102 protein-coding genes, 1 riboswitch and 1 other annotated feature (2 of these 104 only partly in view) are annotated in these 115343 nt (G+C 45.7%); of the genes, 21 read left to right on the forward strand and 81 right to left on the reverse strand.

Translation table 11 applies throughout. From position 1 onward, the window contains the following. From MKZ16_RS28115 to MKZ16_RS28210, 20 genes are all read right to left on the reverse strand, one after another. Positions 1-1392, reverse strand: the 5' portion of a protein-coding gene (locus tag MKZ16_RS28115) for a glycosyl hydrolase family 18 protein (protein WP_076104201.1). 330 nt of this gene lie to the left of the window's left edge; 1392 of the gene's 1722 nt are visible here — the first part of the coding sequence; its start codon is at positions 1390-1392; its stop codon lies off the left edge, out of view. A 210-nt stretch (positions 1393-1602) separates the two neighbouring features. After that, positions 1603-2034, reverse strand: coding sequence for a peroxide-responsive transcriptional repressor PerR (gene perR / locus MKZ16_RS28120; RefSeq protein ID WP_036680160.1), 432 nt, complete (start codon positions 2032-2034; stop codon positions 1603-1605). A 126-nt stretch (positions 2035-2160) separates the two neighbouring features. Further along, positions 2161-4062 (reverse strand): DUF4097 family beta strand repeat-containing protein, encoded by a 1902-nt coding sequence (locus MKZ16_RS28125; protein ID WP_256715446.1) that lies wholly within the window; start codon positions 4060-4062, stop codon positions 2161-2163. A gap of 45 nt (positions 4063-4107) precedes the next feature. After that, on the reverse strand, positions 4108-4578 hold the full coding sequence (locus tag MKZ16_RS28130) for a GNAT family N-acetyltransferase (protein ID WP_076100957.1): 471 nt from the start codon (positions 4576-4578) through the stop codon (positions 4108-4110). Between the two features lie 122 nt (positions 4579-4700). Further along, positions 4701-6134, reverse strand: coding sequence for an Asp-tRNA(Asn)/Glu-tRNA(Gln) amidotransferase subunit GatB (gene gatB, locus MKZ16_RS28135; protein ID WP_172628862.1), 1434 nt, complete (start codon positions 6132-6134; stop codon positions 4701-4703). 23 nt (positions 6135-6157) lie between these two features. Next, complete coding sequence (gatA, locus tag MKZ16_RS28140; RefSeq protein ID WP_036680165.1) at positions 6158-7615, reverse strand: Asp-tRNA(Asn)/Glu-tRNA(Gln) amidotransferase subunit GatA; 1458 nt, start codon at positions 7613-7615, stop codon at positions 6158-6160. Between the two features lie 27 nt (positions 7616-7642). Then, the gene (gatC, locus tag MKZ16_RS28145; protein WP_036680166.1) at positions 7643-7930 is read right to left on the reverse strand and encodes an Asp-tRNA(Asn)/Glu-tRNA(Gln) amidotransferase subunit GatC; all 288 of its coding nucleotides are present in this window, start codon (positions 7928-7930) and stop codon (positions 7643-7645) included. Between the two features lie 156 nt (positions 7931-8086). Continuing rightward, positions 8087-9259, reverse strand: a complete 1173-nt coding sequence (locus MKZ16_RS28150) for a DUF4179 domain-containing protein (protein WP_076104200.1) — start codon at positions 9257-9259, stop codon at positions 8087-8089. 24 nt (positions 9260-9283) lie between these two features. Next, positions 9284-9781 carry a sigma-70 family RNA polymerase sigma factor gene (locus tag MKZ16_RS28155; RefSeq protein WP_036680329.1) on the reverse strand — a complete coding sequence of 166 codons (498 nt, stop codon included), beginning with the start codon at positions 9779-9781 and terminating at the stop codon, positions 9284-9286. Between the two features lie 256 nt (positions 9782-10037). Beyond that, complete coding sequence (locus MKZ16_RS28160) at positions 10038-10421, reverse strand: hypothetical protein (RefSeq protein WP_036680170.1); 384 nt, start codon at positions 10419-10421, stop codon at positions 10038-10040. A 147-nt stretch (positions 10422-10568) separates the two neighbouring features. Further along, positions 10569-11339 carry an ABC transporter permease subunit gene (locus MKZ16_RS28165; RefSeq protein WP_076104199.1) on the reverse strand — a complete coding sequence of 257 codons (771 nt, stop codon included), beginning with the start codon at positions 11337-11339 and terminating at the stop codon, positions 10569-10571. After that, entirely contained in the window at positions 11336-12232 is an 897-nt protein-coding gene (locus MKZ16_RS28170) for an ABC transporter ATP-binding protein (protein ID WP_244886395.1), read from the reverse strand. Before MKZ16_RS28170 ends, MKZ16_RS28165 begins: the two co-directional genes overlap by 4 nt. Before the next feature lie 17 nt (positions 12233-12249). Next, positions 12250-12441, reverse strand: coding sequence for a PLDc N-terminal domain-containing protein (locus MKZ16_RS28175; protein WP_036680175.1), 192 nt, complete (start codon positions 12439-12441; stop codon positions 12250-12252). A gap of 52 nt (positions 12442-12493) precedes the next feature. Beyond that, positions 12494-12709 (reverse strand): hypothetical protein, encoded by a 216-nt coding sequence (locus MKZ16_RS28180; protein ID WP_036680176.1) that lies wholly within the window; start codon positions 12707-12709, stop codon positions 12494-12496. Beyond that, a complete protein-coding gene (locus tag MKZ16_RS28185; RefSeq protein ID WP_036680177.1) occupies positions 12706-13035 on the reverse strand; it encodes a YxlC family protein in 330 nt (109 codons plus the stop codon). The genes MKZ16_RS28180 and MKZ16_RS28185 overlap by 4 nt, the downstream gene beginning before the upstream one ends. After that, positions 13022-13567 (reverse strand): RNA polymerase sigma factor SigY, encoded by a 546-nt coding sequence (sigY, locus tag MKZ16_RS28190; protein WP_036680178.1) that lies wholly within the window; start codon positions 13565-13567, stop codon positions 13022-13024. Before sigY ends, MKZ16_RS28185 begins: the two co-directional genes overlap by 14 nt. Before the next feature lie 545 nt (positions 13568-14112). Further along, complete coding sequence (locus MKZ16_RS28195; protein ID WP_076100951.1) at positions 14113-14742, reverse strand: MBL fold metallo-hydrolase; 630 nt, start codon at positions 14740-14742, stop codon at positions 14113-14115. 4 nt (positions 14743-14746) lie between these two features. Next, the gene (locus tag MKZ16_RS28200; protein WP_036680182.1) at positions 14747-15313 is read right to left on the reverse strand and encodes a thioredoxin family protein; all 567 of its coding nucleotides are present in this window, start codon (positions 15311-15313) and stop codon (positions 14747-14749) included. After that, on the reverse strand, positions 15310-15924 hold the full coding sequence (locus MKZ16_RS28205; protein ID WP_036680184.1) for a DedA family protein: 615 nt from the start codon (positions 15922-15924) through the stop codon (positions 15310-15312). The genes MKZ16_RS28200 and MKZ16_RS28205 overlap by 4 nt, the downstream gene beginning before the upstream one ends. Before the next feature lie 350 nt (positions 15925-16274). Then, on the reverse strand, positions 16275-17033 hold the full coding sequence (locus MKZ16_RS28210) for a glucose 1-dehydrogenase (RefSeq protein ID WP_076100948.1): 759 nt from the start codon (positions 17031-17033) through the stop codon (positions 16275-16277). 216 nt (positions 17034-17249) lie between these two features. On the opposite strand from MKZ16_RS28210, the gene MKZ16_RS28215 reads away from it, so the two are divergent. Both MKZ16_RS28215 and MKZ16_RS28220 read left to right on the forward strand, forming a co-directional pair. After that, entirely contained in the window at positions 17250-17588 is a 339-nt protein-coding gene (locus tag MKZ16_RS28215) for an autorepressor SdpR family transcription factor (RefSeq protein ID WP_051491108.1), read from the forward strand. Next, entirely contained in the window at positions 17588-18244 is a 657-nt protein-coding gene (locus MKZ16_RS28220) for an SdpI family protein (RefSeq protein WP_076104198.1), read from the forward strand. The genes MKZ16_RS28215 and MKZ16_RS28220 overlap by 1 nt, the downstream gene beginning before the upstream one ends. Here the strand turns inward: MKZ16_RS28220 and MKZ16_RS28225 are convergent. The 6 genes from MKZ16_RS28225 to yyaC form a co-directional block, all read right to left on the reverse strand. After that, the gene (locus tag MKZ16_RS28225; protein ID WP_076104197.1) at positions 18233-20833 is read right to left on the reverse strand and encodes an O-antigen ligase family protein; all 2601 of its coding nucleotides are present in this window, start codon (positions 20831-20833) and stop codon (positions 18233-18235) included. The two genes, MKZ16_RS28220 and MKZ16_RS28225, sit on opposite strands and share 12 nt — an antisense overlap. Before the next feature lie 928 nt (positions 20834-21761). Beyond that, positions 21762-22952 carry an SAM-dependent methyltransferase gene (locus tag MKZ16_RS28230; protein ID WP_081386663.1) on the reverse strand — a complete coding sequence of 397 codons (1191 nt, stop codon included), beginning with the start codon at positions 22950-22952 and terminating at the stop codon, positions 21762-21764. Positions 22953-23040: 88 nt separating this feature from the next. Next, positions 23041-23859 carry a PhzF family phenazine biosynthesis protein gene (locus MKZ16_RS28235; protein WP_249267772.1) on the reverse strand — a complete coding sequence of 273 codons (819 nt, stop codon included), beginning with the start codon at positions 23857-23859 and terminating at the stop codon, positions 23041-23043. Continuing rightward, on the reverse strand, positions 23859-24530 hold the full coding sequence (locus MKZ16_RS28240; RefSeq protein ID WP_036680197.1) for a DUF6483 family protein: 672 nt from the start codon (positions 24528-24530) through the stop codon (positions 23859-23861). Before MKZ16_RS28240 ends, MKZ16_RS28235 begins: the two co-directional genes overlap by 1 nt. A gap of 194 nt (positions 24531-24724) precedes the next feature. Further along, a complete protein-coding gene (locus MKZ16_RS28245) occupies positions 24725-25531 on the reverse strand; it encodes an alpha/beta hydrolase (protein ID WP_036680199.1) in 807 nt (268 codons plus the stop codon). 108 nt (positions 25532-25639) lie between these two features. Next, entirely contained in the window at positions 25640-26164 is a 525-nt protein-coding gene (gene yyaC / locus MKZ16_RS28250) for a spore protease YyaC (RefSeq protein ID WP_036680201.1), read from the reverse strand. Positions 26165-26308: 144 nt separating this feature from the next. Here yyaC and MKZ16_RS28255 point away from each other — a divergent pair, with 144 nt between their 5' ends. Then, the gene (locus MKZ16_RS28255) at positions 26309-26533 is read left to right on the forward strand and encodes a DUF1128 domain-containing protein (RefSeq protein ID WP_036680203.1); all 225 of its coding nucleotides are present in this window, start codon (positions 26309-26311) and stop codon (positions 26531-26533) included. A 130-nt stretch (positions 26534-26663) separates the two neighbouring features. Here MKZ16_RS28255 and MKZ16_RS28260 read toward each other — a convergent pair whose 3' ends face one another. The 4 genes from MKZ16_RS28260 to MKZ16_RS28275 all read right to left on the reverse strand — a co-directional run bounded on the left by MKZ16_RS28260 (position 26664) and on the right by MKZ16_RS28275 (position 31482). After that, on the reverse strand, positions 26664-27668 hold the full coding sequence (locus tag MKZ16_RS28260; RefSeq protein ID WP_036680204.1) for an asparaginase: 1005 nt from the start codon (positions 27666-27668) through the stop codon (positions 26664-26666). Positions 27669-27976: 308 nt separating this feature from the next. After that, positions 27977-28813 carry a sugar ABC transporter permease gene (locus tag MKZ16_RS28265; RefSeq protein WP_036680210.1) on the reverse strand — a complete coding sequence of 279 codons (837 nt, stop codon included), beginning with the start codon at positions 28811-28813 and terminating at the stop codon, positions 27977-27979. Continuing rightward, entirely contained in the window at positions 28810-30117 is a 1308-nt protein-coding gene (locus tag MKZ16_RS28270) for a sugar ABC transporter permease (protein ID WP_076104195.1), read from the reverse strand. Before MKZ16_RS28270 ends, MKZ16_RS28265 begins: the two co-directional genes overlap by 4 nt. Positions 30118-30135: 18 nt before the next feature. Next, entirely contained in the window at positions 30136-31482 is a 1347-nt protein-coding gene (locus MKZ16_RS28275) for a maltose ABC transporter substrate-binding protein (RefSeq protein ID WP_076104194.1), read from the reverse strand. 447 nt (positions 31483-31929) lie between these two features. On the opposite strand from MKZ16_RS28275, the gene MKZ16_RS28280 reads away from it, so the two are divergent. The 3 genes from MKZ16_RS28280 (at position 31930) to MKZ16_RS28290 (ending at position 34928) form a co-directional block, all read left to right on the forward strand. Beyond that, positions 31930-33696, forward strand: a complete 1767-nt coding sequence (locus tag MKZ16_RS28280; protein ID WP_305953667.1) for a glycoside hydrolase family 13 protein — start codon at positions 31930-31932, stop codon at positions 33694-33696. A gap of 253 nt (positions 33697-33949) precedes the next feature. Continuing rightward, positions 33950-34447 (forward strand): YtxH domain-containing protein, encoded by a 498-nt coding sequence (locus MKZ16_RS28285; RefSeq protein WP_038573324.1) that lies wholly within the window; start codon positions 33950-33952, stop codon positions 34445-34447. Positions 34448-34595: 148 nt separating this feature from the next. Next, positions 34596-34928 (forward strand): DUF5665 domain-containing protein, encoded by a 333-nt coding sequence (locus MKZ16_RS28290; RefSeq protein WP_036680215.1) that lies wholly within the window; start codon positions 34596-34598, stop codon positions 34926-34928. Positions 34929-35113: 185 nt separating this feature from the next. Here MKZ16_RS28290 and MKZ16_RS28295 read toward each other — a convergent pair whose 3' ends face one another. The 9 genes from MKZ16_RS28295 to MKZ16_RS28335 all read right to left on the reverse strand — a co-directional run bounded on the left by MKZ16_RS28295 (position 35114) and on the right by MKZ16_RS28335 (position 45593). Continuing rightward, positions 35114-35884, reverse strand: coding sequence for a sigma-70 family RNA polymerase sigma factor (locus MKZ16_RS28295; RefSeq protein WP_036680216.1), 771 nt, complete (start codon positions 35882-35884; stop codon positions 35114-35116). Then, positions 35881-36336, reverse strand: a complete 456-nt coding sequence (gene rsbW / locus MKZ16_RS28300; protein ID WP_036680217.1) for an anti-sigma B factor RsbW — start codon at positions 36334-36336, stop codon at positions 35881-35883. The genes MKZ16_RS28295 and rsbW overlap by 4 nt, the downstream gene beginning before the upstream one ends. An 18-nt stretch (positions 36337-36354) precedes the next feature. Then, positions 36355-36693 carry an STAS domain-containing protein gene (locus MKZ16_RS28305; RefSeq protein WP_036680220.1) on the reverse strand — a complete coding sequence of 113 codons (339 nt, stop codon included), beginning with the start codon at positions 36691-36693 and terminating at the stop codon, positions 36355-36357. Positions 36694-36789: 96 nt separating this feature from the next. Further along, a complete protein-coding gene (locus MKZ16_RS28310) occupies positions 36790-38460 on the reverse strand; it encodes a response regulator (RefSeq protein ID WP_036680222.1) in 1671 nt (556 codons plus the stop codon). A 21-nt stretch (positions 38461-38481) separates the two neighbouring features. Further along, positions 38482-39348: a protein-glutamate O-methyltransferase CheR gene (locus MKZ16_RS28315; RefSeq protein WP_051491113.1), complete on the reverse strand. Its 867-nt coding sequence runs from the start codon at positions 39346-39348 to the stop codon at positions 38482-38484. A gap of 79 nt (positions 39349-39427) precedes the next feature. Then, the gene (locus MKZ16_RS28320) at positions 39428-43096 is read right to left on the reverse strand and encodes a response regulator (protein WP_036680346.1); all 3669 of its coding nucleotides are present in this window, start codon (positions 43094-43096) and stop codon (positions 39428-39430) included. 2 nt (positions 43097-43098) lie between these two features. Then, a complete protein-coding gene (locus tag MKZ16_RS28325; protein ID WP_038573328.1) occupies positions 43099-44265 on the reverse strand; it encodes a fused response regulator/phosphatase in 1167 nt (388 codons plus the stop codon). Between the two features lie 237 nt (positions 44266-44502). After that, the gene (locus tag MKZ16_RS28330) at positions 44503-45027 is read right to left on the reverse strand and encodes a hypothetical protein (protein ID WP_051491114.1); all 525 of its coding nucleotides are present in this window, start codon (positions 45025-45027) and stop codon (positions 44503-44505) included. A 59-nt stretch (positions 45028-45086) separates the two neighbouring features. Then, a complete protein-coding gene (locus tag MKZ16_RS28335) occupies positions 45087-45593 on the reverse strand; it encodes a DUF948 domain-containing protein (protein WP_036680224.1) in 507 nt (168 codons plus the stop codon). Positions 45594-45782: 189 nt separating this feature from the next. Here MKZ16_RS28335 and MKZ16_RS28340 point away from each other — a divergent pair, with 189 nt between their 5' ends. Together MKZ16_RS28340 and MKZ16_RS28345 are read left to right on the forward strand one after the other, a co-directional pair. Further along, positions 45783-45950: a DUF1328 domain-containing protein gene (locus MKZ16_RS28340; protein ID WP_036680225.1), complete on the forward strand. Its 168-nt coding sequence runs from the start codon at positions 45783-45785 to the stop codon at positions 45948-45950. A gap of 223 nt (positions 45951-46173) precedes the next feature. Next, a complete protein-coding gene (locus MKZ16_RS28345; RefSeq protein ID WP_036680226.1) occupies positions 46174-46551 on the forward strand; it encodes a hypothetical protein in 378 nt (125 codons plus the stop codon). Positions 46552-46772: 221 nt separating this feature from the next. Here MKZ16_RS28345 and MKZ16_RS28350 read toward each other — a convergent pair whose 3' ends face one another. Both MKZ16_RS28350 and MKZ16_RS28355 read right to left on the reverse strand, forming a co-directional pair. Next, positions 46773-47864 (reverse strand): SH3 domain-containing C40 family peptidase, encoded by a 1092-nt coding sequence (locus MKZ16_RS28350; protein WP_076104193.1) that lies wholly within the window; start codon positions 47862-47864, stop codon positions 46773-46775. Positions 47865-48067: 203 nt separating this feature from the next. Then, positions 48068-48937: a cation diffusion facilitator family transporter gene (locus tag MKZ16_RS28355; protein WP_076104192.1), complete on the reverse strand. Its 870-nt coding sequence runs from the start codon at positions 48935-48937 to the stop codon at positions 48068-48070. A gap of 133 nt (positions 48938-49070) precedes the next feature. On the opposite strand from MKZ16_RS28355, the gene MKZ16_RS28360 reads away from it, so the two are divergent. Continuing rightward, on the forward strand, positions 49071-49256 hold the full coding sequence (locus MKZ16_RS28360; protein ID WP_036680230.1) for a hypothetical protein: 186 nt from the start codon (positions 49071-49073) through the stop codon (positions 49254-49256). Between the two features lie 325 nt (positions 49257-49581). On the opposite strand, the gene MKZ16_RS28365 is transcribed toward MKZ16_RS28360, so the two are convergent. Further along, positions 49582-51207: an ATP-binding cassette domain-containing protein gene (locus MKZ16_RS28365; protein WP_036680232.1), complete on the reverse strand. Its 1626-nt coding sequence runs from the start codon at positions 51205-51207 to the stop codon at positions 49582-49584. A gap of 155 nt (positions 51208-51362) precedes the next feature. Then, positions 51363-52328 carry an MBL fold metallo-hydrolase gene (locus MKZ16_RS28370; RefSeq protein WP_076104191.1) on the reverse strand — a complete coding sequence of 322 codons (966 nt, stop codon included), beginning with the start codon at positions 52326-52328 and terminating at the stop codon, positions 51363-51365. A gap of 223 nt (positions 52329-52551) precedes the next feature. On the opposite strand from MKZ16_RS28370, the gene MKZ16_RS28375 reads away from it, so the two are divergent. Further along, positions 52552-53688, forward strand: coding sequence for a virulence factor (locus MKZ16_RS28375; RefSeq protein ID WP_076104190.1), 1137 nt, complete (start codon positions 52552-52554; stop codon positions 53686-53688). A gap of 101 nt (positions 53689-53789) precedes the next feature. Next, a riboswitch (Lysine riboswitch) is annotated at positions 53790-53995 on the forward strand. A gap of 199 nt (positions 53996-54194) precedes the next feature. Then, a complete protein-coding gene (locus tag MKZ16_RS28380) occupies positions 54195-55676 on the forward strand; it encodes an amino acid permease (RefSeq protein WP_076104189.1) in 1482 nt (493 codons plus the stop codon). Positions 55677-55784: 108 nt separating this feature from the next. On the opposite strand, the gene MKZ16_RS28385 is transcribed toward MKZ16_RS28380, so the two are convergent. The 5 genes from MKZ16_RS28385 to MKZ16_RS28405 form a co-directional block, all read right to left on the reverse strand. After that, positions 55785-56924 carry a transglutaminase domain-containing protein gene (locus MKZ16_RS28385; RefSeq protein ID WP_076104188.1) on the reverse strand — a complete coding sequence of 380 codons (1140 nt, stop codon included), beginning with the start codon at positions 56922-56924 and terminating at the stop codon, positions 55785-55787. A gap of 139 nt (positions 56925-57063) precedes the next feature. Then, complete coding sequence (locus MKZ16_RS28390; RefSeq protein ID WP_076104187.1) at positions 57064-59436, reverse strand: glycoside hydrolase family 95 protein; 2373 nt, start codon at positions 59434-59436, stop codon at positions 57064-57066. A gap of 115 nt (positions 59437-59551) precedes the next feature. Further along, on the reverse strand, positions 59552-61309 hold the full coding sequence (locus tag MKZ16_RS28395; protein ID WP_080742630.1) for an ABC transporter substrate-binding protein: 1758 nt from the start codon (positions 61307-61309) through the stop codon (positions 59552-59554). A gap of 142 nt (positions 61310-61451) precedes the next feature. Then, complete coding sequence (locus MKZ16_RS28400) at positions 61452-62357, reverse strand: carbohydrate ABC transporter permease (RefSeq protein WP_036680237.1); 906 nt, start codon at positions 62355-62357, stop codon at positions 61452-61454. A gap of 65 nt (positions 62358-62422) precedes the next feature. After that, positions 62423-63403, reverse strand: a complete 981-nt coding sequence (locus MKZ16_RS28405) for an ABC transporter permease subunit (protein ID WP_036680239.1) — start codon at positions 63401-63403, stop codon at positions 62423-62425. 742 nt (positions 63404-64145) lie between these two features. Here MKZ16_RS28405 and MKZ16_RS28410 point away from each other — a divergent pair. Next, positions 64146-64547: a hypothetical protein gene (locus tag MKZ16_RS28410; protein ID WP_076104186.1), complete on the forward strand. Its 402-nt coding sequence runs from the start codon at positions 64146-64148 to the stop codon at positions 64545-64547. 79 nt (positions 64548-64626) lie between these two features. On the opposite strand, the gene MKZ16_RS28415 is transcribed toward MKZ16_RS28410, so the two are convergent. The 4 genes from MKZ16_RS28415 to xylA all read right to left on the reverse strand — a co-directional run bounded on the left by MKZ16_RS28415 (position 64627) and on the right by xylA (position 71233). Then, complete coding sequence (locus MKZ16_RS28415; protein WP_038573346.1) at positions 64627-66177, reverse strand: response regulator transcription factor; 1551 nt, start codon at positions 66175-66177, stop codon at positions 64627-64629. After that, positions 66174-67961 (reverse strand): sensor histidine kinase, encoded by a 1788-nt coding sequence (locus MKZ16_RS28420; RefSeq protein ID WP_038573347.1) that lies wholly within the window; start codon positions 67959-67961, stop codon positions 66174-66176. The genes MKZ16_RS28415 and MKZ16_RS28420 overlap by 4 nt, the downstream gene beginning before the upstream one ends. Before the next feature lie 208 nt (positions 67962-68169). Next, complete coding sequence (gene xylB, locus MKZ16_RS28425; RefSeq protein WP_038573349.1) at positions 68170-69666, reverse strand: xylulokinase; 1497 nt, start codon at positions 69664-69666, stop codon at positions 68170-68172. A 250-nt stretch (positions 69667-69916) separates the two neighbouring features. Next, positions 69917-71233: a xylose isomerase gene (xylA, locus tag MKZ16_RS28430; RefSeq protein WP_036680248.1), complete on the reverse strand. Its 1317-nt coding sequence runs from the start codon at positions 71231-71233 to the stop codon at positions 69917-69919. A gap of 268 nt (positions 71234-71501) precedes the next feature. Here xylA and MKZ16_RS28435 point away from each other — a divergent pair, with 268 nt between their 5' ends. Both MKZ16_RS28435 and MKZ16_RS28440 read left to right on the forward strand, forming a co-directional pair. Next, on the forward strand, positions 71502-72662 hold the full coding sequence (locus tag MKZ16_RS28435) for an ROK family transcriptional regulator (RefSeq protein WP_036680250.1): 1161 nt from the start codon (positions 71502-71504) through the stop codon (positions 72660-72662). Between the two features lie 193 nt (positions 72663-72855). After that, positions 72856-73056 (forward strand): hypothetical protein, encoded by a 201-nt coding sequence (locus tag MKZ16_RS28440; protein ID WP_036680251.1) that lies wholly within the window; start codon positions 72856-72858, stop codon positions 73054-73056. 134 nt (positions 73057-73190) lie between these two features. On the opposite strand, the gene MKZ16_RS28445 is transcribed toward MKZ16_RS28440, so the two are convergent. The 7 genes from MKZ16_RS28445 to deoC form a co-directional block, all read right to left on the reverse strand. Then, positions 73191-73427: a glutaredoxin family protein gene (locus MKZ16_RS28445; protein WP_036680252.1), complete on the reverse strand. Its 237-nt coding sequence runs from the start codon at positions 73425-73427 to the stop codon at positions 73191-73193. 68 nt (positions 73428-73495) lie between these two features. After that, the gene (gene trxB / locus MKZ16_RS28450) at positions 73496-74437 is read right to left on the reverse strand and encodes a thioredoxin-disulfide reductase (RefSeq protein ID WP_036680254.1); all 942 of its coding nucleotides are present in this window, start codon (positions 74435-74437) and stop codon (positions 73496-73498) included. A 183-nt stretch (positions 74438-74620) separates the two neighbouring features. Then, positions 74621-76585: a heavy metal translocating P-type ATPase gene (locus MKZ16_RS28455; RefSeq protein ID WP_076104185.1), complete on the reverse strand. Its 1965-nt coding sequence runs from the start codon at positions 76583-76585 to the stop codon at positions 74621-74623. 324 nt (positions 76586-76909) lie between these two features. Continuing rightward, the gene (gene aroB, locus MKZ16_RS28460; protein WP_038573352.1) at positions 76910-78049 is read right to left on the reverse strand and encodes a 3-dehydroquinate synthase; all 1140 of its coding nucleotides are present in this window, start codon (positions 78047-78049) and stop codon (positions 76910-76912) included. A gap of 746 nt (positions 78050-78795) precedes the next feature. Further along, positions 78796-79866 carry a hypothetical protein gene (locus MKZ16_RS28465; protein ID WP_038573354.1) on the reverse strand — a complete coding sequence of 357 codons (1071 nt, stop codon included), beginning with the start codon at positions 79864-79866 and terminating at the stop codon, positions 78796-78798. A gap of 206 nt (positions 79867-80072) precedes the next feature. Continuing rightward, positions 80073-81365: a homocysteine synthase gene (locus MKZ16_RS28470; protein ID WP_038573355.1), complete on the reverse strand. Its 1293-nt coding sequence runs from the start codon at positions 81363-81365 to the stop codon at positions 80073-80075. A 311-nt stretch (positions 81366-81676) separates the two neighbouring features. Next, positions 81677-82354 (reverse strand): deoxyribose-phosphate aldolase, encoded by a 678-nt coding sequence (gene deoC / locus MKZ16_RS28475; protein ID WP_036680262.1) that lies wholly within the window; start codon positions 82352-82354, stop codon positions 81677-81679. A 297-nt stretch (positions 82355-82651) separates the two neighbouring features. Between deoC and MKZ16_RS28480 the strand changes: the two genes are divergently transcribed. Then, the gene (locus MKZ16_RS28480; protein WP_076099934.1) at positions 82652-82993 is read left to right on the forward strand and encodes a hypothetical protein; all 342 of its coding nucleotides are present in this window, start codon (positions 82652-82654) and stop codon (positions 82991-82993) included. Between the two features lie 10 nt (positions 82994-83003). After that, positions 83004-83996, forward strand: coding sequence for a ketoacyl-ACP synthase III (locus tag MKZ16_RS28485; protein WP_076104184.1), 993 nt, complete (start codon positions 83004-83006; stop codon positions 83994-83996). A gap of 185 nt (positions 83997-84181) precedes the next feature. Here the strand turns inward: MKZ16_RS28485 and MKZ16_RS28490 are convergent, their stop codons facing one another. The 6 genes from MKZ16_RS28490 to MKZ16_RS28515 form a co-directional block, all read right to left on the reverse strand. Next, on the reverse strand, positions 84182-85015 hold the full coding sequence (locus tag MKZ16_RS28490; protein ID WP_036680268.1) for a prohibitin family protein: 834 nt from the start codon (positions 85013-85015) through the stop codon (positions 84182-84184). Between the two features lie 105 nt (positions 85016-85120). Further along, positions 85121-85894, reverse strand: coding sequence for a hypothetical protein (locus MKZ16_RS28495; protein WP_076099935.1), 774 nt, complete (start codon positions 85892-85894; stop codon positions 85121-85123). Positions 85895-86087: 193 nt separating this feature from the next. After that, the gene (locus MKZ16_RS28500) at positions 86088-87086 is read right to left on the reverse strand and encodes an LLM class flavin-dependent oxidoreductase (RefSeq protein ID WP_038573362.1); all 999 of its coding nucleotides are present in this window, start codon (positions 87084-87086) and stop codon (positions 86088-86090) included. A gap of 21 nt (positions 87087-87107) precedes the next feature. Then, positions 87108-87590 carry an Rrf2 family transcriptional regulator gene (locus MKZ16_RS28505; protein ID WP_038573363.1) on the reverse strand — a complete coding sequence of 161 codons (483 nt, stop codon included), beginning with the start codon at positions 87588-87590 and terminating at the stop codon, positions 87108-87110. A gap of 218 nt (positions 87591-87808) precedes the next feature. Next, positions 87809-89188, reverse strand: a complete 1380-nt coding sequence (locus MKZ16_RS28510; RefSeq protein ID WP_256715447.1) for a SulP family inorganic anion transporter — start codon at positions 89186-89188, stop codon at positions 87809-87811. A 261-nt stretch (positions 89189-89449) separates the two neighbouring features. After that, positions 89450-90526: a bifunctional 3-deoxy-7-phosphoheptulonate synthase/chorismate mutase gene (locus tag MKZ16_RS28515; protein ID WP_076099939.1), complete on the reverse strand. Its 1077-nt coding sequence runs from the start codon at positions 90524-90526 to the stop codon at positions 89450-89452. Positions 90527-91149: 623 nt separating this feature from the next. Between MKZ16_RS28515 and MKZ16_RS28520 the strand changes: the two genes are divergently transcribed. Then, positions 91150-91695 carry a glutathione peroxidase gene (locus MKZ16_RS28520; RefSeq protein WP_038573366.1) on the forward strand — a complete coding sequence of 182 codons (546 nt, stop codon included), beginning with the start codon at positions 91150-91152 and terminating at the stop codon, positions 91693-91695. Positions 91696-91761: 66 nt separating this feature from the next. On the opposite strand, the gene MKZ16_RS28525 is transcribed toward MKZ16_RS28520, so the two are convergent. From MKZ16_RS28525 to MKZ16_RS28560, 8 genes are all read right to left on the reverse strand, one after another. Beyond that, positions 91762-92103 carry a 4Fe-4S binding protein gene (locus MKZ16_RS28525; RefSeq protein ID WP_076099941.1) on the reverse strand — a complete coding sequence of 114 codons (342 nt, stop codon included), beginning with the start codon at positions 92101-92103 and terminating at the stop codon, positions 91762-91764. Next, on the reverse strand, positions 92100-93710 hold the full coding sequence (locus MKZ16_RS28530; protein WP_076099943.1) for an FAD-binding protein: 1611 nt from the start codon (positions 93708-93710) through the stop codon (positions 92100-92102). Before MKZ16_RS28530 ends, MKZ16_RS28525 begins: the two co-directional genes overlap by 4 nt. A gap of 159 nt (positions 93711-93869) precedes the next feature. After that, positions 93870-94928: an ABC transporter substrate-binding protein gene (locus tag MKZ16_RS28535; RefSeq protein ID WP_076104183.1), complete on the reverse strand. Its 1059-nt coding sequence runs from the start codon at positions 94926-94928 to the stop codon at positions 93870-93872. Positions 94929-94975: 47 nt separating this feature from the next. Continuing rightward, positions 94976-95308, reverse strand: a complete 333-nt coding sequence (locus MKZ16_RS28540) for a ferredoxin family protein (protein ID WP_036680289.1) — start codon at positions 95306-95308, stop codon at positions 94976-94978. Further along, complete coding sequence (locus MKZ16_RS28545) at positions 95305-96912, reverse strand: FAD-binding protein (protein ID WP_076104182.1); 1608 nt, start codon at positions 96910-96912, stop codon at positions 95305-95307. The genes MKZ16_RS28540 and MKZ16_RS28545 overlap by 4 nt, the downstream gene beginning before the upstream one ends. A gap of 24 nt (positions 96913-96936) precedes the next feature. Then, a complete protein-coding gene (locus tag MKZ16_RS28550) occupies positions 96937-97824 on the reverse strand; it encodes an ABC transporter permease (RefSeq protein WP_036680293.1) in 888 nt (295 codons plus the stop codon). Positions 97825-97859: 35 nt separating this feature from the next. Then, positions 97860-98663, reverse strand: coding sequence for an ABC transporter permease (locus MKZ16_RS28555; protein ID WP_036680294.1), 804 nt, complete (start codon positions 98661-98663; stop codon positions 97860-97862). Positions 98664-98769: 106 nt separating this feature from the next. Next, a complete protein-coding gene (locus tag MKZ16_RS28560) occupies positions 98770-99546 on the reverse strand; it encodes an ABC transporter ATP-binding protein (protein WP_036680296.1) in 777 nt (258 codons plus the stop codon). 326 nt (positions 99547-99872) lie between these two features. On the opposite strand from MKZ16_RS28560, the gene MKZ16_RS28565 reads away from it, so the two are divergent. Continuing rightward, positions 99873-102764 carry an S-layer homology domain-containing protein gene (locus MKZ16_RS28565; protein ID WP_179089991.1) on the forward strand — a complete coding sequence of 964 codons (2892 nt, stop codon included), beginning with the start codon at positions 99873-99875 and terminating at the stop codon, positions 102762-102764. Positions 102765-103195: 431 nt separating this feature from the next. Here MKZ16_RS28565 and MKZ16_RS28570 read toward each other — a convergent pair whose 3' ends face one another. Then, the gene (locus tag MKZ16_RS28570) at positions 103196-103360 is read right to left on the reverse strand and encodes a hypothetical protein (RefSeq protein WP_339815045.1); all 165 of its coding nucleotides are present in this window, start codon (positions 103358-103360) and stop codon (positions 103196-103198) included. Positions 103361-103406: 46 nt separating this feature from the next. Then, entirely contained in the window at positions 103407-104690 is a 1284-nt protein-coding gene (locus tag MKZ16_RS28575; protein ID WP_076104181.1) for an ArsB/NhaD family transporter, read from the reverse strand. Positions 104691-105232: 542 nt separating this feature from the next. Here MKZ16_RS28575 and MKZ16_RS28580 point away from each other — a divergent pair. After that, positions 105233-106318 carry an LLM class flavin-dependent oxidoreductase gene (locus MKZ16_RS28580; RefSeq protein WP_076104180.1) on the forward strand — a complete coding sequence of 362 codons (1086 nt, stop codon included), beginning with the start codon at positions 105233-105235 and terminating at the stop codon, positions 106316-106318. A gap of 60 nt (positions 106319-106378) precedes the next feature. On the opposite strand, the gene MKZ16_RS28585 is transcribed toward MKZ16_RS28580, so the two are convergent. Next, positions 106379-106618 carry a hypothetical protein gene (locus MKZ16_RS28585; RefSeq protein WP_036680302.1) on the reverse strand — a complete coding sequence of 80 codons (240 nt, stop codon included), beginning with the start codon at positions 106616-106618 and terminating at the stop codon, positions 106379-106381. Then, entirely contained in the window at positions 106615-107622 is a 1008-nt protein-coding gene (locus tag MKZ16_RS28590) for a TIR domain-containing protein (protein ID WP_170914300.1), read from the reverse strand. Before MKZ16_RS28590 ends, MKZ16_RS28585 begins: the two co-directional genes overlap by 4 nt. A gap of 149 nt (positions 107623-107771) precedes the next feature. Here MKZ16_RS28590 and MKZ16_RS28595 point away from each other — a divergent pair, with 149 nt between their 5' ends. Beyond that, positions 107772-108920 (forward strand): N-acetylmuramoyl-L-alanine amidase, encoded by a 1149-nt coding sequence (locus tag MKZ16_RS28595; protein WP_076104179.1) that lies wholly within the window; start codon positions 107772-107774, stop codon positions 108918-108920. A 96-nt stretch (positions 108921-109016) separates the two neighbouring features. On the opposite strand, the gene MKZ16_RS28600 is transcribed toward MKZ16_RS28595, so the two are convergent. The 4 genes from MKZ16_RS28600 to MKZ16_RS28615 form a co-directional block, all read right to left on the reverse strand. Then, a complete protein-coding gene (locus tag MKZ16_RS28600) occupies positions 109017-110309 on the reverse strand; it encodes an Nramp family divalent metal transporter (RefSeq protein ID WP_076104178.1) in 1293 nt (430 codons plus the stop codon). Between the two features lie 206 nt (positions 110310-110515). Next, entirely contained in the window at positions 110516-112195 is a 1680-nt protein-coding gene (locus tag MKZ16_RS28605) for a glutamine--tRNA ligase/YqeY domain fusion protein (protein ID WP_076104203.1), read from the reverse strand. An 81-nt stretch (positions 112196-112276) separates the two neighbouring features. Continuing rightward, positions 112277-112537: a binding site (T-box leader), on the reverse strand. Positions 112538-112582: 45 nt separating this feature from the next. Beyond that, positions 112583-114139, reverse strand: a complete 1557-nt coding sequence (locus tag MKZ16_RS28610) for an SAM-dependent methyltransferase (protein ID WP_076104177.1) — start codon at positions 114137-114139, stop codon at positions 112583-112585. A gap of 55 nt (positions 114140-114194) precedes the next feature. After that, entirely contained in the window at positions 114195-115049 is an 855-nt protein-coding gene (locus MKZ16_RS28615; RefSeq protein WP_076099958.1) for a copper amine oxidase N-terminal domain-containing protein, read from the reverse strand. Positions 115050-115213: 164 nt separating this feature from the next. Here MKZ16_RS28615 and MKZ16_RS28620 point away from each other — a divergent pair, with 164 nt between their 5' ends. Beyond that, positions 115214-115343 carry the 5' end (the start) of an oxalate decarboxylase family bicupin gene (locus tag MKZ16_RS28620; protein ID WP_076104176.1) on the forward strand. The gene runs 1055 nt beyond the window's last position, so 130 of the gene's 1185 nt are visible here — the first part of the coding sequence; its start codon is at positions 115214-115216; its stop codon lies off the right edge, out of view.

Genomic DNA, 115343 nt, shown 5'->3' on the forward strand with positions numbered 1-115343 from the left:
CAGCTTCTCAGGCGGCACATCGTCTTCCTCTATGATCCGGCTTAACGAGCTTTCTACCCACGGCAGAGACGCAACAGAGCCCGCTACAGGACTAGCAGCCCAATGCTCGTCATAAGCCATAACAATAAGATAATCAACTACTGAATTAAGAGCCCTACGATCAAGGAATGCTGACCACATCTCACTGTTGGATTTAGGGGTTACGTCTATGGAGACGATTAAGTTTTTGGCTTGAGCCATAGGTTTTAGCTCTCGCATAAATTGTGTAACATTCTCCCCGTCTTTCGTATATACATTCTCAAAGTCAATATTAATTCCATCCAGCTTGTATAAATCTGAATACTCGAGGATCTGTACGATCGCGTTCATCCGCTTCTCATAGCTCGACAATGCCTCAGTGGTTATGTCTGGTTCAAAGCTATTGCTGAGCAGCCCCCATACTTCCAAACCGCGCTCATGGGCCCACTGCACATACGTACTATCAGCCTGACTGCGCACATTCCCATCACCATCTATGATACTGAACCAAGTCGGGCTAGCCACGTTAACGCCCGGTAGCTCACCGAATGTACTTGGGTCAGGTTTGCGTTGATAAACAGCTTCCCAATACAAATTCACTGACTTCCCTTTCCAGCTTCGTTCTGCCCGTGAGGGAGTGGTGCTTTTGGGTTCCACTGTCTTTTGACCGTCCGAGATAATATCACTGGCCTTGGCATAACCCGCATAACCGCTGCTTAACTGCACATACAGCCAGTCCTCATTTTCCTTATTCCAAATACTCACGATGGCACCTGGGGACATATCGGCCACGATGGGTGCGTGAATCGACGCTTCGCTGCGAAGAGCGACTGTCTTATCACCTGCTTCACCTTTCACTTTCCCCAGCGGTACAGTCTCCCCTGCTGTCATTAACAGCACAGCCCCGGTAGTCGTATCCTCTTGAATCTCAAACCCATACAGGTCTTCTAAAACATCCGCAGGAAGATAAGTTATCTTTTCCTTAACTTCTGGTGCCAGCCGCAGCTGCAGCGGACGATTGTTCAGACTAGCATCGGTTTTATCCTCTTGCATATATAGAAGTTCACTTTCCGTTGATAGGATGACCGATTTAGTCTTTTCTTCATAACGAATAGAGGAGTCCACATGTTCCTGCAGTAATGGTAGAGGTAAAAGCATGCTATCACCGGTCCCTGATGCGGAATATCCTGTTACTTCTCCTTTTACGAAGATAGGATGTTCTAGGCCTTTCCAGTCTGGATCGATGTGCTGGCGATTTGGCAATACAAAAAACACAACCCAATAAGCTGCTGCTGCAATGAGCAAAAGTCCAAAAAAGCGTCGGAAAAGACCTCCGCGCTTTTTGACGCGTTTCTGTCTATATCTTCTGTCCAAAATATATCCTCCAAATATTAGATGATTTTAAGTTAAGTCTAACAATACGATTATAACATCCACTTGGTTCCGGATAACCAGTATAAGTTAGTCATTTTCACTATATTTTGTTATTTTGAAAAAAATAAAAACGTGAGTCCTCCGCTTTCGGATTTCACACGTTTATTGTGTAGCTTGGCTATACGCCCTTAAGTACAGTAGTATTCTGTCTTATTGTTGCTTCTCTCTGCAACATTTGCAAACTCCATGCAATTCCATACGCAAACCCGTAATTTTGAAGCCCGTTTCCTGCTCTGCATGTATCTCAACATCATGAAGCGAAGGATAACTAAAATCTTCAATCTTACCGCATAGCTGACAGATGACATGATAATGATCAGATACATTGGCATCAAAACGACTGGAACTATCCCCGTAGGTCAACTCGCGAACCATGCCGGCTTCCATAAACATCTTGAGATTATTATATACAGTTGCAACGCTCATGCTCGGAAATTTCGGCTCTAGCGCCCGGTATATATCGTCAGCTGTAGGATGATTCATTGCTTCCATCAAATACGTAAGAATCGCATGACGCTGGGGCGTTATACGGACACCTGTTGTCTTTAATTGTTCCAGTGCATGTTGTACTCCACTCCCCATTACTGTCACCGCCTTTTGAATTTAAAAATAAAAGAAGTACTTCTTAAGATTGTAAGACTGGTTTTTCAATGTTGTCAACGAAGTCTATACATTATATTTATTATTATATAAGAAAAATTACTTTTTTCAATATTTCCTAACATTTAGATTGCTATTTCCTTCAACATGAAGCTTGAACTCACCGGTCCCCACTTCACCTGATACTTTTTTCTTATCAATTGTAAGTTCAGGCAAATCTGAAGTAATATCACCATATCCACTGGAACCATTCACTGTATAGTTGCTTAACACTGGCAAATACAATTGAATATCACCAACTGCGCTATAAATATCCCAGTCTCCAGCGACATCTGAAGAGCGAACATCAATGGTACCATTTAGAGATTCGGCATGTAGCTTGGATCTGGCTCCATCAACCTCTAAATTACCGTTTTTAGTAGTAATATCGATATCATTGCTATTTCCGATCGCACTAATATTGCCGACAGCCGTCGATAATTTCAAAGCACCGGTAACATCCCAAGCATTCATATTGCCTCCGCTCGTTGTTAAATCAACGCTGCCTTGAACAGATCTGGCACGGACAGCTCCATTCAGTGTTTTTCCCTTAACATTACCAAAGATACGATGAAGGATCAGCTCTCCATTCCCCGTTTCCAGAGAAATGTCTTCAATGGCTTCTACATTCTGCAATGTGATCCCGCCATTCATGGTGCGAACATCGAGGTTAAAGCGGCGATCCTCCGGCAAGTAAATGTCTAAATCCATGCGTGGCTGGCGTTTGCCGGATTCTCCATAAGCCTTGCTATTTGAGGTTATTTTTATGTTGGGCCCTTCAACGACGTCCACAAAGGACTGTTCTGAAATAGCTTCAGCCATCGGCCCATCCAACTGATCTACCCAAACTGTCGTCGTAATTTGAATATCATCCACTGGAGCGCGATGCAATAAAATATCACCATTAATACTATCAATAGATATTTTGGCTGTATTTAATTCCACCGGAACAATTAGCGGGGCTTTCTGATATTTGCTGCCTTTAGCCTCACCATAGTCCACTGCTGCTGCCGTCAGGTTTAGACTGACATTTTTCCATAGATATAAATAATGTTCTTGCTCTGCAACAATAAATACACTCGCAGCTAGCAATATAGCGGATAAAAGCCCACGTAAATCCAATCTGATTCTGGTTCCCTTGGCTGAACGGTTAGAGAAGATAAACATCAGCAGGAACTCAATCCCCCATAACACCGGGATGACTGGCCACCACTTCAAGAGCAGGAGCATATAGTCAGTTCCCTCTCTCCAATCCAAAAACAAAGGAACAGAAATAGCTATCAGCAATACAGAAGCCGTATATCTTCCTACGCGCCGCTTGCGAGGTTCATTGTCTTTACGCTGCACAACTGCTCTGGCAATTTCTCTAGCTCCTATAAATAAGCCACCGCATACTAAAATGACAGATACGGCCATTTCAGCATAATGTTCAATAAAGAACTGGAGCCATGTTGGTTTTTGCCGGAACAGAATAAGCAGGGCTCCCCCTAATAGCAGTATGAGCCCAAAGGATATCCCAGGCTCGCTGACGATACTACGACGCTTAGGAGCCACATTTGCTTTGGTCACAGGGATATCAAGCTCATGATCCTCTGGGAAGCGAAGAAGCCTATCCGCTGATTGCAATACGTCATACACGTTATAAAAATAGATCGCCGGAATAATGAGCGCAAGTAAAATAAGTAGTGGAACATTAATCTGCATCCCGATGGATGAGAAATACAATAAAGCTGAGATATCCAAAAGAATTAGAAAGATGAAGGTGATCCCTTTTCGGAGAAGCCCAAAATACAAATGCCCCGTCCCAGGGATGAGAGCTGCCAGCAGTCCAGCGATAAATTTACGTTTGCGGTGGCGCCGCTTCGGACGCGGAGGAATAATCCTCTTCTGTATCTCATTCTCCTTAGTCTCTATATCAACAGAATCTTGCAGTTCTTCCTGCTCTGGGAGCATTGCAGAGTCATGTTTCATTTTGGACTCCTCCTTTCGTAAATAGTTGTCTATGAATATCTTTTTTCAAAGAGAACCACTCCGATGAAATTCAATCAATTCAACTCCTGGAGCGACTTCCTCCACACCGGTGGGCATAAAGCCATATTTACTGTACAACGAAACGGCGGGTGTATTCTTTTTGCCTGTCGACACAATGAATTGCTCCATCCCTGCAAAATGCTCAAATACATATTCCAAAAGATGGCTAGCAATACCTCTGCGAAAAAAGTCCGGCCCCACCATCATTCGTGTAATCGTCAATTTGCCAGGAGATTCTTCCTCTACAGCAACAGCACCCATTAGTTCCTCATCTTTATCGAAGCAGCCATAAAAATCCTCTTTAGAGCTGCTGAGCATTTCTCTCGTCTCCATCAAAGGTGGAATTTCACGAAAGCCGATTAGTTCAGCTTCCAGTCTATAGGCCTTATGCTGAAGACTCCATAATTCATTAACGGTGCTTTCATCCTGCAGATTTAGCTTGTTAATTGTATTCATCCTAACCAGTCCCCTTATATGCCGCTAAGGGCCTGCCGTTGCCGACAAGCCCTTAGCTTATTACATAAGTATATTACCCCAAGTATAAACGCCTTCGGCGTCCTTTTATGGACGACAAGCGTTTAGCTGCTCAATACCTCGATGAGAAGTTTATTAGCAAGACCCGGATTCGCCTTACCTTTACTTTCTTTCATAACTTGTCCGACCAGGAAGCCGATTGCTTTCTGTTTACCTGCTTTATAATCTTCCACAGATTGCGGATTGGCGGCTACGACTGCTTCCACAATCCCTTTAATAGCACCTTCATCGCTGATCTGCACCAGACCTTTTTCCTCAACGATAACAGCTGGCAGTTTACCGCTCTCTAGCATTTCTTTAAATACTGTTTTAGCGATTTTGCTGCTGATGGTTCCGGCTGCAATCAGTCCGATCATCTCGCCTAGCCCTTGTGGTGTAATTTGTACCTGCGACAACTCCAGATTATTACCATTCAAATAGGCAAGCAAGTCACCCATAATCCAGTTAGCTACAGCCTTGGCATCCTGCGTATAGGCAAGACATCCTTCGAAAAAGTCCGCTAACAGTTTAGAGGATGTAATAACGCCTGCATCATAAGCTGTCAGGCCCAGTTCCTCGCTATAACGAGCTTTCCGTGCATCCGGAAGTTCTGGAATCGTTGAACGAATGGATTCTTTCCAAGCATCATCAATATGCAGAACGATCAAGTCCGGGTCCGGGAAGTAACGATAATCATGCGCTTCTTCTTTCCCACGCATCGATAATGTTTTCCCTTGTGCTTCATCCCAGCGGCGAGTCTCTTGCACAACAACTCCACCATCATCCAGGATCTCAGCCTGACGATATTGCTCATACTCCAGTCCACGCAATACACCGCGGAAGGAGTTCATGTTCTTAAGCTCTGCTCTAATGCCGAATTCCTCTTGTCCTTCTGGGCGTAGACTGATGTTCGCGTCACAGCGCATCGATCCTTCTTCCATCTTAACATCGGATACGTCACAATACTGCATAATCGCACGGATTTTCTCCAGATAAGCACGAGCTTCCTCAGGAGAGCGCAGATCAGGCTCGGATACGATTTCGATAAGCGGTGTTCCCACCCGGTTAAAATCGACAAGCGAGGCAAAACCGCCATCTACGTGCGTAAGCTTACCTGCATCCTCTTCCAAATGAAGACGAGTAATGCCGATCCGTTTGGTCTCTCCATTAACTTCAATGTCGATCCAACCGTTCAGCCCGATAGGCTGATCAAATTGTGAAATCTGATAAGCTTTTGGTGAATCCGGGTAAAAATAGTTCTTGCGGTCGAATTTGCTAACATCACCAATGGTGCAATTCAGCGCCATCGCTGCTTTCATAGCGTATTCTACCGCTTGTTTGTTGAGCACTGGCAATACGCCGGGGTGACCCAAGCAGACAGGACAGGTATGAGTGTTAGGTGGGGCTCCAAATTCAGTGGAGCATCCGCAAAAGATTTTGGAGTTGGTATGAAGCTCTACGTGAACTTCCAAGCCGATGACCGTTTCGTATTTAGACATAAGTAATCCCATTCCCTCCTTTACTACAGCTGTGGACGCTGCTTGTGATGATCTGTATTTTGTTCAAAGGCATGAGCGACACGCAGAATCGTGCTCTCGTCAAATTCCTTACCGATAATTTGCAGACCTACAGGCATGCCTTCCGCAAAACCACACGGAACGCTCACAGCAGGAATACCCGCCAAGCTTACAGGAATCGTGAGAATATCGTTCAGATACATGGTCAGCGGATCTTCAGTCTGTGAGCCCAATTTGAATGCTGTCGTTGGCGCTGTTGGCCCGATGACCACATCATATTTTTTAAAGATGTCATCAAAGTCCTGTTTAATCAAAGTGCGTACCTTTTGTGCTTTTAAATAGTAAGCATCGTAATACCCGGAGCTGAGTGCATAAGTACCCAACATAATACGGCGTTTGACCTCAGGGCCAAAGCCGCGGCTGCGGGAATTAAGATATAGATCAAGCAATCCTCCGCCTTCATCTACACGTGCGCCATAACGCACACCGTCAAAACGCGCAAGGTTAGATGAAGCTTCCGAAGAGGACAGCAAATAATAAGCTGCTACTGCGTATTCCGTATGCGGTAATGATACTTCCTCCCAGACAGCACCCATTCCTTCCAGCACTTTAAGTGCAGACAAGACTGTCTCACGCACAGAAGCATCGACACCTGCTCCCAAATATTCCTTAGGTACAGCAATGCGAAGTCCGGAAACATCACCAGTCAGTGAACTCAAATAATCAGGAATTTCTACTTTAGCAGAAGTAGAGTCTTGGGCATCATAACCAGCAATCGCTTGAAGCACATAGGCAGAATCCTCTACATTACGTGTTAATGGTCCTATCTGATCGAGTGAGGAAGCAAAGGCTACCAGCCCGTAACGTGATACAAGACCGTAAGTAGGTTTGAGACCTACAACACCACAATAGGAAGCTGGCTGGCGGATGGAACCCCCAGTATCCGAACCTAGTGAGAAGAACACTTCGCCCGCAGCTACTGCTGCAGCAGATCCGCCACTGGAACCGCCCGGCACACGTTCTAAATCCCAAGGATTGCGTACAGGACCAAAGCTTGAATTCTCATTAGATCCGCCCATTGCGAATTCATCCATATTTAATTTACCGATTGTTACGGCATCTGCCTGCTGCAATTTAGAAGCTACAGTAGCGTTATAAATCGGCTGGAAATCGCTCAAAAATTGGCTGGCACAAGTTGTGCGCAGGCCTTTAGTTACAATATTATCCTTGATTCCGGCAGGAAGACCAAATAGCAATCCACGTGCTGCTCCGGATGCCAGTTTATCGTCCAAAGCGCGTGCTGTCGCACGTGCGCCCTCCTCGTTCAAGGTCAAAAATGCATTTACGTTCTTATCCCGCTCAGCGATAATCGCCAGCGATTCTTCAGTCAGTTCACTGACCGATACCTCTTTAGCAGTTAACATGCGGTGTACTTCAGGCAATCGATTTTGAAACAGGCTCAAGATTCTTCCCCCTTTCTAATTATGTAGTTATTCCAAAACAGCTGGAACCTTGAAATGTCCGTCTTCATCATCTGGAGCGTTAAGAAGTGCTTCCTCTTGCGTAAGGCTATCCTTCACAACATCCTCCCGCATTACATTGCTGACTTGCAGCACATGCGTGGTCGGCTTTACATTCTCCGTATCTAGCTCATTTAATTTCTCGGCATATTGTAAAATAGCATTCATTTGTTCTGTAAAGGTTGCCTCTTCTTCCGGGCTCAGCTGCAGACGAGCCAGCTTGGCCACATGCTGCACATCTTTAACGGTAATGCTCATAAGAAAAATCCCTCCTGTTTAAAGGGCTAAAGCGCCCGGATAACGTTTTTAATTATATTGTAGAAGCTTGGACAATTCAATGATGGGCTGTAAAACAAACGCTCCTTTATCAAAGTGAAGGGGATTCCTACACATTTTAAAGGAGCGTATCGTTCATCAATATATAGGGATTGTCATTTCCAGCTGCGGAATATATTCGACTGCCGGGTATCCATTATTGTCTAGCAAATTTCGTTTTCCACTACCCTCTCCAGTATATTTGTAGAAAAAGGTTTTTATTGTCAGTGCTTTTACATCCTTGGGCAGCGGTACAATATTAACATCCTCTTTAAGACTATAATGGATTGTGTCATCTATCTTTTTCGAATCCGACCAACCATTGCTGCCGTTTACATATTGCAACAGGTTACCTTTATCATCATAGACTTCATAATTTAATGCCAGGTTATTGGTATCTGTCAGATAAGTATAAGGAATACCCTCGAGGGCTACAGCACTCATCCGTATTTGTGTAGTTGCCGGAGTCTGTGTAATCTTCTCCACTGTGGTCGTTACATCATTGTAAGTTTGACTGATTCCGGGTTGCTGAACAATATTATGACTCGTATCCTTTTTTATAGGAATTTCAATTTGAAAATCATCATCGATTCCGGACAGACGACCTTTTACTGTCATTTGGAACTGCTCTGGTAAAGTAATGCCTCCCTCATCATAGGATTTCTCTGAAAATTGCAAAATCAACGATTGTTCATCTACTCCCGGAGAAAGGATAAGGCCAATATTGTGTTTAAAAGAATCCTCTTCTTCCTCCCCAGCAGCGTTTAAAGGCTGTCCATCAATAAATACCTGCAAATCCTGAATGTCTCCACTGAATATTCCCTCTTCATCTTCACCTTCAAGTTTCAATGCTACAGAAAGCCGTGTGCCGTCATATATAACTTCATTAGCACGGATAATAACATCTTGAACCTGATCACTGGTATCAACTGCAGTCGTTAAGCCTTGGCGACTCGCCGCTTGAAGTCCCATATCACCTGCGAGCTCAAAAATACTATTGACTAACGGAATACGTTCCAGCGACCTAGCCAATGCGGGAGAAGTAAAGCCGCTTCCAAGCACGATAACCCCCAAAACAAGAGCTGCCCCGAAGCCAAGCGCTGTCCTCTTAACATTACGAAATTTGTGCGTGGATCTCTTTATCTTCACATGATCCAGCATTGTATACGTATCCTCTTGACGTTGGCGAATCATAGAGGGAAGCTCATTTGCCGGGAGGATGTCCATATCTTTCAAAAGCAATTCAAGCTCTTGCGCTGTTCTCTTCTTCATCTGTTCCATCCTTTCTAAATATCATTAGAATCCATTCAATAAGTTTTTTCTTGCTCTGTAGAGGCGCGATTTGACTGCCGTTTCGGAAATATTCAGAAGATCGGCAATTTGCTTAACGGGCATGTCCTGAAAATAATGCAGCGATATCACGGTCTGGAGCGAAGTATCCAATCGTTCTACTGCTTCCCGCAGCTCAATTTTCTCATATTCTGCACCGGAGGAATGGCATTCCAAAGCAGTAAGGGGATCTCCAAACTCCACAATATTTGTCCGCTTGCGTTGGAGCTTATGACATTCGTTTATAAGGATGCGAAGCATCCATGTCTTGAAAAATTCTGGTTGCCGCAATCCATGGATAGACCGGTAAGCCTTTAGGGTGGCTTCCTGCATGGCATCTGCACATTCCTCGTCCCTGCCCAAAATAGATCGGGCCATGCCGTACATTTCAGGTTCAATCTGCCGGCATAGCTGGATAAACGCTTCTTTATCGCCATTTCTCGCTTTTTGAACAGCGGTTATCATCTTCACTTGAGGTTCTCCTTTATTTAAGTTAAAACGCCTATACCGCAGATCTGCATTCTCGTATTCGGCTCTCAATAATTTAGATACATAAAACAGGAGATTGGTTGTATACCAAAAAAATAAAAAACAAACTTTCGAAAACTATAAAGAAGGAATAAAAGAAAAGATTTTGAAAATGATGTGTAAATTCAGAGGATTAATGTGGGGGAAATACTTTTTATGACAAAACAAAAAAGCCGGCTTGCGCCGGCCTTCCTTAAATCCAAGCTCGAAGATTCACTTGTTTGATGAAATCCGCTTGGGACATGCTTTCGCTTGACGTTGATTCCGTCTCTTCTATATCCATATCTTCACCGTTCATCAAATGATGGAACAGCTTCTCATTGTACGTGGACAAAGCGTAATCAATCAACGCTTCATGCGTTGCTCTTTCAGCCTCAGCTACTAATAAATGTTCTTCCGCCTCAATGTCCTCAGCCGGAACATAAAAGTTCCTATTCGCCTCTGGTACACGAATAACATAGTCAAACGCATTATCGGGATTGCGGTCGTAAGCAATTAGGTAGCCGTATTCCCCGATAGGAAGACTCTGCTCGAAAGCGTCCGCAACAATGACAATCTTCTCTCCTAAACGCAGCATCGCCCTACCTCCTAACCCCAAAATCTTTCAAGATTTTGCTTGTTTCAACAGTCTACTAAAAAAAGATAGAACTGTCTAGTTGAAGGCTGGCCGATCCTACAAATTCTATGAAAATATACTATATTTAATAAAAACATAACTTAAGTTTCAAGCGGTTAAGTTATTCTTCCTTGTCAAAAGTGCAGCACCCACTAAACAAATCAAGATCAAAATAGCTGCTGAAAGATAGGGTCCAACCCTGAATCCTTCTCCAGCCATAAGGATTTCAGCCGACAACCCGGCAAGCCCCGCAGGTGCCCATTCAAACCATGAAGGCAATAAGCTTTGGCCTAATGATAATGCTGCCATTAGCACCAATGCTAAAAAAGCGGCAACTGGGGATTTTAAAAACCCACTAAACAACAACGTAGCTGATACAGCACATAACAGCCACAATCCATATACTCCAGCAGCTGCGATGACATCTCCCCAAGATAGTGAACCAATCAACTGCTCCGTGTAGTAAGCAGCGCCCGCTGCACCTAATCCTAGAGCAACGATCAACAGGGTCAGCTGTGCTGCCCATTTAGCGAACACTATTGCGGCTGGAGAAACCGGCCTTACCAGAATTAATTCCATAGTTCCGCTATAGCGCTCACCAGCTAAAACATTCATCGCGCCAAGCGCCAATACTAACATTCCGATCGTTCCGTACTGTCCCAAAGATTGCGCCATCACAGCTGCGGCACTCGGTATTTCATACCCCTCTAGGAGACCTGGAGGAACATCACCTGAAGCTTTTAATATTTCCGGCAAATAATAAGTAGTTAACGGCTGCATAATGCCTAATAGGATAAAAACGACAGGTATCCAGATTAACTTATAACTGCGAGCCATTTCGAGCATTTCTTTGCGATAAAGGACCCAGGCGCTTCTCATACTCCCACCACCTTCATAAATAAATCCTCTAACGTGGAAGAACCCGCTTCAAATTGCAGTAATGGAATTTCGAGCTGCGCCGCTTCTTGCAGAATCGTCCAACGGGCCATGTCTACATCGTTGACATTAAAAATGGCATGATCTCCGAACAACTGAGTCTCCAGTACAAACGGTTTGGCAGCAAGAGACTCCAGCCACTGAATAGCTTTTTCTTGCTTCTCCGTACGTAAACGAATAACAGGAAGGCTGTATTGTGAACGAAGCTGTGATAAAGATCCCTTCTCAGCAATCAAGCCTTGATTCATTAAAATAATATCATCGCAAATTTCTTCTGCATCATGCAGCACATGTGTAGAGAAAACTACAGTTGTCTCCTCACGTATTTCCCGCACCAGTCCCATTACTTCTCTGCGGCCAATCGGATCAAGTGCAGATACAGGCTCATCAAGCAATAACAGACGAGGCCGATGCACAAGCGCCTGAGCCAGACCCAGCCGCTGTTTCATCCCGCCGGAGTATCCACCAATCCGGCGACGAGCATCACCTTTAAGCCCTACACGCTCGAGCGATTCCAATGCCCTGCTGGTTGCGTCTTTAGTTCCCATTCCACTAAGCTTTGCAGCGAAAACAACATACTCATGTCCAGTCATCCACCCATAAAAAGCTGGAGACTGTGGCACATATCCTAATCCTCTGCGATATTCGGCTCCAGGACGGCTCCCCTCAAATGAAATCATGCCAGAGGTGGGTTCAAGCAGCCCTGCCAGCATACGAAGTGTGGTCGTTTTCCCAGCACCGTTAGGCCCCAATAAAGCGACGCACCGTCCTTTCTCAATTTCAAAACTTATATCATTTACGGAAATATGCGCCCCATAGCTTTTGCGCAAATTCATAACTTGAAGGAGTGACATCAGACATCTTTCCTTCCTATTGTGAAATAAGCTACGCTACCTAATATATTTCCGCAAATAATGATAATAATCCACATCCATTTTGGGCCACGAACGTTATCCGCTTTGGCCAGTGATATCAGTCCAATAATTGCAAGCAAAGCCTGAAGAATAATTAACGGCATGATTAAACCCCATTTTACCTCTTCCATGAAGTACCACTCCTTGTAATAGGATGAAAGGAACGAGCTTCTTACTAAAGCTTTACAACTGCTTCTTCCTTCTACGTCGGTCAGGAAGTATGACAACGAGTAAGTAGACTAATGCTGGGGACGGAACTGTAGTAATCGCCCACAATCCCCAGAACCAAGCTTTTTTTCCGCGCCGTCTTGCATCCCGGAACAGTAAGGTCCCTTGCAGCATTAATGCTACTGCTATGCCAAACCACAACCAAAGAGGCACATCTTGTAGCTCATTCATTCTTGTACACCTTCTCTATTTCTTCTGATCCTGGCGATCCCTAAGCCACCCAGTCCTACAACAGGAATGATCGCCTGAATAATCCAATAGATCATGGGTGCAGAAGTGAGAATGGATAGAAATGCGCAGATCAGGATCAATGAGACCCCCCAGAATAACAGTAGTTCTTTACGTTCCCTTCTCTTTCTGTGCACAGCTGCATCAGCCATTAACCACTCCAGTTCCTGTAACGAAGGTGGGGTGATATCATCATATTGCGCATCCAAACGCTCAAGCTCTTCAGTAAGCTTGTGCAAATACAGTTCTGGCTCCTTATCCTTCTCCATCCTCATTCAGCTCCTTTCGCAATTGGTTAAGACCAAGGGATACACGCGATTTGACCGTGCCTGAAGGAATTTGCATGATCACACCGATTTCTTCATAGCTATAGCCATAATAATGCTTCAGCAGCACAGCTACCCTCTGAGCAGAGGGTAGCTTGGAGATGGAATCGAGTACTTCACTCCATTCTTCCCCCCTGCTCTCAAACCGCCAACGAATCGAACGGGTGCCCTGGGCCTGTTGTTCCCGTTTCTTCCAATCTGCCTCACGTTTCCAGCGCCGCTTTCGATCGATGAATATTCTGGTAGCTATGGTGATTAACCAAGAGGAGAACGAAGAAGAACCGTTATAGGTATTGATTTTTTCCATACATCTGACCATCGTGTCCTGTACAAGATCCTCTGCCAGTAACGGGTCCATAGTCACTTTAAGTAAATATTTGAACAAAAAAGTATAATGTTCTCGCAGCAGTGAAGACAGTGCTGAAGTATCTCCCTGCTGTGCCTGCCTGATTTTCTCCAGCGCCTGATCGCTCATCTGCCCCTCCATTCAGGATTAGTTCTTATTTGTAATACGATTATGTATAGTGATTCGTTCATTCCGTTTTAATTTTATTTTTTGAGCTCCCAGAGCTTACGCCGCCATGGCTGAAGCAATCCTGCTTCTGCTGGAAAATGCCAAAAAAGAGGCGTTCTTCTGGGCTCGCCTCCTGAAACCACTGGTATTCTCCCATCCTTATTCTCAGATTGTATGTCCCTGCGTTCTATGGAAGTACAAAAACCTCCCCTTCCAGAACATTCTGAAAAACATTGGCATTTACTGCTGCAAAAACTAGTCCATTTCTCCTTGGAGTCATACCATCCGTAATCCAACGGGTAATACATATTCTTCTCCAATCTATTTCCCCCCATGCTTTTAAACCTATATGTAGACAAAAAAAAGAACGCAAACCGGGATTAATTCCGCAGTCTGCGTGCTTCGCGAGGTTAATGTTACATTTAATTAACAATAGTGTAGTCCTTTTGTATCCCTTTGTCTATCAAAAATTCCCCGATTCTTGTCAGTTCTACTAGAATGACTGTTTATTGAGGAATATAAGGGTTACGAACTTTTTCAAAACCGATAGTTGTTCGTGAGCCGTGACCTGGATAAACCTTCACTTCATCATCCATTTTGTACAGCTTGCCACGAATAGAATCGAACAAATCACGTTCTCTGCCACCAGGCAAATCGGTGCGCCCAACTCCCATCTTAAACAGTACATCTCCAGAGAATAAATCATTCCCGCATAGGAAGCTGACACTGCCCGGAGAGTGCCCAGGTGTGTGGTACACCCGGAAGGTATGTCCGATGAATTGCAGAACTTGTCCTTCTGCCAGATCATACTCTGCAGGATCTGTAGTCAGAGGAGGCGAAATATCAGTCCACATCAATGAACCATTCAGCTTAGGGCTGCTGAGCCATTCACTTTCTAGTGGATGTAAATAAACAGGACATTTCTTAGCTTTACGAATTTCGTCTACGCCGCCCATATGGTCAAAGTGCGCATGCGTTAGCAAAATAGCCTCGATCTCCATCCCTTCGATACTCCGCACTAATGCCGCAGGATTCATGCCGGGATCAATAATGATTCCCTTCGTTGGATCCGCACCTGTCAGCAAGTAGGCATTGGTCTGAAGCGGACCTAAATTAAACGAACGTATATTTAGCATCGGTCTAGAATCCGGAAATCAGACTACGCAGCTCTTTTGCGATAACTGCCTGTGATTCCGTTCCTTCCCCATAAGCTTGCCCCATAGCCTTACGTACTTCTGCGATTTTGCTGTCGTAATCAGCAGCCTCACGATCAGGATTCTCACGTTTGAACTCTCTCATTAGGCTCTGCACATGCTCTGGACGAGGACCCCAATGTCCAAGCACGTATCCGCCGGTATCCGCAAAGATCACAATCGGAACAGATCTTCCGCCCATGGTCAAGAATTCATCCATAAGCTCCTGATTCTCTTCCAAAATGAATACCTCTGTCTTCATTCCGGCAGTCTCCAAAATACGGAAAACCGCAGGGACATTACGTACTACATCTCCACACCAATCAGCGGCAAGGATAAGTACCCGCAAATCGTCACGATGGTTCAGACTTTCGAAATATTCCTTGTCGCTCTCATCTTCCCAAGAAAACTTCTCATACCAGGATTCAAAAGCCTGCTGGTTCTTCGTCATGCTTTCTACAAATTGGCGCGGTGTAAGACCTTTTCCAAATTTATGAGCTACATTCGGTTTCATTTTGCAGTCCCTCTCTTCTTGGATTTAAACCACTTATACACAAAATAAATGATGATTAGTGCTAACGCTACAAGAATAATTTCGTTGGTGTACTTAGCTGCTACTTCGTCAATATCTTCCCACTTATTCCCCAATGTCATACCGAGATATACAAACAAAGCACTCCATGGAATAACAGCAAGTGTAGTCAATAAAGTGAACTTACCTAAAGGCATACGAGAAATCCCCGCTGGAACGGAAATGGCATGGCGAACAACGGGAATAAAGCGTGCCGTAAAGATTACGCCTGTCCCATATTTATTGAACCACTCTTCCGAATGATCAATATGCTTCTTTTGGATAAGAATATATTTCCCGTATTTCTCCAGTACAGGCCTGCCCCCATAACGGCCAATCCAATATACAAAGATCTGGGCAATCACTCCGCCTATCGTACCAAACAATACTGCGCCGAAAAAATTAATATCTCCACTCCATACCAAGAAACCACCGAAAGCCAATACAATTTCACTCGGAATAACTTCAATCATCAGTCCGATCATAATCCCAAAATAACCAAGACTCTGAATCCATTCAAATAATGTCGAGATCAGATCAGAAATAAAATGCAAACGTGCTCCTCCTCCCTTTTCCGCAGAATATGGCTACATGTATCAAGCTAATCGCCTTTGGCATCTTTATAAGACGCTAAGCGTTTAAGCGAGTGAAATATAAGAACATAAAAGCATAGATACTAATCTTATACTTTCTTATATTTTTAAAAGCTTTGCCGCTCTGCTATATTTTCCAGTTTCTCTTAGCCTATTCTAGCACAAGCAACCTTATCACTTCTACTTACGTGGTAAGCAGCTTCCATCTTCCAATCCACACTTAAAAAGAGTTTGAGTAACAGGCATAAACAAAAAAGGTGAACAAATTCCACCAATAAAGGGAAAATGAACACTTTTTTATCTGCGCTCAATTAATAAGCCATCCAACCGGCATCAGCCGTTATCACCGACCCATTCAAAAAGCTTGCAGCATCTGAAGCCAAAAATAAGGCTACCGAAGCAATCTCACTGCTTTCCCCTGTCCGTGGCATCGACGCCATTCCTTCGCCCGCTTTTTGACTCCCAAAAGGGCTTGGATCAGACAGATCAATATTTGTCTTTACCCCGCCCGGCGCTATGGCATTACAGCGAATTCCAAGCTTAGCGTATTGAAATCCTATATTTTTGGTCATCCCGATTACAGCATGTTTAGAGGAAGTATAAGCCACTCCCGCACGCGAGCCCGCTAAGCCGCCAATAGAGGCTACATTGATGATACATCCGCTTTCCTGTGCCATAAAAATCGGCAAAACTTTACGAATGGCTCTCATCGGACCGGTTACGTTGACCGCAAGCACCTGCTCCCACATGTCATCAGTGATCTCGTGCGCTGGCGTCATTTTATCCATAATACCGGCATTGTTAACAAGGATATGAAGGCCTCCAAACTGTGTGGTTGCGGCATCAATCATTCGCTGTGTGTCCTCTTCCTTCGAGACATCTGCCTTTACGGGATAGATAACTCCGTGTCCCTCACCCGTTTCTGCCTTTTTGGCCACCGCTTCTACATTGTCCAGATGGATATCCGCAGCAATCACTTTAGCCCCCTGTTGGGCAAAAAGAAGAGCAATCGCTTCTCCAATCCCCGATCCTGCACCTGTAACAATTGCGACTTTATTGGTTAGTATCATATATCTGCTCCTCTGCATCGTATGTTCGGTGCATCAAGGAATGCATGCCCATCGTTAGTATTAACAGGAGTCGGCTTTGGACGGCAGTTAATTTTAAAGATTCGGTGACACTTTTACACACGCTATTGCTAAGTGAATACTGCATTGACAGCTATGAAAGTGAAGAGCTATTATATATTTAGATAATTATTTAAATATCGAAAGGCAGGGTGGAATATGAATGAATCCTTTAAAGCACTAGCTGATCCTACCCGTCGCCAAATCATTCGGTTACTAAGGGAGAAAGATCGAACCGCAGGTGAAATCGCAGATTTTTTCAACATGTCTAAGCCAAGCATTTCTCACCATCTGAATGCGCTGAAGCATGCCGATCTGGTACAGGATGAGCGAAAAGGACAATTTATTATGTACTCGCTAAACACCACAGTCCTCGAAGAGGTTCTCGGTTGGTTATTGGAGCTCACTGGTACAGGTAAGCAAACGGAGACGGAGAGTAAATCGCTGGACGGAAAGCAGCAACGTCAGGATATCGATTCCAAAAAGGAGGCGGATTAATGATGAAAGATTTCAAATGGAGATGGCAGGATACCCTCATCGTAATATTAGGTTTAGCTACATTAGCCTACGCTCTGATCAATTACAGCAAGCTGCCGCAGGAGTTACCAGCACAGTTTGGAATTACGGGTAAGGTCAACAGATACTGGGACAAAAATATTGCTATTTTTGTGTTCGGAATCTTAGGGATTGTGCTCCCGCTAATCATGCAGTTCACACGCAGCATCGATCCTAAGCGGGAAAATTACAAAAAATTCGAAAACGCCTATGCCATGAGCAGACTTGCTATTGGGGTGCTTTTTAATCTAATGCTGGTGCTGTCGATTGCTTACGGTCTAGGTAAAGATATAAACGTTGGGAAGATCGCCATAGGAGCTGTCGGAATAATGTTTATTGCTCTCGGCAACTACATGCCACAGGTAAAAGATAATTACTTGTTTGGGGTTCGTACAGCCTGGACGCTCGCCAACCCCGAGGTATGGCGAAAAACACATCGCCTATCCGGGATAATGTGGATGATCGGTGGCCTACTTATTTTTGCAGGAGCCTTTTTGAGCGGAGCCTTGTCTCAGCTTCTTATTATTACGGCACTCGTACTTGCAATTATCGTGCCCATTCTCTACTCCTGGATGATTTCACGTCCGCTAAAATCGTAAAGCAAACATACTAAGCCGTCGACTCAAGTCGTCGGCTTGTTCTGTCATTCGGAACTCGCGGTCATTATGTTGCCCTCCTTTATTAGCCTCCTCTTCTGCCAACCTTCTATATTTCAAAAGAAGTTCATTCCCAGAGGCGACACAGATTAGGCCTTCCTTTCGATTTCCTTCTGCAAGCTTCTTTTGCCCCATAAGAAGCATCCCTTCAATCGCCTTCACCCACTTGGCATTGTTGTACTTATCCAGCCTAAGGCTCTGGCCTATCCAATATAACGCTGCCCCCGGATGGTCGCTGCTCATCCATCGTTCAGCCAGCTCCCAGCTTAAGCTGGCATTCTCGGGAGAATACAACAAACTCTGCCGAAGCAGACTTACGCTCTGTTCACCCGAGAGCAGCCTAGATAATACTATAGCCGTTCGAGGTGACTGGGGATTCCACGCCAGCGATTGCTCTAGCAACTCTACCTTCACCGAAGGACTCACCGATATAATCGCTTGTCGATAGAACTTCTCTCCTTGAGCGGCGTGAAAAGATAGCACCCCCAGCATAAGCGAAAAACAACATGCCGCAGTTCCGATTAGTCGGCGAAGACGGATTTGGGGCGGATTCTTGGATGTAGGGTAAACTATTAGCGGATTCGCTGGTGTAGTGACGTTGATGAGCAGGTTCGTAGATGTAGAGTGAGCGATTAGCGGATTCACAGGTGTAGTGACATTGGTAAGGGGGGTCGTAGATGTAGAGTTAGCGATTAGTGGATTCGCAGGTGCAGAGACATTGGTGAGCGGGTTCGTAGATGCGGATTGAACGATTAGTGGATTCGCAGGTGTAGTGACATTGGTGAGCGGGTTCGTGGATGTGGAGTGAGCGATTAGTGGATTCGCTGGTGTAGTGACATTGGTGAGCGGGTTCGTGGATGTGGAGTGAGTTGGCAGCTTGGTCTCAGACTGAGGGTGGGTTGGCGCAGATTGATGTTTCTGCTTATGCTCAGCCAGAGCAATCGCTGGCAGCCAGAATAGCAGCAGCCAAAATAATCCATAGCTCCAATCAAAATCGACGACGCTGTGCAAGACGATGACCAGAAACGGCGGCAGCAACCGCGGCGATTTAGTAGCCAGCAGCCAGCCTGCTGCCAACAGCATAAGGAGTATGGCTGCAAGACCAACGAATCCTAAGTTCAACAGGATGTCGAGGTATCCATTATGCACCTGGCTGCCTACATAAGGGCGAGATTGGGCGGCAAGGTATGAATGCCGCCAAGTCTCACCCCCACGTCCCAGCCAAGGTGCCTCTACCGCTAGCCGCCAGGCGTCGCGGTAGAACAGCCCGCGCGCGGATACCGTCGATGACGGTCCGGTGATCCGCTCGCGCACGTGCAGGAGGACGGCGATCCCCGCCGCCGTCCAACCTGCCGCCGCCAATGCCAGCATGGCGGCTCGGGCAGTGCCCGCCGCGCCGCGCTGGCGGCGGCACAGCCATAGGCCGGCTAGCAGCGCGCCGGCCCAAAGCCCGGCCAGCAACAGCAGGCCGGGCACTGGCTCTACCGCCAACCCGGCACGGGCCAGTTGGCGGTAGAGTAGCGCCGCGGCGGCCACGGGCGCGGCGCCAGCAGCAAGAAGCGGCGCGATTAGCTGCCGCTTCCAGAGCAAGACGGCGGCGCAGGCGCAAGCCGCCGTCAGCCATGCGCCGCGCGACTCGGTGAGGAGCAGCGCGGCGGTGTACGGGAACAGCGGCAGCAAGCGCAGCAGCGCGGCGGTCGTGCTTCCCGCTTTTCCCTGCTCCGCTTCTACGCCTTCTTCCCCTCTGCTCCTCCGTTCCGCATCTGCGCACTCCATCCCCAGCCCAACACTTCTTGCCCCCAACATATTCGTGCTCTTTTTTGGATCCCCATAATAAACAGCAACAGCAAATAGCCGTTCCAGCAGAAAAACAGCCATCACAGCACCAAAAGCATTCGGATATTCCATCAATCCTGCTAATCTAACCCCTGTGGCGCTCACTTCTGCTGAATTGCTGTAGGCCACAGCGAAAGGCAACTTTACCACTCCACACACAGCCAATAAAGCGCTCAGGCATAAAGTCATACCCAGCATAGACCAAATTACATTTAAAATCCGGCGTCCCACCAGGTTCACCGCACAAAAACAAACCAATATTGCAAAGCTAGCATACAAGCCCCACCGCAGCATTTCATTCATAGTTCCCTGGGAAGAAAGTGGCCCGCACAACCAATGAATCACATAAAGCGATAGAATAATTAAAGGGACGCTTAATAATATTCTTAACGCCCTATTTTCTCCACTAACTTGACTAACTTCACTAACTTTACTAACCCCATTGACTCCCGTAAAACCTCTTACTGCACCTGCACCTACTCCTCCCCCACTTCTTCTCCATATGCCAACCCCAACAAGAATATAAAGCGAGCACGCACAACACAGCACAAACCATAAGGTAAGAAAGGGATACATCTCATCAGTAAAAAACAATCCCCGCAACAAACAAGCACCCACCCCAGCCGCTATCACTAAGCCTCCACAAATATATGCAATTGATGATTCCAGACTCCAGTCTTTTTTAAAACGCCACATTTAGATACCCCTGTATTCGTTAATTTATCTCTATCCTTTCCACATTTCCCTTATACAAGACTAGAACGCAAAAAGACGATACCTCTCCACAAAGGAGCCGTACCGTCCTAACCATTAGATCGCACTAGCTGTACTATCCGAATTCTCATTCAAAAAAGCTATATAGTTGTAAAAAGTACAACTAATCCCGTGCTTTCGCTGCTTACTTCCACTTTAATTGCACTTAGTGCAACTATTTTTCAAGAATCCCGCCGTATGGGGAGTATTGTTCGTTTTTAAGTGTACAAAGTGCAACTAAATCACTAAAACGCAGCTTCAGAGCATATTTAGTTGCACAAAGTACAACTAAACCAACTCACCATTAGATCGCACTAGCCGTACCGTCCTCATCATTGGATCGCACTCACTGCACCATCCTAACCATTTGATCTCACTAGCTGTACTATCCGAATTCCCATTCAAAAAAGCTATATAGTTGTAAAAAGTGCAACTAATCCCGTGCTTTCGCTGCTTACTTCCACTTTAATTGTACTTTGTGCAACTGTTTTTCGAGAATCCCGCCATATGCAGAGTATTGTTCGTTTTTAAGTGCACAAAGTGCAACTAAATCACTAAAACGCAGCTTCTGAGCATATTTAGTTGCACAAAGTACAACTAAACCAACTCGCCATTAGATCGCACTAGCTGCACCGTCCTAACCATTAGATCACACTAGCCGTACCGTCCTAACCATTTGATCGCACTAGCTGTACCGTCCTAACCATTTGATCGCACTAGCTGTACTATCCAATTTCCCATTAAAAAAGCTATATAGTTGTAAAAAGTACAACTGATCGAATTAGCCTGCACCTATAAGTGCCCATTCTACAGTCCTACCGTTCTACCATTCTACAGTCCTACCGTTCTACGCTCTCTACCTTAATATCCTCTACCCTTCTACCGAACTCCCAGTGGGAAGCAGATCAGCGCATACGCGTTCGAGGTAGGGTTTTGCTCCCAGAAAATCGCGGAATGCGGTGTATTCGCGCCATTTGACGGAGTTGTCCCCGGCTGAACTCTTAACGGCACGAATCAAAATGTTCTTCGGCGTATTCTCCAGATCGATGAATTCCAGCAGCTGGCTGCTATAGCCCATCATGTCGAGCAATTTGGCGCGAATGGCATCTGTAGCCAAGGCAGAAAAACGCTCTTTCAGTATGCCATGCGAAAGCATAGGGCTCATTACTTCATTTTCGATTTGTGCGAATAATTCATGCTGGCAGCAAGGCACGGACAAAATAACAGACGCTCCCCAACGTACCGCTTTTTCAAGGGCAGCATCGGTAGCTGTGTCGCAAGCATGAAGTGTGATCACCATGTCTACTTGCTCCAGCTCATTGTACTCAGCAATGTCACCCACGAAGAACTTCAAGTGATCATAACCGATTTTGGCAGCAAGTTCGTTACAATGCTCAATCACATCTGCTTTTAAATCTAATCCAATGATATTAAGCTCCCGCTTCTTGCGAACGGTCAGATAGTGATACAGTGCAAAGGTCAAATATGATTTTCCACAACCAAAATCCACAATCGTCAAGGGTCGGCCGGTTGGCAGATCGGCAAGCACGTCCTCTACCATCTCCAGAAAACGATTGATCTGCCGAAATTTATCATATCTTTTGGCCAGCACTTTGCCTTCTTTGTTCATGATGCCAAGCTCCACCAGAAATGGCACAGGCTCTCCATCCTTCAGCACATAACGTTTGCGGCGATTGTGAGCTAGATCCGGCTCTTCTTTTTTACTTGGAGACTTAGTTAGGATTGATACTTTGAATTTTTTGCTAATAAGCACCTGATAATCGGCTTCTACTGTACACAACAAGCCTTGCCGATATGTTTCTCTAAATAAAAGAGATATCTCTTCCGCCGCCAATTCTGCGGGTACGTTGCGATGTTCTACCTTTGTACCAATATAGGACGCAAACTGATAATGCAGCTTACCCTTTAGTTCAACAGGTTTAACCTGCACCTTGGTACAATTTTCGCCTTTATAACGCACTTGACTTAGGGTAGCCGTAATCAAAGTACGGTCGTTAATTAGTTGTTCAATTAGAGCTGTTAAAGATTCCACAACGCACATCTCACTTTCGGGATTAAAAATGGAGAATCTATGTCTCCTAACCATCATCGTTCATTATATCACGTGTTAACAAGGGTCGTTCCTTGTTCTAGCAGGGCTTAACATGCAGCTCTCCACTAACTATAGTTAATGCTCGCCCAGACATCTTAATCTGGTCTTTACTTACCTCTAACTGAAGCAAACCTCCACGTTTCGAAGCTTGATAAGCGGTCAACTGCGTACGATTGAGTCTATCCGCCCAAAAAGGTGCCAGTGCAGTATGCGCTGAGCCTGTTACCGGATCCTCATTCACTCCTACCTTCGGCGCAAAAAAACGTGATACACAATCAATACCTTCGATAGAGCTTTCTGCGGTAACCGCGAAGCCTCTCCCTTCAAGCCCGGATAAAGCTCCGAAGTCAGGGCTGAGTTCGCGAACCCGTGCTTCCTGATCCAGTCGTACAAGCACATTGTCAGCATATCGCATAGTTTCCACCACATTCGCTTCTGCAATACCAAGCGCTGCTGCGAGACCTGAAATTACAGGAGAGGGTTGAAGCTGATAAGGCGGGAAGTACAGTGAGATCAAATCTCCTGAACGAGAAGCTCTGAGCAACCCACTGCGTGTATAGAACCTTGCTTCCATATCAGGAGCTAGCAGTCCCCTCTCCCATAATACATGTGCACTTGCTAGAGTCCCATGACCACATAGCTTGACCTCAACTTTAGGTGTAAACCAGCGCAGGCGATATCCATCTTCCTCTGGCCAGAGAAAAGCTGTCTCTGACAAGTTCATTTCCGCTGCTGTCTTCTGCATATAACCTTCATCGACGGGATGCTCCAGTAAACATACCGCCGCAGGGTTGCCTGAATAAGCCTGTTCTGCAAAAGCATCGATAATATATAAAGGGATATTCATCGTATTCATCAGGTTCCTGATTCCTTTCGTATCGCTGTTATCCTGCCCCACTCTTTTAACCCCTGCTCTACTTCCTCCAGAGGAAGAGTACCTTGTTCCAATTCTGCAGATGATTTGAGCAGCAGTCGATTGTATAGCTTATCCCCTTCTATTACAACATTTTCTCCCTGCTCCCACAGCCGGTAGAGGCTGTCCTCCGCTTTACTATATCGCCCTACCGACTCCATATACTCCATCAGTAGCCGCTCCGTTTTAGCCGGGAGCCGATAGGCCTGCACATCCTGCAAGAGTTCATCCATTTCCTGAGTCATATGCAGCAGCTCCCGGTCTGCACCGTGAAGATCCGCGTACAAATATAAATGTAAGGCTCTCATACTTCTAAATAATGCTGCATCCTTATCGCCATTTGCGGCATAAATACTGCCTTCTTCCTTCAGCAGTTTGGCCAGACCTTGAAGCTTATCGGACTCAACCACACCGCCAAAACGAAACATATCTATGATATCTTCTACAGATAGTGAATTTAAAAGACGTGAATTCAGCGGAAAATGCCGGTTCAACAGCTCATCGATTTCCCATAAAGCTTCTGTCGTCTTCCGTTCCTGCTTTAGAGTAAGTACCTTGGCAACCATCGCCGTCATATCTTCGATCATCCGGACAATATAGTCTCTTCGAAACATGCACATCCTCCTTTTCCGTACTGTGGTAGCAAAAACTGCAGGACTCATACCACTTAAATTATTCTATTGATTTATCTTAAACCATTGCCGAATTCTATGCCAGTTAAGGAGAATACCAGATAATTAGATAGCCCTAAAAGAAAGAGGCAGCACACGCCAGAATGGCGCCGTGCTGCCTCTTTGTAGAAGATTTTTTATACGCGGCTATTATCTAAAACGGAAGCCTGGACAAAATCCTTAATGATCTCGGCTAACCGTTCAGGAGCTTCAAAAAGACTCATGTGGCCTGCACCCGATATCGTTGCTTGCGTTACATTTGGCTTATCCGCAGTAAAGGTTCGTTCAGCAGGAATCAATCCATCCTGCTCGCCAGCAACAAGCAATACCGGCAACGTAGTGGCCGTAATTACATCCCGTCGATCTGGACGCTCACGCATCGCCAGTGCAGCTCCTGCCGCTCCTTGTGGAGGCGTTTTGTAGCCGATTTCTTTAGCGCGCTCCAGCAGCTGTGGGGATGCAGAAGCGGTTGCTTCAGCAAACAAGCCTGGTACGAAGCTGTCTACGAAAGGAGTAATCCCTTCATTTTGAATCGCGCTGACACTCTTCAGTCGTTTTTCCTTAGCTTCTTCACTATCTGGATAAGCAGTAGAATGAATTAATCCAAAGCCTTTCAATCGAGAAGCATAACGCTGAGCAAACGATAGCGTAATATATCCGCCAAGCGAATGACCAAGCATGATGCATTCAGCAATCTCCAGCGAATCTAACAGACCCAGAACATCATCTGCCATTTGTTCAATACTATAAGGTCCTAGTGGAGCTTCCGAAGCTCCGTGACCACGTAAATCGGGAGCAATCACTCGGTAGCCGCTGCTTAAGACAGGAATGACTTGTTCCCAATATTCAGCGCTTCCACAAAAGCCATGCAGCAATACAATAACTTCGCCTTTCCCCTGATCACTGTAGCATATATTGCTTCCGTCACAACGAACTCTTTCCATGGCTGCTTCCCTCTTTCTAGAATACTAAGATAATGTGTCTAATATCTATTATTAAGCAAAACAGCCCGCCTTGAAACGGACAGCTTATTTTTAAGTGCCCAATGGGTACTACTGGAGTCCGAATCCTTTTGCTGCCGCTATAGCGATATGTTCTGCCATAACCATCACTCTATGCAGTGGAGTAGTCTGCAGCGTCCGATAAGGTTTCGGGCCATTCATATCTACAACGGCCGCCAAACTATAGTGACCTACGGCTGGAAGATTTGCCCCCACCGATTGTGCAGGCAGCAGTGGCTCACTCGAAACGAAGTAATATCCAAGCGCGATCGGAGGGCCCAGACAAGCATCTACTGCAACTACAATATGCCCGGAGGGAATCTCAGCCACTCTGGCCACCAAATTATCTGCATCGCAAGGAGAAGGCAACGTACCGATTACATGTCGGAAGCCATGTTCCACAAGTTTGCTGCCCGTCAACGGACCGAGTGCATCTCCTGTAGATCGATCTGTTCCGATACAAAGAAACGTGACTTCCTCAGCGGGATGCAGAGCAGCTATTTCCATGAAAAAGGACACCAGTCCAGCATCGTCCATTTTAATGCGTTTTCCGCTTCCCTGTTCTCTGATTGCCAATACATTTGCTCCCTTCGATGATATTTTTTGATCTCATGCCTTTAATTTAACATGATTTCAGTGAACCCGACAAAAAAATGGTGGTCAAGCTGCCAAACATGGTAAAATACATGAATCAGTATACAGAGAGGATGTTTTAACCTAATGGATTTAACAAAGCCTAGTCAGGAAAATGTTGAGTATATGATCGAGGCTATCAAAAACAAATTAAAAATGGCCAGTGCTGCGGCGATGCAAGCCTCCGCTTTTTCAGTAGATCATTATGAAGATATCTATGATGTATATGAGGTAGCCATGGGCAGCGACAGACTGAGTATTTCTCAGGTGGAAGCACTCGTCTCCGAACTCGGCCGTCTACGTCATAAATAATAGTTCTCCCTATACAAGAAGAAACGATGTTGCCGTCCTTTAAAGATGACCACCGCTTCTCGTAGAAAAAAGCCCTTCGCTGCGTATCCAGAAGATGGATTCGTAGTCGAAGGGCTCTTTTTATATGATCCTACTTTATGAAATTAAGCTTGAACTCGGTATCCGCATGGCCTACTCGTGTACCCCCGTCATTGTAAATCACGCCTGAAAATGCATTGCGCAGCTTTTCCAAGGTATTTTTCTGACTATAACCAATTTGGTTTAAAATTCCCTGTACAATAAGTCCCCACTCTTCTTCCGACCCATCCAGAATCTTGAAGGCAATCCCCAGTCGCTCACGGCGTAAACCGAAGCAATACACACCCTTAAATCCACCTTTAGCAATAATATTATCATCTTCCAAAAGAATAGAATCAAGGCGACCAGATCCAGAAACCATCTCCGGATAAGCATTCATTGCCGTTGTAATAGTAGTAACCGCTTTGCGAGTAGCTTCATCTGCAATCAAATCCGGATTGGCTAATTTCAAATAGGCTGTCGCCAAGGCGGTCAGAGGCAGAGCAAATACCGGAAGTCCACATCCGTCCGTACCTAAACCGATGCTGTCTGGGGCCACACCAGCCATATAAGCAATGGTGTCGATAATCTCACGCTGCACCGTTTGCTCCGGCTGTGAGTATTCTTCAAGCGGCAAACCTTTGAGCTTACTGTAAGCTAAGATGCCCATGTGCTTGCCCGCACAGTTATGATAGAACTTTCTTTTGCCCGCACCACGAATGGCGTTCTCCCTGCTGGAATAATCCAGCGGGTAACTCGTTGCACAGATCATTTGTTGCTCATCGATGCCAATCTTGGAGGATATGCTCTCTAGCGCAGCAACATGGTAGCTCTCTCCCCGATGAGAGGCGGTCATCAGGGCAACCTCTGCGGGAGTAAAGCCGTAATGCTCCACGATCCCCCCACGTACGCCTGGAATAGCCTGAAGGGGTTTAGCAGCTGAACGGGTGAACGATACAAATTCCGGGTCACCTGCATACCCCATTAAATTTCCATTCTCTCCTACGATGGCAATATGCCCACTATGGACACATTCCAGCAAATCCGCCCGATACTCTCGTACTAATACGGTTTCCAAAATATCTCTCCTCTTTTCTCTAGATGCTCTATAACTCACAAGGACTTATTAGTATTCACATTTAATAAATGCTAGAAAATAACCCCGTGCTCCGGGGATTTTTGAGTACTCCACAAACTCCCTTAAGTGTTGGTTCCATGAGGAATTCTACTCCTATTTTCATTATTCTTCAATCCTGTCCACACCAAGAAGATTATAGAAACCGGATAAAATATAAAAAACCGCTTCCTTCTCAGAAGCTTAATCTCTGAGTAGAAAGCGGTTTTTATCGAATTCAGCGTAGCTTCACAAGGGTAGCGCAGTTCGCCTTATCCTTTGCTTGCACCTGCGGTGAGGCCATCCACCAAGAAACGCTGTAGGAAAATGAACAGCAGCGTGACTGGGAGAGCGACCAATACCGCTCCGGCAGCGAACAACGTAAACTCGGTTGAGTTGCTCTGGTTCACCATCCGGTAAAGCCCAACGGCGAGCGTTCTTGTATCCTCCGTGCGCAATACAAGGTCGGCGAATATAAAATCCACAAAGCAGCCGTTGAAAATCATAAGGCTGGCATAGGTGAGCATCGGCTTAGATAACGGGATCATGATAGAAAGGAATACTTTCATATGGCTCGCCCCATCCATTCGCGCAGCATCTTCCAAGCTTTTAGGAATCGTATCAAAAAAACCTTTAGCCACAAAAACATTCGTGATAATAGCGCCGCTGCTGTATACGAGCACAAGTGCCCAATGAGAATTCAGTAGCCCAAGTGTGTTCAGCAGCACGTAAACTGCAATCATAGCCATAAATCCCGGAAACATCTGCAGAACTAGGAGCGCGGTTAGTGTAGTTTTTCTGCCCGTAAATCGATAACGAGAAATGGCGTACGAAGTCAGCAGCAGCAAAAAGGTGCCGAGCAGCGTAGACAACGCCGCAATCTTTAGCGTATTCATGAACCATAACAAATATTTAGTTTGCTCAAACAGTTCCTTGTAATGAACAAAGGTAAAATTCTTAGGAATCAATGAGTCACTGAACAAACTGTTTCCTGTTTTGAACGAAGACATAATAATCCAGAAGGCTGGGAAAAGACTAATAAAACTGAGCACAATCAGCAATAAATGGCTTCCAAACGTTTTTAACGCTTCCGTCAGTCTTAGCTTCATGCAATCATATCCTCCTCTTTAAAGGATCGCGTCCGCCGGTAGCTCCAGATGGAGAATGTCGCGACCATCAGGAAGATGACAATCCCGATGACAGAAGCAAAGCTATACTGCGACTGGTTCAGCGCCAGTTTATAAAGCCAAGTCACCAGCAAGTCAGTGTGGCCCGCGTACTGGTAGTTGGGATTAACCGGTTCTCCGTTAGTCATTAGATAAATGACATTAAAGCTGTTAATGTTGCCGGCAAACTGCATAATCAGGATAGGTGCGGTTGCGAACAATACCATGGGCAGCGTAATCATGCGGAATTTATAAAATGACCCAGCACCGTCTACTTCTGCCGCTTCATACATATCCTTCGGAATTGTTGTCAGCACCCCGAAGGCCAGAATCATGGTCACCGGAATGCCGATCCACATATTAGCCAGAATTACAGTGACCTTAGCCCAGAAAGGATTGGTTAGCCAGGCCACACCCTCCAGTCCCAAGGCTCTTAAATAACTATTGATCGGTCCGAATTGATTATTGAACATATTGCGCATGACGAGCAGAGAAATCATATTGGGAATAGCGAACGGAACGATCAGAAGTGTGCGCCAAAGCTTTTTGCAACGGACACGGGGCTGGTGAATAAGTACTGCAATGAGCACACCTCCAATGTAAGTCGTCGCAGTAGCAATAACCGCCCAGATCAAGGTCCAAGTCAGCACTCCACCGAAGGTGGAACTCCAGACATCCAGACTAAGCATTTTATTAAAATTACCGAAACCCACCCAGTCTACCAGATGTGCTGGCGGTAAAATCGGGTCGGCATAGTTCGTAAACGCCAGTAGCACCGAAAAAACAAGTGGTAATATCGTCAGAAAAACCACAGCCACAAAGGGAATCGCGAGGACAAGATAGGCAAAATTCCTCCGCCCCATAGCTCTGAGCGATTCAGCGAATGAATGAATGGGCTCTTTCCGGTCCCGTGCAGCTCCAACTAGGAATGCATCTCTGATGTTCAATAAATGAAATGCTGTATAAAAGAGCAGCGCCAGCAATGCCATTAGACCATTGATCATCATAAAAATGGAGTGGTCGCCTTCCACCATCCGGGTTAATTTGCCTACCTTGACCATACGGCTTGGAAATTCCCCAAGCGTAATTAAGCCATGCAAATGACCCATCAGATCATGAGCAATATAGAAGATTCCAGCAGACCCTACCAGCAGGAATACCAATCCTTTCAGCCACTGCCGGTTGTAGAACTGGCCCAGTCCCGGAATAATAGCCGAGAGTAGCGCTGCGCCTGTTTTTTTCCTCATGGTTAAATCACCTGCCCTTTACTTCGACTCCAGATCGGCCTGAATCGTGGTTACAGTCTGATCCAGCGTCTGTTTAACATCAAGATTCGAGTCGTTCCACAGGGACACAAACGCTGCTTTTAGGGGTTCCCAGACGGATTTGATTTCTGAAACGGAAGGCATTGGAACGGAATTTTGGAATTGCTCGAAGAATCCGCCAATAATAGGGTCATCTTTGATTTCCGGCGCTTCTCCAGCCTCTATACTCGCAGGAATCGCTCCCGTCATCTCAAAGTTCTTAAGCTGGTTCTCCTTGTTGCTTGCAAAATGTGCGAACAAACGGCCTGCGACCGGATATTCCGTATATGAGTTAACATAATACGATTTGACACCGGAGAAAGAAAGACTGTCTTGACCGTCAGGTCCCTTTGGAAGAGGAGCCACACCCAGGTTAACATTTTCCTTAAACGCCGCTATGGACCATGGCCCATCGATATTCATCGCCAGCTTACCTTCTTGGAATAATTGGGTTTTCACGTCATAAGTGATATCTCCTGCATTCAAAGGCAGAATTTTTTTGAGGCTCTGCAGAAACGTAAATCCTTTGATAGTGCCCTCATTGTTCAATCCAATATCCTTGAAATTCGTATTGTTGTCTCCGTAAATATATCCGCCGAAGCTGCCAATAAACGGATAGCTGTAATATCCGACGAATTCCCACATGATTGCGAATTTGTTTTCCTTCGGATTGTTGTACGTATCTGCAAAAGCAATCACATCATCCCACGTTTTAGGAGCCTCAGGAATCAGATCCTTGTTGTAGAACAGCGCATAGGTTTCCACCGATTTAGGATAACCGTAAAGAATGCCATCATAAGACGATGCCTGAACGGCTGTTGCCACCATCGTTGATTTGGTTTCTTCCTCAAAAACATCATTTGGCAAAAGCAGCCCTGCTTTTACGGCTTGCCCGATCTGGTCATGGGGCAGAGTCAACACATCTGCAGCAAGTTTAGACGGACCATCCGTCGCCAGTCTTGCGCCTTGATCGCCACCCGCCATTTCCTCAACCGTGACGGGAACACCATATTCTTTTTCGAAATCAGCAGCTACCTGCTTCATGTATTCAAGCTGCTCCTTGGCTTCCCAGACCATAAGTTTGGCCCCTGCTTCTGGCTTCATTTCCTCATCAGTGGTTTTCTCTTCGGTATTTGTCTCATTTGTGGTTCCCCCCGGCTCGTTCACTGCGGAATTCGGACTCGAATTCGGCTTTGATGCGGAGTTCCCATTGCCAGAACCGCATGCGGTGACCGTCAAAGTTAACAGCAGGCATAGGACTAAACTAAATGTTACCGCTTGCATTTTGGAACGTTTACTCTTCTTCATTTGCTCATCTCCCCTTCGATCATGAGTGATTAAACCTAACCCGCATTGAAAAAAAGCATATAAAAAAAGGTACAACCTCATTTGCACAAAGTGCCGAGGTTGTACCTTTGCAGGTAACAGTGCCTTTAATTTGAATGCGTGTTATGAAAAATCAAGTTCGTTCGCCCTCATTCTATAATATCCATAATTTTGATTGCAATCAGGGTATAAGTCCAAACAAGACGGTTTAACAAAGTTTATCTTATCTTTTCTCTTATTTTCTCTTTATTCCTACCACATACTAAATATTCCATATTGTAAATTATTGTGAAATAACCTCTTGCTTTGCTCTTGAGGGTTATGGTAAGATGCAGACAAATTTAAAGGCAATGAAACCGCCAAGGGTTCAACCTCTGAAAATCATGAGGTTGGCCCTTTTTTGCGTTTACATGCCCGAAGGGATGGAAAATGAGTATGATTCAACCGGAAGCCGTTTATCACCGTATGGGACAAAATTGGTCATATGCCTACGATGAGTCTACACTTCATATTCGCCTAAGAACTAAGCGGGACAACGTATCACAGATCGACCTTTTCTGTGGAGATAAATTTGGCTGGGACAAAACGCATGAGGTCATTCCAATGCAGCGCCTCGCTTCTGACGGCTTGTTCGATTACTGGCAAGCCTCCGTCCGTCCTGTTTACCGCAGACTCGCGTATTACTTTGCGCTTTATAACAAAGACGAAGTTCTTTATTTTTTGGAAAAAGGATTTTATCCAGAGCCACCTGCTGTTGTATATGAGGGTCTGTTCGACTTTCCATTTTTGAATCGTGAAGATGTGCACTCCCCTCCATCTTGGGTGAAAGATGCAGTATTTTATCAAATATTCCCGGAGCGTTTCGCGAATGGTGATCCCACCAACGATCCGACAGATGTACTCGAATGGGGCGGCACACCGAGTCCTCGGAATTTCTTCGGAGGAGACTTGCAGGGTGTACTAGATCATTTGGATTATCTCTGTGAATTGGGCATCAATGCTATATATTTTAATCCTCTATTTGCGGCAACCACCAATCATAAATACGATACAGAAGATTATTACTTGGTCGATCCTCATTTTGGCACCAACACATTGCTGAAAGAGCTTGTGGACTCCTGTCATTCCAAAGGCATCCGTGTCATCCTGGACGGTGTCTTTAATCATTGCGGCCATACCTTCCCGCCGTTTGTTGATCTGCTCGCGAACGGGCAATCTTCGCGTTATGCCGATTGGTTCCATGTACGCGAGTGGCCGCCACAGGTCATCGACGGAATTCCCACCTATGACACATTTGCATTCGAGCCTATCATGCCTAAATTCAACACTGAGAATCCTGAAGTCATAGAATATCTACTGAATGCAGGCCGCTATTGGATCGAGGAAATCGGTATAGACGGCTGGCGGCTTGATGTCGCAAATGAAGTCTCCCATTCGTTCTGGCGGCAATTCCGCAGTACGATCAAAAGCGTTAATCCAGAGGCCTATCTCGTAGGAGAAATCATGCATGATTCCTTGCCGTGGCTGCTTGGCGATCAGTTTGACGCCGTTATGAATTACCCGCTAACGAATATTCAAATTAATTTTTTCGCCCACGGACAGATCAATGCTGCACAATTCTCTCAGTCGATTGCTACTATGCTAGCGAATTATCCGCAACAAATTACGGAAGCCGCCTTTAATCTGCTAGACAGCCATGATACAGTTCGTTTCCTGACACTTTGTGGCGGTGACATCAGGAAGTTAAAGCTGGCCGTTTTGTTCCAGATGACCTTTCAGGGAGCACCCTGTATTTATTATGGCGATGAAATCGGCATGGATGGCGGATACGACCCGGACAACCGAAAATGCATGGAGTGGGACTCCCAGAAACAGAATCAAGAATTGCTCGAATACTATCGCTGGACGATCAGCCTTCGTAAATCTCATCCCGCATTCCGGAGCAGTGGATTTAAAGCGCTGGAGATTCCGGGTTATCCAAAGCTGCTTGTATATGAGCGGTGGGACAAACAAAGCCGATTCATAATCGTATTGAATAATGAAGATGTTATGGCCGATGTCATCATTCCTGTAACCGGGGCAGACATGATATGGGTAAACCTAAAGACGCAGAAGCGGACTGAATCCTCCACATCCCAGCTGTATCTGAATCTGCCTGAATTCGGCTATGCGGTACTCCAAGCCGTTAATGATTAATCCGTAACATTCTAAATTCAATCGTAGAAGGATGGAGACATATGCTGCATATCACAGCCTGTCTTCGCCCTTCTTTTTGCGCATAAACAAATGTTGATAAAGCCTCAAAAACGCGGTTTATATGACCTAAAGCCATCTAGGTTACCGTATCCTCCCTTAACCTCCCGTAATCTCCCCCTTGCTCTTCAACTGTTTCAGCCCATACGCCAAAGTTTATATACGAAGTAAGATAAATTATAAGGAGTGATTGGTGATGAGTAACGTAGAACATGAAGTAGAGAACGGAAGCAGCTTATTAAAAGGTATCTTTATTGGTAGCTTAATTGGTGCCGCAGCAGCCCTGCTATTTGCACCAAAGCCTGGCCGTGAAATGCGCAGTGATCTGTCAGATAAACTTTCTCTAGCTACAGACAAGACCAAAGAAGTTGCTGGTGCCGTAACTGACAAAACCAAAGCTATTGCGACAACAGTTGGCGAAAAAGCAACCGATTTGGCTAGTACGGTATCAGATAAAGCCTCTGATATCTATACCACTGTCAGTGACAGCAAACAACAGATTGCCGCCACTCTTCAAGAGGCTGGAAGTAAAATTGGTGACACTGTAAGTGAAGCCTCAAGCAATGTAAGCTCGGATGTTAAAGACGCCTCTAAAGACGTAGCTGATGAAGCCAAAGCATCCTCTAAAGAGGTTGCCAATCAGGCTAAGGATGCGAAAGAGGATGTAAAATCCTCCTATAAATCCAATTACTAATCTGCGGCATCATACAGCTATCACTTTAACAAACAACAGCCAGCTGACCGCAGCTGGCTGTTGTTTAGTTATACCTTTATTCACATCAGCAGATACAACTAGACATTTAATTAATGCCCGTTCGGGCTATAGAAAGCAGGGATGGCGCATGGCAGATTCAAATAACCAAACAAAACCTTATGAAATTGATGAACATCCTTTCGAGTTGCGACATGAAGTGAAACGCTTAAACAGTCGTCTTGATAAGATCGCTCACTCACTGGAAAAATCAGAATTCAAGGACATTCTCGACAACTATTCAGATCCGAAAAAAAGAATCATCACAAACCTGATGGCCGGTATATCTCGGGGACTTGGACTATCTCTCGGAACATTTGTAGTCCTTGGTTTATTAGGCTACATTCTTAGTCTTTTTCTTAATGTTCCAGTAATCGGAGAGTATCTTGGCGAAATTAAAAAATACATTGATGCTAATAGCTAACCGCAAGACTATCGATCTATTCCCCAACGACCGCTTCCCCCGCTTGTCCGTCTAATCCTCTAGGTTGGACGGACAAGCGGGGGAATAAGTCTACAACAGTATACAAATAAAGGACATGCGGGTCTCCAGTCAGCGGAGAGAGGCATGTCCTTATCGTCGAAAATGTATACTACCCATACAGGAACTCAATAGGAAGAGTTGGCCATAATCTGCTTTAACTTCTCAGTGGCCCGCTTCTGTATGCGTGAAACGCTCATCTGTGATACCCCCAGCTTCTGGGCGATCGCCCGCTGGGATTGTCCATCTTGAAACGCTAACAGCAGCACCTGCTGCTCCTGTTCCTTCAATTGACCTAGTGCTTGTTGTAAATCCATACGTTTCTCTACGGTCTCGTAATCATTTGCGTCAGAGCTGATCAGCTCGCCTAGTGTAGCTCCTGTCTCCTCTTGAGAAAGGGGCGAGTCTAGGGAGACGTAATGATAACATTCTCTGCCCGCCAGTACTTCTACAGTTTCTTCAACAGACAAATCAAGATAATGAGCAATCTCATCCACCGCAGGCGAACGTTCCAGCTTCACTGTTAGTTCGTCAATCGCATGTTGAACAAGTGCTCCCTTTTCTTTAATCCGTCTAGGTACCTGTATGTACCAAGATTTATCACGTAGGAAATTCTTCATATGTCCAATCATGCTTTTCATCGCATAGGGCTCAAAAGGGATTCCAAGGCTAATATCATATTGCTGTAATAACCGGATGAGCGCCATTTGCCCGACCTGATATAAATCCTCATACAAGTCGGGGCGGTTGCGAGAAATTTTTCCAGCAGCCATTTTTACCATAGGCTCATATTTCTGTATCAGCACTGTTGCGCGTTCATTATCCTTAGTCTGCTGATATTCCCAAATTTGGGTGACTGCTTCATTCATGGACTCGGGGGGAGTCACCTTATCACTCATACCTTTTCCTCGCTAAAGTTAAGGTGCTTCTTCAAAGTTACTACCGTCCCTCTTCCGGCCTCACTTACGACGCTCACGTCATCCATCAACGCTTGCATTAAGTAGAACCCTAAACCGCCGACCTGAACGTCACTCAACTCTTTATCATGCAGTGTCATACGCTCACTGGACGAGTCTTCCAAACCGTCAAAGCTCTCCCCCTCGTCTTTGACTGTAATGGATAAGGCACTTTCACCCACCTCAAAGATTACATCAACCATTCCGTCTTGTTGTCCATAGGCGTACAATACTGAATTGTTACACGCCTCTGATACAGCTACCTTCATATCTTCAATATCTTCGTAGGTGAAGCCCATTTTTGAAGCAATACCATATAAATTTAACCTAACAATATCCACATACTCTGCGCTAGCCGGCAGCTGAAGAATTACTTTTTGCACATCATCACTCATTCTTTGTTCTATCCTTTCCTAGTGGGAATTCTCTTGGGAGGCAAAAAACTTGGTAATACCAGTCATGTCAAACAGCTTCTGAATTTGGGGAGGAACATCCTCAACCATAAACTTAACGTCCATACCTTGTCTTGATTTCAGGATCGAAAGTAGAATACCAATACCCGTGCTATCGATGTATTTTAATTCTTTAAGATTTATTACTAAATCATGCTTCGTATCACCTACAAGCGGCTCCATTACCAAACGGAAATCGGAAGCAACGGATAGATCAAGTTCACCATTCAGGAAAACCGTACATACATTTTCTTTTGTCTCTGTCTTAGCGTGAAACTTATTACTTTTATGCGTGTTCATAGACGATCTCTCCTGATAAATATTTTCTATATTAATAACCTCATAGTCCTACCTTTGAAACAAATAACATTAAAATATAAACTAGTAAATCTTGGGTTACGCCTGAAAAATAGATGTATCTGGTTCAACCATCCGATTATCGCTGCTAGAATACCGAGAGATAATCTGCTTAATACTGCTCATCTTAAGTGGCTTGCTGATATAGTCATCCATTCCTGAGGCTTTACAGCGATTCTGAATGCCATCCATGACATTCGCAGTCATTGCAATAATAATAGTCTTCTCAGCCGCCGGACCGCCTTCTCGACGGATTTGGGCGGTTGCCTCCAGGCCATCCATTACTGGCATTTGGAGATCCATAAAGATAAAATCATAGGGCTGCTTAAGCGCCATTTGCACAGCCTGTTTCCCGTCCTCAGCCATATCAGCTTCATAGCCGAGCTTATCTAGCATGCTAACCATCAGACGCTGATTGATAGGATGGTCATCTACAACAAGAATTCGGCTTCTGCTCTCCTGATTAAGAAGAAGATGAGGCGATTCCTCTTCTTGATAACCTCCTGTCAAATCTTCTCCAGGTACGGATGCTTGAATCGTAAAAATAAAGGTAGCTCCTTTTTGCTCCATGGATTCTACCCGTATTTCTCCGCCCATCATGCCTACAAGGGATTTACATATGGCTAAACCAAGCCCTGTCCCCCCGTATTTCCGTGTCATTGAAGAATCCAGCTGTGAGAACGGTTGGAATAATCGGTCGCATTTCTCTGGAGAAATACCAATCCCTGTATCCATGACCGTAAACTCGACTTCTACCTTGTGCCCAGATGTTTCTTTGATGGAAGCGACTAAATAGACACCGCCCTGATTTGTAAATTTAACTGCGTTAGCAATCAGATTAATTAATACTTGGCGTAGACGAGCCATATCTCCATATAAAAGTCTAGGCAACTTCTGATCGATAAAATAAGCGAGCTCCAGGTTCTTTTTTCCCGCTTCCACCGAAAAGAGGCTGAACACCTCTTGAATACATGTGCGAAGTTCGAACAGCTGCTCTTCGATTTCCATTTTACCGGATTCCATTTTGGTGAAATCAAGAATATCGTTTATAACCGTAATCAACGTGTCTGCACTTTTCCGAATGATCTCGGAATACTCCTTCTGCTCAGGAGCAAGGTCAGTCTCCATTAATAAATCAATCATACCCACTACGCCATTCATTGGTGTACGAATCTCATGACTCATCATAGCCAGAAATTCCGACTTCGCTTTGGAGGCGATCTCCGCCTCTTCCTTAGCCTTTACGAGCTCACTATTTATGATTTCCAGCTCTTTCGTCTTTTGCTGCAGCAGCATGGTCTGAGTCTGATGTTTTTTGCTCGTAATATACATCTCGACAAAACCTTGTATCTTAGACTTCAGAATTTGTGGAATGAAGGGTTTAACCATATAATCAATAGCCCCTGCAGAATAGCCCGCGAATAAATGCTCCGCTTCCTTACTATTCGCAGAGATAAAGATAATCGGAATTTCCTTTGTTTTTTCTCTGGCTTTAATCAACTTTGCGGTCTCGATCCCATCCATACCTGGCATCTGCACGTCCAGTACGATGACAGCAAAATCATACCTTAACAAACACCGCAGCGCTTCTTCGCCGGAGGTGGCTTTGACTAGCTCATAATGCTGGCTTTCAAGTACCGCCTCCAGCGCCAGCAGATTTTCAGGACGGTCATCTACTAGTAGTATATGAATTGGTTCTTGAAACCCCATAGGACCACCCTCCTTCATGCGTTATTTTATGTTACGGTATATTTTTTCTACTCTGTCCAAAGACTCATAACAATCGCTGTACTTCGTAAAGTGAATGGATTCTTTAGAGCCTAGAACAAGTATTCCAAAACGACTTAAACTTTCATGAAACAAGCCGTGAACATGATCACGCAGCTCATCATTGAAATAGATCATCACATTGCGGCAGAAAATAACATTAAACTCATTAAAAGAAGTATCTGTAGCTAAGTTATGCTCAGCAAATATAATGTTTTTGCGTAAATATGGCTGTAAAATAACCGAGTTATACTTCGCTGTATAGTATTCAGAGAATGCCCGGGTACCTCCCGCCTCCAAATAATTCTTAGTGTATTGCTTCATTCTGCTAATATCATAGACGCCTTCTTTAGCCTGCTGTAAAGAACGCTCATTCATATCTGTGGCATAAATCCGAGCCTTATCGTAAAGCCCTTCTTCATGAAGCAGGATGGCCATAGAGTATACTTCTTCACCAGTGGAGCATCCAGCATGCCAGATACGAATATAGGGATAAGTCCTCAACAACGGAACTACCTTCTGGCGAAACGTTAAAAATAACCCCGGGTCCCTAAACATTTCGGTGACCGGAATGGAGAGACTATAGACAAATCGTTCAAAACAGGCACGATCATGCAGCACCTTTTCTTGCAGCGCGGATATGCTGTGTACATTCTCCGCATGCACATGATGCCAGATACGCCGCTTCAAAGAAGGCAACGCATAATTCCGGAAATCATATCCATATAAACGGTGTACTCCATCAAGGAGCAGCTCGATCTCAATTTGCTCCAACTCGTCACTTCCTACCATAACGGGCTGCTCCTCATATCCGTGTTCTATCGCTTTCATTGTTATCCCGACTCCCTTATTAACACACCGTAATTCTAGTCATGTTAGTTCTTAAAAAGGTATTACCCCAAATTTGAGTTTACGAATACAACCAGACACGCATTAACGAAAGAAGTTGACCTGTTGCGATCGGTTTCTTCATATAATCAGAAGCTCCCGCTTCAATACATTTGGCACGATCCTCTTTCATTGCTTTGGCGGTAAGCGCAATAATAGGCAGTTTCTGATATTGCGGCATTTCACGGATTCGGCGCATAGCTTCATATCCGTCCATTTCCGGCATCATCATATCCATAAGCACGAGATCAAAATCTTCTTGCTCTACCAGCATTTCCAGCGCTTCACGTCCGTTCTCCGCAAACTTCACTTCCATGTGGTATTCTTCCAGTACACTAGAGAGTGCAAAAACATTACGAATATCATCATCGACGAGCAGTATTTTCTTCCCTTCGAATAACTCTTCCTTGTTATGCAGCTTCTGCAAAATTTTACGTTTATCTTCCGGAAGATTGGCTTCTACCCGGTGCAAGAACAACGTTGTCTCATCCAGTAGTCGTTCCGGAGAACGAACATCCTTGATAATTATGGATTCAGCATACTTGCGGAGCTGTGTCTCTTCTTTGCTATCTAAATCCTTACCTGTATAAATAATAATAGGAAGATCGTTTAATTCCTCATCATCACGAATCTGATCCAGCAGTTCAAAGCCGTTCATATCCCCAAGCATAAGATCCAGAACCATACAATCATATCTCTGCTTGCGCAGCTCCATCAGTGCCTCATTGCCGGTTGATACCGCGGTAATAGCTACATCATCATGACCAATCAATTCCATAATGGAACGACGTTGAATCTCATCATCTTCTACAATCAGAAGGTACTTCACAGTGCTGGACGTATAGTTCTCAATTTGTGAGAAAGCCCGCTCCAATGCTTCTCTTGAAGATGGTTTTCTTAGATATGCCATAGCTCCCATCATCAATCCTTGCTTCACTTCATCGTTCACTGAAATAACATGAACAGGAATGTGACGGGTCTGAGATGCACTTTTCAGCTCTCTAAGAATGGTCCAGCCGTCCATTACAGGCAGCTGTATATCGAGAATAATCGCATCTGGCAAATAAGTTTTTGCCATCTGCAGTCCAATATCGCCTTGAAGCGCTACTAAGCCTTTAAATCTGCGACCACGAGCCATGTCTAGCAAGATTTTCGCAAAGCTTTCATCATCTTCAATAATAAGCAGGACTTTGTCATTCGCCGTCAAATTGTCACGGTCATCCTCAATTGTCAGTTGTGGAAGGGGTACGTTAACGGCTGCTGGCACTAAGGTTGGAAGCATGTCTCCAATATATTCATCATATGTTGAATCCTCTTTGGACACAGCAGCTTCTATTTCTGCAGGTTGTTTACTGTAATTTGCCTTCACCGGCAAATACAAAGTGAAGGTACTGCCTTGCCCCTCACGGGATTCGAGCACAATAGCTCCACCCATTATACGAACCAATTCACGGCTGATCGACAATCCCAGGCCCGTGCCTCCATATTTACGGCTGGTTGTTCCGTCTACTTGCTGGAAGGCTTCGAATACAATATCTGTTTTGTCAGCCGGAATACCAATGCCACTGTCCTTCACAGCAATAGCAATATATTCATTATCACTCGGCAGATTTAGTGGCAAGAGATTTGTATCTGCCGGGCTAACTGAAAACTCGATAAAACCTTCGGTTGTAAATTTAAAGGCATTGGAAAGCAGATTTCTTAAGACCTGCTTCAACCGATGACTATCGGCAATTACGCTATCTGGCAGCGGCTCGTTAAAGGCTATCCGTAAGGAGAGTCCTTTTTTGAGCGCCTGTGGAGCAAAATTCTGCTTCACAAAGCTTTTCAGCTCAGTCAGTTTAATTTCTTCATGATTCAGTTCCATTTTTCCTGCATCAACCTTGGACAGGTCTAAAATTTCATCAATCATCTTAAGCAGGTCAGCACCTGACATATAAATCGTATGGGCAAATTCAACCTGCTTCTCCGTTAAATTACCATCCTTGTTCTCGGTAAGCAGCTGGGACAAGATCAGCAGACTGTTGAGCGGCGTCCGCAATTCATGGGACATGTTCGCCATAAATTCTGATTTATACTTACTAGTCACGGATAATTGCATAGCCTGTTTCTCTAGCTGAACCTTAGCATGCTCAATTTCATCTTTTTTCTCCTCAACCTCCTGCACTTGCTCCTCTAGTGCACGAGTCTTGGCGACGAGTTCCGTATTGTAATGTTCCAGTTCCTCCTGCTGACGTTGCAGCAGTTCTTCTGAACGCTTAAGTGCGTCCGTCTGCTCTTCCAAGTTCTCATTGGAACGACGCAGTTCTTCTTGCTGAGTCTGCAGCTCTTCTGACTGACATTGCAGTTCTTCCGTAAGTGCCTGTGACTCACGCAGTAATTTCTCTACAATCAGACGACGACTAATATTATTGAAAATAATGCTTAAATTATTCGCAAGTTGTTGCAGCAAATCATTTTTCAGACTGCTAAATGGCTGGAATGAAGCGAATTCTACTACACCGAGCAGCTCGTCTTCAAAAATAAGCGGATGAATGGAAATATATCCTGGCTGTGAATCCACAAAGCCGGATTTCACGGAGATATAATCTTCAGGAGCCCGCTCCAATCTGATTGGGTGCATATCAAGCGCACTTTGTCCTACGAGTCCTTCTCCAATCACAAAACCTTCCTTTGGTTTCTTATCGCTATCTACTGCATAATAACCACTGCTTCGCAGAAAATCGGGACGGTTAGCATCCTTTAAATATACTGCCCCAAACTGGGCTCCCAGCACAGGGGTGAACTCGTTGATAAAGGTCTGTGAGACCTGATCCAATGAGCTAACTCCCCGGAGAAGTTCTGTCACCTGAGCAACATTTGCATTCAGCCAGGATTGATCATTCTGCGCCTGTGCATAGGCCTGTTCCATTTGCTGTTTCTCTTCAAGATCTAAAGCCATTTTCTTAAAGACAAGGGCAACCTCACCAATCTCATCTTTAGAAGTAACCTTGATGCGCCTTATAGCCCGAATTCTGCCGTTGCCGAAGCTGGTAATCATCATCGAAACGACGTTAAGCCCCCGCGTAATGCTTGGAATGATCCATAGAACAACTCCAAGTCCAAGTAGTAGACCCACAATCATCATCAAGATGACCATCTGAGTAGAGCTTTGATAGGCATCTTTAGCTTTTGCGCTCTCTTCATTCATAATAAAGGCATTATAATCAGAGAGACTGTTCAGAGCGTTTAATACCGCATTCTGAATCGCTTGTCCCTCTGTGTTAGAATACGTGCTGGCATTCTGGAAATAACCAGCTGATAGCAGCTTCAATATTTTTTCCTGATAATTTAGATAGATCGTATAAGAATCATCAATTTGAGTAACGATCTGCATCTCTTCAGCGCTAGTCATTGATTCTTTTATTTTGTCGTAGTGCTCATTCGCCTTAGCTATTTTTTTATCAATCTCTTTTTTTTGTGATTCTACCGTTGATGTATCAGCGCTTAACATGGTCGTCGTTAATATTCGCGCCATATCATTCACTTCTCCACGCATACCTGAAGAAGAACGCCCCTTCATATATCTATCCTGGTAACCCTCAAGCTGACCATTCATATAATCCAAACGATCGTATCCAATCATAGTAAGTGCCAGCATAATCGCCAGCATCGCACTAAAACCAATTAAGAGTTTAGCCTTTATTTTCATCCTCATTCTGTTCCCTTCTTCAGTGAGATCCACACTATACATTTGTCATCGTCACGCTCTTTAGGAACATCAGCATTGAAAAAAGCAGCCCGTATAGTTTCTTCCTTCCATTCATGCTCAACATTTAAATGCTTAATCATGAACTTCAGCTGCTCTTCCTGTTCACCCTCAACCAGCTCCAGCAGACCATCTGTATAGAGAACCAAATGCCCTTCATCTTCGTAGGTCAAGCTCTGAGGCTGAATATCAATCCGTTCAAACAGGCCTACAGGGTGACAATTACTTTCCAGCAAGACCGGAGTCTTAGCTGTGCCCTCAAAAAACAGCGCAGGTGGATGCCCAGCGTTAACATAGTCAATACGCTTTATACGAGTGTCAATCACAAGATAAATCGTCGTAAAATAGTATTGAATCAGCTTTTTCTCAATATAAAGTTGGTTAAACCTTCGATTGAGTTCCTGAATTACCTTTTCCGGCTCTACATAGGTAGTTACCGTATCCTTTAATACTGACGCAAGGAACATGCAAAAAAGAGATGATGATATACCGTGTCCCATAATGTCTAGGAGGATTACGCCATATCGGCCATCCCCAAGGGGATACCACGCATATAAATCACCTGCCAATTCAGAGGAAGGCTGATAGATAGCATGCACCTCGAAATTCTCTTCCTGCAGCGGCAGGCTGAGTACAGCATTCTGCACAAGCGCAGCCAGTCTCAACTCCTCCTGGATTCGCTGATCCCGTTCTTTATGCCAATCTTTCTCACGTTTCAACCGCAGAGCAAGCCGAATCCGGGCCATTAGCTCCACTTTATTAATAGGTTTCGTAACATAATCTACTGCACCTGCATCCAGCGCTTCGGCCAATTTCTTAGAATCGCCTACAGCTGTAACCATTATTATTGGAATATCCTTAAGATGTTCGTATTGCTGCACAACACGACATGCTTCGATCCCATCCATTTCTGGCATCATCATATCCAGTAAAATCAGATCAATATCTGACATCCGGGGACGTCCATCTTCACTCCCAGAACCGATTCCAAGCCTTTCCAACATCTCTTTAGCAGAAGATGCGGTTACGAAATTTCGGTAATCTTCTTTTTTCAGGATTTCACGGATAATGATAACATTAGTCGGATTGTCATCCACGATTAAGATTCTCATCATCTTCACCTCACACGAATAGTATTACGACCGTAAAATTCTGCAAACCTACTAACTATATCATACGCTATTTTACAGTGTTATTTCTATTTTCATAATATGTAAATATAGTCATAGGATCAATTTACGTATTCAGCAAAGTAACCTCCAGCCCCACTATACCTAGTGGTTCTGGAGGTTACTCTATTCTAAAGACAGCCTATGTTTATTAACCAATTTGCTCAAATATGAAACACATTAGGAAGAAATACTATCAAATAAATCAATTCCTTCAAATTCACCCGCCAAATTTCGATATATTTTGAGTGCATTATTCCCTCTCATATATACATCCCCATCTTCAGCTATAAAATACGGTTTGCCCAAAGTATCTTGCAAATTATCTCTTACAGGATCGATTTCTACACCATCTACATGTAAACCAAACTGCCGTGCTTGCGGAGGTGAAACATGTACATAAAGTACCATCCCCTCGCCCACACCCACTGTCACATCTGCGTAGTGGTACTCCACCGTCTCTTGTAATGGATCATTTGTCACCGCAAGCGGATTGCCTTTGGCCAGAAACATTTCTTCCTTTGTGGCATATAAAGCAACACCTTGCAGAGAATCAAAGTCATTGATATATGGGCTGGATTCTGAAGCATGTTCAAATGCGAGAACCGACTTAGGTTGTTCAATAAAAGTAGCGATAGGCGCCAACTGTGGAGACGCATCAAAGTATGGGAAAAGAAGACCAAATAAAAGGATCATCATGTTCATGTTGTGTCCCACCTTTCTTATCTGCAGCCACCGATTACAGAAGCTTTACTATCTTATGCTTAATGACGAAATTTCTTCCAAAGAGTTGCAGCTACGTCTACACCTTTTAGCACTGTAGCTATTTTTCCCGGTGACTTCTCAGCATAAATGGCATCATAGGAGTTAACAGTACGTTCTTCAGCAGGAGTTAACGGAGCTTCTTTTATAGAGACTTCCTTACTCTTCTCCTTCAGCTCACGCGATTTACGATATTTCTCAATCACTGTGACTGACACTTGTTTGACCGTTAAGGTCAGCTCATTCATGACATCACCCAGATTCTTGACAGAATCGATGACTGGGTCAATCTTTTGAATCTTATGCTGTACATCGGCAGTGATTTCATTTGCGTGTCTGACCGTCGTTTTCACTTCATAAGTAAGCTCATCCATCGTCTTCTGTACTTCCACCAAGGTTTGGCTGACTTTGTCGAGTGAATCCTTTGCCGACTTTAAGGTTTTAATTAAAAAGAAAACAAGTACTGCGAATGCAATTGCGACGAGAGCTACACTAAGTTCAATGATCATATTCATAACCCCTTCCATATCTCATAAATATCGGCTAATCAGCCTTGTATACTGCATAGTTACCCCTGGTCCCATAAGCCGAAACATCTTGTCGAGTCTTGTCAAGAGTCCCTCTTCCCTTTTGTTTCAAAATCAAAGTCCCCGTTTATACAATGACTACATTAATCAAAAAAGGATAGGTGATATGTAATGTTAAAATGGTCCGCAATACTACTTGTAGTCGCAGTAATCGCCGGAATCTTTGGTTTCTTCAACCTTGTAGCCGCCGCCGCTGGTCTTGCTAAGATCCTGTTCTTCGTCTTCCTGGTTCTGTTTGTAATTTCTCTCTTCACGGGACGCAGAGGTAGATCTATGTAGTAGCCCCTCATTTTAATGGTGTGACTGTCGTATCCCTCCCATATCTATCCATATATCTTATTCATCATGCAGAAAGTATAGGTCATTCCTGCACGGATGTCACTTGAGAAAATAAGAAATGTTGAATGGGTGGTTCATCACGCATCATTTACGTTTACTAGCATATTAGCAAACAGCGCTTTTGGAAAAAAATACATCCAATCCCCACTAGGAGGAACCAAACATGAAAAAAATCGCCAGCCTTACAGTAGCCTTAGGTCTTATGGCTTCCATTGCTGCTACAGCTTCAGCAGCTGAAGTAACTAACACTACTACGGATCCTGCAACCGTAACTGGAAGCACTTACAGCAATTCTTTTGAAACAATTATCACTCCAGCGGATATGATTCCAGCAACACCACAAATAGTGCTGACCGAGAAAACACCTTTCTACTTTTCCGTCGGAGGTATAATTCCAGCAGGCTGGCTTGGCGTTCAGACTCTTGATACAACAGGTGAAGTTATTTCGGACACTTGGGGTAATGAATGGAGAGAAATCTACACTTGGCTAGGAAAAGCATGGGTTAAGGTTCCTGTAACAGCCAATGTGATCTTACCTTAATTATCAATATGCGAAAAAAGGGTGTCCCAAGAGCCAGAAAAATGGCCGATGGTACTGCCCTTTTTTTATGTGGAGAGTACATATTCTGAACAGATAAAACAGGAAGAGCTACCCCTTCAGTAGAGAATTCTACTAAAAGGATAGCCCTCTTGCGCGTACGCCCGCCATCGTTCACCCGTCACAAACATGCGATGCTGTCGCTTCCTGCATTTTTCATATATTTAGCGAATGACCGAACCTCCGTAGAGAAAACGATTCATCCAAGAAGCGCTTAGTTTATCTACTCTTACCCCGCCTGAAGCTACGGAATAAGTTTGTAGAACTTGTCCATCTCCTAGATACATAGCAACATGCGATATTCTAGCTGTAGATTTGTCGATTCCCTCATAAGCAGAAGCAGAATTCCCCTTATAATCCATAAAGAACATTAAGTCGCCGCGCTTCAAATTGGAAATAGACGTAACCATCGTACTATTCGACTTCACCCAATCTCCTTGTTGACGGGAATCCGCCGGCAGTTTGAGATTCGCAGCATCCATAAAAATTTGCCGGATGAAGTCCGAGCAGTCAAAGGTTCTTGTATCATTTCTGCTGGAGCCATACTCATAAGGCGTTCCTAGATATCCCATGCCTGCAGCAATTACCCGTTCGATTTGGGCTGAAGCCCCCGGTGTTGTTATAGGCGGATTGGGTGTAGGTGTAGGTGTAGGTGTAGGTGTAGGCGTTGGTGTAGGCGTTACCGTTCCAGATCCCCCACCGTTTCCTGAAAGTGTACTATATTGATCACTTGAACTTATATATCCGATGCTACCATCCGCCGCTTTAACTTGATACCAGTAACTGTTAGGCTGTGCCAGAACTTCTACTTTTTCTCCCTTATTCAAAAGCTTCATTACTTTTCCGCTTGTTGAAGGTGAAACCCGAAGATTCACACCATACTTAATGGTGCCAGTTTGTGCCGATGGTGTCGTTACTGAAGCAGAGGATACGCTGATATACTTATCTCCTGCACTTGTATAACCCACTGAACCATCAGCCGTTTTTACTTGATACCAATAGCTGTTAGGCTGCGAAAGGATCTGCACTTGATCTCCCTTTTGCAAGTACTTCACTATTTCTCCGTCAGTAGAAGGGGTGCTGCGAAGGCGAACACTAGCCTCGATCACACCTGTTTGAACGGCTGAAGCTGCTGTAACTGAATTAGATGAACTTGAGGCTGCCGCTGCTTGTCCAGGAGCAGATACTCCTAAACCTGCAACAATTGCAGCAGATACTAACAAAGATGCTGTAATTTGCTTATGTGATTTGATCATACGTTCCCCCAAATTCCATGATGAGATTTCAATAAAGGATTGTACTACATTATTCCTTTATGCCCTCATTATAGGCTTGCCCGGGATTTGGAACATGCTCCAAATTTCACATATAATCATGCCACTTTATGGTAACATACAGGTCTAAAGTCTTGATTTCTCCTTGAATATGTGTGTTTTTTCCTTAATATAGCATTTTTAATTTATTTTTTAGGTTCCACGTGCACCTGCACATTCATAATATTATGCATTTTGCTCATTCTTTCTTCGATGGAATCACTTATTTCATGACCTTCCGTCACAGAAATATTCGCATCCACCTCCACTACAACATCCACATGCACATGATTACCATGAACCCGTGCCTTCACATCTTTAATCTCTTCTACTCCCGGCGTTCGAGCAATCGTACTGCGTAGATCCATCAATTTATCTTCATCAAAGCCATCGGTAAGCCGATAGGTCGAATCACGAAAAATATCCCAAGCAGTCTTGGAGATAATGAGTCCGACAAGAACAGCCGCTGCGGAATCAATCCATGGCAATCCAAACTGTGCGCCTACAATCCCAACTGCGGCTCCAACACTGACCATAGCATCAGAAAAATTATCCTTAGCCGCTGCCATAAGTGCCCCACTGTTAATTTGCTTGGCCAGTCTTTTGTTATATATATATACCCCCATCATAGCCACTGCACATACAATAGCCACCCCTGCCGACAAGAGCTGTGGCGTTTCTTTTGTACGATCGAAAAAGGACCGCACCGCCTCTACAATCACTTGAATGCCCACTACCGCCATGATAAAAGAAGCCAACAACGCCGCTACGGTCTCTGCGCGGAAATGCCCATAAGCGTGGTCAGAGTCAGGTGGCTTCCGCGAAATCCGTAAACCCACCAGCACAGCTATGGATGCCACGATATCTGTTAAATTGTTGACCCCGTCCGCTACGAGTGCGCTAGATGCAAATAAATAACCGCAAACCAGCTTGAATGATGATAGGATGAGGTAAGCCGCTATGCTAACCCAAGCTCCTCGTTCCCCTTTACGTATATCTTCGTAAATATCAGTCATCTTGGCTCCCCCTCTTTTTCCCCGATTATTTAAAATACGGAAAAGAATTCTTTCAATTATTCTTGCCCTTGTGGCAGCATTTAAAAACAATTAGAATAAAGTGTAAGGACTTGCTTCGAAGGAGGTTATCATAATGAGCGAAAGCAACGATAAAGGAAAAATCAACTTAGCGGAAGCTATCCGTAAAAAACTGGAGCAGAAGAAACAACAATCTTCCTCCAAACCTGGATCCACATTTCAGGCTGGTTCCGCCAAACCGCTAAAAAGCCAAAATAACAAAAAGCCTAACAACCAACGCCGTCGTACTGGCGGATCTTAGTATTTACTTATATTTAAACATAAACGGCTGCGAATCCCTCGGGGAAACGCAGCCGTTTATACGTTCGTCCTGCCTGATAGGATGGATTAGAACTCTTCAAATTCATAACTGATTCTCTTTATTGTACGATTAGCCAGCTGAAAACATGCGCTTTGGAAAACTCAAGGGCTAAAGACTCCCGTCTTAGAAGCCCCGCGTATACTCCCCGTAGAATTCTACTTGTTAATAACTTTTCAAAATCGAAATTATAAAGACAGCTACCCTGATCCTAAAAGGATTAGAGTAGCTGCTTCATGGGTTCCTTCCGCATAGCGGAAATTAAATATTATACTTCTACAGGATACATGCGCTGGCGCATTTCCTTAATTTCTGGATTCTCCAAATATTCATCGTAGCTCATGGAGCGGTCAATTACACCTGTAGGTGTAATCTCGATGATGCGGTTAGCAATGGTTTGGATGAACTGATGGTCATGGGAAGTGAATAGAATCGTGCCATCGAAATCGATCAGCCCGTTATTCAGTGCCGTGATGGATTCCAGATCCAAGTGGTTGGTTGGTTCATCGAACACAAGCACGTTTGCGCCGTTGAGCATCATTTTGGCCAGCATACAGCGAACCTTCTCGCCCCCGGACAGCACGCTTGCTTTCTTCAGTGCTTCTTCTCCGGCGAACAACATACGGCCCAAGAATCCACGCAGGAAAGTTTCGTCCTGATCTTTAGAATACTGGCGTAGCCATTCTACAAGATTCATTTCTACACCATCGAAATAGCTGGAGTTGTCTTTCGGGAAATACGCTTGAGTTGTAGTTACTCCCCATGTATATTCCCCCGCATCCGCTTCTTGCTCACCCATGATCACATCAAACAGCAGTGATTTAGGCTGGGAGTAAGGGCCCACAAAAGCAATCTTATCCCCTTTGTTTACTACAAAGCTGATTTCATCAAGAAGCTTTTCACCTTCAACCGCTTTGGACAATCCGCTGACTGTCAGCAATTGTTTACCCGCTTCACGTTCAGGTTTGAAGTTGAGGAACGGATATTTACGGTTCGACGGACGAATATCGTCCAGTGTAATTTTCTCAAGTTGTTTCTTACGTGATGTCGCTTGTTTAGACTTGGAAGCATTGGCCGAGAAACGCTGGATAAATGCCTGCAATTCCTTGATTTTATCTTCCTTCTTCTTGTTCGAATCACGCTGCAAAGCTTGCGCAAGCTGACTGGACTCATACCAGAAGTCGTAGTTGCCGACGTACATTTGGATTTTGCCAAAATCAATATCCGCAATATGCGTACATACTTTATTCAGGAAGTGACGGTCATGGGATACGACGATAACAGTACCTTCATAGTCCATGAGGAAGTTCTCTAACCAGCCAATAGATTCGAGATCCAAGTGGTTGGTAGGCTCATCTAGCAGCAGGTTATTTGGACGGCCAAACAAGGCTTGCGCCAAGAGTACCCGTACCTTTTCATTGCCGCTCAGTTCGGCCATTTTTTTGTCATGCAGTTCACGCATAATTCCGAGACCAATCAGCATGGCAGCTGCATCTGGCTCAGCATCCCAGCCGTTAAGCTCAGCGAACTCACCTTCAAGCTCCCCTGCACGCAGGCCATCCGCTTCTGTGAAATCAGACTTCGCATAAAGCGCGTCCTTTTCTTTCATAATTTCATAAAGACGTGTATGACCCATAATTACGGTCTCAAGTACTGGGAATTCATCATACTCAAAATGGTTCTGTTTGAGTACTGCGAGACGTTCGCCTGGTGTAACATGTACCTCACCGGTATTTGCTTCGATCTCACCAGACAGAATTTTCAGAAAGGTTGATTTACCGGCACCATTGGCGCCAATCAAACCGTAGCAGTTACCAGGGGTGAATTTTATGTTTACATCTTCAAAGAGAGCGCGTTTTCCGTAGCGGAGTGTTACGCCGCTTGTGCTAATCATTACGCATTACCATCCTTTTCACTTAGGGTTTCGGCTCATTATAGCATAAATAGAGAGCAAAAAGCCCGTAAAATAGCCTTTTCAGCTGTTCTCTCCAATACTAAAGTTATTCCAGCTGCTGTACAGAGGTCGCCAGTAAGGAGGAATTTTTTCAATTATTGTCCAGTTATGCGATTCTCGGGTTGTATAACAAGCGTTTCACCATAACTGAGCGTACGGATTCTTTCTTCAGAAATACCTTGTTTAAGCCGGGCACTTTCCATCCGATCCAGCGCTTCCCGGGCCGTATCATCAGCAAGTCTATAGGTGCCGTAATGCATCGGAATCATGGTCTCCGCTCCAACATCTACAAATGCTTGTATAGCCTCTTCAGGGGTTACATGCTGCGAGGTCATGAACCACTCCGGTTCATAAGCTCCAATCGGCATGAGTGCAACATGAAGCTTATAGCGGCTCCCAATCTCCTTAAAACCCGGAAAATAACCGCTATCTCCTGCGAAATACAGGTTTGGGGGCAGCTTGTCGCTATCCGATTCGATCGGCTGCAGAATATATCCTCCCCAATGCGAAGTGTTCGTGTCCCAAGGCGTTCTCCGCGTCCAGTGCTGAGTCGGCACGAAGGTAAGCTTAATTTTACCCAGCGTATTTTCCTGCCACCATTCCATTTCTATGCAGTTGCGAAATCCTTTGCGGAGCATCTTTCGTTTCAAGCCTATAGGAACAACAAGGGTTGTCCCTGCTCTATATAATTTACGGATAGAAGCCATATGCAAGTGGTCATAATGAGAGTGCGAGATCAGAATCAGGTCAATGGGAGGCACTTCGCTGAGCGGAATCCCGGGTTGCCCCAATCTTTTCTCAAAGCCCAGTCTTCTCGCCCAGATTGGATCAGTAATGATATTCATCCCTTCATATTGAAGGAAAAACGTGGAATGCCCAATCCACGTAATGGTAGTCTCCAGCCGATTCTCCGCCAGATAAGCTAACCTCGGTGGCGTACTTGGCACTACATATGAATAATCTTTTTTCTTCCGTCGACGTTCCTCCCGCCACTTACGAAACTCTTTAAGTGTTTTATCGGTACTCACATTGTCGAGGTTATTGTAGCGAAATTTAACCATAGAGCACCTCATCTTTAGAAGTTTGCCGAGCACGCTTTACTTTAGCGAATATAATACAACTATATTGAACGGCAGAGTATTTTGCAAAATATACAAGTTACTTGGTAAGGGTGCGCCCTTTTTCCGCAAAATATCTAAGCACCCTTTTGTGTTTCACGCCAGAAATGAGATAATATGTGTATAAAGTATGGCGGTGCATATACCGTTCAAGGGGGAGCTACGTATGAAGATTACTTTTATTGAACCGACTCCAAGTCCAAATACGATGAAGCTTCATTTGGACGAAAGTCTGGAACCTGGAATCCGCAGAACCTATACACCAGAAAGTGAACGTTCCGCACCTGCCTGGGCACGCGAAATGTTAACGATACCGGGCGTTATTAGCATCTATCATGCTGCTGACTTTGCAGCGCTCGAACGCAAGGGCAATGCGGATTGGGCAGCGATTCTAAGAGAAGTCCAGAACCGCTTCGGCAACAGCGAAGGCTTAAATGACGATTGGAATCTTGCCGATGAGAACGCTGGCGCTCATTTCGGCGAAGCCCAAGTCTTCGTCCAGATGTTCCGCGGAATTCCGCTGCAAATCCGCGTTAAGACCGGCGCGAATGAAGAGCGCATCTCCTTAGCAAACCGCTTCACGAAGGCGGTTATGGATGTGGCTAGCGCCGTGATGATTAAAGAGCGCAAGCTCACTGATTACGGCGTGCGTTATGGCGAGCCCGCGGAGATTGCACGCGAGGTGGAGCAAGAGGTTGAAGCGGCGTATCCGCAGGAGCGCCTCGACTCCCTCGTGCAGCAAGCCATTGCGCACGGAGCCGAAGGCGAGTTCGTCGAGCAGAGACGAACCCGCAGTCAGGATGAGCTGCTGCGAGACCTGAAGCATGAGGATTGGCGCGTGCGCTACGCCGCGCTGGAGGATCTTACGCCGACGGTGGAGCTCCTGCCAGAGCTTAAGGCGGCGCTGCACGATCCCAAGCTGCATATTCGCAGGCTTGCGGTCGTGTATCTAGGCGACCTTCGCACGCCCGAAGCGATGGAGCTGCTCTATGAGGCGATGGCAGACAGCGCGCCAGCCGTGAGACGTACGGCAGGCGATACGCTGTCCGACATCGGCGATCCTGCCGCCACACCTGTGATGACGGCGGCACTGACGGATAAGAGTAAGCTTGTCCGCTGGCGCGCAGCTCGTTTCCTCTATGAGGTGGGCACATCCGATGCCCAAGCAGCGCTGTCAGTTGCGGCGGAAGATCCGGAATTTGAGGTTGGACTTCAGGCCAAAATGGCTTTGGAACGTATCGCTTCCGGTGAAGCTGCTGCCGGTACCGTTTGGCAGCAAATGTCAGAGCGTCGTCGCAGCTAACATTCCCTACCGGATTTTGTCATTGCTTGACTTGCGAACTTGCTTTATACTAATTCCTGTTGTTTATAAATGAATGAAGTAAAGATAGCCTCGTCATACTAAGATGAGGTAGAGGTCGCGGATATAAAGAGTACGCGCGTGGAGACGTTAGAGCCGTCTATGAATCGCGTCGAAAGGAATATCTGCCGAAGTTTGCACTGTCGCTCTGACAGCGGTGCAGGCTGGGGCCGTTGCCGAAAGGCACGGAACTGTCACATTGTATAACCTGCATAAGCAGCAGGTCATAATGTGTTGCGCTATCTTCACAGGGAGTATGATGCGGAGCTGTATAGATGGAAACCGCAGATATAGTCTGCGGTTTCTTTGTGTTTACAGAATTTGTATATTTAGTGTTTGTCCATAACCTTATGGAGACCACCAAATACACTCTCCCGCTCTGCGGGAGGAAGCAGCTCAGCACTCCCCGTTCATGAATTGAAAGATTAGATCATAAGGAGTGTCAAATCATGCAGGGCAAGCAGCAAAATCTAGCACAAGGCAACGTAAGTAACCCGCCTGAGCTAAAAAAATCATTTAAAGCAAGGCATTTGACCATGATTGCGCTTGGAGGATCTATTGGTACTGGACTCTTCCTCGCCAGTGGTGGCGCTATCGCTTCAGCCGGACCCGGTGGAGCACTTCTAGCCTATACGGCTGTTGGTGTTATGGTTTATTTCCTCATGACCAGTCTGGGAGAGCTCGCTACCTATTTACCGGATTCGGGCTCATTCAGCACTTACGGCACGCGTTTCGTCAGCCCCGCTTTTGGGTTCGCCATCGGCTGGAACTTCTGGTATAACTGGGCGGTTACGATTGCAGCAGAATTGTCTGCCGCCACCGTCATTATTAAATATTGGTTCCCGGACAGTCCCTCCTTTCTCTGGAGTCTCGTGTTCCTGCTGCTGATGTTCGGTCTTAATTTCCTGTCTACTCGTGGATACGGAGAATCAGAATATTGGTTTGCCATTATCAAAATTATTACTGTTATCGCCTTCCTTATTGTCGGAGTTTTGATGATTTTCGGAATCATGGGCGGAAAAGCCGTAGGCTTCAGCAATTTCCAGATCGGGGGCAGCTCGTTCCACGGTGGCTTCTTCGCTTTCGTCGGTGTCTTTATGGCTGCGGGATTCTCCTTCCAAGGCACAGAGCTAATCGGTGTTGCAGCAGGTGAGAGTGAGAACCCTCGCCGTAACGTACCTATTGCTATTCGCCAAGTATTCTGGCGTATATTAATCTTTTATATCCTCGCTATACTAGTAATCGGAATGCTGATTCCTTACACGAATCCAGATCTGCTACGCGGTGGTATTGATGATATCGGAGTCAGTCCATTTACGATCGTATTTAATAAAGCTGGGCTTGCTATTGCCGCATCCGTCATGAATGCTGTCATTCTCAGCTCCGTATTGTCAGCCGGGAACTCGGGAATGTACGCCTCCACCCGCGTCCTGTACGCTATGGCTAAGGATGGAATGGCTCCACGTGCTCTAGGCAAGCTTAATCGCCGCGGTGTTCCCGTTGGAGCTTTGCTCGTGACCACAGCTGTCGGTATGTTGGCCTTTTTGGCATCATTCTTTGGTGACGGTGCCGTATACAACTGGCTGCTTAATGCTTCCGGTATGTGTGGATTTATTAACTGGCTCGGCATCGCTGTCTGCCATTATCGTTTCAGACGCGCCTTTATAGCTCAAGATCATTCCCTTGATGAGCTGCCTTACCGGGCTAGATGGTTCCCGTTTGGACCTATATTTGCCTTAGTACTTTGTGTGGTAGCCATCCTTGGCCAGAATATGGGCGCCTTCTCAGGTGGAAGCATCGACTGGTACGGTATTGCCGTTTCTTATATCAGCCTGCCATTATTCGTCTTAATTTGGGCCGGCTATCGCTTCTTCCGCAAGAGTAATATTATTCCTTTGGATAAATGCGATCTTAGTACTCACCCAGAATAAATAGTCTCCGCAAAAAGGGATATCCAGAAGCCTGAAAGGCTGCGGGATATCCCTTTTTGCATAAAGCAATCTAGCATATTCAGCTTCTGATTCTACTTAGTCCTTTGCCTATTCCCAAGTCACATATACTTTAAGATCACCCGTATTATCAAAAGAAGTGCTAGAATAAGACACTTCCTCTAGTCCAAGTTTATATAATTCCTGTAGATCATTCTTCAGCTGGGTTCCACTACCGTGATAACGGAATAATAAAGATCCCTCTCCTGAAGCGACAGCCTTATTCGCCAGCTGAATTAAATCTGCTGCTGAACATACAATCCGCTCCTCGGCATACAGCTCATAATTAAGGTCCTTCTGAAGCTGCTTATACACCCCGGCGCTCTGTCCTCCACGCTCTACAAGTGCTGACAAGGTCTTATAATAGGCAACCGAGGCTGCCGGATAAGACTTCGTCCAGCTATGGTCCTGACGCATTTGTGCATCAGTCTTCAAGTAATACGCGGTGCTTACCACGCCGGCTTTATCAGGTGTCGGGTCATCCCAAGTTGTGTCGAGATGATACCATCTTCCTTCGAGCAGCACTAGATTCCAAGCATGAGACTGGCTGCGTCCTCCCGGCTGTTTTGCAGTGCCCTCAACGATTTTATTACTGAATCCCGCTTCCTTGAGCAGCTTATAGGTCAACAGCGAATACCCCTGGCAAACGGCACTGCCACTCTTCAGACCTTCATAAGCCGTATATTTACGATAAGAGGTATCATACTTCAGACGCAGCACCACCCAGTCGTGGATAGCCTTAACCTTCTGATGATTATTCATGCCCGGTGTAATGATCTTCTTGAACGTTGCCTTTACTTCTTTGTTCACAAAAGCGGTCTGCTCCAGCGTTTCCAAGTATTTCACTTCTACCGTAACCTTTACAGAGCTTTTGCTCCCTCGATAAGTGTATCCGTAGCTGTCTATGATGTAATACAAATAGGGATCGCTATTCATCGCTTGATCTAGACCCGTTTGTATCTGTGTTTTTAAATTCGAGGTTTTCCCCTCATAAGTAAAAGTGATAGTCTCTCTACGATTATTCATCGCACCGGTTAGCTTCTGGGCAATTTCACTCACAGAACGAACGGTCGGTGAAGTCGTGGCCGCATAAGCATACCCCCAGGTCCAATACAATGTCGGGGGAATGGCTGCGCAAATAATCACTCCTCCAAGAATGACTTTTGCCAACGTGAAGCGTTTTTTCCACATAATTATTCTGATCCTCCGGCTCCTACAGACTTATTCAAAACCCTCCATTTAATAGATAATGATGACTTGGGCAAAAAAAGACTGTTCTCTGTAGAATAATTCTACTCTGAGAACAGCCACTAAGCCAGACCGATATGGATTATTTCTTTAGGGGTGTAATGATATAGGTCTCTCCGATTGCTGTTTCAAATTCCAGCCCCGCTCCTTCAATCTGTGTACCATCCGGTTTTTGAATGAGCAAAGGCTGGTGTTGAACAATTCTGCAGGATCGGCCATGAGTCGAGGTAACCTCTGCCCTTGTTAAACAGCCCCCGCTCCATTCTATAGTCGTGACAAAGCCACCACGTGCCACCAAACCTTTCACGCTGCCTTCAGACCATTCCTTTGGAAGAGCAGGTAATAGTTCCAGACCCTCCTGATGACTCTGCAAGAGCATTTCTGCTATCCCGGCTGTAGTTCCGAAGTTTCCATCAATCTGAAACGGAGGGTGATTACCGAACAGGTTCGGCAAACTGGAATCTTGCAAAATGCGACGTAGACAGCTAACCGCACTCTCGCCATCCTTCAGACGCGCATAAAGATTAAGCAACCAAGCTGCGCTCCAGCCTGTATGGCCACCTCCGTGTTCTATGCGTTTCTTCAGTGTGAATGTTGCCGCCTCCGCTAGCTCTGGTGTGGAGGAAGGGCTAATTACGTTCCCAGGGTACAGGTCATACAAATGAGAAACATGACGATGCCCAGGCTCTTGTTCAGCGAAATCCTCATTCCATTCGCGGACAGTTCCGTCCGGTGCGATCCCCTGGTGGGCAAGCTGCTTCTGTTTCTGCATAAGCTCCTGACGCAGCTCTACATCGGTATTTAAAATGTCAGCAGCCTGAATGCAGTGCTTGAACAACTCAGCGATGAGCGATAAATCCATGGCTGAGCCAGCCGAGACACTGCATGGTATGCCTTCAGCAGTCAGAAATACATTCTCTGGCGAGGTAGACAGACCTGTCGTCCATCTTCCATCAGGCAGCTCCACTAGCCAATCCAGACAAAACAATGCGGCTCCCTTAAATAAGGGATAAGCTGTGCGCAAATAGTCCTCATCTGGACGGAAAGCGTAACGCTCCCATAGATGGCGAGAGAGCCATACCCCGCCCATCGGCCAAAAAGCCCACATCGCCTTACCGTCTGATGGAGAAGTCATCCGCCACAAATCGGTATTATGGTGTACTGTCCAGCCGCGTGCGGCATAATGAATATTCGCTGTACGGCTGCCAGCCACGCTAAGCTCCGTAATAAAATCTATTAAAGGTTCATGGCATTCGCCCAATCCGCATAACTCGGCCGGCCAATAATTCATTTCGGTGTTTATATTTGTCGTATAATTGCTGTTCCATGGTGGCTGAATATAGGGATTCCAAATGCCCTGCAGATTCAGAGCTTGTGTCCCCGGCCGTGAGCCAGCAATCATAAGATAGCGGCCATACTGGAACAGTAGCGCTTCCAGTTCAGGATCCGTCTGTCCTTCGCGGTATTGTGCCAGTCGCTCATCAGTCGGAAGCTCTCCCCGGGAGGCAGCAGATGCAAGCGTCAACTGCACACGGCGGAACAGGGATTGATGATCCTCTAGGTGGCGCTGCTTAAGCTCTGCGTATCCTTTTGAGGCTGAAGCTAACTGCTCTAGGCACAATTCCGCTGGCAGCTTGCCACCGCTTCCCGGCATCCGGTCATACCCGGCATAATCGGTTGCCGCAGCCAGACGAAGGGTAATGGAGTGCGCGCCAGAAATCAACAGCGAGCCGTTCTCCGCTACACAAGCCCCACCTTCCGTCTGGATCTCCATAACCGCAGCAAAACTTATGCCAAGGCCCTCTTCATATAATACGGCACGCGGGTGATCCCCTACGTAGTTATCAGCCACATGCGACGGGGCACGGCCAGTCATAATAAGCATGCCATTCGGAGTAATCTCCGAGTGGGAAGGATGCGGTGATGCCAGATCCGCCCAGAAATCTGGCAGAGTAGCTTGGCCCTCTCCCCCCTCCGCACGGATATGAAGAGCTATAAGCTCATCCGGTCTGCTGGCCAATACTTCACGTACGATCCTTACACCATCGGCAGTATAGGATACCGTAGCCAACGCCCGATCCAGATCAAGTTCCCTCCGGTAATCCTCTACAGCACCTGCAAAATTAAACTTCAATCGCAAATCTCCAAGTGGTTGATAGGATTCCGTCCGGCTGCCTAACATTTTGGCGTCCACCAGTGCTTCTGCTTCCTTGTATTTTCCCTCTGCTACTAGCTGTTTGGCTGGGGCTAAATGCCGCAGTGCCTCATAATTGGCTTTATCCCGCGGGAAACCCGACCATAAGGTGTCTTCATTTAATTGAATCCGTTCTTCTTCGATTCCACCAAAGACCATGCCGCCCAGCCTGCCGTTACCTACGGGCAGCGCCTCTTCCCATACAGCCGCCGGCTGCTTGTACCATAACTCATGCTGTCCGGAGTTCTTGCTCTCTCCCATGTATATTCCTCCTGTCCTGTTATGACCGGTGAAAAGCAATCAGCGGGAGGCCCGGACTTTCGTTCGGACTTCCCGCCATCTTCATGCTTTTATTGTATTAGACGAAATTTAATAATTAATCATTCCAAAGTTTCACGCGTTGTTTAACCAGCTCTTCACGCAAATCTTCAGCTTTCGTTACACCAGCTTTATCTAGCTCAGCCATGTAAGCATCCCAAACTTTATCGAAATCAGCTGGTTTAGACAAGATTGCTTCAGGGATCCGTTTCCAACTGATATCCTTCAGCTTGTTGTCAAGAACGACAATTTCGCTATCCCCAGGAATCGTGATGTTCCATGCCGCGCCCCAAGGTTTAACTTTGAACTCATCTTCACTAGGGAAGAGGTCTTTCCAAGTTGTTGCTTTGTAAGCAGCAAGTGTTTCTTTTTCAACCGCATTGTAACCTACGGTTACTTGCTCAGGGAAACGAGTTGTGTAGTAGTTACCAGATGGATCCAATACACCGTCGCCATAGTGAGCGCTCAGCAATGCGTAGTTTGAACCGACATTACCCAAGCCAGTTTCTTTTTGGAAGTTGGTAGTGTCATTATATTTACGGTCGTTCACATCTTCAGGAATGACGCGTTTGCCATCCACAACATTGTAGTGTTTGCCTTCAATACCCCAGTTAACCAATACTTGACCTTCGTCGGAAGCTAGGTAGTCCAGGAATTTAATTGCACGAACTGGATCTTTAGCATCTACGCTGATCCCAATTCCGTTACCACCCATGAAGCCTGTAGGCCAGAAGGAGGTTTCTTTGTACTCCTCAGACAAGGTTACAGGATAGTGTCCATAGCCTTGATCCAGCTTGCCTTCAGCTTTCAATGCTCTTTCTCCATCGCCATAACCCCAGTCTTGGTCAATCAAACCAATAACGCGGCCTGTAGCGATTTTAGCTTTGTACTGATCATACTTTTGAACGAAACTTTCTGGATCAAGCAATCCGATATCGTTCATGTGGTTGAGCCAGCGGAAATATTCTTTTTCAGCCGGACGACGGAAGTGATAAGTTACTTCTTGGGTGTCGATATCAATCGCATATTCACCATCGTCAGGAGAACCAGTAGTAATAAATGCTGGGTTAGTTACTGTAATGTACATGTACCAATCATCTGCATTCAGAGTCAGGCCGATGTTTTTGTTACCATTTTCATCGGTAGGATGTTTTTCCAGGTAAGCCTTGATTACGTTCTCATAATCTTGAACAGTTTTGATTGCAGGATATCCAGCTTCTTTAACAGCACGGTGCTGTAGTTCAAATCCGCCACCAGCATCAAAATATTTGTTGTCTACACCTGCATAGGTAGGGATGGCATAAATCGCATGATCATCGTCACTGTAACGTGAACGTTTCATGCCTTCTTCGCCCAATACTTTTTTGATATTCGGAGCATATTTTTCAATCAGGTCTGTTAGATCAAGCATTGCGCCTGCATCCACCAGCTTGCTGACATCAGTCTTAGCACTGATCAAATCCGGATATTCACCGCTCGCTGCGATCAAGGCTACTTTTTGTTGAGGATCACCAACTGCATATTCAGCATTTAGGGTTACTCCCGTTTTTTCCGTAATCACTTTACCAACTTCATCTTGCATACCTGTCCAGTTCGGGTTAGGGTCTGCACTGAAGAATGTCATCGTGAGCGGGGAAATATCCTCAGCCGCATTGGTCGCATTTCCAGCATTAGTTGCGTTGCCGCCTGTATTTCCAGCTGCAGCATTACCGTTGTTGCCATTGTTACCGCCGCAGCCTGCAAGCACACCGAGCAGCATAATAGAAGTGAGCGTTAATGCCGTAGCTTTGGCTTTTATCTTTCTATTACTTCCCATTAAATAAACCCTCCTTAAAATTGTTTATCTATCGTATCACAGGTGAAGACCTGTTAATACTTTACCCAGCTTGCCAAAAGAAAACGGATACACAATAGGTTTTAAGCATAGGGGAGACTAAGCTCCCCCCGTTGAACTGTGATTAGCTCTTCACAGCACCAAGTGTCATACCTTTAACAAAATACTTCTGAATGAACGGATAAACCAACAGGATCGGTACGGTTACGACAATCGTAATCGCCATTTTGAGCGACTCCGGTGAGACCTGATTGGAAGCCAGCGAAGCAATGTTGGAGCGGTAGTCGCCTCCGTTACCACTGGTTGTGGTCTGCAGAACCTTCATCAGTTCGAATTGTAATGTGGTCAAGTTAGGGCTCGAACCATTGTACAGATAAGTATCCAACCAAGCATTCCATTGACCTACTGCTAGGAACAGCGCAATTGTTGCTAACGCTGGTTTCATCAGTGGCAAAATGACCCGGAAGTAGATGGTAAAGTCATTGGCTCCATCTAGCTTCGCCGATTCCTGCAATGCATATGGCAGGCCGTCGATAAAGGAGCGGATGACGAAAACGTTAAAAGCACTGACCAATCCAGGTAGGACATAAACTGCAAAGCTGTTCATCATATGCAGATCCTTGATCAGCATGTATATAGGAATCATTCCTCCAGAGATATACATGGTCATTGCCAAGAATGTGGAAACGAATTTACGGCCTGCAAAGTCAGGGCGGCTGATCGTAAACGCCAGCATCGAGGCACTGATCAGTCCGAATAGAGTACCGACAACTGTCCGCAAAGCGGATATTTTAAACCCGGTGATTAATCCCGAGAAGGTGAAGATTTTCAAGTAATTGTCCCAAGTAAACTGGCGGGGATAGATGGTAACTCCACCGCGCACACTATCCACTGAATCATTTAGTGAGATTGCAAGCACGTTCAAAAACGGATAAATCGTGATTACAACTACGAACAGGATTACAAAATATACAAAGAAATCAAAGATCCGGTCTGACCATGACTTTCTGGTGATAGCTGATTCTCCCACGGTAACGCTCTCCTTTCATGAAAAGGGCAATTTGCTGCCACGATTGGGTTGAAGGGCCCTCTGTATTACAGAAGGCTCTCTTTTGTTGTGCGTTTGAAGATTCCATTAATCGTAAACAGTAGAATTACACTGATCACTGAGTTGAATATATTGATCGCTGTACCGTAGGAATATCTCGCCATGCCCAGTCCGTATTTCAGTGAATACAGGTCTAGCACCTGAGAATAGTCGGTAACGAGGTTGTTTCCAAGCAGGAATTGCTTCTCAAAGCCGATATTGAGCAAATTACCAATCGACATAATGAGTAGTACAGTAATTGTTGGGCGAATACCCGGAAGTGTAATATGCCATACCTGACGAAGTCTGCTGGCACCGTCTACTCGGGCTGCTTCGTACAATTCAGGCCCAATACCTGCGATAGCTGCAAGGTAGATGATGGCATTCCATCCGGTCTCTTTCCAAATATCCGATAAGGTAACGATTCCCCAGAAGAGATGGCCCTGGGCCATAAACTGGATAGGTGCGTCTATGAATCCTATTCCTAACAAGATATCGTTTACAATACCATTTTCACCAGATAACATTTTAGTTACAATCCCTGCTGCAACCACCCATGATACAAAGTGAGGCAAATACGAGACTGTTTGAGCAAATCGTTTAAAGAAACCGAGACGCACTTCATTAAGCAATATTGCAAACGTTATCGGAAAGATAAGGCCTGCGACCAAACCCATTCCACTCATCGCTAGCGTATTACGCAGCGCCAGAAGGAATTGCGAGTCACTGAACAGTGTCTTAAAGTGTTCAAAACCTACCCATTCTTGTTCAAAAAAGCCACGTGCGGGCTTGTACTTTTGAAAAGCCATCGTCCAACCCCATAACGGGAGATAACTGAAGACGAATGCCCAGATCACAAAAGGTATCGACATCATCCATAAGTACTTTTGATTCTTAAAGCTTCTCCAAAACCGTCCTCCTGAAGCAGGCTTTTTGTTGCGTGTTCGGGTATCCGGCGGGATTTGAGAAGTTACTGTGTCCGCTTTCATAAAGCCCCTCCTCTCTATGTCTATATTCTAAATCTCTGTAAGCGATTGCAGTACCCTATAAATTCGACCTAAAATCAGGTGAAAATTAGAGATTTAGAGCCAAAATAAAGCGGATACATCGTTGAAAACACTGAAAATAATCATGAATTTACTGAAAATAAAATCAAGTGAAATTATTTAATTTCATAAATCAATACGATGCTTAATCCCCTGTCTATTTCACACAATTAATACTTCACCCCATAATTAAAAAACGCCCCGAGCTAACGTTCTATAAGTGAACGTGGCCGGAAGCGAAGGCGCGGTCTGAAATGACCTTATTTAAGCAAATTGCACATCTTATTGTGTTAGGCGGACTATAAAGACCTTATTCACTTAAAAAACCACCTTTTGGAGAACATTTGCAGCTAATAACGTACATGGAGTCCGATAAATCGAAATTGGACTCGAAATAGCCCAAATAACGACTCTGGAGTCCGTCATACCCGCGAATGAAGACTGTAATGTGCTCTCAGATGAGGCGTAACAAGTATACCCGTAACCCCTGCCCTGCTCCTCAACGAAAACCTCCGTATGGTTCAATTAAAATTAATTACTTTAATATCTTCTTAGCTAGAAAATATTACCTGATACATCAGTACTTCAACTATTTCAGATACATATTCCTTATATGCACATGCCGAGTCGACATTATCTGTTGTACCTGCAATTTCTTTTCCTGAAGGAGGGTAATAGGAGAGCAATGAAAAACAAAAACATCAAGGTATTATTATTGATTATCGCCGCAGTATTATTGACACTAAATTTATTTCAATTCAATAACAACGTAAGTCATAACAGATTAATGGATAGGTTGGACCTTAATCTGACATCAGAACTCGACGGTCTAAGACTGGAATTAGAACGATCCTCAACACCAAGCATTCTTGCTGTAGAGCAAGCGAGTAAAATTGCTGCCCTTTCGACGTATTCAACATTAGGGTTCGATTATGGATATACCTTGGAAACCAGAATACATGACAAATATGTGCAAAATGAACCTTTTAAAAAGATGGATCAAATTGAAGAGTTACTTCTAGCCCTTCTAAAAGACCCTGCAAATCAAGAATTGCAGCAACGATTAGATTTATTATTAGTGAAGTAGCTTTAATTTAAGAAAAAAAAGCCACAGCTAAAGCTCAGGTTATACCTGAACTGCAACTGTGGCTTTTTGGGCTTCTATTTTAGATGTTTTTGCGAAAAGAACTCGGGGAGAGCCCTACATATTTACGGAACTTGGCGTTGAAGTAATCGGGGTTCATGTACCCTACTTTCTCGGCCACCTCATATACTTTCATGCCTTGTGCTAGGAATTGCTTCGCCTTCTCAATCCGCACTTTGTCAACATACGTATTGAAGTATTCACCGGTAGTGTTCTTGAACATTTTACCTAGATATGCGCTGTTGTAATTAAATAACTCGGATAAGGTCTCAAGCTTAAGATTCTCATTGTAACGGCGGTTGATTAGCTCCGTAATTTTTTTGATCTCATTCCCTTTGCTGCCACTGGACATTTGATCGGCGATCTCCGCCATGAAATTGACGGCCTGCTCTTGCAGGTCTACCAGATAGTGACTATGGTAGAGCTCACCGATCGGCGGGGAATGCTTAGCGGCATTGCTGCGAATCTCTGGATAGACCGGTTCGAGACGGGCCAACACCGTGCTGAGAATCCGCACAAATGTATCTTTGATCTGCTGCTCCTCACTGCCCGCAGCCAGTAGCTCCGCACAGATCGTATCCACTAGCGGTTCAATGGCAGCGCGGCTTCCGGTTTCAACAGCCAGCATTAGGCGGCTCTCCGCATCCTGCCCTTCTTCGGCGTACGCCTCCGCCACTCCAGGAAACAACATACCGGAGAGATCGGCGCTGATTAGAATCCCTTTGCGGTAAAAGAATGCCCGGCGCAGCAGTTCACGCGCCACTTGAAAAGACTGTGCCGCCTCTTCTGGTCCTGCTACAGGGCCTCCCGTTGCTGCGCTGAAGTCGTATCCCTCGCGACAAATTAAGGAAGAAAGCTCTTCCATCAGCCGCTCCTGTTCCTGCTCTCCTGGTAGCGGCTCTTGCAGCAGGAATCCAATATATGGCGGCATCGTGAAAAACATCCGCTCTTCACTGCTGCCAAAATACTGTTCTACCGCGGCCTTAACAGCCCGCTCTCCTTCCTCACTGCCGCCCGCAGGCGCGAGTAGTTCGAGTAGGATCACTTCGACACGGTCTGGTTTAAGACCCAGTGCTGCCGCATGCTTAGCAGGATCATTCACCCCCTCCTCCGCAGTTGAAGGCTGCAGCAATGCACGCATCAGGCTTTCACGATTACGGGCAGGCTCCTCTTCATTCCAGCGGCTAAAGCGATCTTCCTGAGCGATCGTGACTCTGAGTTCCTCCAAATAGTTGATCAGCTCTTCCTCATCCACCGGCTTCAGTAAATAGCCGTCAATGCGGTAAGAAATGGCTCGTTTGGCATACTCAAAGTCCGCATGACCACTTAAAATCAGCACATGGCTGGTCGAGCCTTCTTCACGCAGCTCACCGATTAACTCCAGCCCGTCCATACCAGGCATGCGGATATCCACCACAATCAGTTCCGGATAAAAAATATGATATTTCTCCTGAGCTTGCAAGCCGTTGGCGGCCGTAGCCACCACCGTATACCCCAGCTCTTCCCAAGGGATTAGAGCCCGAAGGCCTTCCCGCAGCTTTGGCTCATCATCAACAATCAATACTTTGATCATAGATTTATGTCCTCCATTGGAATACGAAACGTAATAGATGTTCCTTCATTCATCCGGCTTTCGATATTCAGTCCATATTCAACACCGTAGGATAACTTCAAACGGTCGTGTACATTGCGCAGCCCGATCCGTGCCTCTTCCTGCTCATCACGAACCTCAAGGGTATAACGGATCAGCTCCAGCTTGTCCGGAGTGATCCCGGCTCCATTATCGGTAATGGTAAAGACCGCATGATTCTGCTCACGCTTGATATTCACCGTAACCATTGCTCCATCCATCGTGTTGTCCAGCCCATGAATCACCGCATTTTCCACAAGCGGCTGCACAATCAGCGGCGGGATGTAGAGCGATTCGACGGCAGGGTCTACAATAAATTGATATTTCAAACGATCCTCATAACGGAATTGCTGAATATCCAAATAACAACGAACCACTTCAAGCTCCTGGCTAAGCAAAATTTTACTTCGGCCTACCTCCAGATTACTGCGCATCATTTTGCCAAGAAGACGCACTACCCGTGCAATCTCCACTTGCCCTTTCATATGGGCCTCCATACGAATAGATTCCAGCGCATTGAACAAGAAATGAGGATTGATCTGGCTTGCCAGCATTTTAAAACGGATATCATTCTGTTTCTGTTCCAGCAGACTGTTCTGGTCATTAGATTCCTGTACCTCGAACATCAAATCGTTAATACTCCGCACCATAGAATTGAACTGACGAGCTAGCAGAGCAATCTCATCTTTGCCATCAATTTTTAATGAAGTGTCAAAATCACCCGTACTAACGCGGTTAATATGTCTGCTTAACTGCAATAATCTACGTGAAAATAACGAAGAGAAACTATATATGATTAAAAAGGCCAATAAAACGCTTACGGCAATCACGGTAATCGAAAGCTTAATCACCCGATTAGGTTCTTTGACTATACTATCAATAGAAAAAACAGAAATAATTCGCAGGGCGTTACGGCTGGCTTGTGGTTTAAGTTCTTCTATCACTATTTTGGAGGCTTCACCATCTACTTCTGCCTCATAGCTCCCGCTTCCTTGCCCCAAAAGCTTTGTATCAAAAGAAACATCTGCCAGTTTCTTTCCTGTTCGATCGCTCCGGTTCGCAGCAATGATGTTATCCTGATCATCCACGATCATGGTATCAAATGATTCCTGGCTCAGAATTGAAGTTAGCTGGTGACTGTTTACATTAATAACGAGCACGCCAATTTTACTGGAGCCCTCCAGCTCGATTTTGCGGACAAGGCTTAAATAATTCCGCTGATCACGCTCATCCTCTATATATTCCCAACCGACGAGGCTATCGTACCGCTGTGCTCTCTGATACCACTGGCTCTCCTTAATGGCAGACGAAGGATTGATCAGCTCCCAGTTGTTAAGCAGCGTAGCATTATCAGTGTATAAACGTATGTTGGATATGTCTTTATATAATCTTAGGTATTCACGCATATCAGTGTAATCCCGATAAGCCTCAACCACATCATAAGTGCTTACATACTGGCGTATGGCGAGTTTTTTCAGCCGGGCATCATTGGACAATCGATACGCTATATCTTGCGATACACCGATGACTTCTTCTGTTCTTTTTTTTACCCGATCTACGTTAATTGAAGCTTGCTCCAGTGCGTTCTCAAACGCCATGGTCCTCATCTCAATCGTAAGATAACCACCTACCAGTAATACCGGCAAAAGTGTAGTCAGTAAAAAAGCAAGCAGCAGCTTATTGCGGATTTTGATGTCATTCAGCACCTTAACAAACCATTGAAACATGGCCTTTCGCCCCCCGAAACCTTCACTATCTCATGTACAGGCTGCCACTACCTTGGAGATATTCCATACTTTACAGAAGAAAAATGAAAACGGCAACATTTTTGAATATTGCCGTTCATCACCTCTATAAAGAAGATGGTCTTTAAAAAGGCCTTCCGCCAGATGCGAAAGACCTTTTTTTATATCAGACAGATAGATAAATGGCGCTTTATTGGCGATATGCAGCCAGCTTGTTATTCAATTCGCGGGTCTGGCCGTAAACTTCCTGATAGAGGTTGAATAAACCATCATAGATTGCCGTTTGTTTCGGATCTGGTTTATATACATCAGCAGGACGGATAAACGCTTCTGCACATTCCGCAAGGGATGTGAACCATCCACTTCCATAAGCCGCCAGCATAGCTGCTCCCATTGCCGGACCCTGCTCACTTTCGAGCTTCACGATAGATGCATTGAAAATATCAGCCTGCATTTGCAGCCAAGCCTCATTTTTAGCTCCACCACCAATTGCAATGATCTCTGTAATCTCTTTGCCTGACTCACGTACAATCTCAATGGATTCACGCAGTGAGAAGGTAATGCCTTCTAATACTGCACGTGTAAAATGCGTCAACGTATGCCCTGAATCCATACCAATAAAGCTTCCGCGAATATTCGCATCTGGATGTGGTGTACGTTCTCCTACAATATAAGGAGTGAATAACAGGCCGCCGCTGCCAGCTGGAATAGAGGAAACTCCGCTTAACAGCTCATCAAAGCTTTTGTCTGCCGCAAAGGTTTCTTTAAACCACGTAAGGCTATGACCAGCAGCTAGTGTAACCCCCATAATATAGTAGGCATCTTTTTCACCATGGTTAAAGAAATGGACTTTGCCTTCGAGATTCAAATCTTTATTGCTCTCATAAGAAAGAACTACACCAGATGTACCAATACTGCACATGGTCCGGCCTTCTCCCAATACACCCGCTCCAAGCGCGCCACAAGCATTATCTGCACCACCAGCAAATACCTTCGTTGAAGATAAAAGACCTGATGCTTCAGCAATGTCCGGCAATAAGGTTCCAGTCTGTTCAAAGGATTCTACCAATCTAGGACAAAGAGAAAGCGGAAGTTCAAAAGCCTCTGCGATTTCTGCGCTCCATTCTTTAGAGCCTACATCCAATAGCAACGTTCCGGCAGCATCGGAGTAATCCATTGCATAATCACCCGTCAACCGATAACGCACATAATCTTTTGGCAGCAGGAACTGATGCGCCTGTGATAATACTTCTGGTTCATTCTCTTGAACCCACAGAATCTTAGGCAGTGTAAAACCTTCCAATGCTTTGTTTCTAGCGATATCGATCAACTTCGCTCCAAGCGTCTTCTCAATCTTACGGCATTGTGCAGTAGTACGGGTATCATTCCAAAGAATAGCTGGACGCAGCACTTGCCCTTCTTTATCTACCAGTACCAATCCGTGCATTTGTCCGGAGAAACTTAGACCGTCTACTTGTGACGGGTCTATGCCTGATACTTCAATCAGACGGCGCAGGCTGACCAGCGTACCTTTTACCCAATCCTCAGGATTTTGCTCACTCCAGTTCGGTTGGGGTCTGCTTAGCGGGTAGGACTCGGAATGCTCAAAAGCCACCTTCCCCTGCGGGTCCACTAGAACAGTCTTCACTGCACTAGTCCCCAAATCAACACCTATAACGTATTTCATTTTTGACCTCCTAAAAGTTTTATGGAGCTTAGCTTCTTGATTCTCTTCGCAATAAAACTCGCTTCGTAAGCATCTGCTTAGTTTTATGAGCGTTTACTACGTTGAGTTACTTCGAATAAAACTTACTTCGTAAGCATCCGCTTAGTTTTGGCTACAAAAAGGGGGCTGCCGAAGAATGCTCTCTTCAGCAACCCCCGTTGCATTTGTTCAAACTAGACTCAAAGCTTAAGCTTCAAGCTCCCTGTAAAAACTACTCAGCCAAGATGTATTGGTTAAGGGTAGCTCTCAGGTATTCTTGACGTCCGGATTGGTTAGGACGTGGGTTCTCATTGTTCAAAGCATATTCAGCCAAAGAAGCCAATGTTGCTTTACCTGAAACGATGTCTGCACCAACGCCTTCAGTGAAGCTGCTGTAGCGTTTGTCAACGAAGTCTTCGAATACGCGATCTTCGATCAATTTAGCAGCAACTTTTAAGCCTTTTGCGTAAGTATCCATACCAGCAATGTGTGCCAAGAACAGATCTTCTGGCTCGAAGGAAGGACGACGTACTTTAGCATCGAAGTTAATTCCGCCTTTGCCAAGACCGTCATTCTTCAATACTTCATAAAGAGTAAGTGTTGCATCGTAGATGTTAACTGGGAATTCATCAGTATCCCAACCAAGCAGTGTATCCCCTTGGTTAGCGTCAAGTGATCCAAGCATGCCATTAATACGAGCTACACGAAGTTCATGTTCAAAAGTATGACCTGCAAGCGTAGCGTGGTTAGCTTCAAGGTTCAGCTTGAAGTGCTTGTCGAGCTTGTATTTTTGCAAGAACGAAATTGTTGTTGCTGCATCGAAATCATATTGATGTTTAGTAGGCTCTTTTGGTTTAGGTTCGATCAGGAATTGACCATCAAAACCAATTTCCTTAGCGTAATCTACAGCCATGCTGAACAGACGTGCAATGTTATCTTGTTCAAGACCCATATCTGTATTCAGCAATTCTTCGTAACCTTCACGGCCGCCCCAGAATACATAGTTGCTTGCGCCCAGACGTTTACCAACTTCCAGACCTTTCTTCACTTGTGCTGCTGCATGTGCGAAAACATCAGCGTTAGGTGTAGAACCTGCACCGTGCATATAACGTGGGTTAGTGAACATATTAGCTGTATTCCACAGCAATTTCTTGCCGGAAGTCTTCATGCCTTGTTCAAGGATATCAACGATAGTGTCGATGTTGCTGTAGAACTCACGCAAAGATGCGCCTTCTGGTGCGATATCTACATCATGGAAGCAGAAGTAAGGCAGATCCATCTTGTCCATAAATTCGAATGCTGCTTCAGCGCGAGCTTTAGCTTTATCAAGACCACTCAATTTGTCCCAGCTGCGAATTGCAGTTTCAGCGCCAAACGGATCAGAACCGCCAGCAGTTAATGTATGCCAATAAGCCATTGCAAATTTCAGATGTTCCTCCATAGTTTTGCCGGCTACGACTTCTTTAGGATTGTAGAATTTAAATGCATAAGGGTTGGTGGAACGGCTTCCCTCGTAAGAGATTTTGTTCACTGTCTCAAAATAAGCCATTGTGTAATCCTCCTCATATTGTGCTACGCTAGCAAGCGTTTACAGCATCATCTTAACACATCTTTTTGACTTTGTATATTGGTTAAACAAAGTTTTTTTATAAAATTTCCGCCTCTTTAAGTCTCCCTTGCCTATCCGTTTAATATTCAAAAAATCCAACAAACATAGATTTCCTCTTTTCTGCCGATGTATTGCAATTTCCAGCACATCACTCTAGACTAAGTGGCATACAACAAAAGGGAACTATGCTAAAAAGGATGTGTGATTCGTGAAGGTTACCGGAGATCAGGCGCTGGTCAAAAAAATCAATAAATCGATCGTACTACATACTATTCGAAGGAACTCTCCGCTCTCGCGCGCCAAGGTTTCAGAGATGACCGGACTGAATAAAGCTACCGTATCCAATCTGGTGGCAGAGCTATGCGCTCAAGAATTAGTGACTGAAGTTGGACCAGGTCAATCCAGTGGCGGCCGTAAACCGCTAATGCTGCATTTTAATAGCATGGCTGGCAGCGTAATCGGCATAGAGCTGCGAGTGAAGCAGCTGACAGCCGTCTTATGTGATTTAAGTGGTGGCATTCTTTTCGAAAGCGATTTCTCTCTGGATAATCATGCGCTGCCTTATGTACTGGAACGGATGAAAAAAATAATCTCAGACTTGATTGATAAAGCACCTGAATCCCCATACGGTATCGTCGGCATCGGAGTAGGTGTCCCCGGGATGGTGGATGAGAACGGGGTTGTTCTTTTTGCTCCCAACCTTGGCTGGGAAATGGTCGACCTGCGGGGTATTTTGGAGGGGGAATTCGCGGTTCCAGTTACTATTGATAACGAAGCTAACGCAGGTGCACAAGGTGAACTGAACTTTGGGGCGGCAAAAGATGTTAGACATCTGCTCTACATCAGTGCGGGTTCAGGGATCGGATCCGGTATTATTATTGGCGGCGAGCTGTACAAAGGTGCACGAGGATATGCCGGCGAGACCGGACATATGACGATTGAAGCAAAAGGCAAGCCGTGCAGTTGTGGGAGTCGTGGCTGTTGGGAGCTATATGCCTCGGAGAAAACCTATGACCATTCCGAGTTCTCCCTCCCTGCTCATACTACACAAGAACTGGTCCGTTATGCAGCCGCTGGACAAGAAGACGCCTTGCGCCACTTCTCATCTATGGGTGAATATCTCGGCATCGGAGTAACGAATCTAATCAATAGCTTTAATCCAGAGCTGATTGTCATCGGTGGAGCTTTATCCGAAGCAGAAGCCTGGTTAGGGGAGCCTCTTCGCGGGGTTGTCGCGGAGCGTACGCTTCCTTATCATAAGCAGCAGCTCGAGATTACCTTCTCTAAGCTGGGCAGCCGGGGCACGATGATAGGCGCGGGGTTCTCTGCGGTTATGCATTTTCTAGGCGATATTCGGGTCACCGTTTAATGTAGTCTAATGGACAACGATTTTGCGGGACAGTTTCACGAGTGAAATTCATAAGCGGATAGAATTGACGTAAAATTGCCGCATTTAGGTGGATCAAAAGTGCAGTAAAAGCAACTTAAATCCTATATAATAAAGGATAAGTTAGTGTGACATTTATCACTACAACCCCTTTTTTGAAATGGAGAGCGAGTCCATGACCTATGTTGATACGTCTGATATCTCGGCACAGATGTTCATCACTGTGTTGCTTTTTCTGCTCATTATTGCCCCTTTGATCAGTCTCGGTGTGCTCCGTTTTTTTCAAGCCAAAAAGAAATCAGGATTCATTCTGATCGGCAGCGGTGTTGCTGTATACGTCCTATTTCAGATCATTACCTCTTTCACTCAAGCTTAAATTGAACTTTGCGATTTACATCATAAAAAATAGCCTGCGCATATAAGCGTCAGGCTATTTTTGTATACCTAGACCACAAAAAGGTCACCTCCAAAATGGAAGCGACCTTTTGAATTTCTTCGCAGAAATCTTATTTAATTAACAGTCGCCAATGCTTTGTCGAACTGAGTTTTGTTCATCCCCACGATTTTGTACTCACCAATTACAGTTACAGGAACAGCTCTCATTCCCATATCCCAAACCTGCTGTGCGTAATCATCATTCTGCTCGATGTTACGTTCTTCATAGGCTACGCCTTTTTCGCTCAAAAAGCTCTTCACCTGACGGCAATGTGGACAATTTGTTGAAGTATATACAATTACATTTTCCATCATTAGACCTCCTATGGAAGATTACAGTTATGTTATTTATTGTAGCACTGGGAGTTTTCTATACCAAATTACAGAATGACCGCGCTATGTTCCAGACTTTCAATGTATTTCTCAGCATCCATAGCTGCCATACATCCACTGCCTGCTGCCGTAATCGCTTGTCTATAACGGGTATCCTGCACATCACCACAAGCGAATACGCCTGGGATATTAGTTTCAGAAGTACCGGGATTAGTCATGATATAACCTTCAGCATTAGTTGTGATTTGTCCACCCAAGAATGCAGTGTTAGGATGGTGGCCAATTGCCACAAACACTCCGCTTGCTTCAATGATTTCTTCTTGTCCTGTCTCATTGTTCAGCACTTTTAGTCCACTCACGCCTTTATCTCCAGAAGTTACTTCCAGAGGAGTACGATTCAGGCTCCAAGCTACTTTAACATTATCGCGAACGCGATCCTGCATGATCTTGGAAGCACGTAGTTCTTCACGACGGTGTACCAAAGTTACTTTGGAGGCAAAACGAGTCAAGAAACCCGCTTCCTCAAGCGCAGAATCACCACCGCCAACAACCACGATCTCTTTATTACGGAAGAAGAATCCATCACAGGTAGCACAGGTGCTCACACCGCGTCCCACATTATCCTGTTCGCCTGGGATACCGAGGTATTTTGCCGTAGCGCCAGTGGAAATGATCAAGGTATCCGTCGTAAGAACACCCAACCCTTCAACATTAAGCTTAAAAGGACGTTCTCCAAGTTCTACACTGTTCACCCAACCCGTACGGAATTCCGCACCAAAACGTTCAGCTTGTTTACGCATATTATCCATTAAGTCTGGACCCATAATCCCATCAGGAAATCCCGGGAAATTCTCCACTTCTGTAGTGGTGGTCAATTGTCCGCCAGGTTGGGGTCCTTCGATTACTAGTGGGTTCAAATTGGCACGAGCCAAGTAGATAGCAGCAGTCAACCCCGCCGGTCCGGTTCCAACAATTATTGATTTATACATATCTATATCCTCCTTGAATTAGACGGCAGTGACGTCGCTTCTTATTTAAAATAATTATAATGTAGTCTTAATTATGCTAACTGAAAGCAAAAATGTCAATAAGCCAGACTCCCTCAGGAAAAAATCATTTGTGAACAATTTAATTTTTGGCAATAAATAATGCGCAATAACATCACTGACCTCTTACCGCAACAATCGCAGCCCATTAAGAATAACTAATATCGTACTGCCTTCATGACCGATCACGCCAAAAGGAAGGGCGATGCCCTGCACAAAGTTACTGATCATCAGAACCGCGATTACTGTTACAGCAAAAATCATATTTTGCTTCACAATACGCTGTGAACGCCGTGCCAATGAAATGGTCGAGGCGATCTCTTCAATATTATCATTCATAAGCACTACATCGGCTATCTCAAGCGCTGCACCACTGCCTTTCATGCCCATACCCATGCCAACAGTCGCTGTAGCCAGAGCAGGCGCATCATTCACACCGTCACCCACCATCACAACATTACCGTGCTTTTCACGAAGCGCCTTAATATGCTTTACTTTATCCTCTGGTAAAAGGTCGGCAAATACTAAATCTACTCCGGTTGAAGCCGCAATAACTTTTGCTGTAGCTTCCCGGTCACCCGTAAGCATAGCCACTTTAATCCCCAGCTCCTGCAGCTTCCGCACTGCAGCTTCTGCTTGTGGGCGAACTGTATCCTGCAATGCAATCATACCTGCAATATGCTCACCGTCCAAAATAATGGAGACAGTCTTCCCCTCTTCCGCCAACTGCTGCCGTTTAGTTCTCCAGAATGCTAGCTCAGAATCCATCGCAGACGAAGTCAGCTCATCCAGTAAATTGGACTTACCAATTTTCCAGAGATGCCCGTCAACTTGACCTTCAATTCCCCAGCCAGTGATGGTTTTACTTTCCTGCACACCTCGCAGCTCCAGATATTCTTCCTCAGCTTTACGCACAATGGCTTCCGCCAATGGATGGCGGGACATATGCTCAATGGATGCGCTAATCGCCAGTAATTCTTCCCGGTTGTAGCCTTCAGCTGCAATAAAGTCTGTCACCTGCGGAGTTCCCTCTGTAAGGGTCCCTGTCTTATCAAAAGCTACAACAGAGGTCCGGGCCATATTTTCGAGGTGGACCCCGCCTTTAAATAAAATCCCTTTTCGCGCACTTTTGGAAATAGCCGACAGCATCGCAGGCATAATCGATGAGACCAACGCACAAGGCGAGGCTACTACAAGAAAAACCATCGCTTTATAAAAGGTTGCGCTCCAGCTCCAGTCCAGCAAAAAGGGTGGAAGGAAAATAAGAGCCACAGTCGAGGCGACAACTACCCGTGCATAGATGGCTTCCAGTCTTTTAATGAATCGCTGTGAATTTGGAACATCCGTCTCTGCTTCTTCTACCATCTTAATGATCTTGGAAAAAAGTGTGTTCTCTGCTGATTTCGTTACTTCAATATAAAGAGGACCTTCTCCATTGACCGTACCTGCGAATACTTCGCTGCCGGCACATTTTTCAACAGGCACTGACTCTCCTGTAATGGAAGCCTGATCTACTGCCGATTCTCCTCTGTACACCTTACCATCTGCAGGAATAAGATCCCCTGGACGTACAAGCAACAGATCTCCGATTACTAACTGATCAATAGCTACCTCGTTCATGCTTCCTTTTTCAATCCGCATGGCTGTGGCTGGTTTTAAGGCCATAAGTGAGGAAATATCCTTCTTACTCCGTTCCATCGTATAGCTCTCAAGTGCTCCACTAAGCGCAAAAATAAAGATGAGCATAGCACCTTCATTCCAGTACCCAATGGTAGCTGCGCCTAGTGCAGCCGCAATCATCAGCAGGTTCACATCGAGATCACGTTCTTTGACGAGCGTCTCAACGCCTTCTTTGGCTTTGTTCCAGCCACCAATGGTATACGAAATAACATAAAGTACTATAGAGAAAACTTCTGACCAGCTACCCATAGCCCAAGCAAAAAGCATAAGCACTCCGCTGCCAAGCGCAGCCTGCATCTCGGAGTTGCTGAGCATGGCTCTCACATCGAACCGGCGTTTTGGAGCGCCTGGTTTCTTCATGCTGCCGGAGATTGAGGTTTGCTGGGGTAAATGTTTTGATGTTGCTTGCATAATAATCACCATCCTGAAAGTTTTGTGTAGGATTACTTCATTGACTTCTCTTCGCAACAAAACTTGCTTCGGGAGCACACGCTTTGTTTTGTCTAAATGATAATGAGAGCCATTCTTAAGACCCCTAAAATGACACATGCTGCCCCGGCTTAGCCGGGACAGCATGAATGATAACTATGAGTAGTGAGAATGATAATCATTGTTGCAACAGTACAACTATATTTCCTTAGTGCAACTTATATTTTAATAATACCACCTTGAACGAAAAAGTAAACCCTACCTTCTGGGCTATTCGTCATAAATTTAAAATAACGTTTTCCTATCTTAACTGCGTATTTTATTTAAAAGCTCGGATAGGACTTGCTCTTCGACTGGCGTCGAATAAGCTCCACCTTCAAAAGACTTCATCACTCCAATTCCAGCTTGGAACACAAACCGTATACGCCCTTTGCGAACCTTTTTATCCGTATACATCTTATCGATCAGCATTCTATTTGTAATGGTTGCTGGTATTTCAGTCGGAAGTCCCGCCTTCTTCAACAAAGCAATCATACGCTGAGTTTCGTCAGCCGTTACATACCCCAACTGCTCTGCCAGCTGCACCTGAACCGCGAGTCCAATCGCAATAGCTTCACCATGTAATAATTCATAACCACTTAAAGCCTCTAACGCTCGGCCAGCAGTATGCCCCAAATTTAGAATTTGGCGCAGGTTGCTCTCCAGTTCGTCCTTTTCCACCACGCTGTACTTGATCTCACAATTATGAAAAGCAATCCGTTCGCAAACCTCTCGATCTAATACAAGTTCGCCTTCTAAGGAGACAACTCGCTCCATATTCTGTTCAAGAAACTCAAAAAAGTCAGCATCCGCGATGCAGGCATGTTTGATTGTTTCAGCCAAACCACTGCGAAGCTCACGTACCGGAAGCGTTCTCCAAGTGGCTAGGTCGATGTAGACCTTTTTAGGCTGATGAAAAACACCAATTAGATTGGTTGCAACCGGTGTATTCACGCCCGTTTTACCACCAATAGAAGCATCCGCTGCTGCTAAAAGGGTAGTTGCATAGTTCAAACTTGGCACTCCCCGACCAAATGTTCCAGCCAAAAAACCTGCCAAATCCGTTACCGCCCCGCCTCCAATGGCAAGGATACAGCAATCTCGTCCATAAGAACGGCTTAATAGCCGATCCTCCAGCTCTGCCTTCGTTTCTCGGGTTTTGGACTTCTCTCCAGCAGGGAAAGAAAAAAGCTCCGCTTGAAAATCATTCTGAAGCAGTTGTTCCAGCAAGGCTTGCCCATACAGGGCTTCAACTTTGGAATCTGTAATAATCGCGAATTTGCTTACATTCTCGACAATTCCACGTTTTAAATCCTCAATCAGAGCGCCAAAAAGACCTTCCCCAATCTCAATATCGTAAGAATGATCTACGACCTTTTGCAAGCCAACTCTAAAATTCGTGGACATCTACAGCACTCCTATTCAGTAAGATGCTAATAAAATTCGAGCCTCCACTGTCAATATCCTGTTTATGTAAAATGTAAGAAGATGCTGGAAACAAATGTGAATGTTCCAAAACTAATGTTGCGCTGCAGCTACTGGTGATAGTACAGAGTTTGCGTGCAGTTAGTTTGAGTAGCTATATAGGACTCAGCTGACCCTAATCGCTGGTTTTAAACACATTTGGTATTCTAACGGACCCCATTGCAGCTATTGACTTGAAAAGCACCAAATATGTACCTCTTCCTAACGAATAGCGTCTCCGGTGTCCGAAACCATGCTTAAAAAGCTGAAATCAGGCAAATAGCGTCATCTGGGTCCTTAAGCATCGGGGGTTGAGGGGGGCGGAGGTTAGTGCCTAGTTTGAGTGCTGATTAGTTTAAGTGCGGAGGTTGAGCGCAGGGTATTAGTACGGTGGTTGGGCACAGGGTGGGAGTTCAGGAGGTTGAGGCGGAGTTTAAATGCAAAGCATGAGTGAAGATTAGTTTAAGTACGGTGGTTGGGCACAGGGTGGGAGTACGGAGGTTGGGTACAGTATTGAGCATGGAGGTTGAGTATAGTGATTGAGTAATGGGTTATATATACGCTGTTGAAGCAGGCAGCTAACGACCAAAAAAACAAAGCAACGATTCTCCGATAACCGGATAATCGCTGCTCTGAAGTCTTTTTACGATTCTTATATGAACTGCACCGTATCGTTCATCAGAAAAAGCTTACTGCCTTCCACCGGCGGCAGTATCCAGCGTTTCTCGCTGCCTGGCGATCCAGATCAGGCAGGCCGCTCTCAGCAGCGCTTCGGTCCGCTGACCGGCGCTGCAAAAGATCCCGCTGAGCCCGATCTGATACAGATCGGCCAAAGCCGACGCTGCCGGTGTCCCCGCGGCGAGCACCACCGCCGCCGGCTTCACGCTCGTCACGGCGGCAAAGATCTTCCCCGCCGCCAGGGCGAAGTCCTCCGCGGCGGTCTCTTCCGGCGCGTGTTCGCCCGCCGCGCCGTCCAGCACTAGGAAATCGGCGATACGCGCGATTTCCGCAGCGGCGGCAGGCTCCACATCGGGCGCGATCAGCACCCCGATGCGGCATGCCGCCGCATAAGCGTGGCCGAGTGTCTGATCGGCCACGTCTTCGATGAATTCGCGCTTCGCGGCGAATTCGGCTGCGCTTGCGGTGTAGGCGACCAGCAGGTCAAGGCGGCAATCGCCGCCTTGCCGCTGGCTCTCCGCCACCGCAGCGAACAGCGCTTCGAGCTGCGCGTCCTGAAGCGCGGCAAGCTTGGCGGGCTGCGCCACCGCAAGCGACTCTGGATGCAGCAGGGTGACCGCTGCCCATTCGCCATCCGGCGATTCGAGCAGTTCGGCAGCAGCTGCGCGCAGACGATAAGAGATTCGCTGCAGAATCCGGGCTGCTTGCAGTTCATCCTCGCTAGATAACCAGTTCTCATAAAGACAGAACAGCTCTGGTTCCAGCAGCCATTCCTCACTCCGTATCAAACAAGGGCCCGCTTGAGCAGTCCTTGTTCCTTCCCGTCCAGCAAGACGTTCTTCTCTTCCTTCACGCAGCACTAGGAATGTCGATGGTTCCCCCGGCCGCTTATAATAAGACCGCTTCAAAGGCTCAATGACATCCCTCTGCTCTACTCCAGCGATAAATTCTGCGGCAGCCGAGGCTACGGACCCAGCTTGGCTCATTTCCATTCCCACAGTCCGATCACCAGCCTTATACATGAACTTGAACGGGCGCTCTTCACTACTCCGCAAACCATCCTGCTGACGTTCACCCTTCATCCTCGCACCCACCCTTTATCTTTGGATTGCTGCCGGTATGCCAAGCTATATAACATAAGCGACCGACATTTCATTACCTCACTTATAAATACGGGAGCCACACCTGAAATATGCAAGCGTTGCCAAATCCGATGAATATTCCAACTTTTTTAGGCAACAAAAAAAGCATCACCGCAGAGCGGTAATGCTTTTCGAAATATAAACTTCTATTGTTGACTGGCTGCAATAGCTTGCTCCAGATCATAGATAATATCATCAATGGATTCCGTCCCGATCGACAAACGCAGCAATTCCGGCGTTACTCCGGCTGTGATTTGCTCTTCATCCGACAGTTGTGCATGTGTTGTGCTTGCTGGGTGGATGATCAATGACTTGGAATCCCCAACATTCGCTAAATGAGAGAACAGCTTCACATTCTCAATCAATTTACGTCCCGCAGCACTTCCACCTTTAATACCAAAAGTAAGGATCGCACCTTGGCCTTTAGGCAAATACTTTTGCGCTAATTCATGAGATGGATGCGTAGGAAGTCCCGAATAACTTACCCATTCCACATCGGAGTGTGCCTCCAAATATTGTGCTACCTTCAGCGCATTCTGGCTATGACGTTCCATCCGCAAATGAAGAGTCTCCAGACCTTGCAGCAGCATCCAAGAGTTGAACGGAGAAATCGCCGCCCCTAAATCGCGAAGCAATTGAACGCGGGCTTTAATAATATAAGCAACCGGGCCCACCGCTTCCGTATAAACCACTCCATGATAGCTTGGATCTGGCTCCGTAAGACCTGGGAATTTACCGCTTGCCTTCCAATCAAATTTACCACCGTCAACAATAATCCCACCAATGGATGTACCATGTCCACCGATGAATTTGGTTGCTGAATGGACAACAATGTCCGCGCCATGCTCAATCGGACGCAATAAATATGGACTTGGGAACGTATTGTCTACGATGAGAGGAATCCCATGTTCATGGGCAATCGCTGCAACTGCCGCAATATCCAGAACATTTCCCTGTGGGTTGCCGATTGTTTCTGCATACAAAGCTTTGGTCTTATCTGTAATCGCAGCACGGAAGTTCTCAGGATTATCCGAATCTACGAAATGAACCTTAATACCAAGCTTAGGCAGTGTTGTCGAGAAAAGATTATAAGTTCCGCCATACAGGCTTGCAGCAGATACAATTTCATCCCCAGCGCCCGCAATATTTAGAATGGAAAAGGAAATAGCCGCTGCCCCGGAAGCTGTAGCAAGCGCACCTGCCCCACCTTCAAGTGCCGCCACACGCTGTTCAAATACATCCGTAGTTGGGTTCATCAGCCGAGTATAAATATTGCCGAATTCTTTAAGCGCGAACAGATCGGCTGCATGATCAGCATCACGGAACCCGTAGGAAGTGGTCTGATAAAGCGGTACAGCACGTGAGAAAGTAGTTGGATCAATTTCCTGGCCTGCATGGACAGCCAAAGTTTCAAACGACAGCTTGCGATCTTCTGACATAGGTATTTCCTCCCCTATAATTAAGTATAGAAATGATTAACAATTTTGAATTGTACTCATTCTCTCACAAACCACATCATTTGAAAAGAAAAAAATCTCATTATTCCGGTGTGAATTATTGTACTTTGGTCAAATGCTTCTGCTAGTGTCCTCTACCTACTGGATAACGCTTTCAATATAAATTAATAAAAACCTCAACCTTATGTATAAAACACAATTCCTAATCAAACTGATCGGTTAATAGCTTGAATCAGGACAGCGGCGATTGAGCTTGTCCTCCTCACTCGCCGCTTCCGATTCAGCCCCTCGGCTTAGTAATTGCTTTGGCTTGTTTCGCCTTTAGCAATCGCTACACCACCACTAGTTCCAATACGGCTTGCACCTGCTTGTACCATTACATGTGCATCTTCTGCACTACGTACACCACCGGAAGCTTTTACACCAATATTAGGTCCAACTGTAGCACGCATAAGCGCGATATCTTCTTTCGTTGCCCCGCCTGTAGAGAATCCAGTGGATGTTTTTACGTAATCTGCTCCAGCCTCAACAGATAGCTTGCAGGCACGAACTTTTTCTTCTTCCGTTAACAGACAAGCCTCAATGATGACTTTTGTCAGTGCTTTGCCACGAGCTGCATCTACAACGGCTGCAATATCACGTTTAACCAGCTCATCGTTGCCATCTTTTAATGCTCCGATATTGATGACCATGTCCACCTCGCCAGCACCTTTAGCGATAGCATCGGTAGTCTCGAATGCTTTGCTCTCTGTTGTCGATGATCCCAGCGGGAAGCCGATAACTGTACATACTTTAACCTCAGGCGTATCTTTCAGCACTTCATGGGCAGTAGCTACCCAAGCTGGGTTTACGCAGACAGAAGCAAACTTATAAGTTTTAGCTTCCTCCGCCAATTTAATAATGTCTTCTTTCCGTGCATCTGCTTTAAGCAGTGTATGATCAATAATCCCCGATAGTGTAATTTCGCTCATTTTTATTATTCCTCCATGATTTGGATAGTAGTTTTTTTCATCTCTGTAATCATACCAATAGAACTCTGCTTTGCAAAGCAAACAGGGTGAGCATGCCTACCTCAAACCTTAATTTGTGCAGATTTTATGGATTTTAAGTAGTTTATCATTCCCTAAATTATCTTTTTAAAAAAATAAAGGTTTAATCCCCTAAACTTTCCCAATTAAAAATACGATAATAGTCTTAGATAAATAGGTTTTTTTATCCTATTCATCAAAATTTTTCTTAGATAATACTTAGGAGGAGATTAATCAAAAATGGGAAACTTCAATTTCGCCACAAATGCTGCAGATCAAAAACTGAATGTACAAGTCGAAGGAACTATGTCGCCAGAAGATGCAGGACGTTTCATTAATGAATACAACCAAATCATAAGTGCATTCGACCCGAAACAATATGAGATCATCCTAGATTGCAAGACATTGAATGTATCCTCAAAGGACACACTTCCCATGCTTGAGCAATGCTACATACTGTATAAACAATCCGGATTTAAAAAAGTAACCTTTATTATTGCCAAAAGCCCTGTCCTAAAAATGCAGCTAAGCCGAGTGGCACGGGCTACGAAATTAGAAAATTACGAAATTATTGAAGCATAGGAGGCGCCACTTGGGACATATAACGATTCGCCAAGCTGCTTATTACCACCCAGAGCATATCGTAGATAACGAATATTATCTGAAGCATTTTCAGAGTATGGGCAAGGACATCAAACGATTCCTAGAAGTCATGGGTCGCGACCGGAGATACATCGTAAAAGAACAGGGTGAAAATGCCCTGACGATGGGATTAAAGGCTGCCCAAAAAGTGCTTAGCGAAGCGAATTTGCAAGGTGAGGATATGGACATGATCATGTTCGCTTCACAGACGCCAGAGTACACCTATCCTACCAATGCACTTCTACTACACTGTATGCTTCAAGGTAAACACCGGACCATTACGCAGGATTCCAATGCTAACTGCGCAGGAATGGTATCTGCCGTGGAGCAGACAAGTCGTTATATGCAAGCCAATCCCAGCATCAGGTACGCACTCGTCGTAGGAAGCGACTACAGTTCAGTGAACTGCAATACAGATGATGAAATTACTTACCCTAACTTTGGGGACGCCGCAGCAGCAGTGATTCTGGAGCGCAGCAACGAGCATGCAGGCTTCATAGATTCCCTTTATTACACCGATTCTGAGGGCTCCGAGAATATTATGTTCCCGGCCTGCGGCCTGTCGAATATTTATCAAGAGGGTATGACCCCAGAGCAGATTCGGATACGGTGGACCCCTTTTGACGGTACAGTGTGTGTAGACGCAGCTATAGCGGATATGAAAGAGCTTCTCTCACGCAACGGCCTGACTACGGACGATATCTCTGCATTCTGTCTTTCACAATTCTCACTGAAAAATATCGAGCTCATCCAAATCGGACTCGGACTAACCGCAGAGAAGTTCATTTATGTAGGCGACGAGTTCGGCTATACAGCCACAAGCAGTCCTTTTATCGCCTTTCAACGCGGAGTCGAGGACGGACGAATCAAACGTGGCGATTATGTCTTCTTTTGGTCAGTTGGCGCTGGCTGGCAAATTCCTACGATGCTTTATCAATATTAATAGTATAAAAAGCCCTACTTCTATAGAAGTAGGGCTTTCCTATCAGAGGAGCAGTTGTTGATAAACTAGGGAGTGTCCGTATAGCCAATCCCGGAATTACATAAGGTAAATGGGAGGCATCTTGGCGTTCGAGCCGCTATTGGCATAAAGCAAATTGTGAAATAAATCAGAAACCCAATAATGAATTATTTAGTCAGGGATTGAACATCCACAAAAGGTGTGGCTCCCCCTGTTACAGATGGCAGCACGCCGTTCCATTTTTCCAGCGCTTTCTCCTGAACCTCAATTTGCTTCAGCTGCACCAGCTCAGGTGTAACCTCTTGCTTCTTAAGTCTTAAAGATTCAGCCTCTGCTTGCGCCTGGGCGATTTTTTGCTTCGCTTCAATTTCAATCCGCCGGAGATCATTTTCGGCCTTCAATGCCTGCTGCTGGGCGACCTGCTTTGCTTCAATCGACTGGTTAAATGCCTCCGAGAATTTAAAGTTAACGATGTTAATATCGTTGACGATCAGGTCATATTTTGCCAGCCTAGCGGTTAAGTGCTCACTAATCTCACTCGACACTACATCACGACGCGTAATCAAATCCTCTGCTGGATATTTGGCTGTCACTTCTTTAACGATTTCTTGAATGGCCGGATTGATAATTACACTATCAAAATTACCTCCGATATTGTTCATCAGATTAAAGGCGGAAGCCTTATTTACGGAATAGTTCACCGCCACATGTGTGGACACGGGCTGAAGATCCTTTGAAGAGGCTGAAGTATCGGTCTCCGCCTTCGTTACCTGTGTATTGACCTGAATCACCGTTTGGATAAACGGAATTTTAAAATGAATGCCGGGTGACAATGTATTGTCATTTAATTTACCAAAGGTTTTGTACAAACCTACATGCCCATATTCCACTGATACGAAAGAATTCGCGCCAATCAACAATACAATGAGCACCGCTGCAATCCCGCTGACTATTTTTCCCGGGCGCAGCTGTTTCAATTTCGGATTCATTTGCATATTCATCCAATACCCCTCCTAGATTATGGATAATCATTCAAGCTTAACCGTCTATACGGAGGTTTGGGGTAAATGGTCGCAGGAAATATTTCAACAGCAGTGGTCATGGCGTTACCGCTCTGAGATCAGTCCTTCTACGGTCAACCGAAATCTTCTGCTCTGCTTGTCCCCGATATTAGAAGCTTCATATATTCCTTCATCCGTTAGCACCACGGAGTCTGCCTTTAAAGCATCATTAACGTATGTTACCTCAGCGTGATCAATATTCCAGCGATAAATATAGGCACTCATCGGACTTCCATGTGCGGCTACCCCTTCAAAAGATCCATCCTGATCAACATCCAGTTCTTTGGAATGTCCGGTATCTATTTGCAGCAAACCCGAGGGGTTACCGCTCTCGTCGATTAAATAATAGTTACTGAGCGAGTTATTTGCTCCTAGTCCTCCGGTGATTTTCAGCACCTTTTCGCTAAACAACCGCACTACTTCTACCTTGATATCCTCCGGTTGACGATAATTATAAGTTCCTATCGCCCCTAGACTGTATTGTCCTTTGGAAGTAGAAGTTCTGGCATACACATAGTCTTCGTCACTAGCCATCGTATACACACTCACTTTGACTCCTCCGAAATCATCCAGCTTCTTCTCTGCAATCAAAGTAGCGCCTGTGGGTGGAGCACTTAGTTGAGAGACTATGGGCATTGTATCCACCAGCCTCCACTCCAGCTTAATGAGGTTAGCAGCGGTGTCTGTTGGCTTCGGTCTTGAGGTGTGGTAGTAGTCACCCGATTGAAGGGGGGATGGGTCCACCTGATGTTGGCAACCTGCAAGCAGATTCATTAGAAGCAAGGCTGTCAGCGTAATGGATTTATGTAAAGGAAACATCTCTTGATCACTTCCTAGCCTCTTTTTATAATTTAATCTTTCATTAATCATAGATGAAGTTAGGCATTCAAATGTTACTTTTAGGAGGCGGTAGGGTTAATTTATTGTCTTTTGAGGGTATGCATCGATCAAAAAGCTAAATTGGCATACAAAAAACCCGCATGAAATGCGGGTTAAGGTTAGCTATCAAGAATCAAGAGCCTAGCAGTTCACGCGCCAGTAGTCGGTAAACCTCTAGCCGTTTCTCCTGCGAATGTGGGATGCTGCATATCATTGCTTCTTGGAATCCATATTGTGCTTGTTCTTCTTGCAAACGTACGGCGATGTCTTTAACCGCACCAACCAAATGAATCTTGCGCCCTTCCTTGATTGACATCCGGTCAATTTCCGATAACGAAATGTTCTGAGCTTCTTCTGGTGTCAGCACCTGAGTAATCCGGCCCTTACTCATCATCAACCGAAAAATATCCTGCGGTAACGCTTCATACTCAGCTTCTTCCTTCGTTTCTGCTGTGGTCACCATATAGGATACACTGATCTCTGGTTTGTCCATAAAGATAGAAGGCTGGTAGTTATTCCGGTAATGGTCCAAGATCTCATTACTCATCGCACCATTAAAAAATTGTGCGAAGGAGTATCCGACTCCCATTTGTGCAGCTTTTCGCGCACTATTGCCGCTCGAGCCTAACAACCATACTTCAGGGAGCGCCACCTTCGTTGGAGCAGCGAGATTTTTGGCATATAGCTCATCTTCCGGAATCTGATCACTAAGCAGTTGCATGGTAATGCCAAGCTTGTCATACATATTATGCAGCATTAACTCACGGCCTTCAGATAAAGCGTACATGGCGCTTGTATCGCCACCAGGAGCTCGTCCCACACCGAAATCAATTCTCCCCGGGGAAAAAGCACTTAACGTTTTAAATACTTCCGCCAGCTTAAGAGGAGAATAATGCATCATCATTACACCGCCGGTGCCGATTCGAATACGGTTGGTCTTGGCGGCTAAACGGGCAGCCGTTACTTCCGGAGCTGAGCTAGCAAAAGTATTTCCGCCATGGTGCTCTGCCATCCACATTCTGCTATATCCCAGCTCATCTGCTAAAATAGCCAGTTCTTCTGCTTTATTCAGGGCACCTTCCGCTGTGTTACCGCTTGTCACGGGTGCCTGATCCAATACGCTTAATCTCATGCGAATACATCCCTTCTTTGGTTAGATGACCATTTTATTGCTGACCCATTCCTCTAAGACTGCAATCTTATCTTTAAAGCGTTCAGCACGCATTTCCTCCGACAACGAAGCAATAGTCTCTCGCTTTAATACAGCTTTCCAAGAGGATTCAGCTTCTTCCATCAGATTCGATAACAGGCAGCAGCTGTCTTCTTTTTCTAAATCCAACATGTCTACCAGAATCCCATTCGATGAATACAACGACTGCTGGCCTTCCACCGCGAGGTAAACGTCATATACACGAATATCTTCAGGGCTTTTCTTTAATTTAAAACCGCCTTTAATGCCAGGAACAGACGTGATGATGTCTGCGGTTACCAGCTTTCTTAACAGTTTCTGAAAATAGGTCGCCGATGCTCCGAGCTGCTGGCTAATCGCTTCCCCAGATAGCACCGCCTTATCCGGCAGCATGTTGAGTAGAACCAGTGCATATACCGACTGTTCTACCCCTGTTTTCATATGCATGTACAGCACCTCGATTTACGTAAATAGCTTGATTCAAACTGTATATAATACCGTCCGCGTATAAAGCGGATAAATATTATCCACTTTATACTTTATATTATTTTAAACCCAAAGTAAAACCTTGCTGGCCTTTTCTTTCAGAAAATATCTGCTATAAAAAAAAGATCACGCACATAGCGCAATCTTTTTTGAGGGTATCCGTTATTTTTTTGTATGTCCTACTGTAATGATAATCCCACCCGCTGAACCAGCTGTGAGCTCTGGTCATTAAGTCCTGTAATGGTGACTTTTTTGCCATGCTCGGCGTATTTGCTCATCGTCTTCGCTATGGCATGGACAGCGGATTGGTCCCACACATGGGAGTGTGAAAAATCGATAATAATATGATCCGGATCGCTTTCGTAGGCGAATTCATGAATGAAGTGGCTTGTCGTGCCGAAGAACAGCTGGCCGGAAACCGCATATGTCTTGGAAGAGGTTGCTTCCTGAACAGTTAGGCGGATCGAAGCTATTTTCCAAGCAAACGTTAAAGCACTTAGCAGAACCCCAAACAAAACCCCAATAGAAAGGTTGTCTGTAACCACCACGGTGACCACCGTCACAATCATAACCAGCGCATCGCTTAGCGGAACACGGGTTAAAGTTTTGAGTGAGCCCCATTCAAAGGTGCTGATACAGACCATTATCATTACGCCGACGAGCGCGCCCATCGGGATCTGCTTCACCACATCGCCAAGTACGATAATTAGGAATAATAAAAAGATTCCTGACACAAACGTGGACAGACGCGTGCGTCCTCCTGACTTCATGTTAACCATCGATTGGCCAATCATCGCACAGCCTGCCATCCCTCCGAAAAAACCAGTGACTACATTTGCAAGCCCCTGTCCCTTCGCCTCTCTGTTCTTATCACTACCTGTGCCCGTAATATCGTCTATTAAGGTGGCAGTCATCAGTGATTCCAATAGCCCAACTACGGCCAGTGAAAGTGAATATGGCAAAATAATAAGCAGAGTATCCAGCGTGAACGGGATTTGCGGGAGATGGAATAGTGGCAAAGTTGCTGTAATATTCCCCATATCGCCTACGGTTCTTACGTCCAGATGAAGAGCGATGCTAAGAACAGAAACGATAACGATCGCTACAAGTGCTGAAGGTACGGCTTTGGTAAACCGAGGAACCATGTAGATAATAAGCAAGGTCAGAGCTACCAGTCCGTACATCACCCAGCCTTGTCCTTTAAAATGGGTAAGCTGTGCCATAAAAATCAGTATCGCCAGCGCGTTGACAAACCCTGTCATGACCGGCTGTGGCAAAAACGTGATAAACCGCCCCAGCTTTAGCATCCCCATCAATATCTGAAACACACCAGCCAGTACAGTTGCCGCGAACAGATACTCTATTCCGTGTTCTAGTACGAGACTTCCGACTAACAGAGCCATAGCTCCCGTAGCCGCCGAGATCATTCCGGGTCTGCCCCCGGCAAGTGCCGTTACAATCGCAATACAAAAAGAGGCATATAAACCAACCATCGGACTTACTCCCGCCAGGATCGAAAAAGCGATCGCTTCAGGAATCAGCGCAACGGCTACGGTCATCCCCGATAAAATATCGGTTCGAGTGTTAGAAAACCACCCATTATTTAAGGTAAGCTGCTTCAAAATCTATTTTCCTCCTGTGACTATTAAAATGTGTGGATCTTTTGTCAGAAAAGACCCGGGGCCGGTGCAACGCTAATGTTGCTTATTGTACTCGACCCACCTTCACCTTCACAAAAAGATTAGTTAGACTTGTAAGCGCTTATACACCTCATTTTCTAGCGAATCCTTAAAATATCATGCAAATTCTATATTTCTAGATTACCGGTACAATCCGGAAGCTTTCACTTCATTAAAGAAGGTGTTGAATTCATCAATGTTCAGCTGCTGAGCGGCATCAGACAATGCGGTTGCAGGATCAGGATGCACTTCCACCATAATGCCGTCAGCTCCAGCTGCGAGTGCGGCTTTCGCACATGGAATAAGGATGTCTTTGCGGCCTGTCGAGTGAGTTACATCAACCAATACTGGCAAATGGCATTCCTGTTTGAGAATTGGCACTGCTGAGATATCAAGCGTGTTGCGGGTCGCTTTTTCATAGGTGCGAATTCCACGTTCAATCAGCATGATCTGTGTATTTCCACGAGACATGATGTATTCCGCTGCATGGATGAATTCATCGAGTGTGGCAGCCAATCCACGTTTCAGCAGCACCGGCTTGTCGACTTCTCCCACCGCTTTTAGCAGCTCGAAATTATGCATATTACGTGCACCAATCTGGATGATATCCACATAATCAAGCGACTCTTCAATATGTCTTGCATCTACAATTTCGCTGATGGTCAGCAGTCCATATTCATTTGCTGCTTCTCGTAATATTCTTAAACCGTCCATTCCCAGCCCTTGGAAATCATAAGGTGAAGTCCGAGGCTTGAAGGCACCGCCACGCATTACACGTACTCCGGCTTTTTGCAGGGCGGCAGCTACGGTGCGAGTCTGCAGTTCACTTTCCACGGAGCAAGGACCGGCTACCATCAGTGAAGAAGCACCGCCAACCGTTACATCTCCCGGCAGAACAATCACTGTATCCTCTTTGTGGCTCTTGCGGGCTACCAGTAAAGTTTTTTTATGATCATCTGTTTGTAAGTCCAGAGAAGCTGAGAAAATTTGTTTGAAGAGGCTACGGATCGTCCCGTTAGTGAAAGGGCCTTTGTTGCTCGCTACGAGCTTATCCAGCATCTGTTTTTCCCGTTCTGGATCAAATTTAGGGACACCTTGTTTTTCTTTAACAACTCCAATCTCCTGAACAATCTTAGCCCGCTCGGAGATCAGCTCCAGCAATTGCCCATTAATTTCATCCAGACGACCTCTAAGAACATCCAATTCCACGTTACTCATTACCCTTCCACTCCCTCTTTTTGTTATAATTTGGAACGCAAAAAGGCCCCCCGTCGCAAGGGACGAGGAGCCGTGGTACCACCCTTATTTAGAATTAACCCGAATACTAGCACAAAGGAATAGAATCTCATGTTCCCCTGACTAAGAATTAATTCTGTCTTTCACCCGGTAACGCGGGGCGCGGGCCTCCCTACTCATACCTGCCACAACCTGTGACAAACTACTTCAGGGGCCGACTCGGAAGTGAACTTCGGCATTAATCGTCTCATGAGGGTGCTCTCAGTCTCCGGCACGCCTTCCCTGTTAAGATCCGCTATAATGCTTACTCTCTTCGTCATAGTCCTTATCTATGTCAGCGCGGCTTTTGCGCTGGTTTCTGCTATCTTAATCAAAAAACGTTCCCGATGCAAGATAATAATGGAACGCAGAGTAGCTTTAACGCAATAAATTTGTTTGACTGATCCATACCCATTATCTATCCTATTCCAACCTGGCAATTACGGTTCCAATTCCTTCAAGCTGTATTGTTTGACAGCGATAATTGAATTGTTTACAATTTAATTATTATAAATATTTCCTGTTCTTTTTCAAAAAGCATAGATAACTGAAGGGATGTAGCAGCCATGAGCATTTATCAATATTCAGCACGCAGTATTCGGGGAAAAGATATCGAGCTAGAGCAATACAAAGGTAAAGTACTACTGATAGTGAACACAGCAAGTAAGTGCGGATTTACCCACCAATATTCAGATCTGCAAAAGCTTTATGAGCGGTACGAGGAACGTGGCCTCCAAATTCTCGGCTTTCCTTCCAATCAATTTGGAGAGCAAGAACCCGGCAGCAATGAAGAGGTTAATGTATTTTGCCAAATTAATTACGGGGTAACCTTCCCACTCTTTGAAAAGGTTGACGTAAAAGGCGAAGCTAAACACCCTCTTTTCACCTACCTAACAGAACAGGCTGGATTTGAAGGGTTCGATATCAACCATTCTTCAGGAAAGCTGCTGCAAAGCATGCTTGAAGACAAAGATCCAGAGGCTCTGAACAATGACGAAATCAAGTGGAACTTCACTAAATTCCTGATTGATCGCGAAGGCAATGTTGTCACTAGATTCGAATCTACGGTGGACCCGCTGGATATTGAACCAGCTATCGAGGCCCTGCTGTAAGTTTCTAATATATGAAAAATCCGCCCAGCTTTCGGGCGGATTTTTTGGGTTTAAGCCTCTGCTTATTCATGTACGGTACTGCTCCGTAAACACTTCAAAATAAGGAGTCGTATCCCTCTCCGCCATCGAGCCATTCGCACCTGGTCCCCAGCCAATTTCAGCACGCCAGCTTCCCAACACACCTGACTGAATCAGCGCCTCCTCATTTACACCGATCAGCTGATCCGCCTGTGGTGCCACGTATAAAGCATCTACAGGACAATAAGCTTCACACATGAAACAGGTCTGGCAATCTTCCTGACGGGCAATGACCGGAATCTTCCCCTGCATTTCGAATACGTTCGTCGGACATACTTTCGTACACAGCTTACAACCAACACAACGCTCCAAGCTGATTAATTCGATCATATCGCTTGCCCCTCCTTCAGCGCATTCAGTTCATGAGCATGGGGCACAGCCTCTGTACTGACGCTTATATGTTGAATGCCGGATAAGATCAGCCGGTGAGTCTGGCGCGGATCAAGCTCCGGATATTCCGCTAGCTTTTGCAGTCCGCGGGTCTCTTTCCGGGCGAGTGCTGCGGTGTACATCCACCTGCCGACCGCGAGCATAGCCGCGGCTTCACGCGATTGCACGATGCCCTGAACGCTGGCAGGAGCCTGCCCGTTCAAATAGGGCATCAAGGCATTCAGCCGCTTCAAGGCTGAAGAAATGCCCGGCTCGCTGCGGAAATAATTGATCTGCAGCGGCAAGATTTCACGCTGGATTGCCGCGATTAGCGGCTTCACCTCCAGCGTTTCCGAGGCATCGGCGCCAGCCGCCAGCCCGTAGCGTCCCGCTGCGGTCAGCTTGCGGCTGTTCGCCTGTCCTCGGCAGGACAGCGCATGCTGCGCGGCTCCCTGTCCAGCCCAGCTTCCGCTGCACATGGCCCAGGAAGCGTTATAAGCCCCGCCGCCGGAGATGGCGCCGGTCACTTTCTCGCGAGATGCGGCATCTCCGGCCGCATAGAGTCCGGGCACGGTCGTCTGGCAATCCGTGCCGCTCAAGCGCAGACCCCCAGTGCCGCGCATCGTGCCCTCATAGCGCAGGGTGAGCGGGAATTTCTGCTTAAACGCATCAATTCCCGCCCGCTCCAGCGGCATAAAGAAAATCGGATGCGCTTTGCGCAGAAAATCCTGTTTCTCCGCGGTGTCTGCCAGATCCAGCGAAGCGTAAACCGGACCCTTCAGCATCAGCTCAGGAATGCTGCCAAAGGTCCGATCCCCTCTATGCAACGGATGACCGTCCGCATCATAAAGGGTGGCCCAAGCCAGCATGCGGCCACGTGTTACGGTTCCGTCCGCAAAGCTTGGCGCATATTGGCGGCTGAATTCCATGCCCGAAAGATCAGCTCCCACCTCTGCGGACATCAACAATCCTTCCCCTGTCAGCACGTTGCAACCAAGGCCTTTGCTGAGAAAAGCACAACCTCCGGTAGCCATCACAACGGCATTTGCCTTCACTTCCCAGGACTCTCCTGTCAGGCGGTTGATCCCACGCGCTCCACCAACACCGTGTTCATCGTGAAGAAGTTCCAGCGCTGGTGACTGATCAAGAATTGTGACCCCTGCTTTGCGCACAACTTTTCGCATAATCCGCATATATTCTGGTCCATGGAGATGGGTACGCAGTGAGTTTCCTTCTTCATCCTTCGGAAACGGATACCCCCACTGCTCCACTTGAGCCAGGTTCTGCTCTACCTGATCCAGCACCCGGTGAATCCAGGCATTCTCCGATAAATATCCGCCGGCCTTAAGTCTGGCCTGCACTGCCTGCTCCCGCAGCTCGGCAATGGGAGGGATAACGAGCAACGTTGTTCCACCCGGTGCAGTTGCGCCACTTGTGCCCAAGTAGCCCTTATCCGCCAGGACTACCTTTGCACCTTGCGAGGCTGCACTCCATGCCGACCACGCCCCAGCAGGACCTCCGCCAAGCACGAGGACATCCACTGTCATTTCCTTCTTAAGCTGCGACATCTTTTTTCCTCCTACACCATTAGCTGAGTTAGTTGAACTTAAAAATCACTAAAGGGAGGAGTGGCGGAGTGGCGGCCGAAAATCCAAACATTCACCGCAGTCACTCAATTACCTTTATAGAAGAATCTTAAGTTCAATTAAAGCAGCCTTTAAGCAACTTTATTTCAACTGCCAATCGCTAATATTGAAGTCTTTTTTCGCTAACTTCTCTTCGACGAGGAAGTTTTTGGTACCTTCCAGCAGCTTTATTCCTTCATCAGTGAACGCAGTATCCTTGATATCACTAATCGGATTCACTTGCTTCGCCAGCTCAGGCGTTGTATCTCCGATTTCAGCCAGAAATTGATAATACTCATCCTCATGCTGCTTCAAGTCTGCCAAGGCCTTCTCTCTAGCTTCGTTCCATGCCTTCGGAAAATCAGGGAATTTCGCCAGATAATCCTCAGACACAACTGTTGCGCTAGAACCAAGCAGGTTCGGGTGCTTCGAGGCATCATCCAAGTGAGTGTAGCCTTGGTCAATCAGCTTCAGCGCAGGAACGCCTAGATTTGTTGTAGCATCTACATCTCCACGGGCTAAAGCTGCGGTAGCATCAGGAATGAGCATATGCACGAGTTTGTAGTCGGTTACTCCTTCTTCCTGTAGTAATCCAACAACATAGCGGTGCATGAAGGAGCCCTTTTGAATTGCGATAGTCTTACCTTGCAAATCTTTCACCGTCTTGGGCCCATCCTTCTTGCCGATCAAATAACCGATCGTGTTCGCGGAAGATTGTGAAATCAGACGGGTCTTGGCTCCAGAAGCGTAGGCAATAATAGCAGGTGTATCTCCAAGGCTGCCGATATCCAGCCGACCACTAATCAAGGATTCTGTCTGATCCGGACCGTTTGGAAAGCCAGTAAGCTTCACTTCAGTAATGCCGTATTTCTTCAACTCTTCTTGAATAATCCCTTTATAAAAGCCCCAACCCTCTGCGCCGCCAGGCACATTCAATTTGTTGGAACCGATAAACCCAAAGTTCAATACCGCTGGAACATTGCTCGTGGCCTCTTCTCCCGCCTTCTCCGTATTTGATCCCCCGGAGGCAGATGCTCCATTGCCGCCCGTATTATTTCCGCAAGCCTGAAGCACCAGCATGGCCATCATAATTGTAGTTAAAAGTGCAAACCGAATCTTCCTTGAACGTTTCCCTTGAATCTCTCTGTACGCTTGTTTCATTGTTTCTCCCCCTAGGTTTATGCTATTTATTTAAATCTTAATCAAGCTCAGAACCCTGCCCTCGACGCCAATTTATACATAAAGTCATGGCTTGCCACCGGCTGCCTGCCCTTACCCCAGCCTACTTTTTCACGATAACCGCCAAGGAGTCCCTGCTCCTGAAGTTCCGCTTCTGTCACACCAATAATATTCTCTGAGTCTGGTGCAACGTAGAGAGCATCGACAGGACAATACAGCTCACACATAAAGCAAGTCTGGCAATCGCTCTGCCGGGCAATAACAGGAATGCCATCCTCTACCCGTTCGAAAACATTAGTCGGGCAGACAGATACACATTGGTTGCACTCTACACATCTGGCAGCGCTGATCACCTCAATCACGATAGAACACCCTCCTTAGCCACGGCTTCCGTCTTCACCCATACCTGATCTAATCCGCCGCTGATCAAACGATGATGCTGGCCATGATCTGTAGCCTTGAAATCCTCACGCTTATGCATGCCTCTCGACTCTGTACGAGCAAGTGCAGAATTGTACATCCAGCGGGCTGTTGCGGTCATGGCTTCGGCTTCACGTGCCTTGACCCCTTCTGGCGTGCGTTGAATTTCGCGGCTTCGTTGCTCTTTCCACAACCCATCGAGACGATCTAGTGCAGAAGTCAGCCCTTGTTCTGTCCGGAACAAATTGATGTCATACGGCTTCACCTCAGCCTGTACAGCAGACACATACTCTGCCGTTTGGGCCGCCACTCCCGGCTTCACTTCCTGATGCACCAGTGGTGATGATGATAAGCCGACTGGACTACGCTGCGCAGCGTGCGACCCCAGACTCTGTGCATAGACAGCAGCTCCTTCACCAGCAAAAGAACCTGAAGACATCGCCCACGCCGCATTATGGCTGCCTCCGCCAGTAAAACCTCCGCAAATCAGCTCGCGGGTAGCAGCATCTCCTGCCGCGTAAAGTCCGGGAACACCTGTGCCGCAGCTTTCATCTGTAATATGGATGCCACCCGTCCCCCGAACCGTGCCTTCGAGCCGCAAAGTAACCGGAAACGCATCCTTGAACGGATCAATTCCCTGGCGGTCAAAAGGAAGGAAAAAGTTCGTCTGCGCCACCCGCAGCAGCGGTCTTAAATCCTCTGGTGCCCCATCCAGCTTGGCGTACACCTGGTTACCTGCCAACAGATTCCGGGCAATTACAGAACGGCCTTTCTTGGAACCGGCTCCCTCCACAATGCTTCCATCCTCATAATAAAAGCTGGCATAGCTGTAATACGCCGTCTTGGTCACCGAAGAGAACGTAGGGCAGATCGCATAGGCATTGGAGAATTCCATGCCGGACAGATTCGCCCCAGCCTCAGCAGCGAAGAGATAGCCATCTCCGGTCAACACGTTGCAGCCAAGTGCCTTGCTTAGGAAGGCGCAGCCTCCGGTAGCAATGACGACTGCTCCTGCCTGAACAGTCCAGGTTTCTCCACTCTGGGTATGAACTCCAGCCGCTCCAGCTACGCCATGCTCATCCGCCAGGAGTTCCAAAGCTGGGCTGTGATCTAGAATTTTAACGCCTGCCTTTTTCACCAGCCTACGCATTAATTTCATATATTCCGGTCCTTGCAGACTTCTTCGGAATTGATTGCCCTGCTCATCTACAGGGAATGGATAACCGGAAACACCCAGCTTGTTCATATTGGCATAGGTTTGATCCAGCACCCGGTCCACCCAGCGAGATTCAGCCAGCTGACCGCCAAGCGCATAACGACTTGCTTTTGCCTCTTTCCGGAGCTTCTCATCCGGTTTCACATACCAGACCCCCGTTCCCGACGGTGCCGTTGCCCCACTTGAACCGCAGTACCCTTTATCTGCAAGGATTACTTTGGCCCCCTTCGCCGATGCAGTAAGGGCTGCCCACGTTCCTGCCGGACCTCCTCCGATAACGAGCACGTCTGCCACCAAATTCACCGATCCTTTTTTCACCGATCCACTCATATGTTCAAGACCTCCTCAGTTTGTTTAGCCTTCGTAACTATCGCGCCAGAACAGGAACTTTCGTTCAATAATCCGGAACAAGGAATCGATCAGCTTACCGACAATTGCGAAAATAATAATGCCTACGAATACAACCTCCGTATTAGAGTTCTGCTTCGCCTCATTGATAAGAAACCCAATACCTGACTGAGATCCAATAAGCTCTGCTACAACCAAACCAATCCAAGCAACAGCCAGCGACAACCTTAGCCCTAACAAAATTCCGGGCAGCGCCGCCGGGAGTATAAGCCTGCGCAGCTTCTGATAAGGACTGAATCCTAATACCCGAGCTACTTCGAACAATTTATTGTCCACATTGCGGATGCCCATAAACGTATTAATATAGAGCGGAAAAAAAGAGCCTGTCATAATGATCACAACTTTAGATATCTCTCCAAACCCGAACCAGAGAATAATGAGCGGTGCTATAGCCAAATGGGGAACAAGCCTAAGCACTTGTACGCTAGGATCGAGTACATATTCCACACTGCGGAACAAGCCAGTCAGTACGCCGAATAGAAGACCCAACACACCTCCAATAAGAAATCCGATGCCCGCCCTACCCATGCTGACACCCAGATGATGAGTTAACTCTCCAGTAACCAACAAGTCGGTAAAAGCTCTTGCAATCGAAAGCGGAGTCGGCAAAAAGGTTGCTGAGACCAGCCCCGTACTCCCTGCCAGCTGCCAAAGGACTAACGTCACCACCGGGATAATTGCACCCATTCCCCAATCAGAGAGCAAGGGTTTCCATGCAACTTGTATTGCGGGTTTCTTCGGTGTCTTCTTGGATAAAGGAGCTGTGCCGCTGCTATCCAGCGTTTCTCTGGCTCTTTTAGTATTTTTGATAATAGCTTCTACTCCATCGCTCATGGTGCATCCCCCTTTTGTTTAATGAGCGTTCAAGGTTATCCGCGATAACTGTCTTGCCATCTCAACAACCGTCGTTCAATGTAACGGACAATGGAATCACTCAACAATCCAGCTACGGCAAAAATAATAATTCCCACGAACACCACTGGAGTGTCCGCGAATTGACGCGCATCGGACATCATGTATCCAATGCCTGAGGTAGATGCAATAAGCTCTGCCACTACTAACCCCAGCCAAGAAAGCCCTAGAGAGAGACGAACTCCAAGAATAATGTTCGGCAGCGCTGCTGGAAGTACTAACCTGCCAATCTGCTTCAACCGGCTGAAGCCAAGTACCCGGGAAACTTCAAATAGCTTGTTATCCACGCCGCGAATTCCCATGAACGTATTAATATAAAGTGGAAAAAAAGCTCCCTTAGCAATCAATAGCACCTTCGACTCCTCACCGATCCCGAACCATAAAATGAACAGCGGTACTACCGCCAGACTGGGAATCATACGGATCATTTGCAAGGAGGGATCTAACAGCTTCTCCGATCTGCGGAACAGACCTACGAGAAGTCCTAACAGCAGACCCAGTCCACCACCTAGCAGGAATCCAGAAAAAGCTCTGATCAAGCTGATCCTAAAGTTCGGCCACAAATCGCCTGAAGCCGCTAAAGTTACAAAAGATTCCGCAATCGTATACGGCGTAGGGAACAGCATCTCCGAGATCATTCCATAATGCCCGAGCGTCTGCCACAGAATCAGCACACTGCCCGGCAGCAAAAGACCAAGTCCTAGTGTTGCCACCTTTCCGGGTCTTCCGGAAGTTCTTATGGCTACAGCCCGATTTGTCATACTTTGAACCCACCTTTTTTCAGCTTTACAATCACTTTAAATAAACAGAAAGAGACCCTCGAATAGTAATGTCTTCGAAAGTCTCCATGGGTATGGTCGACCTATTTTATATTCCGGCTCCGTCTGTAAGCTCTAGCTCATCTACCTTTTCAAAATAATTCAACACCTTCAAACGCAGCTCTTGAAAGGAGGTCGTTGTTTTTTTCCGTGGATACGGTAAATCTATCGGTACAATTTTACGTATTTTCCCGGGACGCGGCTCTAGAATCACTACCCGATTACCCAAGAACACAGCCTCATCAATATCATGCGTCACAAAAATCATGGTTGTTTGGTTAGCCCGCCAAATGTCCAGCAATACCGTCTGCATATGGGCCCGAGTGAATGCATCCAGTGCACCAAACGGTTCGTCCAGCAGCAGTATTTTTGGATTGCGCAGAAGTGCACGAGCTATTGCTACCCGCTGGGCCATCCCTCCCGACAACTCGCGGGGATAAGATTTCTCAAATCCATTTAGCTTCACCAGATCAATCAATTCATCGACCTTCCGCCTGACTTCCTTGTTCCCTAGCGGTAAATCAGAGGCAATATTCTTCTCAACGGTAAGCCAGGGAAAGAGGCGATGCTCCTGAAAAATAAAACCCTTATCGATCCCAGGACCCCCAATCTCCGCCCCTTCCAGGGTGACGCTGCCAGTGTACCCGCTATCCAGACCGGCTACGATGCGTAATAGTGTACTTTTTCCACAGCCGCTGGGGCCGATGACTGTAATAAATTCGCCCTCCTGTACATGGAGATCTACATTATGGAGTGCTTGAACATGACCACCGGCAGACTCAAAACGTTTATTTAGGTTCGAAATAGACAGCAACGCTTCTCCCACCTTGACCCCTCCTTTAATCTGTATGGACAAAAAAACAGAGGCATTGCGTTTTTACATTCGCAATACCTCTGTAGGAACAGTCGGCAATCATTATTCAAAGTAAATCAATTGGAATTATAATATTTAAAATATCATCGATTTTATAAGCTGTCAACAAAAAACAAGCCCTTTTATGGAACAGAAGTGGAGTTATTTCTAGTTCATAAGTTAGAAAAGCAATGAATTAAATCACTTTTAGTAGGATGAAAGTATTAAAAAACCTAACTTTTGCGTCGATATAATGAAGTAAGCTTATGACAAATTGGTTCTAAGGAAGGGGCTTTTGCTTGAAAAGCATATCATTAAAATGGGGAGCAACACTTGTTGCCCTTAACACCTTGTTCGGTGGTACCCTCTACGCATCTGCAGCTGAAATCACTCCACCGTTCTCTGATTTAACCGAAATACAACAGACGAAAAGTGCCGCAATCCTCGAGGCTGCTCGTCTAGGCTTGCTTAAAGGCGATCCCAACGGACAATTCAGACCCACTGCGACAATGACTCGCCAAGAGCTGGCAGCCATTTTAGCGAAGACCTTAAAGCTAGATTCCTCAGTAAACTCCGCTTCTTCCTTTAGAGACGTATCTGATTCCAGTTGGAGTGTGTCCGCTATTGAGGCTGTTAAAAAGGCAGGATTTATGGAGGGTGATCTTACAGGTAATTTTAATCCATCCAGACCTGTAACTAGAGAAGAGCTTGCAGTTATATTTGTACGTGCCATCCGCGGAACTGGAGCGCAAGGCGGACAAGCCAACAAGGTTAAGGACGAATCCACAATTAGCAATTGGGCAAAAGAGTATACCGATGTCGCATTACGCCTTAAACTTATAGACTCTCCCGAAGATATGTTCAGCCCCAAAGGTACTGTTCAGCGGCAGGATATGGCTTCTTTTCTGCTGAATATTTTTAAAGAAGAACAACAAACTGCAACGATCGACAGTATAGATGGGGATTTCGTAACGATCAATGGCACGCCTTACCTCATTGAAGGTAAACTCAAAGAATTAATGGGTGATAACAACCATGATGCTTTAAGAGGAGCTGTCCTTAAGTTCAATTCCTTGAATCGTCATGTAGATGGTTTGCAAGAGCTTGAAATTGTACAAAAAGGGGTTCAACTAAATACCTCCGGCTTACCCTCCGGTTCTTTGCTCAATATTTCTGGAAATGATGTTGTTATTAAAGGCAATGTTACCGGTGATTTGAAGATTAAAAATGGCGTTTCGAGTATAACTTTTCAGGACCAAATTGGGCAGATCATTGTGGATTCTATAACTCCAATTACTATTCATGGTAGCGGTTCCCTGCAAACCTTAAAAATAGTTGAAGGCGGCGCTAAGATCACCATCGATCCCTCCTTGTCTATTCAAAATCTGCAGTTGCCTGGCAACAGTCTGCCTTCACATTTCATAACAAATTACACAGCCATTCAAAATAATATCCAAACGGTTCAAAATACATCTGGAGCCGTTGCTCCTGTGTATACTTCGTCCACGTCTGCTAACGCCGTGAGCGATCCGACTCCTGAGCCTACTCCGGCACCGACTCCTGAGCCTACTCCGGCACCGACTCCTAGTCCTACTCCGGTAGCGACTCCTGAGCCTACTCCGGCGCCTACTCCGAGCCCTACTCCGGCAGTGACTCCTAGTCCTACTCCAGTCGCGACTCCAAGCCCTACTCCGGCAGTGACTCCTGAGCCTACTCCGGTGCCGACTCCTGAGCCTACTCCGGTGGCCACTCCTAGTCCGACTCCGGTCGCGACTCCTGAGCCTACTCCCGTAGCGACTCCTAGTCCTACTCCGGTAGTGACTCCTAGTCCTACTCCGGTGCTGACTCCTGAGCCTACTCCGGCGCCGACTCCGGTGAACCATGCACCAGTCGCGCAAAATAATATTGATCCAATATCTGCTCTGATCACAAACGGTGTCCAAAACGTCGACATCAGTAATGTGTTCATTGATCCGGACGGCGACCCGCTTACATTCGCAGCTGCATCCTCTGACGCTAGCGTTGCCACTGTATCTGTAAATGGGAATCATCTCAACCTTGTGCCGGTCAATTCAGGTACGGCCATGATTACAATAACAGCAATGGACGGCCAAGGTGGCGTTAACACTTCTACTTTTGTATTCACTGTAACGTCTAATCAGCCACCAATTGCGATATCTGGAATCACTACTCAACTCTTAACACCAGGTATCACGGCACCACGTATATTTGATCTGGCCCAGCTTTTTCAAGATCCAGACAATGACATGCTTACTTATTCAGCTTCTATAGATAACGTAAATGCTGGTACACTTAGTATTAATGGCAACACTCTAACGGTAACTCCGGCAGCTAATAGTTCAGCGAGTGGTTTAGTGACCCTCACAGCAATGGATAATAAAGGAGGTTCAACCACCTCAACTTTCACCTTGATTACAGCCCAGCTTGTAAACAACGGCTTTGTGCCAATAACCACCAAGCAAGGTGTGTCCAATATTTCCTTCGATATTTCCAAGCTGATTCCTAATCAGAGTCAATTTAAAGTGTATACAGAAAGCAGCACAGGTTCATTGAGCGCACCTGCAACTCTGAATGGAGCTATATGGAATGGTCCTACAAGTCCAGGAACGGTATGGATAGTAGGTTCTGATGGCAAAGCGGTTGTTTTATCTATAAGTGTGGCTTCACAGGGCACCTCCGAGCTATTCTTCTCAGAGTATCTGGACGGCGGTGACGGCAGAATCGCAGTTGAGCTGTACTATAAAGGAAATGGTAATCCCGCAGGAAAAGCAGAAGGTTACACCCTTGAAGTCCACCAATTTATGAAAGCCACCCAAACCAAACAGGTTTATTCCCGGCCACTATTTCCTGTATCTGTAGCAATGCCTTATATGTTTATAGATTCTACTTTTGGGGACGCATTTGATTTAATGAATATCTCCTATTACAATGATGAGCTGAGTCTATATAATCCAAAAACATATAATATTACAGCATTAGTACTGAAGAAAAACGGCCAAATCGTAGATGTTCTCGGTGACCCTACCTCTAATCAGCAATTCCTCTCCACAGGTGGAACTATTGTCCGTAAATCTGGTATATACACTGGATCACAGCAGTATTCACTTGAGGGCGAGTGGAATCAATATCCCAAAGGAAGTTACCAGTATTTTGGAAGTCATACTCCTTAAGCAGCCCTTTCTAATGTAAAAAACAAGCAGGCAGTGAGCCTCCAGATATTGGAGAATCACTGCCTGCTTGATTATCTGCATTGCGTAGCGTTAAGTCGACTTTGGGTAAACCTCGGAATAACTCCTCCGGATCCCCCCGTATATTTTATATCGCCGAATCTAGATCAAATCTTTGATTTAGTTGCATTCTGTACACTTATTTCGTATAAAAAAGGGGGTGTCCTGAATATAACTGTATTCTATACAATTAAAATCCAGAAAAATCACCTTTAGCTGAGGAAATCATGAAAATAAGTGTACTGAATACAGCTATTTTTTGGGGACAATTTATTCGATGAGTTATAACTGTACAAAATACACTTATATGCTCCCACCGTCACTTCAACATATGTTCACCGCTTCAACATCTGCATTTTGCCTCCACTTGTTACTTATACTCCTGCATCTTCTTCCACTTCTTCCACTTCTTCCACTACTTCCTCTACTTCCTCTACTTCCTCTACTTCCTCTACTTCCTCTACTTCCTCTACTCCCTCTACTTCCTCTACTTCCTCTACTCCTTCTACTTCCTCCACAACTTCTACCTGCCGTTTCAAAATATCACTTCAAGCATATCGCTCCCCCGGCTCTTAATAACGCTGCTTACATCAGATATCTTAAATATAAATACACGCTGGAGATCACAATGGACAACAGCATCAAAGGAAAACCGACCTTCAAATACTTCATGAACGTAATCGGGTACCCCTCTTTACCTGCCAAACCCGCTACGATCAAATTAGCACTCGCACCAATCAATGTGCCATTGCCACCCAGACAAGCCCCTAAGGCCAAACTCCACCATAACGGCTCCAAATTGCTGATCCCCATATTGCCCATCTCCTGAATCAGAGGGATCATAGTTGCTACAAAAGGAATGTTATCCAGAAATGCTGAGGTAATGGCGCTGACCCATAAAATCATCATTGAGCTCATCAGCACATCACCATTCGTTATTTCAATCGCTTTTGCTGCCAGCTCTGCAATCACACCTGTCTCTACAAGCCCTGACACCAACACGAACAGTCCGATAAAAAAGAAGATCGTAATCCACTCCACGCTGTGAAAAGCTTTTTCCAGCATATGTTCCCCTCCGGTCAGCAGCAGCAGTAAAAATGCACCGGCCAGTGCAACTGTAGCGGACTCCAAATGTAACGCCTGATGTAAAAAGAACCCGGCAATCGTAATTGCCAGTACGATCAGACATTTTCGCAGCAGCTTATGATCCGTAATCATAACCTTCTCATCCATGTCCATGATGCTCTGCTGCAATTCAGGTGTGGTTTTAATTTGTTTACCGAACATCAATAACAGCAGCGGGATATACGCCAAAACAATGATGATAATCACGGGTGTCAGATTGCTAATAAAAGCCATGAAGGTCAGCTCCTTAACAGCACTGCCAATCATGATATTAGGCGGGTCTCCGATCAAGGTTGCCGTTCCGCCTACATTAGATGCGATAATTTGTGACATTAAAAAAGGCAGCGGATGTATGCGCAGTTGTCTTGTAATACTGAAGGTGACTGGCACCATAAGCAGCACTGTCGTCACATTATCCAAAAAGGCTGAAGCCACTGCGGTAATCACAAACAAAGCAATCAGTATTCTCTTCGGCTTCCCCTTCGCCAACTTAGCTGATTTCACAGCTGCGTATTTAAAGAGCCCCGTCTCTGCGGTAATCCCTACAATCATCATCATTCCTACAAGCAATCCTATAGTATTAAAATCGATGTGCTGCAGTGCCGTCTCCTGATCCACAATGCCCATCGCTATCATGACGATAGCGCCTAACATCGCCAGAATGGTACGGTGAATCTTTTCGGAAATAATAAGTCCATAAATCAGCAGAAAAGTACCTATCGCCCAAACCGCTTGCTGTTCCATAATATCCCTCGGTCCTTCTATGTAATTTGGTTAACTTACAGTCTACTCATCATATAACCTTATTATCATAAAATAGATTTGTATTTTTCGCACTGGGATTGTGGAATCATTCCACTAAAAACGACTCTGCCGGATGGTTATCGGAGAGCCGTTGTGGCTTCGATTATTTCATTTTCAGAGCCTGAGGCTCCTTGAAAGCAGTTAACGTCCCTTTACTCTGCACAATAATCATACCGTTTAGATCAATAGCAACCAATTTCCCATCGGTCTGGGCTACATACATGTCATGTCCCAGGCACCAAACTCCTCCTCATATAAGTAACTGCCTCATTTGGATAGATTCTTAAAATCAAATATAATAACATCAGACGAGCAGGATATAACCCTTATGGATTATTATTCCATTTTGTCAAAAACAACAGAATAAATCAAAACATTTACTCACAAACTTACATTTTGTAAGTCATTGTGTTATAATAATCACATTCCTCCATACACGGACAGGCTTTAGCAAATATATGAATAACAAGGGGTTTGTGAGCATGAGTAACGAAGCAACCGCAGCACCAGCATCCGATTTTGAATTTGGTATCTATACCTTAGGAGACATCGTAGCGGATTGTCATACAGGGAAGAAGATCAGTCCAAAACAACGTCTCGACGAAGTTGTAGCTGCAGCTAAGCTGGCAGATGAGGCGGGACTTGATGTATTTGGTGTAGGTGAGCATCATCGTCTTGATTTTGTAATTTCTTCGGTGCCAGTCGTACTGGCTGCCATTTCTCAGGTTACTAACAGAATTAAACTAACGAGCGCAACAACCGTATTAAGCACCATTGATCCTGTACGGGTGTTCGAGGATTTCGCCACACTTGATTTGCTGTCGAATGGACGTGCAGAGATTATTGCGGGGCGTGGTGCTTTTGTGGAGTCTTTTCCGCTCTTCGGGTATGAGCTTGAAGATTATCACCGTCTATTCTCCGAGAATATCAATTTACTCTTGGAGCTTAACAAACATGAAGTTATGAACTGGGAGGGCTCCTTCCGTTCATCGCTGAAGGATTCGGAGATTGCTCCACGTCCATTACAGGAGAATCTTCCACTCTGGATTGGTGTAGGCGGTTCTCCAGAAAGCGCGGAGAAGGCCGGGATGCTCGGGACCGGAATGGCTATCGCCATCCTAAGCGGCAGTCCAGAGCCTTTTCAAGAGCTTGCCGCAACCTATCGGCGTTCCGGAATTCAAGCAGGACATGCACCTGAGGATCTAAAGATTGCGATCACTAGCCACGGCTACATTGCTGAAACCTCACAGCAGGCGTTGGACGAATATTACCCTTACTACTATAGTTACCGTAACTCTATCAGTCCAAAACCGGGTCAAGAGTACAAGGTGTCTCGTGATGACTTTGGGCAATATGTATCTGCTGATAACACGATGGCTGTGGGCAGCCCGCAGCAAATTATCGAAAAAATTCTCTATCAGCATGAGCTGTTCGGTCATAGCCGCTTTATGACTCAGCTCGATATCGGCGGCCTTCCTTACGCTAAGGTAGCCAAAGCCATTGAGCTTTTGGCAACAGAGGTTGCACCTGTCGTACGGCGTGAGATCGCCAAGAAGAACAACCGTTAGAATGGAATACCAAAAAGGGGCCCTCAAGCCAATGGCTGAGGCCCCCTTTTTATAAAAAAATCACGCAAAGGATGGTTTATTATTATCTACTTTTCCGCTGATAAGCTTCTTATACTCGTCGTCTCCGCCGTCCAAAGAAGGTGCAGTATAAATCTGAGCTGAAGCTGGCTGCTGAGCAGAATGACTCGAGCCTGCTTTTCTTTTGGTGCTTTTGTCATCGCCGCCTGCACTCCTGCTCCCACCACTCGCAGATCGGAGAACAGCATCAGATAAGCTGTTAATACCTTTTATTCTCTTCATGCTGAATCCTCTCCTACTAAATGATTGATGGTACGGAATAAATCCTGATTATTCCCAACTACCGCCTTAAGATCATCTGCAGATAATCCATCACTTCCTGAGAAATGAACGGAAAGAACATACTTCTTACCTAGAGGATAGCATAGGATATATACCTCTGCAACTTCCGTGCGTTGAAAAAAAGTCCATTTACTCGATAAAAATGCATCTACCACACTAGGCTGCTTCTCATTCCCTTTCGTTACAGACAAGGGATAGGAGTGACCGCGTCCGACATTCCCCCCCACCTGAACTAGTTGTTCCTTCGCTTGTGCCTGCCAGATAGCTGCACCGATTACACGACAATGCTTCGGAGGTAAAAAGGAATTGCGTATCGCCTCACTAAGTGCGTGATACTTCTCTCCATTCTCGGAGATGGTCACATTACTATTATATTGCCAAAAAAAATGAAGGATACTTTCCTTGCGCCTTAAATCCATCTTTAGCTGCTCTAAATCTTTAAGCGGGTCACGGAATCTTCCACGCTCTTGAATACTATCAATAATCTTACCACAGCTCACATCCACAGCAGCCGTAGGATTATCGTGATGCACTTCATACTCTAACGATGTAATTCCTGCTAAATCAGATAGCAGATGATATTCTTCTACATTTTCTCCAGGGATCAGATCATCACGCGCAGTTACCTGATCAGGTACTAGACAAAAAACACGGCTGCGCCGCAATCTAGCCCAAAACAAACCCATTTCAAACCCCGTATTATCGCGGGTCACATAATAATATTTACCACGGATTTTGGCGACATCATCTGGCGAGAACACAAATACGGCAAAATCGCTCTCATCCAAATTTCTCTCCAACGCCTCCATGGTGTATTCATTCGCACGAAAAGCGTTGGCATACCAAGGATGCACTTCAGCATCCCTCTTCAGCTGCTCATGAATCGCTCTTGCATAACGTATAGACTCCCTGGAAGATCCAATGAATAGCTTTGGTTTAGTCACGGCAATGCTCCTTCATCCTCTTTCCCGATATGTAATAATTATACAAGTCTTTAGACCACCAGAAAAGAGGCCTTATTCTCAAAAAATATTATTCTAAACCTCGTAAATTGGGTAAGGAATTACGACTACTCTCAAAAAGCGAGGATACTATGAACAAAATGATAGGTGTCACCCTGCTCACAGCTTGCCTTTTGGGTATAGCAGCGCCACAGTCTGCTGAAGCAAAGACAGCAGCAGGAAGTTATACCGCACAGGTATATGCGAGTTCTTTAAATGTACGCGATGAACCGGCTAAGAATGCAACTGTTGTAGGATCAATTAAGAATGGGGCTCGGGTTACTGTGACTGATGAGCAGCACGGATGGTTAAAGGTTAAGGCGGGGAGCACCTCTGGCTGGGTAGCGGGTTATTACCTAAAAAAGGTGAACAGCAACTCCCTGCAATCCAGCGCTTCTGGAACGTCTATTGCTACTAAAACCAATACTGCCTCGTCAACATCAGCCAATGCTTCTAGTAGAACTTCAAAGGCTACAGTCACGGCTGATTCTCTACGCATCCGAAGTGGCCCAGGAACACAATATAAGGTGCTCGGTTCTTTAAAAGCCAAGGATACAGTCACTCTCCTTCTTCATCAGAACGGCTGGGCTCGAATTCGCACAGCCAGCGGTGAAACTGGTTGGGTGGCAGAGCAATATATCCGAAGCGGAAGCACACCAAGCAGTACAAGCAGCATAAGCACCGTCCAGCATAAAGGCGGACTACGAGGAAAGCTGATCGTCATCGATCCTGGTCATGGCGGCAGTGATCCGGGCATGCTCGGCACTACATATAACACCATGGAAAAGGATTTGAATCTGCACACTGCACTTTATGTCCGGGATGCTCTTGTTGCTAAAGGAGCACGGGTAGAGATGACTCGCACCCGAGACGATCAAAAGCCCACGTTAGCACGTCGTGTTCAGATGAGCCAAGCCCTGCGTGCTGACGCTTTTGTAAGCGTTCATTATAATTCTTCACCTAAAAATGTGTCCGGAACGTTGACCTTCTTTTATTCAGAAGCGGATGATTTGAAGCTCGCGCGGGCGATTGAAACCCGGCTGGGGCAAGGCATCGGTCTGAAGAGCAACGGGTTGTCCTTTGGCGATTATCACATCCTAAGGGAGAATCGGATTCCAGCTACCTTGGTCGAGCTTGGATTCCTTACCAATCCTATAGACGAGTCCATTGTCCGCAAGACCTCCTATCAGAAAAAAGCGGCTAAAGCCATCGCCGAAGGCGTAGCAGATTATTTTAAATAACTGGCTGGAACAACCCTCCAAAAAAAAAGCCCGACCCATGTATCTCTCAGGTATGATCTGAGGAGATTTGTGGGTCGGGCTCTTTTGACTGCTTCCTTATACGAGCATTTGATAGACCAAGAACAAGTTCAACGATACAACCAGACCGGAGATAATCCAGCCCAGAGTGGCTGTCATTTTGCGGTTCACTAACCCGCCCATAATCTGGCGGTTGCTTGTAAACACAACCAGTGGAATCAACGCGAACGCAATCCCAAAGGACAAAATCACTTGACTTATTACGAGTGCCTTCGTTGGATTCACACCAAAACCAATGATCGCTAGTGGGGGAATGATGGTAATCGCACGGCGCAAGTACAGGTTAATTCTTTTGTTGATGAAGCCTTGCATAACCACATCGCCAGCCATAGTCCCTACGGAGGAACTCGACAGTCCCGCAATGAGTAGTCCCAGCCCAAACGAGATCGCCGTTACTGGCCCAGCTAAGTGACCAAATTGCTGAAACGCGACATCCAGATCCTCAACCACGAGACCATTTTTGAAAAACAATGCCGCGGAGACAATTACCATAGCCAGATTTACTGCACCTGCGATAATCATCGCAATAATAATATCTATAAATTCCAATTTGAAAATCTGTTTTTTCTCCGATTCATTCACCCCGACGATACGGTTCTGTGTAAGTGATGAATGCAGGTAAATCGCATGTGGCATCACGGTTGCACCTAGAATTCCTGCGGCCAAAAGGATGCTGTCCACCCCTTCAAACTTAGGTGTAAACATGCCTACGGCAACTGCTCCCATATCCGGTTTAGCTACAATAACTTGAAAAGCGAAGGCTAATACGACTATAAGGATCATCGCGGCAATCCCTGCCTCTAGGGAGCGGTATCCCCGGCGTTGCAGCTCTAAGATAGCAAATGAGCCCACCGCAGTAATCAGTGCTGCTGGCAGCATGGGAATATCAAATAAGAGATATAATCCTAATGCCGCCCCGATAAACTCTGCCAGATCCGTAGCTATAATCACCAGTTCACTTTGAATCCATAAGAAGATAGATACACTCTTCGGAAAACGATCATGAGCGATCTCAGGCAAGTTCTTGCCTGTCGCAATCCCCAGCTTGGCGGATAACGCTTGGATTAGTACAGCCATTAGATTAGAGGCTACGATCACCCACAATAAAAGATATCCATATTTGGAGCCTGCCGTAATATTGGTGGCAAAATTACCCGGATCCAGATAAGCAACTGCAGCGATAAAAGCTGGGCCTAGGAAAGGAAGTAATCGTTTAATCCCTTTGATCTCCCCGTTAAGTACGGCTTGTGCTGAAACAGAGTTCTTATGTTGTTTTATATGTGGTTGTTCTACTAAAGTTTGTTCGAGCATTTCAATTCCTCCTCTTGCCCTGAAAAAGTTGTCTATATACACGAAAGTTTCCCCTGTGCAACTTATATTTAAAGTATATGCTTATTTCTGAAAAATGTAAATATGTTTCATATGGAATTTTCATTTGCTTATAATACTTATGACCAATAACAAAAAAAGCTAGACGATGATCAGAAATTACCCGATCTTCGCCTAGCTTAAGCTGCTTATGAATTTTTCTTCCATGTGTCCTTCAACGGTACTATCCGATTCAGCACCAGCTTATCTGCCGTGGTGTACTTCGTATCCACACAGAAAAATCCATGCCGGATCAATTGAAATTTATCTTCTGGCATTGCGTTGCCCATCGATGGCTCCAGCAAACAATCCTTCAGGATCGTCAAGGAATCCGGATTAAGATACGCGTCCCAGCGCTCACCGTCTTCTTTAGGACCGTCGTTATCTTTCAGCAGCCGCTCATATAGATGAACATCAGCTTTGATAGCATGATCTGCCGATACCCAGTGAATGGTTGCCTTAACCTTCCGTTCATTAAACCCGCTTCCGCTCTTCGTTCTCGGATCATAGGTGCAGCGAAGCTCTAGGATTTCTCCGGTAACTTCGTCCTTGATTACTTCGTTGCATTTAATGAAATAAGCACCCTTTAGCCTTACCTCGTTCCCCATAGTCAGCCTGTGATAACCTTTTGGCGGCTCCTCCATGAAATCTTCTTGTTCAATATAAAGGGTTCGTGAAAAAGGAACCTCTCTTTCCCCAAGTGACTTATCTTCACTGTTATTCTCAATCGTCAGCCCTTCATTATGATCCTCAGGATAATTAGTAATGACCACTTTTAAAGGCTTAAGAACAGCCATCACACTTGGAACCTTTGCCTTCAAATCTTGTCTAAGCGCATGCTCTAACATGGCAATATCCACAATGGTGCTATTTCTGACAAATCCAATTTCCTTCACAAAATTCCGGATACTCTCCGGTGTAAAACCTCTTCTGCGTAAACCGCGAAGCGTAGGAAGTCTTGGGTCATCCCAACCGTCCACATAATGGCCTGTAACCAGCTGTCTGATATACCGTTTACTCGTCACAACTCCGGTGATGTTCACCCGTCCAAACTCTCTTTGCTTGGGAGCCTCAGGGGTATCCAGCTCATTCAGTACCCACTCATAGAGCGGCCGATGATCCTTAAATTCAATCGAGCATAAGGAATACGTAATCCCTTCGATAGCATCTTGTATAGGATGGGCAAAATCATACATCGGATAGATACACCATTCGTTACCCGTTCTATAATGCTCCGCATGAATGATTCTGTAAATCACCGGATCACGTAAGTTGATATTAGGTGAGCTCATATCTATTTTAGCCCGCAACACTCTGGCTCCCGTCGGATAATCTCCAGCTTTCATCTCCGTAAATAACCGCAAATTCTCTTCTACAGAACGCTCCCGGAACGGGCTGTTTTTTCCCGGCTCCGTAAGCGTCCCTCTATAGGCTGTCACCTCTTCAGGTGATAAATCACAGACATAAGCCTTTCCTTTTCGGATTAACGTAACTGCGCTATTGTATATTTTCTCAGAATAATCTGATCCATAAAAAATATGGTCCGGTGGATAGCCCATCCATTGAATATCTTCGATGATGGCATTTACATACTCCAGATCCTCTTTTAAAGGATTGGTGTCATCAAAGCGCAAATGGAACTTCCCGCCATACTTTTTCGCAGTCGTATAGTTCGTGTGAATAGCATACGCACTGCCAATATGCAGATACCCGTTAGGCTCAGGTGGAAATCTCGTGCAAATATCTCTACTGTAAGTCCCTGCTCCCAGCTCTTCTTGAATCAATCTGTCGATGTAACTCTCTGCTAATACTTCCGGTTCCTCGTTCATTGGTGTTACCTCCTGTTTATAAGTGATATCCGCCTGCTTAATCTGCAAAATAAAAAGAACCTCACCTCCAAGACTTATGGTCTTGGGGACGAAATTCTCGCGGTACCACCCCAGGTTCATTAATATGTCACCATATTAATCTCATCAAGTACGGCAAAACATTTTACGCAGTGCTTATACTCTAGCTCTATAACAGGAGCTCCCGTCATACCATCCCCTTAGTCCGGTTCCGATATGCCGCTCAGAGGCTTGTTTCGATAAAATCCCCCTTACCCTGTTCTCATCATCCAGGGCTCTCTGTGAAGGAATGATTTCATGTACTCTTCTCGTCATCGCGTTTGATTATTTTGTATAGGATACCAAAAAGATAACCCTATGTAAATGTGCTTATTCCTCGCTCAGCGCCGTTAGAAGCTCCAATACTACTTCATTGTCAGGCTCTGCAGCCAAAGCTCTACGCGCGTATTCCAATGCAGCAGCTTCAGCTCCTAGCTCGTAGTTACAAATTGCCATGCTATAAAGCACTGATGCTAATGGTTCTTCCGTATTGGCATGCATAGAGCGTTCTAAGTAAACCAATGCTTCCGCGAATTTATCCATTTCATACAGCAGTAACCCAGCATCTAGCGACAGGTCATAACTCTGTTCCAACGGATAATAGCCAGTCCACATCAACTGTATTCCTCGCTGTAAATCCAGCATTTCTTCATCACTGGCACTGGGCAGTAGCTCCGAAATCTGTTCAGCACTATGGATAAACCATTCAGCATCATACCCACCCAAACGCCAAAAGGCCAAAATTTGCTGCAGCCCCATCGTATCTAATTGCTGATCCATCCATTCCTTCATACTAAAGAAATCATCGGGACCAAAACGTTCTATAAACCGCTTGTAACCCAGCCGAGTATTTGTATAGCTCAACGGAGTTGGAAGCATAAGAATACAGCCGATGTTCAGGTTTTTATAGTAATGACTGGTGAATATTGAATGCGCCCCTTTTTGTTTCAGCACATGTTCTATCGCATGATAATTCGCAGTCAAAGAGAAGCTTCCGTGATGAATCAGCAATGGAGGTTCTGCAAATTCCCAGTTCTCTAAGCGATGGTCTCCCTTATCCGCTGTAAGCAGCACGAATCCCTCTGTAGAGAGCCGCGCAAGCCGCTCCAGACAAGTGAGCCCCACCACCGGAAAGAGTATATGTGAATCCTCCAGCTTCTGCTGATAAAGCGCTATAACGTCATGATAGGGATAAGTCTCCTCTTCATAACTAGCCGCACGCCGATAATGGTACTGCGGGATGATTTTGCCGAGCGCATCGGAGGGGTTATCCGGATCAACTTCCGCCGAATACTGGATCGAAACCTCACATTCATATATTTTTCCTTCATCCACATAAATTAATTCTTGCGGAATGCTGTCAAAAAAATAATTTGCCACAATCACCAATGGCTGCTGTAAATCACCCGGCCGAATGCTGAGCTTAGCGTGTACTAAATGTAGTTCTACATCCTGCACAGCATCAAAACGTGCGAAGTCCAAAATACCCTGCTTCACGTAAGGAAGTAGGCTCGGGTGCTGCTGCCAGCTGGATATATTTTTGGAAGGCAAATCGCTCATCACATAACGAAAAGGAGGTAGAGGAATATCTGCGTAGTCTACGATTTCACACAACTTTTTAAGCACATGGAACGCTAACCGGCCTGCTCCCGCTCCAAGTTCTAGAATCGTAACGGTCTCTGAGAGATGCCCTTGTCCAGCCCGGTCTTGCAGGAATCCAAAGATCATCTCTGCGTATGCTGTTGCAATCATAGGGTTACTCGTGATGTACTGCGGGACCTGATCATTATTCCAAGCCTTTAATCCCTGCTCTTCATAATATGTTCGTTGCAATTCCCAAATCGGTGCTTCGCTGAAGCGATATTGCTGCTCTTTGTTACCTGTCATCTGTTTCTTTACCCGCTCTCTGTCTAGCTTGTTTGAATAATCTATAGTAATTGCCTTATTGCGCTCTCAATGTGCGTGACCTGAAAATGACGTATTCAGCCTCTGTTGGAATGGAAACGGAAAATGATAATAATGCCGCCTTGGAGGTTGAAGAATCAGGTCCTTTCAACGTTTGATAAAAAGAATTTCCTTTACTGTCCACACTCACCAGCTCTAATTCCGCGTTTCCTTTAGGGATGATGAATCCGGAGGTATTTTGCACGCCTAAGGTTAATCTATATTCTTTCCCGGATTGAGCCTGCGTTAGCATAGTAGGATATAAAGGATACGGATGTGCTGTCGTTTCGAGTGGATAAGGAGCAAGGGCAAGATCTGCCTCAGGCTTCACCCATTCCTCCCCTTTTCTGGCTCCAATGCCAAGGGTTAATTTATTCACATTATTAAATTGCACTTCCCAGCGAAAAGACTTAAGCCCTTCTAAAATAGGGGAAGCCGGAACAAACAGAGTGCCATCCTTTACCTCTGGAGCAACGCCTAATGATTCTACGGTCTCCCCATTAAAATCTGCCTCTAGCTGCCCTGCTTTAATATTTCCTACAGATCGGTCCAACAGTGAAACAGTAACACTCTTGCTCAGAGCGTCATAGAGCAAATCTGCGCCAATCGCATTGGAGAAGGCTCGAATCGGCACCATTAATTTACCTGCTTTGAAATAAGGGGCGAGTTTACCTGGAAAAAGCACGTAATATCCCCCGTATGACAGTGGCATTACCTGTGTCCCTAACTGGACAGCTGCTGACACCGATGTAGGTGTAACCGCAGATCCCGCGGCGAACATAATCACTAAAAGACCTATTACATAAGCTTTTATTTTCCCTAATCGTTGTAAGGACTCCTTGATGTGAATCATCACAAACCCCTCTCCAGTTCATCTAGAACCTTAGCCTCTATTAGTAATAATCAATGATGACCCTACACATGTCAACTTGTACCACTTCTGCTATCCATCATAAAAGACAGCATTCCGCATATATTTTCATTGAACTCTTAAGGAACAAGAAAGGAGAACAGCTTATGACTTCTGCTGGACAGGATTCGGCAAAAAAAACAAACATCCCCCAGCCCATCCGAAGCGATGGCACAGGGGGATTAGATAAAGGCCCCCGCGATGTTATGCGGGATCTTGAGAATCCGGATATGTTCG

This window comes from Paenibacillus sp. FSL R5-0928, from assembly GCF_037970385.1.
In the GTDB taxonomy this organism is placed as follows: Bacteria; Bacillota; Bacilli; order Paenibacillales; family Paenibacillaceae; genus Paenibacillus_AQ; species Paenibacillus_AQ odorifer.

Bases quoted from the DNA above. Each gene is read 5' to 3' on its own strand.
- MKZ16_RS28185 (WP_036680177.1), bottom strand. From the start codon at position 13,035: ATGGAGAAGGATAAGGAGCCAGAACTGTATTTGCACAAGCTTACTGAA.
- MKZ16_RS28410 (WP_076104186.1), top strand. From the start codon at position 64,146: ATGAAAAACAAAAACATCAAGGTATTATTATTGATTATCGCCGCAGTA.
- MKZ16_RS28445 (WP_036680252.1), bottom strand. From the start codon at position 73,427: ATGGAAAATGTAATTGTATATACTTCAACAAATTGTCCACATTGCCGT.
- MKZ16_RS28480 (WP_076099934.1), top strand. From the start codon at position 82,652: ATGGGAAACTTCAATTTCGCCACAAATGCTGCAGATCAAAAACTGAAT.
- MKZ16_RS28505 (WP_038573363.1), bottom strand. From the start codon at position 87,590: ATGCATATGAAAACAGGGGTAGAACAGTCGGTATATGCACTGGTTCTA.
- MKZ16_RS28360 (WP_036680230.1), top strand. From the start codon at position 49,071: ATGAGCGAAAGCAACGATAAAGGAAAAATCAACTTAGCGGAAGCTATC.
- MKZ16_RS28335 (WP_036680224.1), bottom strand. From the start codon at position 45,593: ATGATCATTGAACTTAGTGTAGCTCTCGTCGCAATTGCATTCGCAGTA.
- MKZ16_RS28395 (WP_080742630.1), bottom strand. From the start codon at position 61,309: ATGGGAAGTAATAGAAAGATAAAAGCCAAAGCTACGGCATTAACGCTC.
- MKZ16_RS28290 (WP_036680215.1), top strand. From the start codon at position 34,596: ATGGCAGATTCAAATAACCAAACAAAACCTTATGAAATTGATGAACAT.
- MKZ16_RS28280 (WP_305953667.1), top strand. From the start codon at position 31,930: ATGAGTATGATTCAACCGGAAGCCGTTTATCACCGTATGGGACAAAAT.
- MKZ16_RS28165 (WP_076104199.1), bottom strand. From the start codon at position 11,339: ATGAGAAGCGCCTGGGTCCTTTATCGCAAAGAAATGCTCGAAATGGCT.
- MKZ16_RS28610 (WP_076104177.1), bottom strand. From the start codon at position 114,139: ATGACAGGTAACAAAGAGCAGCAATATCGCTTCAGCGAAGCACCGATT.
- MKZ16_RS28195 (WP_076100951.1), bottom strand. From the start codon at position 14,742: ATGCTAAATATACGTTCGTTTAATTTAGGTCCGCTTCAGACCAATGCC.
- MKZ16_RS28405 (WP_036680239.1), bottom strand. From the start codon at position 63,403: ATGAAAGCGGACACAGTAACTTCTCAAATCCCGCCGGATACCCGAACA.
- xylB (WP_038573349.1), bottom strand. From the start codon at position 69,666: ATGAAATACGTTATAGGTGTTGATTTGGGGACTAGTGCAGTGAAGACT.
- MKZ16_RS28255 (WP_036680203.1), top strand. From the start codon at position 26,309: ATGGATTTAACAAAGCCTAGTCAGGAAAATGTTGAGTATATGATCGAG.
- MKZ16_RS28285 (WP_038573324.1), top strand. From the start codon at position 33,950: ATGAGTAACGTAGAACATGAAGTAGAGAACGGAAGCAGCTTATTAAAA.
- MKZ16_RS28225 (WP_076104197.1), bottom strand. From the start codon at position 20,833: ATGTGGCGTTTTAAAAAAGACTGGAGTCTGGAATCATCAATTGCATAT.
- MKZ16_RS28350 (WP_076104193.1), bottom strand. From the start codon at position 47,864: ATGATCAAATCACATAAGCAAATTACAGCATCTTTGTTAGTATCTGCT.
- MKZ16_RS28150 (WP_076104200.1), bottom strand. From the start codon at position 9,259: ATGAAGAAGAGAACAGCGCAAGAGCTTGAATTGCTTTTGAAAGATATG.
- MKZ16_RS28595 (WP_076104179.1), top strand. From the start codon at position 107,772: ATGAACAAAATGATAGGTGTCACCCTGCTCACAGCTTGCCTTTTGGGT.
- MKZ16_RS28245 (WP_036680199.1), bottom strand. From the start codon at position 25,531: ATGGAAAGAGTTCGTTGTGACGGAAGCAATATATGCTACAGTGATCAG.
- MKZ16_RS28220 (WP_076104198.1), top strand. From the start codon at position 17,588: ATGATGAAAGATTTCAAATGGAGATGGCAGGATACCCTCATCGTAATA.
- MKZ16_RS28215 (WP_051491108.1), top strand. From the start codon at position 17,250: ATGAATGAATCCTTTAAAGCACTAGCTGATCCTACCCGTCGCCAAATC.
- MKZ16_RS28495 (WP_076099935.1), bottom strand. From the start codon at position 85,894: ATGTTTCCTTTACATAAATCCATTACGCTGACAGCCTTGCTTCTAATG.
- MKZ16_RS28345 (WP_036680226.1), top strand. From the start codon at position 46,174: ATGAAAAAAATCGCCAGCCTTACAGTAGCCTTAGGTCTTATGGCTTCC.
- MKZ16_RS28510 (WP_256715447.1), bottom strand. From the start codon at position 89,188: ATGACCGTAGCCGTTGCGCTGATTCCTGAAGCGATCGCTTTTTCGATC.
- MKZ16_RS28230 (WP_081386663.1), bottom strand. From the start codon at position 22,952: ATGTGCGTTGTGGAATCTTTAACAGCTCTAATTGAACAACTAATTAAC.
- MKZ16_RS28525 (WP_076099941.1), bottom strand. From the start codon at position 92,103: ATGATCGAATTAATCAGCTTGGAGCGTTGTGTTGGTTGTAAGCTGTGT.
- MKZ16_RS28465 (WP_038573354.1), bottom strand. From the start codon at position 79,866: ATGAAGGGTGAACGTCAGCAGGATGGTTTGCGGAGTAGTGAAGAGCGC.
- rsbW (WP_036680217.1), bottom strand. From the start codon at position 36,336: ATGAGTGATGATGTGCAAAAAGTAATTCTTCAGCTGCCGGCTAGCGCA.
- MKZ16_RS28555 (WP_036680294.1), bottom strand. From the start codon at position 98,663: ATGACAAATCGGGCTGTAGCCATAAGAACTTCCGGAAGACCCGGAAAG.
- MKZ16_RS28330 (WP_051491114.1), bottom strand. From the start codon at position 45,027: ATGAACATGATGATCCTTTTATTTGGTCTTCTTTTCCCATACTTTGAT.
- MKZ16_RS28605 (WP_076104203.1), bottom strand. From the start codon at position 112,195: ATGAACGAGGAACCGGAAGTATTAGCAGAGAGTTACATCGACAGATTG.
- MKZ16_RS28515 (WP_076099939.1), bottom strand. From the start codon at position 90,526: ATGAGTAACGTGGAATTGGATGTTCTTAGAGGTCGTCTGGATGAAATT.
- MKZ16_RS28375 (WP_076104190.1), top strand. From the start codon at position 52,552: ATGAAGATTACTTTTATTGAACCGACTCCAAGTCCAAATACGATGAAG.
- MKZ16_RS28530 (WP_076099943.1), bottom strand. From the start codon at position 93,710: ATGTCGCAGCTTAAGAAGGAAATGACAGTGGATGTCCTCGTGCTTGGC.
- MKZ16_RS28470 (WP_038573355.1), bottom strand. From the start codon at position 81,365: ATGTCAGAAGATCGCAAGCTGTCGTTTGAAACTTTGGCTGTCCATGCA.
- MKZ16_RS28325 (WP_038573328.1), bottom strand. From the start codon at position 44,265: ATGAGAATCTTAATCGTGGATGACAATCCGACTAATGTTATCATTATC.
- MKZ16_RS28180 (WP_036680176.1), bottom strand. From the start codon at position 12,709: ATGAATGAGCTACAAGATGTGCCTCTTTGGTTGTGGTTTGGCATAGCA.
- MKZ16_RS28575 (WP_076104181.1), bottom strand. From the start codon at position 104,690: ATGGAACAGCAAGCGGTTTGGGCGATAGGTACTTTTCTGCTGATTTAT.
- MKZ16_RS28175 (WP_036680175.1), bottom strand. From the start codon at position 12,441: ATGGAAGAGGTAAAATGGGGTTTAATCATGCCGTTAATTATTCTTCAG.
- MKZ16_RS28545 (WP_076104182.1), bottom strand. From the start codon at position 96,912: ATGAGTGGATCGGTGAAAAAAGGATCGGTGAATTTGGTGGCAGACGTG.
- MKZ16_RS28240 (WP_036680197.1), bottom strand. From the start codon at position 24,530: ATGTTTCGAAGAGACTATATTGTCCGGATGATCGAAGATATGACGGCG.
- MKZ16_RS28600 (WP_076104178.1), bottom strand. From the start codon at position 110,309: ATGCTCGAACAAACTTTAGTAGAACAACCACATATAAAACAACATAAG.
- MKZ16_RS28270 (WP_076104195.1), bottom strand. From the start codon at position 30,117: ATGAGGAAAAAAACAGGCGCAGCGCTACTCTCGGCTATTATTCCGGGA.
- perR (WP_036680160.1), bottom strand. From the start codon at position 2,034: ATGGGGAGTGGAGTACAACATGCACTGGAACAATTAAAGACAACAGGT.
- gatC (WP_036680166.1), bottom strand. From the start codon at position 7,930: ATGAGCATTACCGTTAAAGATGTGCAGCATGTGGCCAAGCTGGCTCGT.
- MKZ16_RS28385 (WP_076104188.1), bottom strand. From the start codon at position 56,924: ATGTGGAAAAAACGCTTCACGTTGGCAAAAGTCATTCTTGGAGGAGTG.
- MKZ16_RS28295 (WP_036680216.1), bottom strand. From the start codon at position 35,884: ATGAGTGATAAGGTGACTCCCCCCGAGTCCATGAATGAAGCAGTCACC.
- MKZ16_RS28365 (WP_036680232.1), bottom strand. From the start codon at position 51,207: ATGATTAGCACAAGCGGCGTAACACTCCGCTACGGAAAACGCGCTCTC.
- MKZ16_RS28490 (WP_036680268.1), bottom strand. From the start codon at position 85,015: ATGAATATGCAAATGAATCCGAAATTGAAACAGCTGCGCCCGGGAAAA.
- MKZ16_RS28210 (WP_076100948.1), bottom strand. From the start codon at position 17,033: ATGATACTAACCAATAAAGTCGCAATTGTTACAGGTGCAGGATCGGGG.
- MKZ16_RS28500 (WP_038573362.1), bottom strand. From the start codon at position 87,086: ATGAGATTAAGCGTATTGGATCAGGCACCCGTGACAAGCGGTAACACA.
- MKZ16_RS28420 (WP_038573347.1), bottom strand. From the start codon at position 67,961: ATGTTTCAATGGTTTGTTAAGGTGCTGAATGACATCAAAATCCGCAAT.
- MKZ16_RS28615 (WP_076099958.1), bottom strand. From the start codon at position 115,049: ATGATTCACATCAAGGAGTCCTTACAACGATTAGGGAAAATAAAAGCT.
- MKZ16_RS28455 (WP_076104185.1), bottom strand. From the start codon at position 76,585: ATGCAAGCAACATCAAAACATTTACCCCAGCAAACCTCAATCTCCGGC.
- MKZ16_RS28440 (WP_036680251.1), top strand. From the start codon at position 72,856: ATGACCTATGTTGATACGTCTGATATCTCGGCACAGATGTTCATCACT.
- MKZ16_RS28235 (WP_249267772.1), bottom strand. From the start codon at position 23,859: ATGAATACGATGAATATCCCTTTATATATTATCGATGCTTTTGCAGAA.
- MKZ16_RS28415 (WP_038573346.1), bottom strand. From the start codon at position 66,177: ATGATCAAAGTATTGATTGTTGATGATGAGCCAAAGCTGCGGGAAGGC.
- MKZ16_RS28265 (WP_036680210.1), bottom strand. From the start codon at position 28,813: ATGAAGCTAAGACTGACGGAAGCGTTAAAAACGTTTGGAAGCCATTTA.
- xylA (WP_036680248.1), bottom strand. From the start codon at position 71,233: ATGGCTTATTTTGAGACAGTGAACAAAATCTCTTACGAGGGAAGCCGT.
- MKZ16_RS28520 (WP_038573366.1), top strand. From the start codon at position 91,150: ATGAGCATTTATCAATATTCAGCACGCAGTATTCGGGGAAAAGATATC.
- MKZ16_RS28535 (WP_076104183.1), bottom strand. From the start codon at position 94,928: ATGAAACAAGCGTACAGAGAGATTCAAGGGAAACGTTCAAGGAAGATT.
- MKZ16_RS28125 (WP_256715446.1), bottom strand. From the start codon at position 4,062: ATGAAACATGACTCTGCAATGCTCCCAGAGCAGGAAGAACTGCAAGAT.
- MKZ16_RS28305 (WP_036680220.1), bottom strand. From the start codon at position 36,693: ATGAACACGCATAAAAGTAATAAGTTTCACGCTAAGACAGAGACAAAA.
- MKZ16_RS28160 (WP_036680170.1), bottom strand. From the start codon at position 10,421: ATGCTGCGTTTAGGAGAGAAGATTGTCATTGTTGCGGACGCTTTCGAG.
- MKZ16_RS28170 (WP_244886395.1), bottom strand. From the start codon at position 12,232: ATGAATTTGCGCAAAAGCTATGGGGCGCATATTTCCGTAAATGATATA.
- MKZ16_RS28380 (WP_076104189.1), top strand. From the start codon at position 54,195: ATGCAGGGCAAGCAGCAAAATCTAGCACAAGGCAACGTAAGTAACCCG.
- MKZ16_RS28390 (WP_076104187.1), bottom strand. From the start codon at position 59,436: ATGGGAGAGAGCAAGAACTCCGGACAGCATGAGTTATGGTACAAGCAG.
- aroB (WP_038573352.1), bottom strand. From the start codon at position 78,049: ATGTCCACGAATTTTAGAGTTGGCTTGCAAAAGGTCGTAGATCATTCT.
- MKZ16_RS28320 (WP_036680346.1), bottom strand. From the start codon at position 43,096: ATGAAAATAAAGGCTAAACTCTTAATTGGTTTTAGTGCGATGCTGGCG.
- MKZ16_RS28310 (WP_036680222.1), bottom strand. From the start codon at position 38,460: ATGGGGTTTCAAGAACCAATTCATATACTACTAGTAGATGACCGTCCT.
- MKZ16_RS28155 (WP_036680329.1), bottom strand. From the start codon at position 9,781: ATGATAACCGCTGTTCAAAAAGCGAGAAATGGCGATAAAGAAGCGTTT.
- trxB (WP_036680254.1), bottom strand. From the start codon at position 74,437: ATGTATAAATCAATAATTGTTGGAACCGGACCGGCGGGGTTGACTGCT.
- MKZ16_RS28550 (WP_036680293.1), bottom strand. From the start codon at position 97,824: ATGAGCGATGGAGTAGAAGCTATTATCAAAAATACTAAAAGAGCCAGA.
- MKZ16_RS28275 (WP_076104194.1), bottom strand. From the start codon at position 31,482: ATGAAGAAGAGTAAACGTTCCAAAATGCAAGCGGTAACATTTAGTTTA.
- MKZ16_RS28370 (WP_076104191.1), bottom strand. From the start codon at position 52,328: ATGGTTAAATTTCGCTACAATAACCTCGACAATGTGAGTACCGATAAA.
- sigY (WP_036680178.1), bottom strand. From the start codon at position 13,567: ATGAGCGATCAGGCGCTGGAGAAAATCAGGCAGGCACAGCAGGGAGAT.
- MKZ16_RS28315 (WP_051491113.1), bottom strand. From the start codon at position 39,348: ATGAAAGCGATAGAACACGGATATGAGGAGCAGCCCGTTATGGTAGGA.
- MKZ16_RS28580 (WP_076104180.1), top strand. From the start codon at position 105,233: ATGAGTAACGAAGCAACCGCAGCACCAGCATCCGATTTTGAATTTGGT.
- MKZ16_RS28355 (WP_076104192.1), bottom strand. From the start codon at position 48,937: ATGACTGATATTTACGAAGATATACGTAAAGGGGAACGAGGAGCTTGG.
- deoC (WP_036680262.1), bottom strand. From the start codon at position 82,354: ATGAGCGAAATTACACTATCGGGGATTATTGATCATACACTGCTTAAA.
- MKZ16_RS28340 (WP_036680225.1), top strand. From the start codon at position 45,783: ATGTTAAAATGGTCCGCAATACTACTTGTAGTCGCAGTAATCGCCGGA.
- MKZ16_RS28585 (WP_036680302.1), bottom strand. From the start codon at position 106,618: ATGAAGAGAATAAAAGGTATTAACAGCTTATCTGATGCTGTTCTCCGA.
- gatB (WP_172628862.1), bottom strand. From the start codon at position 6,134: ATGTCTAAATACGAAACGGTCATCGGCTTGGAAGTTCACGTAGAGCTT.
- MKZ16_RS28200 (WP_036680182.1), bottom strand. From the start codon at position 15,313: ATGAAACCGAATGTAGCTCATAAATTTGGAAAAGGTCTTACACCGCGC.
- MKZ16_RS28130 (WP_076100957.1), bottom strand. From the start codon at position 4,578: ATGAATACAATTAACAAGCTAAATCTGCAGGATGAAAGCACCGTTAAT.